This is a genomic window from Pseudomonas gebzensis (assembly GCF_034427815.1).
In the GTDB taxonomy this organism is placed as follows: domain Bacteria; phylum Pseudomonadota; class Gammaproteobacteria; order Pseudomonadales; family Pseudomonadaceae; genus Aquipseudomonas.
The window spans coordinates 56,065-171,407 of sequence record NZ_JAXQNS010000011.1 but is presented as its reverse complement, the minus strand read 5'-3'; the positions used below and the strand labels follow the sequence as shown (position 1 = coordinate 171,407).

The following is a 115,343-nucleotide window of genomic DNA, read 5'->3' as shown; positions in this document are numbered from 1 at the left end:
ATCAGTCTGCCGATGCAAGCGAGCTACGGTTACGTCACGCCAAAGCTGAAGTATGTCTACACCCAGTACGATCTGGACCTGGACGGTCAAGGCAAAGCCCAGGCTGCAGCTCAGGCATCCAGCGCAGGCTACGGCAGCTACAGCAGCTCGATAGACCGCTCGATTCCGGTCTTCAGCGTCGACAGCGGCCTGTACTTCGACCGCAATACGTCGATGTTCGGCACCAACTACCGTCAAACCCTCGAACCGCGCATGTTCTACCTGTACGTGCCGAACAAGGAACAAGCTGACATCCCGCTGTTCGACACGGCGGAAACCCTGTTCAGCTACGACTCGCTGTTCCGCGACAACCGCTTCTCGGGCACCGACCGCATCGGCGACGAGAACAAGCTGTCGCTGGGCGTGACCACCCGCTGGATCGAAGACAACGGCTTCGAGCGCCAGACCTTCAGCATTGGCCAGGCCCTGTACTTCAAGGACCGGGAAGTCCAGCTGCCGGGTATCGACTACCGTGACCGCAGCGACAGCACCTCGGATGTCTCGCCTTACGCACTGGTTTACGGCTATCGCTTCAACCGCGACTGGCGCTTCAACTCCGACTTCAACTGGGACCCGGACAGCCACAGCACCCGCTCGGGCAGCGCGATGTTCCACTACCAGCCTGAAGACGAGCCGAACAAGATCGTCAACCTGGGTTATCGCTATCGCAATGACCAGATCAACTTCGATACGGCGACCGGTACGTGGAAAGTCAATGGTGGTGACTATGGCCAGCCAGGCGATGCCAACTACATCAAGGACTACTACAAGATCCAGCAGCACGACTTCTCGGTCATCTGGCCGATCGTCCCGCAATGGAGCGTCATCGCGCGCTGGCAGCATGACTACAACCGCAACCGCACCCTGGAAGCCATGGGCGGTTTCGAGTACGACAACTGCTGCTGGAAGCTGCGCCTGATCAACCGTTACTGGCTTGATTTCGACGATTACAGCCAGGCGGCTCCACAGAACGAGAAGGGCGACCATGGCGTCTTCCTGCAGATCGTCCTCAAGGGTCTCGGCGGCGTCGTTGGCAAGAAAGTCGAAACCTTCCTCGACCAAGGCATTCAAGGTTACCGCGAACGTGAAGAGCAAGCTTTTTGATCGCATCCGCCCAGCGTTGCTGGGCGTTGCATTGCTGAGTGGGGCGGTACATGCCGCCGTGCAACCTCTGGACCGTGTAGTGGCCATCGTCGACAGCGACGTGGTCATGCAAAGCCAATTGAACCAGCGCACCCAGGAAGTCCAACAGACCATCGCCAAGCGCGGCGGCGGCGTGCCGCCTGCCAGTGCGCTGCAGCAGCAGGTGCTCGAGCGCCTGATCGTGGAAAACCTGCAACTGCAGATTGGCGAACGTTCGGGTATCCGCATCACTGATGAAGAGCTGAACCAGGCCATCGGCACCATTGCCCAGCGCAATGGCATGTCGCTGGATCAGTTCCGCGCCGCCTTGGCCCATGACGGTCTGTCGTTCGACGACGCACGTGAGCAGGTCAAGCGCGAGATGATCATCAGCCGTGTGCGTCAGCGTCGTGTCGCTGAGCGCATTCAGGTGTCGGAGCAGGAAGTGAAGAACTTCCTTGCCTCGGACATGGGCAAGATGCAGCTGTCGGAAGAATACCGACTGGCCAACATCCTGATCCCTACGCCTGAAAGCGCCAACTCCGAGACGATCCAGGCAGCAGCGCGCAAGGCTGGCAACGTTTACCAGCAACTGCGTCAAGGCGCTGACTTCGGCCAGCTGGCGATTTCTCAATCGGCCAGTGAGAACGCCCTGGAAGGCGGCGAAATGGGCTGGCGCAAAGCCGGTCAGTTGCCTCCTGACTTCGCCAAGCTGCTGGGCAGCATGGGGACGGGTGATATCACCCAGCCCATTCGCATTCCCAACGGCTTCATCATTCTCAAGCTCGAAGAGAAGCGCGGCGGCAGTGCCAACGTGCTGCGTGACGAAGTGCATGTTCGCCACATCCTGATCAAGCCCAACGAAATCCGCAGCGATGCGGCGACCGAGCAACTGGCCGAGCGTCTGTACGAGCGCATCAGGAACGGCGAAGACTTCGCCGAGCTGGCGAAGAGCTTCTCCGAAGACCCGGGTTCCGCGCTCAATGGCGGCGATCTGAACTGGATCGACCCCAACAGCCTGGTACCTGAGTTCCGCGAGCAGATGGCCAGCGCCGAGCAAGGTGTCGTGACCCGTCCGTTCAAGACTCAGTACGGTTGGCATGTGCTGGAAGTGCTGGGCCGTCGCGCCACCGACAGCACCGAACAAGCGCGCGAGCAACAGGCAATGACCGTGCTGCGCAACCGTAAGTACGACGAAGAGCTGCAAACCTGGCTGCGCCAGATCCGCGACGAGGCCTATGTCGAGGTCAAGCTGCCGGGCGCTGACCAGGCTGCCCAGTGACTCCAAAGCGCTTCGCACTGACCCCGGGCGAGCCCGCCGGCATAGGTCCTGACCTGTGCCTGCTGCTCGCCACGCAGGCCCAGCCTCACCCCCTGATCGCCATCACCGACCGTGACCTGCTCGCCGAGCGGGCCACGCAGTTGGGGTTGGCGATCAGGCTGCTTGAAGTGGCACCGGAGCAGTGGCCCGATCAGCCGGCGCCAGCGGGCAGTGTCTACGTCTGGCATACCCCACTGGCCAGCCCTGCAGTTGCAGGTCAGCTCAACGAAAGCAACGCGGCGTTCGTCCTCGAGACCCTCACCCGCGCCGGCACGGGGTGCCTGAACGGCGACTTCGCCGGCATGATCACCGCCCCGGTGCACAAGGGCGTGATCAACGAGGCGGGCATCCCGTTCTCCGGGCACACCGAATTCCTGGCCGAACTGACCCACACCGCGCAAGTGGTCATGATGCTGGCCACCGGTGACCTGCGCGTTGCGCTGGTCACCACGCACCTGCCCTTGCGCGAGGTGGCCGATGCCATCACGGGCGAGCGTCTCGAGCGGGTCACGCGCATCCTGCATGCCGATCTGCGCGACAAGTTCGGCATTGATCAGCCACGCATCCTGGTCTGCGGGCTCAACCCGCACGCCGGCGAAGGCGGCCACCTGGGCCGCGAAGAAATCGACACCATCGAGCCGACGCTGGAACGCCTGCGCGGCGAAGGCATGGACCTGCGCGGTCCACTGCCGGCCGATACCCTGTTTACCCCCAAATATCTGGAGCACTGCGATGCAGTGCTGGCGATGTACCACGACCAGGGCCTGCCGGTCCTCAAGTACAAGGGCTTCGGCGCGGCGGTCAATGTGACGCTGGGCCTGCCGATCATCCGTACTTCGGTTGACCACGGCACTGCCCTGGACCTCGCCGGCACTGGCCGGGTCGACACCGGCAGCCTGCGCGTCGCGCTGAACACCGCCTACCAGATGGCCGAGAACCGACCATGAACGAGCATTACCAACACCGGGCGCGCAAGCGCTTCGGGCAGAACTTCCTGCATGACGCCGGCGTTATCGACCGTATCCTGCGCGCCATTCATGCCAAGCCCGGCGAACACCTGCTGGAAATCGGCCCCGGCCAAGGCGCCCTCACCGAGGGGCTGGTCAACAGTGGCGCGCACCTCGATGTGGTCGAGCTGGACAAGGACCTGGTGCCGATCCTGCAACACAAGTTCCGCGACGCCGACAACTTCCGCCTGCACCAGGGCGATGCGCTGAAGTTCGACTTCAACCAGCTCGGCGTGCCCGCGCGCAGCCTGAAAGTCGTCGGCAACCTGCCTTACAACATTTCCACCCCACTGATCTTTCATCTGCTGGCCCATGCCCACCTGATTCGCGACATGCACTTCATGTTGCAGAAAGAGGTGGTCGAGCGCATGGCCGCTGGGCCGGGCGGCGGTGACTGGGGCCGACTGTCGATCATGGTGCAGTACCACTGCCGGGTCGAACACCTGTTCAACGTCGGGCCGGGCGCCTTCAACCCGCCGCCCAAGGTCGACTCGGCCATCGTCCGCCTGGTGCCGCACGAAACCCCGCCGCACCCGGCCAAAGACCCTGCCCTGCTCGAACGCGTGGTGCGTGAAGCGTTCAACCAGCGCCGCAAGACCCTGCGCAACACGCTCAAGGGCTTGCTCGACGCTGCCGCCATCGAGGCCGCCGGCGTTGATGGCAGCCTGCGCCCCGAGCAGCTTGATCTGAGCGCATTCGTGCGCCTGGCCGATCAGCTGGCGGCGCAGGCACCCAGCGCCTGATCCGCTCGCGGGGCGTGCCCCGCGACCTCCGCCGGTCCGCCAGCCGGCTGGCCCGCGCGCCCTGCAATGACCTAGACTGCACCCATTGCCCTCCCCGCCTCACTCTGTCCAAGGCCCTTGCATGTCCGATCCCCGTTACCAGATCGACGTCAGCGTCGTGACCCGCTACCTCAAAGACCAATCCGATCCCGACACCCAGCGTTTCGCCTTCGCCTACACCGTCACCGTGCAGAACACCGGCAACGTCAGCGCTACGCTGATGTCCCGTCACTGGTTGATCACCAACGGCGACGGCGAAGTCGAAGAGGTCCGCGGCGCCGGTGTCGTCGGCCAGCAACCGTTGATTGCGCCTGGCCATTCGCACACCTACAGCAGCGGCTCTGTGATCGCCACGAAGGTGGGCATCATGCAGGGCAGCTACCAGATGCTGGCCGAAGACGGCACCCACTTCGAAGCCGCGATCGCCCCGTTCCGCCTGGCGGTGCCCGGGGCCCTGCACTGATGGCGGTGTACGCGGTCGGTGACCTGCAAGGCTGCCTGCAGCCGCTCAAGTGTCTGCTGGAGCGGGTTCGCTTCAACCCTGCCGTCGATCGCCTGTGGTTGGTCGGTGACCTGGTCAACCGTGGCCCCGAGTCGCTGGCAACCTTGCGCTTTCTGTATGCGATGCGCGATTCGCTGGTCTGCGTGCTGGGCAATCACGACCTGCACCTGCTCGCCGCCTGGCACTCTGTCGAGCGACTGAAAAAAAGCGATACGCTGCGTGAGATTCTCGACGCGCCGGATGCCGATCAGCTGCTGCACTGGTTACGCCAGCAGAAGCTGCTGCACTACGACGAGGCGCGTGGCGTGGCGATGGTCCATGCCGGCATTCCACCGCAATGGACGCTGGGAACCGCATTGGAGTTGGCGGCCGAGGTCGAGCAGGTGCTGCGCGATGACAATCGCCTCAAGCTGTACCTCGATGGCATGTACGGTAACGAGCCGAACAAGTGGAGCAAGCAACTGGCCGGTGTCGAGCGTCTGCGGGTCATCACCAATTACTTCACGCGCATGCGGTTCTGCACCGCGCAGGGCAAGCTCGACCTCAAGAGCAAAGAAGGCCTGGACACCGCGCCCAAAGGCTTCAGGCCCTGGTTTACGCACAAAGAACGTCGTTCGCGGCACGTCAAGATCATCTTCGGCCACTGGGCCGCCCTCGAAGGCCGCGTCAGCGAGCCTGGGGTAATCGCGCTGGACACTGGCTGCGTGTGGGGCGGCGCCATGACCTTGTACAACGTCGACAGCGGTGAATACCATCGCTGTGACTGCGCCGAAGGCGGGGCCTTGCCCGCCGTCAACGCGCCCGCCCAATCTGACAACCAGCCCTGAAGGAGACACCCATGAGCGAATTCAAGCGCATCCCCCCTGAACAGGCGCACACCTTGCGCGAGCAAGGCGCGGTGGTGGTCGATATCCGCGACACACAAGCCTTTGCCGCAGGGCATATCGTCGGCGCCCAGCACCTGGACAACCACTCGGTGGCTGATTTCGTCCGCGCCGCTGACCTCGACGCCCCGACCCTCGTGGTCTGCTACCACGGCAACTCCAGCCAAAGCGCCGCGGCCTACCTGATTCAACAGGGCTTTTCCGACGTCTACAGCCTCGATGGCGGTTTCGAGCTGTGGCGCACCACCTACCCTGCCGACATCGCTCAGGGCAGCGCCGAATAAATTTTTCTTCGTGACGCCAGCCCGCGCTCCCTGCGGGCTCCCGCCTCCCCGGATGAACGGTCGAGCGGGTGTTCTTTCCCTACCGACCTTGACCTTGCGCAGAACCAACTATCCTTAGAGGCAGGCCATCCAACTAGGGGAGAGCCGGTACACCGCCACGCGGGTCATCGGTAGCGTTTCAAGGGTGCTCTGGGGGGTAACAGCAATCGGTATCGCCGCTTGCATGCCAGCATCAGCTGATTGATCCGACGTCGGCTCCACGTATCGAGCGAGGTGACGTCATGAGCATTTTTAGCCACTTCCAACAGCGTTTCGAGTCCACGCGGCAGGAGGAACTCTCGCTGCAGGAGTACCTTGAGCTGTGCAAGGCGGACCGCAGTGCCTATGCCTCGGCAGCCGAACGGCTGCTGCTGGCCATCGGCGAGCCGGAATTGATCGACACCTCCGCCAACTCGAGGCTGTCGCGGATTTTCTCCAACAAGGTGATTCGCCGTTATCCGGCGTTTGCCGACTTCCACGGCATGGAAGAGTGCATCGAGCAGATCGTTTCCTACTTCCGCCACGCCGCTCAGGGGCTCGAAGAAAAGAAACAGATCCTTTATCTGCTCGGCCCCGTCGGCGGTGGTAAATCGTCGCTGGCTGAAAAACTCAAACAACTCATGGAAAAGGTGCCCTTCTACGCGATCAAGGGATCACCGGTGTTCGAATCACCGCTCGGCTTGTTCAACGCGACAGAAGACGGCGCCATCCTGGAAGAGGAGTACGGGATTTCCCAGCGCTACCTGAGCACCATCATGTCGCCGTGGGCCACCAAGCGCCTGCAGGAATTCGGCGGTGATATTTCCAAGTTCAAGGTGGTCAAACTCTACCCTTCGATTCTCAATCAGATCGCCATCGCCAAGACCGAACCCGGCGATGAGAACAACCAGGATATTTCGGCGCTGGTCGGTAAGGTCGATATCCGCAAGCTCGAAGAATTCCCCCAGAACGATGCCGATGCCTACAGCTACTCGGGCGCACTCTGCCGGGCCAACCAGGGCCTGATGGAATTCGTCGAAATGTTCAAGGCGCCCATCAAGGTGCTGCACCCCTTGCTCACGGCCACTCAGGAAGGCAACTACAACAGTACCGAAGGCCTGGGGGCGATTCCCTACACCGGGATTCTGCTGGCGCACTCCAACGAATCGGAGTGGCACACCTTCCGCAACAACAAGAACAACGAAGCTTTCATCGACCGTATCTACATTGTCAAAGTGCCGTATTGCCTGCGCGTCAGCGATGAAATCAAGATCTACGACAAGTTGCTGGTCAACAGCTCGCTGGCCAATGCCCATTGCGCGCCCGACACGCTGAAAATGCTCGCGCAGTTCACCTCGTTGTCACGGCTCAAGGAGCCGGAAAACTCCAACATCTACTCGAAGATGCGCGTGTATGACGGCGAAAACCTCAAAGATACCGATCCCAAGGCCAAGTCGATCCAGGAATACCGCGATTCGGCCGGTGTGGATGAGGGCATGAACGGGCTTTCGACCCGCTTTGCCTTCAAGATTCTCTCCAAGGTGTTCAACTTCGACCCCCACGAGATTGCCGCCAACCCGGTGCATCTGCTCTATGTGCTGGAACAGCAGATCGAGCAGGAACAGTTCCCGGCCGAAACCCGCGAGCGTTACCTGCGCTACCTGAAGGAATACCTGGCACCGCGCTACATCGAGTTTATCGGCAAGGAAATCCAGACGGCCTACCTGGAATCCTACAGCGAGTATGGCCAAAACATCTTCGACCGCTATGTGCTCTACGCCGACTTCTGGATTCAGGACCAGGAGTATCGCGACCCTGAAACCGGTGAAATCCTCAATCGCGTGGCGTTGAACGAGGAGCTGGAAAAGATCGAGAAACCCGCCGGCATCAGCAATCCGAAAGACTTCCGTAACGAGATCGTCAACTTCGTGCTGCGAGCCCGGGCCAACAACAACGGCAAGAACCCCAGCTGGCTCAGTTACGAGAAACTGAGGGTGGTGATCGAGAAGAAAATGTTCTCCAACACCGAAGACCTGCTGCCCGTCATCAGCTTCAACGCCAAGGCCAGCAAAGAGGACCAGAAAAAGCACAACGACTTCGTCACGCGCATGGTGGAACGCGGCTATACCGATAAGCAGGTACGTCTGCTCTCTGAATGGTACCTGCGGGTCAGGAAATCGCAGTAACGCGGCAAGCGATGAGCCGCACGCTTCAAGCTGTCTGGCGCCGAGTTCACACCCGGCGCTCTGGCTTGCCGCAGCGGTGGCTGCTTTTTCTTGCAGCTTGAGGCTTATGGCTTGCAGCTGCTTCCAGCTACCGGAGGAACCATGAGCTACGTAATCGACCGACGCCTGAACGGCAAGAACAAGAGCACGGTCAATCGCCAGCGCTTCTTGCGGCGCTACCGTGACCACATCAAGAAGGCCGTCGAAGAGGCCGTCAGCCGGCGCTCCATCACGGATATGGAACACGGCGAGCAGATCAGTATCCCGGGGCGCGACATCGACGAACCGGTGTTGCACCATGGTCGGGGTGGCAAGCAGACCGTCGTTCACCCCGGCAACAAGGAATTCACGGCGGGCGAACACATTGCCCGTCCACAAGGGAGTGGCGGCGGCGGCAGTGGCCGCGGCAAGGCGGGCAATTCCGGCGAAGGCATGGACGAGTTCGTGTTCCAGATCACCCAGGAAGAGTTTCTCGAGTTCATGTTCGAGGACCTTGAGCTGCCCAATCTGGTCAAGCGTCACCTGAACGGCACCGATACCTTCAAGACCGTGCGCGCGGGTGTCAGCAGCGAGGGCAACCCCTCTCGCATCAATATCGTGCGCACCCTGCGCTCAGCCCACGCCCGGCGTATCGCGCTCACCGGCAGCAGCCGGGCGTTGCTGCGCGAGGCTCAGGCTGAACTGGCCCGGCTCAGAGTCGAGGAGCCCGACAACTTCACCGATATCCAGGCCGTCGAAACAGAAATCGAACGGCTACGCGCGCGCATCAATCGCCTGCCCTTCCTCGACACGTTCGACCTCAAGTACAACTTGCTGGTCAAGCAACCCAACCCCAGTTCAAAAGCAGTGATGTTTTGCCTGATGGACGTTTCCGGTTCCATGACACAGGCCACCAAAGACATCGCCAAGCGCTTCTTCATCCTGTTGTACCTGTTCCTCAAGCGCAATTACGACCGCATCGACGTGGTTTTCATCCGCCACCACACCAGCGCCCGGGAAGTGGACGAGGAAGAGTTCTTCTACTCTCGGGAAACCGGCGGCACCATTGTTTCAAGTGCCTTGAAGTTGATGCAGGAAATCATGGCCGAGCGCTATCCCACCAATGACTGGAACATCTACGCCGCCCAGGCCTCGGACGGTGACAACTGGAACGACGACTCGCCCATCTGTCGGGATATTCTCGCCAAACAGATCATGCCCCACGTTCAGTACTACACCTATGTCGAGATCACCCCGCGTGAACACCAGGCGTTGTGGTACGAGTACGAGCGCATGGGCGAAGCTTTCCCTGACACCTTTGCCCAGCAACAACTGGTCTCGGCCGGTGATATCTACCCGGTCTTCCGTGAACTCTTTCAGCGCAGGTTAGCCACATGACCGCCAGAGCCCAGAGACGCCAGCCCATCTCCACCGGGTCCGAATGGACATTCGACCTGATTCAGACCTATGACCGGGAAATCAGTCGTCTGGCCGCCCGCTATGCGCTGGACACCTACCCCAACCAGATCGAGGTCATCACCGCCGAGCAGATGATGGATGCCTATGCCTCGGTGGGCATGCCGCTGGGCTATCACCATTGGTCGTACGGCAAGCAGTTTCTCAGTACCGAGAAGTCCTATACGCGCGGCCAGATGGGGCTGGCTTACGAAATCGTGATCAACTCCGACCCCTGCATCGCCTACCTCATGGAAGAGAACACCATGTGCATGCAGGCGCTGGTGATTGCCCATGCCTGTTATGGCCATAACAGTTTCTTCAAGGGCAACTACCTGTTCCGCACTTGGACCGATGCCACCTCGATCATCGACTACCTGGTATTTGCCAAGCAGTACATCAGCCAGTGCGAGGAGCGCCACGGCATCGATGCGGTGGAAGACCTGATCGATTCCTGCCATGCGTTGATGAACTACGGAGTCGACCGCTACAAACGCCCCTATCCCATTTCGGCCGAAGAAGAGCGGCGGCGGCAGAAAGAACGAGAAGAGTATCTGCAACGTCAGATCAACGATTTGTGGCGCACCATCCCCAAGGGCGCCGAGAAAGGGGACGACAAGGACTTCGCACGCTTCCCGGCCGAACCACAGGAAAACATTCTCTACTTCATCGAAAAACACGCTCCGCTCCTGGAACCCTGGCAGCGAGAAGTGGTGCGCATCGTGCGCAAGATCGCGCAGTATTTCTATCCACAGCGTCAAACCCAAGTGATGAACGAAGGCTGGGCGACGTTCTGGCACTACACCCTGATGAACGACCTGTACGACGAAGGCCTGGTCACCGAAGGCTTCATGATGGAATTTCTCCAGTCGCATACCAGCGTGGTGTTCCAGCCTGGATTCGACAGCCCGTATTACAGCGGTATCAACCCGTACGCGCTGGGCTTTGCCATGTACACCGACATTCGTCGCATGTGCGAACACCCGACCGACGAAGACCGTCACTGGTTCCCGGACGTCGCTGGCAGCGACTGGCTGTCGACCTTGAAATTCGCCATGAGCAGCTTCAAGGACGAGAGTTTTATCCTGCAATACCTCTCGCCCAAGGTGATGCGCGACTTGAAGCTGTTCAGCATCCTTGACGACGATCAGCGCGACGACCTGCTGGTGCCGGCCATCCATGACGAAGACGGTTACAGGATCATCCGCGAACAGCTGGCAGCGCAATACAACCTCGGCAATCGCGAGCCGAACGTGCAGATCTGGAGCATTGATCGACGCGGAGACCGGTCGCTCACGCTGCGCCACCAACAGCACAACCGCAAGCCACTGGGCGATTCCACCGAGGAAGTCTTGCGCCACCTGCATCGTCTGTGGGGCTTCGACATCCACCTTGAGACCGTGCAAGGCGAGCAGGTCATGAAAACCCACCACATGCCGCCGCGCAGCGAACACGGGGAAAGCGTCGAGTACGGGCGCATGGACCTGGCCATGGCCCGCCACCCCTGAGAGGGAACTGCCTCCGGTACGGCTCACGCGGTATGCTGGGCGTCGTACTGGAGGCTTTTTCATGCACATTTACAAAGTTGGCGGCGCCGTCCGCGACCGTCTGCTCGGCCTGGCCGTCAGCGATATCGACTGGCTGGTGGTGGGCGCTAGCGTCGAAGAGATGCACGCCCAGGGTTACCGGCCGGTGGGCGCCGACTTTCCCGTGTTCCTGCATCCCATCACCGGGGAGGAATATGCGCTGGCCCGCACCGAGCGCAAGAGTGGTCGCGGTTATGGCGGCTTCACGTTTCACGCCAGCCCCGAGGTGACCCTCGAAGAGGACCTGATTCGCCGCGACCTCACCATCAATGCCATGGCCGAGGACGCGCAAGGGACGATTCACGATCCCTACCACGGCCAGCAAGACCTGCAAGCGCGCTTGTTGCGCCACGTATCCCCCGCCTTTGCCGAAGACCCGCTGCGTGTGCTGCGTGTGGCGCGTTTCGCCGCCCGTTATGCCCCGCAGGGCTTCCACGTGGCCGACGAGACGCTGGCCCTGATGCGCCAGATCAGTGAGTCAGGCGAGCTGCAGGCGCTGACCGCCGAACGTAGCTGGAAGGAAATCGAACGGGCGCTGATGGAGGCGCAACCTGAGGTGTTCGTTCAGGTGCTGCGCGACTGCGGCGCGCTGAAAGAGCTGATGCCAGAGGTCGACGCCTTGTTCGGGGTACCGCAGCCCGAAGCACACCACCCGGAAATCGACAGCGGCGTGCACACCCTGGCCGTGCTGCAGCAGGCGGCCGTGCACCGTCAGCCTCTGCAGGTGCGCTGGGCCTGCCTGCTGCATGACCTCGGCAAGGGCACGACGCCACAGGACCAATGGCCTCGACACATCGCCCACGAGCACCGTGGGCTGAAGCTGATCAAGGCGGTCAATCAGCGTTTCAAGGTGCCACGGGAGTGTCAGGAGCTGGCGTTACTGGTTGGCGAATACCACACCCATGGGCACCGAGCCCTGGAGTTGCGGCCCGAGACGCTGCTGGAGTTGTTGCAGACGTTCGACGTGTATCGGCGGCCCCAGCGCTTCGAGGACTTCATCGCCGCCTGTGAGATGGACGCGCGCGGTCGGCTGGGGTTGGAAAAACGGCCTTATCCACAAGCTGACTACCTGCGTGCGGCAGCCTGCGCTGCGCGCGCAGCCAGCGCGCAGCACCTGATCGAGCAGGGCCTGGAGGGCAAGGCGCTGGGTGATGCAATCAAGCGAGAGCGCTTGAACGCACTGAAGGCGTTCAAGGCTGAGTACGCCTCATCAACAGCGTAACGGCGCGCAACGCCTGATCCGACCAGGATCAGGCGGCGGTCAGGGCGGGGTCAGTTGCTGTCCGCGCCACTGGAAAGGCACCGGCGCCAGCACCTGCTCGATGTCGGCCTCCTGCCACAACTGCGCCATGCTTTTACCCGCCAACGGATGCTGCAGATCCGGGGCAAGCAGCGACAATGGCCACAGCACGAACGCGTTTTTCAAGATTTCGGCCCGGGGTAATACCAGGCCATCGAAGCTGCCGTGCCAATCGCGATACATCAGCACGTCGATGTCCAGCGGCAGCCCCTTGCGCTGCGGGGCATAACGACCGTTGTCGGCTTCGATGAGCTTCAGGCGTCGATCCAGTTCGAGCAGCGGCAAAGAGGTCTGCCCTGTCACGACCAGATTGATGAACCGACCACTCTTGATCCCCACCGGATCACTCTCGAAGGCCGCCGAACAGCGCATGTCGCTGAGAATCCCGGCCAACGCGTCAAGACCGGCCTGCAGATGCCGCTCACGGTCGATGTTGCTGCCCAGCCCCAGGTATACCGTGCTCAGAGACATCCGCGCTCGATCTCCACGCCAACACCACCGCGGGCAGCCGGAATAGCACCGGGTTTGACGACCTTCAGGCGCATCCAGCTGATGCCGAATTCGGCCATCAAGCTTGCGGCCAGGCGCTCGGCAAAGGTTTCCACCAGTTCGAACCGCGCCTGCTCGGCGAAGGCCTGAATGCGCGTGGTGACGGTGGCGTAATCGAGCGTCAGGCTCAGGTCATCACCGGCGGCGGCCGGACGGTTGTCCCAGGCGAAACTCAGGTCCAGACGCAGGCACTGGCGGATGTCACGCTCCCAGTCATAGGCGCCAATGACGGTATCGACTTCCAGGCCTTCGATGAACACTCTGTCCAAGCACTTCTCTCCACAGCACGACAAGGGCGACGGGCGCCGTTAGAATCAGGGCGTCCTCGCCCGGAATAGTTCGCATGTTTTGGTTTTTGGCACTGCTCGCCTACTTGCTTGGCTCGCTGTCCTTCGCCATCGTCCTCAGCCGGCTGGCGGGTAGCCCCGACCCACGCTTGAGCGGTTCGGGTAACGCCGGCGCGACCAACATGCTGCGTCTGGCCGGACGCCGAATGGCGATCCTGACCCTGTTGGGCGACCTGTGCAAGGGCATCTTGCCCGTGGTCCTGGCCAAGCTGGCTGGGCTCGACCTGCAGGCACAAGCCTGGATCGGTCTGTGCGCGGTGGGCGGTCACGTGTTCCCGGTGTATTTCCGCTTCCATGGCGGCAAAGGCGTCGCCACGGCGGCAGGCATGCTCATGGTGGTGTATCTGCCGGCTGCTCTCCTCGCGATCGGGGTCTGGGCGCTGACGTTGTACCTGAGCCGCACCAGCTCCCTTGCCGCCTTGATCGCCACGCCACTGACCCTGCCGTTGCTGGCCTGGCGCCAACCCGAGGCACTGTTGCCGACAGCCGTGCTGACCTTGCTGATCCTCTGGAGCCACCGCAACAACCTGCGGGCCCTGCTCGCAGGGCATGAGCGCCACTTCTGAACGCCGAACACTGCCTGTAGGCCTTGATGCCAGCCAGCTGAACCGCGTTGTAATCAGTGGGGCCAACCGCAGCGCCGGACCGGCCGCGATGGGGCACAAAGCGAAGCGACCCCGATCACGTAACTGACGGGCATCAGCCTGTAGCTTCCTGCTTTCAAACGCCGAGCCCTCAAAGCGGCGGCAATTGCTCCATGGGCCAACGGGCCTGCACGCTGATCGCCAGATCCTGCCGCTGCCCGGCCAGCAGCCGCTGGCAACCGGCGTAGGCGATCATGGCGCCGTTGTCGGTACAGAACTGGGGCCGGGCGTAGTAGACGGCACCCTTCAAGCCCGCAAGCATCTCTTCGAGTGACAGCCGCAGCGCCGTGTTAGCGCTTACACCACCGGCAATCACCAGGCGTTTGAGCCCAGTCTGCTGCAGGGCACGCTTGCACTTGATGGTCAGGGTCTCGACCACGGCCTGCTGGAACGCCAGCGATATGTCGCAGCGGGTCTGCTCGGTGTCGTCGCCTGCGGCGCAGCACTGCTGCCAGGTGTTGAGCGCGGACGTCTTGAGGCCGCTGAAGCTGAATTCCAGCCCTGGCCGATCAGTCATCGGCCTTGGGAACTTGAAACGCCCCGGCGTGCCGCTTTGCGCCAGGCGGGCGATCTCAGGGCCACCCGGGTAATTCAGGCCGATGAGCTTGGCCGTCTTGTCGAAGGCCTCGCCGGCCGCATCGTCCAGGCTTTCGCCCAGCAACTGGTATTGGCCAATGCCATCGACACGTACCAGCTGCGTGTGACCGCCGGAAACCAACAAAGCGACGAACGGAAATTCCGGTGGCTGCGCCTCGAGCATCGGCGCCAGCAGGTGGCCTTCCATATGGTGGACGCCAATGGCCGGCACGTCCCACGCGAAAGCCATCGCCTGGGCGCAGGAAGCACCGACCAGCAAAGCGCCGACCAGGCCCGGGCCTGCGGTATAAGCGATGGCGTCAATGTCGCTCGCAGCGCGCTCGGCAGTGCTCAAGACCTCGCGGATCAAGGGCAGCATGCGCTTTACGTGGTCACGCGAGGCGAGTTCGGGCACGACCCCGCCATAGACGCGATGGAGGTCGATCTGGCTGAACAGTGCGTCGGCCAGCAGGCCTCGCTCGCTGTCATATAATGCGACGCCAGTCTCGTCGCAGGATGTTTCCAAGCCCAGTACTAACATGGGTGCGTGCCTTGTAGAGGCTGAATTCGAAGCGGCGCATGATAGTCGCCGTGCCAAGTGCCGACTAGCGGTTTTCGATCAGAGGCTTTGCATTCCTGCTGGGTACGGGGTAACATCCGCAACCCTTGAAAACCGACGTTCTCCAGCACACCTTGTTTTGCCAGGAGTACGTCTACCCCGGTAACGAATAAGGTAGCTCTGGATGCCAGCCGTCAAAGTTAAAGAGAACGAACCCTTCGACGTCGCTCTGCGTCGTTTCAAGCGCTCCTGCGAAAAAGCCGGTGTATTGGCTGAAGTTCGTAGCCGCGAGTTTTATGAGAAGCCGACCTCCGAGCGCAAGCGTAAGGCAGCAGCCGCTGTCAAGCGTCACGCCAAGAAGGTTCAGCGCGAACAGCGCCGCGCCGTTCGTCTGTACTAATACAGACGCTCGTCGCAACGCTTCTGCCAAAGCCCGGCCTCGTGCCGGGCTAATGGCAGTTGTAGTTTCAAGCCTTGGGCCATGCGCCCTGGGTGCCCCGGCAAAAGCCATGGGCAAGCTGTAACACCACGTCAGACCTGATCCCTGATCAGTTGTGCACGTCTACTGACGAGTCTTTCGAGGCTGCCGACGCGCACGCTCCACCCCGCACTCCCTTTCTTTTTCATCACTGGCCGCGACGTCCGCGCGCGAGCGTTTAGACTTGCCAGTAGCCAGATGACGAGACCGCCATGGCCGGGCTGATTCCGCAGAGTTTCATCGATGACCTCCTGAACCGCACCGATATCGTCGATGTGGTGAGTTCGCGCGTGCAGCTCAAGAAAACCGGCAAGAACCTGTCTGCCTGCTGCCCGTTCCACAAGGAAAAAAGCCCGTCCTTCACGGTGAGCCCAGACAAGCAGTTCTATTACTGTTTCGGCTGTGGCGCAGGCGGCAACGCGCTGGGCTTCATCATGGACCACGACAACCTGGACTTTCCCCAGGCGGTCGAGGAACTGGCCCGCGCAGCCGGCATGGAGATCCCGCGCGAAGAAGGCCGGCGCAACCAGAAGCCGCGCCAGCCGACCGACTCGCCGCTGTACCCGCTGCTGGAAGCGGCCGCCGAGTTCTTCCGCCAGGCACTGCGCAACCATCCGACGCGCAAGTCAGCGGTCGAATACCTCAAGGGTCGCGGGCTGTCCGGCGAAATCGCCCGCGACTTCAGCCTGGGCTTCGCACCGCCCGGCTGGGACAACCTGCTCAAGCACCTGGGCGCTGACACGCTGCAGCAAAAGGTCATGATCGACGCCGGCCTGCTCATCGAGAATGCCGAAAGCGGCAAGCGCTACGACCGCTTCCGCGACCGCGTGATCTTTCCGATCCGTGACAGCCGCGGTCGGGTCATCGCCTTTGGCGGCCGAGTGCTGGGCGACGACAAGCCCAAGTACCTCAACTCGCCTGAAACCTCGGTGTTCCATAAAGGCCAGGAACTGTACGGGCTGTATGAGGCGCGCAAGCACCACCGCAATCTCGACGAGATCATCGTCGTCGAAGGCTACATGGACGTCATCGCCCTGGCCCAGCAAGGCTTGCGCAATGCCGTGGCGACGCTCGGCACCGCCACCAGCGAAGAGCACCTCAAGCGCCTGTACCGTGTGGTGCCGAGCGTACTGTTCTGCTTCGACGGTGACCAGGCCGGGCGCAAGGCGGCCTGGCGCGCGCTGGAATCGACCTTGTCCAGCCTGCAGGACGGTCGCCGTGCGCGCTTTCTGTTCCTGCCAGAAGGCGAGGACCCGGACAGCCTGGTTCGCGCAGAAGGCACCGACGCTTTCCACGCCCGCATCAACCAACACGCTCAACCGCTCGCCGATTATTTCTTCGAGCAACTGAGCAACGAGGCCGACCCCCGTTCGCTGGAGGGCAAGGCCCACCTGGCCACGCTGGCCGCGCCGCTGATTGAAAAAGTGCCTGGCGCCAACCTGCGCCAGTTGATGCGCAATCGGCTGCGCGAGATCACCGGCCTGGACCCGCAGCAGGTCGAGCAACTGGCGCAGAGTGCGCCTGCGGCCAGCTCACCCGATTACGACCCGGGCTATGACTACGATGCCATGGCCAGCTTCACCCCCCACTATGGCAACCTGGTGCCGGTCGAGCAGTACGCCGGCCATCAGGAACAACGTCCCTGGACGCCAGACAAGCCACAGGGCAAGAAGCAATGGCAGGACAAGCCCTGGAAAAAGGGCGGCAAGCCCTGGCAGCGCGGCGATCAGCGCGACCCGCCACCTCGCGTGCCGGCGCCCGTGGAACCGCCCACCCTGTCAGCACTGCGCACCTTGATTCATCATCCGTTACTGGCCGGCAAGGTCGAGAACGCCAGCCACTTCGCTGACGAAGAGCATGTCTACAGTCAGTTGCTGGTGGCCTTGATCGAGGCCGCGCAGAAAAATCCTCGACTAAGCTCGATGCAACTCATCGCTCGCTGGCACGGCACCGATCAGGGTCGACTGCTACGGGCCCTGGCCGAAAAGGAGTGGTTGATTGATGGCGAAAACCTTGAACAACAGTTCATTGACACCATAACCAGTTTGTCCGCTCGCCAGCGCGAGCGAAGGCTTGAACATCTGATGAAGAAGGCGCGTCTAAGCGATAACGGCCACGGCCCAGCGCTCACCAGCGAAGAAAAAACCGAGCTGGTGGCCTTGCTCATTCGTCATGTTCCAGCACAAACCCCGACCTCAACTGGCGCGTGAGGTCCATGCTCGGGTATAATCCTCGGCTTGTTTTTTGCCCGCCAAGACCTTCAGTGGATAGGGTGTTATGTCCGGAAAAGCGCAACAGCAGTCTCGTATCAAAGAGTTGATCACCCGTGGTCGTGAGCAGGGTTACCTGACTTACGCGGAGGTCAACGACCACCTGCCGGAGGATATTTCAGATCCGGAACAGGTGGAAGACATCATCCGCATGATCAACGACATGGGGATCAACGTATTCGAGAGTGCTCCGGATGCGGATGCCCTTCTGTTGGCGGAAGCCGACACCGACGAAGCTGCGGCCGAAGAAGCTGCAGCGGCGTTGGCGGCCGTTGAAACCGATATTGGCCGTACGACTGACCCGGTGCGCATGTACATGCGTGAAATGGGTACCGTCGAACTGCTGACCCGCGAAGGCGAGATCGAAATCGCCAAGCGCATCGAGGAAGGCATCCGCGAAGTCATGGGCGCCATCGCTCACTTCCCGGGCACCGTCGATCATATCCTTAGCGAATATGAGCGCGTGACCACCGAAGGTGGCCGCCTGTCGGATGTGTTCAGCGGTTACATCGACCCTGACGACGCCATCGCCACGCATGGTGATGAAGCGCCAGTCCCCAACGCCAAGTCTGCCGACGCCAAGAAGGAAGACGACGAGGAAGAGGACGGCGACGACAGCGACGATAGCGAAGACGAAGTCGAGAGCGGCCCTGATCCAGAGCTCGCCCGTCAGCGTTTCGGCGCAGTGGCCGAGCAGCGCGATGCCACCCTCAAAGTGCTCAAGAAGCATGGTCGTGCGCACAAAGACAGCCTGGCGGCCATGGTTGCGCTCGCCGAACTGTTCATGCCGATCAAGCTGATTCCCAAGCAGTTCGAGGCGTTGGTAGAACGCGTCCGCGGTGCACTGGAACGTCTGCGTGCCCAGGAACGCGCCATCATGCAGCTGTGTGTGCGTGATGCCCGTATGCCGCGTGCCGACTTCCTGCGGTTGTTCCCCAGCAACGAAACCGACCAGACCTGGAGCGGTGACCTTGCCAAGCGCAGCACCAAATGGGCAGCCGCCCTGGGTGAGAAAGACGCAGCAATCGTTGCTTGTCAGCAGAAGCTGATCGACCTCGAGAAAGAGACCGGTCTGAGCGTTGCTGAAATCAAGGACATCAACCGCCGCATGTCCATCGGCGAAGCCAAGGCACGTCGCGCCAAGAAGGAAATGGTCGAGGCGAACCTGCGCCTGGTGATTTCGATCGCCAAGAAGTACACCAACCGCGGCCTGCAATTCCTCGACCTGATCCAGGAAGGCAACATCGGCCTGATGAAGGCGGTGGACAAGTTCGAATACCGCCGCGGTTACAAGTTCTCGACCTACGCCACCTGGTGGATTCGTCAGGCGATTACCCGCTCTATCGCTGACCAGGCGCGCACCATCCGTATTCCGGTGCACATGATCGAAACGATCAACAAGCTCAACCGCATTTCCCGGCAGATGTTGCAGGAAATGGGTCGCGAGCCGACGCCGGAAGAGCTGGGCGAGCGCATGGAGATGCCTGAGGACAAGATCCGCAAGGTATTGAAGATCGCCAAAGAGCCGATCTCCATGGAAACGCCGATTGGTGACGACGAAGACTCGCACCTGGGTGACTTCATCGAGGACTCGACCATGCAGTCCCCGATCGACGTGGCCACGGTCGAAAGCCTCAAGGAAGCGACCCGCGATGTTCTGTCCGGCCTGACCGCCCGCGAAGCCAAGGTGCTGCGCATGCGTTTCGGTATCGACATGAACACCGACCACACGCTGGAAGAAGTCGGTAAGCAGTTTGACGTTACCCGCGAGCGGATTCGTCAGATAGAGGCCAAAGCGCTGCGCAAGCTGCGCCACCCGACGCGTAGCGAGCACCTTCGCTCCTTCCTCGACGAGTGATGACCAACCCCGGCCCAGGCCGGGGTTTTCTTTTGCCCTATAGCATCATCAGCCTCCCTTCAGCAGTCACTTTCTCAGACTCGCTAGACGCCTGCTCCAGCAAACATCAGATGGGCCAAACGCCCCGCCAATGCCGGGCTACACTCGAATTCAAATCTTCATGATCGAGACCCCGCCATGCGGTTGCTGCCGGCTTTTCTTGTGCTGTTTATTGCCACCTGGACGGCAAACGCCGGCGCCCTCACGCTCACGGAACAAGAAAAAGCCTGGCTCAGCAGCCATCCACAATTGCGCCTGGGCAGTGACAGCGCATGGCCCCCGTTCGAGTTTCGCGACGCCAACGGTCAATACCAGGGTCTGTCTGCCGATTACACTGCGCTGATCCAGAAGCGCCTAGGCGTAGCGGTCACGCCGGTCGCGCCCAGTGACTGGTCACAGATGCTCGAACGCGCGCGGCACAATCAGCTCGACCTGCTCGCCGGCATCATGTCCACCCCTGAGCGGCAGAACTATCTGTCATTCACCCGGCCCTACCTCGACTTTCCCATCGTTATCCTGGCGCACAAGGGCGGGCCTCAACCGCGTACCCTGGAGGATCTGTACGGTCTGAAGATCGCCGTGGTAGAGAACTACGCTCCGCATGAACTGCTGCGCACTCATCACCCGGACCTCAACCTGGTGGCCATGCCCAACGTCAATTCCGTCCTGCAGGCTTTGGCCACAGAACAGGTGGATGCCGTGGTCGGCGACCTCGCTTCGAGCATCTGGAGCCTGCGTGAATCGAAGCTCGATGGGCTGCATGTCAGCGGCCAGACGCCCTATCGCTATCAGTTGGCCATGGCCGTACCCCGCGAGAACGCCACCTTGGTGGCGATTCTCGACAAGGTGCTGGCCGACCTGTCACCCAGCGAGATCAACGAGATCCAGCAGCGCTGGGTCGCAGATGTGCTCGACCAGCGCAGCCTGTGGAGCGATGTGCTGATCTACGGCCTGCCTGCCCTGCTGCTGCTGGTTGCTGTGCTGGCCGTGGTCATTCGCATCAATCGCCGGCTGAGCTCGGAAATTTCCCGGCGTATCGCGCTGGAACAGGAGCTGCGCAGCAGCGAATACCACTACCGCAGCCTGGTCGAGAGCCTGTCGGCAATCGCTTGGGAGGCCAATGCCCATGATTTCACCTACAGCTACGTCTCCCCCCACGCCGAAGACCTGCTCGGCTATCCGCTGAAGGAATGGCTCAAACCCGGGTTCTGGCGCAGCATCCTGCACCCTGACGACGCGCTCTGGGCACAGAACTACTGTGACAGCGAAACCGCTGCCGGGCGCCACCACAGCCTCGACTACCGCATGATCCGCGCCGATGGCCGCCCCTTGTGGGTGCGCAACATCGTCAGCATGATCAAGCAGGGCCACACGCCGTTGATGCGCGGATTGATGATCGACATCAGCGAAACCAAGCGCACCGAGCATGCGCTGCGCCTGTCGGAGCAGAAATTTGCATCGGTCTTCGAGCAGTGCCCAGACATCCTGGTGATCGCGCGGCGTAGCGATGGCCGTCTGCTGGAGGTCAACGAGGCATTCGAAGAACAGATCGGCCTGGCTCATACCGAAGTGATCGGGCGAACCGCGACCGAACTCGGCCTCTGGGAGCTTGACGGCAACGACGTCGGATTGCTCGAACGCCTCCATCAGGGCGGCATCCGCAACCTGGAAATGACCTACCGGCGCAGCAATGGCCAGCGTTTCACGGGCCTGACCTCCGCCGAAACCTTCGACCTGGACGGCACGCTGGCGCTGGTCGTTGCGGTGCGCGACATCAGTCAGCTCAAGGAAACCCAGGAACAGCTGCAAACTTCCGAAGAAAAATTCGCCAAGGCCTTCCACGCCTCCCCCGACGGCCTGTTGTTGTCGCGCCAGAGCGATGGCCTGCTGATCGAGGTCAACGAAGGTTTTTGTCGCCTCACCGGGTATGACCTGCACCCGCTACAAGACAACCAGACTGCGCTGGACCTGGGCATCTGGGTCGACCTCGACGAGCGTCGGCGCCTGATCGAACACCTGAAACGCGATGGCTTCGTGCGCGACTTCAGCTGCCTGATTCGCCGCAGCGATGGTCAGATTCGTCTGTGCGAGATGTCAGCCAGGCCATTGCCGATTGGTGAGATCGACTGCATGTTGACCATCGTGCGCGACATCACCGAGCGCCACCTGATGCAGGAAAAACTGCAGTTGGCCGCCACGGTGTTTGAAAACACCGCCGAAGGCGTGCTGATCACCGACACCGAGCAACACATCAGTGCCGTCAACCGCGCCTTCAGCGAGATTACCGGCTACAGCGAGATCGAAGCCCTCGGGCAAACGCCACGGCTGCTTGCCTCAGGCCACCATGACAGCGCCTTCTATGCGGCGATGTGGCATCAGCTGACGGCAGAGGGCCACTGGCAAGGCGAGATCTACAACCGGCGCAAGAACGGCGAAATGTACCCGGGCTGGGTCACCATCAGTGTGGTGCGCAACCATGAGCGCGAGATCACCCATTTCGTCTCGGTGTTCGCTGACATTTCCAGCCTCAAGCATGCCCAGGCCAAGCTCGATTACCAGGCCCACCATGACCCGCTCACCGGCTTGCCCAACCGCGCATTGTTCGAGAACCGCCTGCAGGCCGCGCTGTCCTGCGCGCAGGGCACCAGCCATCAGGGCGCGGTGCTGTTTCTCGACCTCGACCGTTTCAAGCACATCAACGATAGCCTTGGCCACCCGGTTGGCGACCTGCTGCTCAAAGGCATCGCCCAGCGCCTCAAGGAGCAGGTGCGCGATGTCGACACCGTGGCGCGCCTGGGCGGTGACGAGTTCATCATCCTGTTGCCCGGCCTGCACCGCCCCAGCGATGCCAGTGCCATCGCCAACAAGCTGCTGGCCTGCTTCGTCGCCCCGTTCCAGGCCGGCGAGCACGAGTTTTTCACCAGTGCCAGCATCGGCATCAGCCTCTACCCGCAAGATGGCAGCGACGTCGCCAGCCTGATCCGCAACGCCGACGCCGCCATGTACCGCTCCAAGGCCAAGGGCCGCAACCGCGTCGAGGCCTACACCCGCGACCTCACCGCCCAGGCCAGCGAGCGCATTGCCCTGGAGCACGAACTGCGCCGCGCCATCGAGCGCAACGAGCTGAGCCTGTGCTACCAGCCCAAGCTCAGCCTCAAGACGCAAACACTGGTCGGCGCCGAGGCGCTGATCCGCTGGCACCACCCGACCTTTGGCGAGGTGCCGCCCGAACACTTCATTCACCTGGCCGAAGACAACGGCAGCATCCTGCAGCTCGGCGATTGGGTGCTGGAGCAGGCGTGCAAGCAGATGCACCTGTGGAAAACCCACTACCAGCCCTTTGGCCCCCTCTCGATCAACCTGGCCGGCGCCCAACTGCGCCAGCCCAACCTGGCCAAGCGCATCGAACAGCTGCTGCACACCTACCAACTCGAAGCCGGCGACCTGCAACTGGAGATCACCGAAAACTTCATCATGAGCCAGGCCGAAGAAGCCCTGGCTGTGCTCGACCAGCTCAAGCAGCTGGGCGTGCAACTGGCCATCGATGACTTTGGCACCGGCTACTCCTCGCTCAGCTACCTCAAGCGCCTGCCACTGGACATCCTCAAGATCGACCAGTCCTTCATCCGCGGCCTGCCCGAAGACGCCCACGACGCCGCCATCGCCCGCGCCATCATCGCGCTCGGGCGCAGTATGCAACTGACCATCATTGCCGAGGGCGTGGAGACGCAGGCGCAGCAGCAGTTCCTGGCGGCCGAGGGGTGCGAGCAGATTCAGGGCTACATCGTGAGCTTGCCGCTGCCGGCACGGGAATTCGCGGCAGTGTTTTTGCGCTTGGTACTCGCAGATCTTTCAGATGGCACCGCTGCGCATCCGCCGGTATAATCCGGCCTCCTTCTGGGGCCTATAGCTCAGTTGGTTAGAGCAGAGGACTCATAATCCTTTGGTCCACGGTTCAAGTCCGTGTGGGCCCACCAATCTTGAAAGCCGCGCATTGCGCGGCTTTTTCATGTCCAGTCGAAAGTCGCTGAAGCAGTGCTGCCACACTGACCACCCGGCAGCTAACGCCCAAAAAACAGTGTTCGCACCACGCCTGATCAAGCCCAGCCCGGGCAGCGCTATTGCCCTGCTGTTGCCTAGTCCCTACGGTGTGTCCAGCGCTCAGCCATCGCCTGAGGCGCTCTGTAACTCGCGCCCTCCCAGCCCAGCAACAATGGCTTCGCAACCATCAAGCCTGTATCAGGTCAACATTGCGAATCAGTGTTCCTGTGAGTGTCGAGTGCTCGCGGGACCGTGCCGCAGCGCCCCATACCTGATCGACGCCCATCCACTCAAGGAGATCTTCCATGCAACGACTGCTAGCCATCCTGCCTTTGTCCCTGCTCCTCACCGCGTGTGGTCAGAGCACGCCCTCGGAAGACGACATCACCGCTGCGGTGTCCGAAAAAATCGACCGGAAAGGCTGCGCGACGTCCACGCTGTTCAAGCGTTTCCCCATCCCGCAGTCCACCGCCGGCAGCAATCAGGCGATCCTCAAGCCGTTCACGGACATCGGCTTCGTTGCCGAAAGCGCCGGGGCCTATCAGCTCACGGAGAAGGGCAAGGCGGCCTACGATGCGGAGAAATCTGGCTTCTGCTACACCGACAGCTACCGGATCAGCGATGTCAAAGTGATCGGCGAGGAAGCGGCGAGCGACCTGCCACCGGCGCTGTCCGGCGCCTGGACGGTGAGCTTCACTGTCGCACCCAGCAACGTCGATGAGTGGGTGAAGAATCCTGCAATCATTCAAGCGGCAAGCCTTGCTTCGCTGGAAAAGATCGTTGAGCCGAAGTCTTTCAGAGTTCGCGTTGCCAGGGAAAAGGGCAAGGATGAGCTGATCGTGGCAGACCCAACCTTCAGCTTCACGCCAGGGATTCACTTCAATATGGGGTGGTAATGGCACGTCTGGGCGTAGGGATTCTGCAGGGCCCCTGCGATCAGCTTTTTTCAATGACCGAGGGTGCCCGTGCCACTCTTCACTGAAGCGCTCGAAGCCTTCCTGACTCAGCGCATCGTCGTCGGCGACACCGCGCTGCCGATGCACTATGCCCACGTCGAATGCCTGGAGGCGTTTCAGGTGGGTTTCCGCACTCACGGTCATACCGGTGCGAGCCTCGTGTCTGAGACGGCGGGCGACTGGCATCCGGATTGGTACGTCATCGCCCTGACCGGACTGGACGACCCGATCTTCATCGCAGCCTCGGAGGCCGAGCAGGGTTACCCTGTCTACACCGCAGTCCACGGTGCCGGGCAGTGGAATGCGGTGCGAATAGCGCCAAGCCTTGAACGGTTTGGCGGGCTGTTGCAGGCGTTGGCAGCGGCGGCGGATGACGACCACTTCAACACCTTGATCGAAACCGAGGCTGATGCGATGAATGCCTTCTGGCAGGAGGTCATCGAAGCACGCGCGAGTGCTGCGGATCCGTTGGAGATACAGCCCGAAAGCAGCGGTTACTCGTCGGCTGACTTCGGTGTGTGCGATTTGATCGTGACGAACATGGGCCCACAGAAGTTGCGCGTGGTCCAACTCGTCAGCAAACGCCTCGGCTTGTCGTTGAAGGACACACTGGCACTTGCTGACGCGCTGCCTTTCACGGTCGCCAGCGGCGTGAGAAAGCAGTTGCAGCCGCTGGCCGATCACCTTTCCGCGCTGGGGGCGATCGTTGAGTTAAGAATTCCGGACTAATGTGTATGGCGTATTCGAGCGGGTCGATCATCCAGGTTGGCAAATGAATCGAAACTGGCTCGCTCAACATCAGGTACGGGCACCTGAGCCTGTGATCGAATGACCGGTTGACGAGCCAGTCGCCAAATCGCTGGTCTGCGCGCGAACGAGAGCCCTGCATCGACCGCTTACCCCCTACGCTCCCGCTCTACCCGCTGCAACACCGCCTCGGTCAATGCCTGGGTCATCTGCAGGTGGTGAACGCTATTGACCAGCATGCGCACCCCCGGCTCACCGGCGTTGGCGCAGATGTACTCGTCGAGAGTCGTTCCGATGCCTGCCATGATCTGGAGGGTGTGGGCGAGGATGTCGCCTGAGCGGACGTTGGAATTGATCGAGCAAAGCGTGCGGAAATCCAGGGCTTTGGCCGGGTCAGGAACGGGATTTTTCATGAGGTGCATCCTTCGTTTGTATGGGAAAGACCGCAACCTGACCTTCTCACGGGTCAGGGTGGCGGCCATGCGCGGGGTGAGAAACCGAGCAAACGAAGAAACCCCGGCCAGACCGAAGTCTGCCCGCGCAGGGCCACCATGAAGGACGACCGAATTCGTTATGTTCGGGTTCTCACACCCGGTCGTCGAAACGACGCGGTGGACGTTAGTCCTGAAGCATTTCCCGGACAACGGCGAAAGTTCGGCTTGGCATGTAGGATAGTTCTCATGCGCGTCGATCTTGTAGCATTCAGTATTGAATTCAGAAAGGTCTTACACATCAACAGCGTGATTGCATAAGGATTGGCCTGTCCTGCGCATTCAAAAGGGGCTTACACAGCCCCACGCAAACATCGTCCAGCACGGTATCAGTCCGATCTGACCTGATCACCACAGCGCAAACGCCCGTCAGCCGCCATCTACCGACACCGGCTGACCTGCCACTGCGCAACCGTCAGAACTGGTAACTCACCGTCGCATTCACATTGCGCTCTTCGCCCAGGTAGCAGTAGCTCAGGCTCGCGCAGGAAGCGACATAGCGCTCGTTGGTCAGGTTATTGGCATTGACCCGCACATCCACGCCCTTGAGCCCCACTTTGCCCAGGTCGTAGCCCACCGAGGCGTCATACAACGTGTAGGACGGCACCTTCAGGGTGTTCTCCGCATCTGCCCAGCTGTAGCCCACGTAGCGCACGCCGCCGCCGACGCGCAGCCCGTCGAGTGCACCGCTGTCGAACGCGTAATCACCCCACAGCGACGCCATGTGTTTTGGCGCCTGGGTCGGTGAGTTGCCTTTGTTGTCGATGACGTTGCCTGGCGTACTGAACGTGCTGGGCATGGACTTGGAATATTCGATGTCGGTCAGGGTATAGCTGCCCAACAGCTTGAAGTTGTCGGTCAGTTGCAGGTGCGCTTCGAGCTCCAGGCCTTGCGAGCGTACGGCGCCGATGGGGCGGTAGAAGTTTTCCTGCGGCAGCTTGGAGGCCAGGTTTTCCTGTTCGATGTGGAACACCGAGGCGGTGAACAGATCGTCGGTGCCGGGCGGCTGATACTTGATGCCGGCCTCCCACTGCGTGCCGTCGGTCGGCGCCAGCGGGGTGCCGGCGCTGTCGGAGTAGGAATTGGGGTTGAAGGATTCGGAGTAGCTCAGGTAGGGCGCGATGCCGTTGTCGAACAGGTACAGCAGGCCGGCGCGGCCGGTGGTCTTGGTACGTTTGTCGCTGATTTCGGTGCCTTCAGGGCGCGAGAATTCGGCGATGCGGTTTTCATCGGAGGTTTCGACCCAGTCGTGCCGCAGGCCCAGGGAAACGCGCCATTTGTCCCACTCGATCAGGTCTTGGGCGTAGACACCGGTCTGCTCCAGGCGCCGCAGGTAGCTGGTGGGGCTGTAGTAGGCAATGTCGCTGTTGCCGTAGACCGGGTCAAAGGCATTCAACGAACCCACGGCGCCGCTGGTCCAGTCCACCACGGTCTTGCGGCGTTGGTAGTCCGCGCCCAGCAGCAGGGTGTGCTTGGCATCGCCGGTGAAGAAGTCGGCCTGCAGCATGTTGTCGATGATGAAGGCGTGCAGGCGCTCGTCGCCGCCCGAGTAATAGCGGTTCAGATCGTTGCTGGTCGGGGTGGTCCAGCCGTAGCCGTAGACTTGATCGAGTTTGACCTTCGAATCCTGGTAGCGGAAGTTCTGGCGGGCGGTGAAGACATCGTTGAAGCGATGCTCGAACTGGTAGCTGAACGACTGCTGATCCCGGCTGTAACCGTCGACCCCCGGTTCGCCATCGAAGAAGTGTTCGGAAATGCGTTGGCCATTGCGTTTGTGCAGGCTGCCGTCGGCCGGAACCCCGCCGTGGTAGCCGCCTTCGGGATCGTGCTGCAGATAAGCCTGCAGGGTGAGCGAGGTGTCCTCGGAAAAATCGATGCTGACGGTGGGCGACAGCGCGTAGCGTTTTTCTTCGACGTGGTCGAATTGCGTGTCGGACTTATCCACAAGGCCGATCAGACGGTAGGCGATGCGCTTGTCATCATCCAGCGGCCCGCTGAAGTCGAAGCCCACGCCACGTTGGCCTTGGGTGCCCGCCATGGCCTGGATCTGGTGGTAAGGCTCGTACAAGGGCTTCTTGCTGGTCAAGGCCACCAGACCGCCCGGTGAACTGCGACCGTAGAGCACCGACGACGGCCCTTTGAGGATGTCGACGCGCTCGAGGAAGTACGGATCGACCTGCATGGTGCTGTAGGTGCCGCTGTCGCCCATCGACTTCAGGCCGTCGAGGTAGATGTTGTCGACCGCGCCGTCATTGAAGCCGCGCATGGCCACATAGTCGTAGCGGTGGGTCGCACCGTAGGGATTGGTCAGCACGCCGGGGGTGTAGCGCATGGTCTGGGCAACGGTCTGGGCACCCTGGTCGTCCATTTGCTGGCGGGTGACCACGGACACCGACTGCGAGGTTTCCAGCAGCGCGGTGCTGGTCTTGGTGGCGACCTGGCTGTGCGTGGCGCTGTAGCCATCGACGCTGCCCAGGGCATTGCCCAAGGCGAAGCCGCGGATGTCGGTCATGGGCAAGGCCAGGGCTTGCTCGTCCGCACTGCGCAGCACGTAGCCACTGCCGTCACCCGAGACCGCCTGCAGATTGGTCCCGCTGAGCAGCACGGCCAGCCCGTGCTCGACCGAATACTGGCCCTGCAACCCCGGCGACTGCATGCCCTGGGTCTGCTGAGGCGTGATCGAGAGGGTGATGCCTGCCTGGCGCGCGAACTGGTTCAGGGCCTCGCCCAGCGGCGAAGGTGCAATAGCGTACGTTCGCGCATTGGCAGTGACGGCAGCGGCCTCTTGGGCCTGCAGCTGCATCGGCACGCTGGCCACGCCAAGGGCGGTGGTCAGGGTCGCGAGACGAATCGCGGTGCCCAGCCGGTTGCGTGGGGTGCCGGCGCAAGCAACAAAGGGACGCGCACGGGTAGGGATCAGTGGCCGGATCATTGAGGGTTCCGTAAGGGGTGGGTCGAAGGAGTGGTCTCTCAAAGCCGCACCACTTCGGAAAACCCGCCAAAAAAAGTCAGACGTTTCGCCGAACGGTGACCCACCAGCGCGTGCGGTACTGCACCTGCACCGGCAAGGTCTGCGTGAGCACGGCCAACAGCCGGTCGGTGTCCTGGAGGCGAAACACGCCCGACAACCGCAGGTCGGCGATGTCAGCCGCGCATGCCACCTGGCCCCGGCGGTAGCGCGCGACTTCTGCGAGAAAGTCTGCCAGGCGCATGCCGCGTGTCACGATCAGGCCCTCGACCCAGGCACTTGGGTCCATGTCCGGGTGTGGCACGAGGGTCGCCTGGGTGCTGCTGACCCTGTACTGCTGGCCAGGCCGGGCCTCGACCGAACCGGTATTGGCGAGCCGAATCAGAACGCTGCCTGCGCTGACGCTGAGGCGGGTCTCGTGGTCGTCCTGGCGCACCACGAAACGCCCAGCGAGCGTCTCGAACAGGCCGTGGGCGCTCTGCACCTGGAGCGCCGGTCGCGGCCCATGTGCCGGCTGAGTATCGGCCTCGACCAGCATTTCTCCACGCGTCAGGCGAATCAGCCGGCGCCGATCGGTGAAGTGCTGATCCACGGCGCTGTCGGTGTTGAGCTGCAGCCGCGAGCCGTCCGCCAGAAGGAAGCTGCCACGCTGCCCGACGCCTGTGGCGTAGTCGGCGCGCCAGTGCTGCACCGCCGGGACATCACGCGCGAACCACGCGCCAGAGCCGACCACCGCAAGGCCGGACAGCAGCTTGAGCGCCTGGCGGCGGTTGAGCCGCTGGGTGCTCTGCTCCAGCACCTCGACCGCCACGCCTGACGCCGGTAGCGCGCGAAATTGCGCGTTCAATTCGCCGCTCAGGGTCTGCACACGCTGCCAGGCACACTCGTGTTCGGGATGTTGCGCGCGCCAGCGTTCGCACTGGGCGAACAGGCTGCTATCGCGCGGCTGCGCCTGCAGGCGCAACGACCACTGGATGGCCCGCCTGACGACCTGCGCAGACGGCGCTTCGATGATCGCGGCGCGGCTCATGCGCCGTAGCGCAACAGGTAGCAGTGGTACAGCGCATCGGCCACGTAGCGCTCCACCGAGCGCAGCGAAACCCGCATCTGCACGGCGATCTGCTGATGGGACAAACCCTCGCACTGCGCCAGCACAAAGGCCTGGCGGACTTTGGGTTTCAAGCCGTCGAGCATGCGTGCGACGCCTTCGAGCAGCTCGAAGATGAGCTCACGGGATTCCGGCGAGGGCGATTCGAGCTCGGGACGCTGGGCCAGCGCTTCCAAGTAAGCGCGCTCGATTTCACCGCGCCGCCAGTGGTCGATCACCAGGCCCTTGGCAACCGTGCGCAAGAACGCGCGAGGCGTCTTGAGCTCCAGCCGTTCACGCCGGCTGAGCAGCCGCATGAACGTGTCTTGCACGAGGTCAGCGGCGTCGGCGGCGTTGTCCAGCTTGCTCTGCAACCAGGCGTGCAGCCAGCGGTGGTGGTCGATGTAGAGGGTGTCGAGGCCCTGAGGAGAAGAAGGCATAGAGCGCGTCCGAGCGCGGCGTAAATGATAATAAGTCGCATTGTGTTCAAGCGCCGGGGCATTTGCAACTGCCATCGACTTGCACGTGGGCGTACGGCGTCAGTGCTTCTGCTCACTTTGTTTTCAGCGCTTAAATCAGGACGCTTCCTACAGTCTGCCCAGGGGGTATTTCCAGTAGCCTTTTCGACGCCCGTTTGAAGTCTGGTCATGGTGCCTGGACGAACGCCACAAGGACGCTGTTCGATGATTTCCTCCGCTCGATTGGGTGACACGCATGTCTGCCCGCTGCCCGGACACGGCTCCACACCCATCGCCTCGGCGTCGGCTGACGTCAATCTCAATTTCAGGGGTGCTGCGCGCGTGGGTGACACCTGCGGCTGCGGAGCAGTGATCACCGCAGGCTTTCCTTCCATTCGCATCAACGGTCGCCCCATGGCGCACCTGGGCAGCCCCACCAGCCATGGCGGAACGATCATCACCGGGTCCGCCGATGTTGGGGGCGGCTTTCTCGGCGGCGATGGCGGCACGTCGACCATCGTCGACTTCATGGCGCTGGGCGCCTTTCGGCCAGATGGTTCGGTAGATGACGAAAAGATGGCGACCTTGCTGGCTGACCCGGCGCTGGAGGAAAAGGCTGTGGCGGCCAACGCTCTGATCGCGCCCGAGGCGACGGAAGGTCTGTGATCATCCCGACCGGATGGAGGAGTTGGCGAGTTACATTGCGGGTGAGATGAACAAGAACATCGAACATCCCGCTGTGGTAAAGATGAAAGCGTTGAATGGTTACAATGCAGAGACTGAAGCCAAACGGCACTTTGAGTTGCCACTGAGTCAGCGCTTGGGAATACCACCTGACTTCTACCACATTGAACTGACAAAGAAAGTCGAGGCATTAGTTTTGTGGACTGAGCGAGTGGGCCAGGATCGGCCTTGGGATCACAAGCCGATTATTCGTAGAAGCATTGGTGATGTTTGGCATAAACAGGGTAATTACGACTACTTCTACGATATCTGGTCAAACATTCATTATGGCTATGTCGGTAGAGCAGCTGGATTTTCTGAAAGCATTCTTATGGACGGAGCAGGGATCGAGCAGATCATCTCTGACCTCGTTAGCAAAGCACAGGAAATGATTGAGAAGCCACGCCATGAATGGGAACGGCAAGGCCCTACCCGCGCCAAAGGAGTCAAGGGATCCAGAGCATGGGACGATGCCCCGGATCGAATTTCCATCGGTATCGGCGGGCAGCTCTTCAAGCGATATCCACAAGGTGGAATCGAGGCGCAGGTGATAACGAGTGAAGTTCTCGCGGTGCCCATTGCCCGATGGATGAAGGGTGTTAAAGTCCATGTCTGCTAAAAAAAATAAAACCCATTATTTCCGCTGGACCCTACTAATACTCACTTCACTGCCGATAGTGTTCCGATTCAATTTTTGGCCAACTGTTTATATAAAATTATCCCCTCTAGCCACAGAAGATTTTCACTATGTCTGGAACACTCAAGATAGAATTTACAGAGGCGATTTAAGAAACGGTAAATCCACGATTGAGTTCGGCCATCTATTCCCCGACGAAGACTTTTTCATGAGGTTTGATTGGTGGACTGACAAGGGCTTCAGCAGGTGCATATACGTCACCCCTAAATGGGGACCCAATCTTGAAATTCACCTTGATGCCTACGGTCTTATTGATACAAAAAAAACAAACCGAGAAAATCTCTCAAACATCAGACAGTGCGATGATCCCCCCGATTCTTTTCGACGTTAAGCCATCAATGCGGCTACCGCATCGCTCCAGTTATATTGCGAATGAGATAAACAAGAACATCCGACATCCCGCCGTGATCAAGATGAAAGCGCTGAATAGCTACGATGCGGAGGCTGAAGCCAGGCGGCACTTTGAGCTGCCACTGAGTCAGCGCCTGGGAATACCGCCTGACTTCTATCGCATTGAACTGGTTAAAAAAGCTGAGGCGCTGGTGCTGTGGACTGAGCGAGTCGGCCAGAACCGGCCTTGGGATCATAAACCGATTATTCGTGAAACCATTGGTGGGATAAGGCATAAACAGGGCGATTACGAATACTTCTACGATATCTGGTCGAATATTCATTATGGCTATGTCGGGATGGCTGCCGGATTTTCTGAAATCCTGCTATTAGACGGCGAGGTATCGAGCAAATTGCATCCGACTCTATCCGGAAAATCTATGAAATGTTCGATCAACCCATGTCCAAATGGAGGCTTCCTGGCCCCACTCGTTCGGCTGGGGTCGAAGGTTGGCGGGCTTGGGATGATGCTCAGGATCGCACCTCTATCGGTATCGGCGTGAAGCTTTTCAAAAGTCAACACAATAGGGTACTGACATATAGCATAGTGATGAACGAGGTACTTGAAGTACCCATTCCAGATTGGGGCGACGGTGTGAGCAAGCATGTCTGCTGATAAGCATAAAATCCATTATGGGCGCTTGATTTTCAGATGGGCATTAGTTCTCCCAATAGTATTTCTACTCGAATTTTGGCCCGCTGTTTCAGTCATTTTCCCAAACACGTCCAAGGAAGAATTTCGATTTGTCTGGATCACACAACACAGAATTTTCAGAGGCAGCATAGAAGGCGGAGGGGAAAGTAAGGACTTCGCTCATCTTTTTCCCAACGAGCACTTTTTCATGATGTTCGATTGGTGGACCGATAAAGGCCTGAGAAGGTGCATGAAGATCACGCCAAAGCGGCTATCCACTCTACATATCTACCTTGATGAATATGGCCTCATCGATACTCATAAGAATCCACCTGAAGTTCTTGCCCGCATCGAGCGATGCGACGCTGGACAGGATCCCTTTCGACCCTGAGCAGTCACCGCAGCTACCACAGCAGCGCCCTGAGACCCAAAAGAATCAATCTGCAGGTCTGCCGGGAACAGGCGTTGCCAACGTTGCCCGGCAACCCTCGCCACCACATCGCCCTGAACATCCCCGCCAGCCCCAAGGTCCTCTGCAGACATTCACTCAGAGTCCACCGCCATGCGCCCGCCTTACCTGCTCGCCTTACCCCTGGCCTGCGCGCTACTGAGCGCCTGCTCCGCGCCCGCGACCCAATCCCCCGTAGACGCACCCGGCCGCCCGGAATCGCCAAAAACCCAGTTCCTCGAAGCCGGCGCCGCCGCGTTGCAGTCCAAGCCGCCCATCGACCAGATCAACGCCTACCTCGACGGCTTCCACTTCTACAACGGCCATCCTGAGGTACAGATGGAAGCGCACCACTATTGCTCGATCCTCAACGAGGACGTGATCCAGTGCGTGATCTTCGATGGCAATCAGAAGGACGCCAAGCTCATGGGCGTCGAGTACATCATCGACGAGAAGCTGTTTGCGGGGCTGCCGGCCAAGGAGAAAGCGCTGTGGCACAGCCATGGCTATGAGGTGTCATCGGGGCAGTTGGTGGCGCCGGGGATTCCCGCCACGGCCGAGCATGCGCTGATGGCGCGCCTTGCGCATACCTATGGCAAGACCTGGCATACCTGGCACACCGACCAGGACAAGGCCCTGCCCGTCGGCGTGCCGCAATTGATGATGGGCTTCACGGCCGACGGTCAGGCGGACGCGGCGATGGTCGAGCAACGCAACCGGCGTCTGGACATCGATGCGGCAAAGACCAGGCACCAGCGCGCCGACATCGCCATCCCCAAGGCTGATCCGGGAGCGGATGGCTGGCAGCATGGCAACACGTTCCAGATCCAGGACCCGACCGGTGCCCACTTGCATCATTCGACGACATCCACCCCGGCGCCCAGCAACAGTCGTTCCAGCCAATAGAACCCGGCAGAGCTGGCGGCACCGATGGCTAGCCGCCAGCTCGACACTGTTGCGCTGAACGCCCTGTGCAAGTGCCTGCACCCCTTCAGTGGCCCACTGCCAGGGCAGCCCCGCTTGCCCAACCCCACGCTGCTGGATAGGCTGGCACCCCGTTCGTCCCAGCCGTAGAGACGCACCATGTTACCCACCCGCCCCATTACCCTCGATGACACCGACCGCCAACTGATCGCGCTGTTGCAGATCAACGCCCGCGAGAGCGTAGCCAACCTCGCCCGGGCGCTGGGTATCGCGCGCACGACGGTCAACTCGCGCTTGGCGCGCCTGGAAAAAGCCCAGGTCATCACAGGTTACGGCGTGCGCCTGGGCCCAGGCCTGCTGGACGGCGGACTGCAGGCTTATGTCGGGATCAAGGTGCAGGCGCGCTCGGGCAAGGATGTGGTCAGGCGCCTGAGCGCCATGAGCCAGGTGCAACAGCTGTGCACGGTCAGTGGCGAGTTCGATTATGTGGCGTGGCTGCGCACCGACTCGCCGGAGCAGCTCGACCAATTGCTGGACCAGATCGGTGGAGTGGACGGGGTGGAGAAAACCACCACCTCGATCATCCTGAGTAACAAAGTCGACCGTCGTTAGTTCGTCAGAATTTCAGTAAATCTCGTCATTTCGCAAAGCTGTAGTGCATGACGCCGACACTTTGCGCCTTATCTACGAACGCCACGCTTACTAAACTGACTGCCAGTCATTTCCCATACTCAGGCTCCGCCCCGCGCAGCCCTCACTGGCAAGGTCAGCCCATGAACACGCACAACCGCCACCCCGCTGACGGCAAGGCACCGATCACCATCTTCGGCCCGGACTTCCCCTTCCCCTTCGACGACTGGCTGGAGCACCCGGCCGGGCTGGGCAGCATTCCCGCAGCGCAGCATGGCCAGGAGGTTGCGATTGTCGGTGCGGGTATCGCCGGGCTGGTGGCGGCGTACGAGCTGATGAAACTGGGCTTGAAGCCGGTGGTGTACGAGGCCTCGAAGCTGGGCGGGCGCTTGCGCTCGCAAGCATTCAACGGCACCGACGGCATCGTGGCCGAACTGGGCGGCATGCGCTTTCCGGTGTCGTCCACGGCCTTCTACCATTACGTCGACAAGCTGGGGCTGGAAACGCGCCCGTTCCCCAACCCGCTGACGCCGGCCTCGGGCAGCACGGTGATCGACCTGGAGGGCCAGACGTTCTATGCGCAGAGCGCCGCTGACCTGCCCAGGCTGTTCCACGAGGTGGCCGAGGCCTGGGCCGATGCGCTGGAAGAGCGGGCCGACTTCGGCGATATCCAGCAGGCCATCCGCGACCGCGATGTGCCGCGCCTCAAGGCGCTGTGGGACCGCCTGGTGCCGCTGTGGGACGACCGCACCTTCTATGACTTCGTGGCCACCTCGAAGTCGTTCGCCAAGCTGAGCTTCCTGCACCGTGAGGTGTTCGGCCAGGTGGGGTTCGGCACGGGCGGCTGGGATTCGGATTTCCCCAATTCCATGCTGGAAATCTTCCGCGTGGTGATGACCAACTGCGACGACCATCAGCACCTGGTGGTCGGTGGCGTGGAGCAGGTCCCGCAAGGGTTGTGGCGCCACGCGCCGGAACGTTGCGCCCACTGGCCGGCAGGCACCAGCCTCAGCGGGCTGCATGGCGGCGCTCCGCGCAGTGGCGTGAAGCGCATTGCCCGCGCGGCCGACGGGCAGTTGGCGGTGACCGACAGCTGGGGCGATGCGCGGCACTACGCAGCGGTGCTGATTACCTGCCAGAGCTGGCTGCTGACCACGCAGATCGACTGTGAAGAGTCGCTGTTTTCACAGAAGCTGTGGATGGCGCTGGACCGTACGCGCTACATGCAGGCAGCCAAGACCTTCGTGATGGTCGACCGGCCGTTCTGGAAAGACAAAGACGCTGAAACCGGCCGCGACCTGATGAGCATGACCCTGACCGACCGCCTTACTCGCGGCACCTACCTGTTCGACAACGGCGACGACAAACCGGGGGTCATCTGCCTGTCGTATGCGTGGATGAGCGATGCGCTGAAAATGCTGCCGCATCCGACCGAAAAGCGCGTGCAACTGGCGCTGGATGCGTTGAAGAAAATCTACCCGCGCACCGACATCGCCGGGCACATCATCGGTGACCCGATCAGTATTTCCTGGGAGGCCGACCCGTTCTTCCTCGGCGCCTTCAAGGGCGCGCTGCCGGGGCACTATCGCTACAACCAGCGGATGTACGCGCACTTCATGCAGGCCGATCTGCCCGCCGAACAGCGCGGGATTTTCCTCGCGGGCGACGATGTGTCGTGGACGCCGGCGTGGGTCGAGGGCGCGGTGCAGACCTCGTTGAACGCGGTGTGGGGCATCCTCACGCACTTTGGTGGTCACACCCACGCCGCCAACCCCGGGCCGGGCGACGTGTTCCCTGAGATCGGCCCGATTGCCCTGCCCGACTGACCAGGAGCTGCCATGCGCATCGCTGTTTTCCAAGCAACACCCCACCCGCTGGACCTGCCCGGCAACCTGCAGCGCCTGCAGCAGCAGGCCCAGCGTGCCGCCCAGAGCGGTGCGCAGTTGCTGGTGTGCCCGGAAATGTTTCTCAGCGGCTACAACATTGGCCGCGAAGCGGTCGCGCGGTTGGCTGAAGCGGCTGACGGCGCCAGCGCCCAAGCGATTGCCCAGCTGTGCCACACGCAGGGCATTGCCGTGGTGTATGGCTATGCCGAGCGCGGTACGGATGGGCAGGTGTACAACAGCGTGCAGCTGATCGACGCGCAGGGTCAGCGCCTGGGCAACTACCGCAAGACGCACCTGTTCGGCGAGCTGGATCGCCAGCAGTTCAGCGCAGGCGATGTGCCCTGCCCCCTCATCACGCTGAACGGCTGGAAGGTCGGGCTGCTGATCTGCTACGACATCGAGTTCCCGGAGAATGCCCGGCAGCTGGCGTTGGCCGGTGCCGAGCTGATTCTGGTGCCCACGGCAAACATGGCGCCGTATGACTTCATCTGCCAGGTCACCGTGCGCGCCCGGGCGCAGGAGAATCAGTGCTACCTGGTGTACGCCAACTATTGCGGCAGCGAGGGCGAGATCGCGTACTGCGGACAAAGCAGCATCATTGCGCCCGATGGCAGCGTGCTGGCCATGGGCGGCCAGGAGGCCTGTCAGTTGTTGGCGGACGTCGAGCGCGAGCGGGTGCGGGAGGGGCGGGAAGCGTTTCCTTATCTGATTGACCTGCGACGGGATCTGCACCGCTAACCTGTGGGGAGGGTGGCCGTGCACTGATGCTGTGCCGGGTGCACCATGGAGAGGCGGTTTGTCTGCTAGTCAACGGGCTCAGACGCCTTTGAGAGGGTGTCGCCTCCCGCAAGACGCTGCGCTGTCGTGCAGAGAAATGGCTGGTGGGGCTGGGAGGGATCGGCACAGTGCTCTGATGAATCGCGATGGGCGGCGAACTAGCCCCCAGTGTCTGCAATCGCGGCTCGTCCGTCATTACTCGGGCGCTTGCATTGGGGCGGCTGGGCCGCCCATCGCGACTGGAGTCGCTTCTACAAATTCTTTCAAATCAACGGGTTACGAACCTAAAGGAGCGGCTTTAGTCGTGATGGGCGGCAAAGCCGTCCTCCCTCACGCCACGCGTTCTGCCCGGTAAAGCGCGACTACAGCCCTTGAGGCTGCGTCGCAGCCCATCGCGGCCAAAGCCCGCACAGATCCGTTCTCTCCACGACAGCACCGCGCCTTGCTGCGGGCGTATGCCTACAGGCCCTCGGTGCGTGGGCCTGCCAAGCACAGCGTTTTGCGCAAATAACGCAACTTGGCACGGCACCTGCAATGACCTTGGTACCTCCAGTTTTGGGGACCTTGGTACAGGCAGGCCGAGATATCCCCTCTTCTATTTTTTCAGCCTCACCTGCACCCGCCAGCGTCCGGCGTCCTCTGCGGTGGTCCACTCCCCCCGCAGAGGGCGCGCAGCGACCACCGTCAGCAGCAAGCCCTTATCCGTGTGTTGAAGGCGCCAGCCGATGGGTTTGCCTTCGAGCTGCAGTTGTCCGCGCGCGGCTTTGCCCTGAGCATCGAACAGCAGCGCCAGGCTTGCTTGGACAATTTCTCCATGCAGCTTGGGCTCCTGGCTGAACCACAGATCCAGCCCTGCATCGACCACCTCGACCTGCTCCAGCACGCTCGGCTGCGTTGTGGTGAGACGGCCGATCATCATGCCAACCAGCGCCGCGAACAGCGCCAGAGCCATGAGCATACGCCGCCGAGCCTTCGGACGCGGGTCCGGTTCGAGGGTAGAATGCGCGTCATTTTCCTGTTCCTGCCTGGAGCCGTGCATGTTTCACGTCATCCTCTTTCAACCTGAGATTCCACCGAACACGGGCAATATCATTCGCCTGTGTGCCAACAGCGGCTGCCACCTGCACCTGATCGAGCCGCTCGGTTTCGAGCTCGATGACAAGCGCCTGCGCCGGGCCGGGCTGGATTATCACGAGTACGCAACGCTACAACGCCATGCCAGCCTCGCTGCGTGCCTGGAGAGCCTAGGCCAGCCACGCCTGTTCGCCTTCACCACCAAAGCTTCGCACCCGTTCCATGAGGTGGCCTACCAGCCGGGCGATGCATTCGTGTTCGGCCCGGAGAGCCGCGGCCTGCCCGCTGAGGTGCTGGACAGCCTGCCCGCCGAACAGCGCCTGCGCCTGCCGATGCGCGAAGGCTGCCGCAGCTTGAACCTGTCCAATACGGTGGCAGTGACGGTGTATGAGGCGTGGCGGCAGCAAGGGTTTGCGTGAGAGGGAAGGCGCTGTCGTCTCTGCCGCCAGCGGTTACCCGCAGAGGGCATCGCGGACGATCGGTTTCTCGCTGAAGCGCTGATGGCAAATAGGGCCGCTGCACGGTCCATCGCGACTAAAGTCGCTCCTACAGGTCCCGCGCCAGCCTGAACCGTTCCGGTGACTTTCGAGCACGATTGGGGTCGCTGTGCGGCCCAGCGCGGCTGATCGAGAGGCGGTGCCGGCGCTCCCGCAGCGAGCATGTGGTCTTGCGGGAGCGGCGGCTTCAGCCGCGCGCTGCGACGGCTCAGGCGGTCGGCGCTTCGCCCGCTTCCTGCATGCGCTGCATTTCTTGCGCGTACAGGGCATCGAAGTTGACCGGCGAGAGCATCAGCGCTGGGAACGAACCACGGGTGACCAGGCTGTCGAGGGTTTCACGGGCGTACGGGAACAAAATGTTCGGGCAGAACGCGCCGAGGGTGTGGCTCATCGAAGCGGCGTCGAGGTTCTTGATCAGGAAGATACCGGCCTGCTGCACTTCGGCGATGAACGCCACTTCGTCGCCGTTCTTGACGGTGACCGACAAGGTCAGCACAACTTCATGGAAGTCGCCATCCAGGGCTTTTTGCTTGGTGTTCAGATCGAGGCCGACACTCGGTTCCCACTGCTGACGGAAGATCGCCGGGCTTTTCGGGGCCTCGAACGACAGGTCACGCACGTAGATGCGCTGCATGGAGAACTGAGGGGAGGTGTCGTCTTCAGCGGCGGCAGCGCCGATGTTCTGTTGCTCGGTCATGACAGTTCCTTTTCCTAATGGGTTGAACAAGACGGGTATTCAGGGCTGCAGCAGGGCATCGAGCTTGCCGGCGCGCTCCAGGGCGAAGAGCTCATCGCAGCCGCCCACGTGCGTGGTACCGATCCAGATCTGCGGCACCGACGTGCGGCCCGCCTTCTGGCTCATTTCAGCGCGCACCTGCGGCTTGCCGTCGACGCGGATTTCCTCGAAGGCCACGCCTTTGCTCTGCAGCAGCTGTTTGGCGCGCATGCAGTACGGGCAGTAGTCGCTTGAGTAGACGATGACGCTCTTCATGGTCACTTCACCAATGGCAGGTTATCGGCTTTCCAGCTCGACACGCCGCCGCTGAGGCGTGCGGCGTTGAAGCCAGACTTGAGCAGCTCGCGGCACAAGGTGCCGGCCTGCTGGCCCATGGCATCGACCAGGATCAGGGTCTTGCCCTTGTGTTTTTCCAGCTCAGCCGTGCGGCCCAAGAGCTTTTCGTGCGGAATGTTCAGCGCGCCGACGATGTGGCCAGCGGCGTATTCCTTGGCGCTGCGCACGTCGATGACCACGCCGTTGTCGGCATTGACCAGGGCAGTGAGTTGACCAGTGCTCAGGCTCTTGCCGCCACGACGCAGTTCGTTGAGCAACAGCAAGATCAGCAGAACAACGAAGATAGTGACCAGAAGAAGGTTTTCTGAGGCAAATTGAAGCAGTTTCTCAACCATCAGGGCTGTTCCAAGCTATTGAAAATGCCGGCCAGTATACACACCGGCCCCTACCCACCACAGCCCGGCCGGCAGGCGGTGACACGCTTTCATGACGTATCCGCAGGCGCACCGGTCGGCATGCGGGAGGATTATTCGCAGTCGCTGGAAGAATTGCCCTAAAATGTGGGTCTTTATCACCTTCAAGCAACCGTGAGTGGGATTGATGACGAGCACGCCTAAACCCCTGGTCCTGATCATCCTCGATGGTTTCGGTCACAGCGAAAGCCCTGAATACAACGCCATTGCCGCAGCCAGCACGCCGGTCTACGACCGTCTGCGCGCCACCCAGCCGCACGGCCTGATCTCCGGCTCCGGCATGGACGTCGGCCTGCCTGACGGGCAGATGGGCAACTCCGAAGTCGGCCACATGAACCTCGGCGCAGGCCGGGTGGTGTACCAGGACTTCACCCGCGTCACCAAAGCCATCCGCGACGGCGAGTTCTTCCACAACCCGGTGCTGACCGGGGCGGTGGACAGCGCCGTGGGCGCCGGCAAGGCGGTGCATATTCTCGGCCTGTTGTCCGATGGCGGCGTGCACAGCCACCAGGACCACCTGGTCGCCATGGCCGAGCTGGCCGCACAACGCGGTGCCGAGAAGATCTACCTGCACGCCTTCCTCGATGGCCGCGACACCCCGCCGCGCAGCGCTAAAGCCTCGATTGAACTGCTCGACGACACCTTCGCCAAACTCGGCAAGGGCCGCATCGCCAGCCTCATCGGCCGCTATTTCGCGATGGACCGAGACAACCGCTGGGACCGCGTCAGCGCGGCTTACAACCTGATCGTCGACAGCGCCGCCGACTACAGCGCCGACACCGCCGTCGCCGGCCTCGAGGCCGCCTACGCGCGCGACGAGAGCGACGAATTCGTCAAGGCCACGCGCATCGGCGCGCCGGTCACGGTCGAAGACGGCGACGCCGTGGTGTTCATGAACTTCCGCGCCGACCGCGCCCGTGAACTGTCGCGCGTGTTCGTCGAGCCCGACTTCAACGATTTCCCCCGCGCGCGCAGGCCGAACGTCGCAGCCTTCATCGGCCTGACCCGTTACTCGGCGAAAATCCCGGCGCCGGCGGCATTCGCCCCGGCCAGCCTGAACAACGTGCTCGGTGAATACCTGGCCAAGCACGGCAAGACCCAGCTGCGCATCGCCGAAACCGAGAAATACGCCCACGTCACCTTCTTCTTCTCGGGCGGGCGCGAAGAGCCGTTCGAAGGCGAAGAGCGCATCCTCATCCCATCGCCGAAGGTCGCCACCTACGACCTGCAGCCGGAAATGAATGCACCGCAGGTCACCGACCGCATCGTCGAAGCCATCGAGCAACAGCGCTTCGACGTGATCGTGGTCAACTACGCCAACGGCGACATGGTCGGCCACACCGGCGTGTTCGAGGCGGCCGTGAAAGCGGTCGAGGCGCTGGATACCTGCGTCGGTCGCCTGGTCGAGGCGCTGGACAAGGTGGGCGGTGAAGCGCTGTTGACCGCCGACCACGGCAACGTCGAACAGATGGAAGACGAGTCCACCGGCCAAGCGCACACCGCGCACACCACCGAGCCTGTGCCGTTCATCTATATCGGCAAACGCCCGTTCAAGGTCCGCGAAGGTGGCGTGCTGGCCGACGTGGCCCCGACCATGCTGACCTTGCTGGGCATGGAAATCCCTGAAGAAATGACCGGCACCACGATTCTGCTCAAGGCCTGACGCGCTACAGTGCGGCCCGGACCCCGCGTTGCGGGGCACCGACCTCCGGGCTTTCCAGACCAACGCCTCGCAGCAGATGCTGCGGGGCGTTTTTTTTGACTGGCTGGGCGGGCATACTAGGTCGTTCTTTCACCGGGTACACCTTCCTCATGCTTCGTGCACTCCTTCCCCTCGCCTTGTCGTGCCTGCTCAGTCCGGCCTTTGCCGACGAGCGCGCGCAGACTCAGCAACAACTGGACGCCACCCGCAAGGACATCGCCGAGCTGCAGAAAGTGCTTGGCCAGGTTCAGGCGCAAAAGGCCGGCGTGCAGAAAGACCTGCAAACCACCGAAACCGAAATCGGCACGTTGGAGAAGCAGGTGGAGGCCCTGCAACAGCAACTAAAAAAGACCGAGGGCGAGCTGGAGCGCCTCGATAAAGAGAAAAAAAAACTCCAGAGCGCCCGCGTTGAACAACAACGGCTGATTGCCATCCAGGCCCGTTCGGCCTACCAGAGCGGCCGCGAGGAATACCTCAAGCTACTGCTCAACCAGCAGAACCCTGAGAAATTCGCCCGCACCCTCACCTATTACGATTACCTGAGCAAGGCGCGCCTGGAGCAACTGCGCACCTTCAACGAAACCTTGCGCCAACTGGCCGGGGTCGAGCAGGACATCTCGCGTCAGCAAGCCCAATTGCTGGCCCAGCGCGGCAATCTCGACAGCCGCAAGCACGAGCTTGAAGCCGTGCGCAGCGAGCGCCAGCAGGTGCTGGCCAAGATCAACGCCGACCTCAAGCAGCGTAACCAGGCGCTGCAGACCCGCCAGCAGAACCAGGCGGATCTGGCCCAGGTGCTCAAGACCATCGAGGAAACCCTCGCCCGCCAGGCTCGCGAAGCCGAAGAGGCGCGGCAGAAGGCGTTGCTGGCCCAACAGGAAGCTGAGAAGCGCCGTCAGCAGCAAGCGCTGGCTCGCGCCGAGGCCGAGAAGGCACGCGGCGCCACGCGGCCCGCCCCAGAGCCGGTCGAAGAGGCCCCGGCCAGGCCGCGTCAGCCGCTGGGCCCGGTGGTGTCGAGCGATGGCGCCAACTATGGCGGGGCTTTTTCTGCGGCCCGAGGCAAACTTCCGTGGCCGGTCAATGGTCGACTACTGGCACGCTACGGCGATGCACGCGGCGGTGATGCGCGAGCCAAGTGGGACGGGGTGTTGATCAGCGCGTCTCCCGGCACCCAGGTACGTGCGGTGCACGGCGGTCGTGTGGTGTTTGCCGACTGGTTGCGTGGTGCCGGACTTCTGGTCATTCTCGACCACGGCAATGGTTACCTGAGCCTGTATGGGCATAATCAGAGCCTGTTGAAGAAGGCTGGCGACATCGTCACCGCAGGCGACGCCATCTCCACCGTTGGCGACAGCGGCGGGCAGGAAAGCGCCGGTCTGTATTTCGCCATCCGCCAGCAAGGTCGGCCCGCCGATCCATCGCAATGGTGTCGCGGTTAAGCGCAGTTGCGTCTATACGCCGTGGCGCTATCAATGGCTGCACTGAGGCTCCGCTCGGAGCGTCACAAGGATCAGGATCAGGAGTTCGCTAGACATGCTGCACTTGCCCCGCCTCACCCAGTTGGCCCTGACCATCGCCCTGGTCGCCGCCGTTCCCCTGGCATCTGCCGCGCAGCCCGCCGCCCAGGCTGCTGCGGCGCCGGCCACGGAAGTGACGGCCAACGCGCCGCTGCCGCTGGACGAGTTGCGCACGTTTGCCGAGGTGATGGACCGCATCAAGGCAGCCTACGTCGAACCGGTGGACGACAAGACCCTGCTGGAAAACGCCATCAAGGGCATGCTCAGCAACCTCGACCCCCACTCGGCCTACCTGGGCCCGGAAGACTTCCAGGAGCTGCAGGAAAGCACCAGCGGTGAATTCGGCGGCCTGGGCATCGAGGTGGGCATGGACGACGGCTTCGTCAAAGTCGTCTCGCCCATCGACGACACCCCCGCCTCGCGCGCCGGCATCCAGGCCGGCGACCTGATTCTCAAGATCAACGGCGCGCCGACGCGCGGCCAGAGCATGTCCGAAGCCGTGGACAAGATGCGCGGCAAGATCGGCCAGAAAATCACCCTCACCCTGGTGCGTGACGGCGGCAACCCGTTTGACGTGACCCTCGCCCGCGCCGTGATCCAGGTCAAAAGCGTGAAGAGCCAGTTGCTCGAAAGCGGCTACGGCTATATCCGCATCACCCAGTTCCAGGTCAAGACCGGCGAAGAAGTCGGCAAGGCCCTGGCCAAGCTGCGCAAGGACAACGGCAAGAAGCTGCAAGGCCTGGTGCTCGACCTGCGTAACAACCCAGGCGGCGTGCTGCAGTCGGCCGTGGAAGTGGCCGACCACTTCCTCACCAAAGGCCTGATCGTCTACACCAAAGGCCGCATCGCCAACTCCGAGCTGCGCTTCTCGGCAGATCCGGCTGACGCCAGCGAAGGTGTACCGCTGGTGGTGCTGATCAATGGCGGCAGCGCCTCCGCCTCGGAAATCGTCGCCGGCGCCCTGCAAGACCAGAAGCGCGGTGTGCTGATGGGCACCGACAGTTTCGGCAAGGGCTCGGTACAAACCGTGCTGCCGCTGAACAACGACCGTGCATTGAAGCTCACCACCGCGCTGTACTACACCCCCAACGGGCGTTCGATCCAGGCCCAGGGCATCGTGCCGGACATCGAAGTGCGCTCGGGCAAACTGACCGCCGACGACGACAGCGAAAGCCTCAAGGAAGCCGACCTCAAGGGCCACCTGGGCAATGGCAACGGCGGTGCCGATCGGCCGACGGTCGCCGGCGCTCGCAACGGCAAGGACCGCCCACAAGATGGCGACTTCCAGTTGAGCCAGGCCCTGAGCCTGCTCAAAGGGCTGAACGTCACCAAGCGCAACTGACGGGCCGATGCGTTTCCTGCCCACTGCCCTGCTCTGCCTGCTGGCCGGCGCCGCGTCTGCGGCGTCGGCCCAGCCGCCCAAGGCCTACCTGAGCCTGATCATCGACGACCTGGGGCAAAACACCGAGCGCGACAGCCGCACCCTGGCCTTGCCCGGCCCGGTGACGCTGGCGATCATGCCTGACACCCCACACGCCACCGACTTCGCCCGCCAGGCACACAAGGCCGGCAAGACGGTGATCCTGCACATGCCCATGGACCCGGCCACCGGCCCTTATGCCTGGCACCCGGACGTACCGTTGCCGGCCCTGGCCGAACGCCTGGAGGCCGCCTTGCACAAGGTGCCCTTCGCCGCCGGCCTCAACAACCACATGGGCAGCCGCATGACCTCACAACCTGCGCCCATGGCCTGGCTGATGGGCGAGCTGCAGCGGCGTCATCTGTTCTTCGTCGACAGCCGTACCAGTGCTGCCACAGTGGCAGCGGCCAAGGCCCAGGACATCGGCCTGGCGCACGTGTCGCGGGATGTGTTTCTTGATGACGTGCGCACCCCCGAAGCCATCGCCGGGCAATTGCAGCTGGCGGTGCAGATGGCGCGCAAACACGGCTCGGTGGTGATCATCGGCCATCCGTACCCTCAAACCCTGGCGGTACTGGAACAGCAAATGCCCCGGCTCAAGAGCCAGGGCATCGAGTGGATTGCGATCAAGCAGATGATCGCCGAACGCAGCAACCAGGCGATGCCAGGGCATGGCAGCCACGGCCGGTATCGTAATCGCTGAACCCAGGTTTCGCCTGAGAAGGCTCAAGAGAATGGCCCAGCAGGGCAATAAGCGTTGGGGTCGCCCCGTCAGAGGCGTCCCCGCCCGCCTGCGCACGCTCGACGAGTACCAGGCTGTTGCGCCCCGGTCAGGGCGCGCAGGCCCCATTCAGCTGTAGACGCGGCTCAGCACCTGGCGGTGGCTCTCGAACTGATCGAGCACATCGCGCACGATCTGCTCGGGCGCAAAGCCCATCAGGTCGTATTCCTGGCTGCCATCGTGCAGGTACACCTCGGCGCGATAGAAGCGCTGGCGCACGTCCGCCTCGCCCTCAACCGGCGCTTCACTGGGCGCCGCCAGATAACCGTCCAGGCTCACTTCATAGACGAAGGGGTTGCCCTCTTCCATCAGTACCCGCAGGCCCATCATGTTGCGTGACTGGCCCAGGCGGCTTTCCACCTCAAAACCCTGCGCGCGCAGTTGCTCGACGGCTTCACGCAGCGCCGGGCTGACGTGCTTGTCCATGAAGCGCTGCACCACGGCCTGGGTCGGCTCCAGCTCCAGCTGGCTGAGGCGCTCGCTAAAGCCGCGGCGCCCGCGTGCAGCCAGCTCTGCACGCTCGAGCTCGGTGGCCATGTCCTGCTTCATGGCCTTGTGCAGGCCGAACATGAACAGCACCAGCACCACCGAGAACGGCAACCCGGCCAGCACCACCATGGTCTGCATGGCCTCGAAGTTGCCCGCCAGCAGCAGGCCGATGGTGACCAGGGTGATCACCACCGACCAGAACACCACCATCCAGTGCGGCGCGTCTTCATCCACCTTGCCGCCCTTGCACGACAGGTTGGCCATCATCACCGCGCCAGAGTCGGCCGGGGTGAGGAACAGCACGAAGCCGACGAAGATGGCCACGCCGATGACGATCTTCGCCGCCGGGAAGTATTCCAGCAGCTGATAGATCGCCATCGACGGCTGCTCAACGGCCGTCTTGCCCAGTTCCACGGCGCCATGGTTCATCACCAGGTCCAGCGCGGTGTTACCGAAGATCGACAGCCAGGCCAGGGTGAAGCCCAGCGGGATCAGCAGCACGCCGCAGACCAGCTGGCGCACGGTGCGGCCCTTGGAAATACGTGCGATGAACATGCCCACGAACGGGCCCCAGGAAATCCACCACGCCCAATAGAACACGGTCCACAGGCCCAGCCAGCGCTCGGACGTGTTGCCGTCGCCTTCGTACACGTACAGGTCGAAGGTCTTCAGCACGAATCCGTTGAGGTAGTCGCCAACGTTCTGTACCAGACCGTTGAGCAGGTGCAGCGTCTCGCCGCCCAGCAGCACGAAGATCAGCAGGCCGCTGAACAGGCAGATGTTCAGGTTCGACAGGCGGCGGATGCCGTTCTCCACACCCGATACCGCTGCCACGGTGGCCACCGCCGCCATGGTCAGGATCACCACCAGCAGGTTGGTCTTGCTGTGGTCCATGCCGAACAGGTATTCCAGCCCCGAGGCCACCTGCATCGAGCCGATGCCGAGGTTGGTCACCAGGCCCAGCAAGGTCACGAACATGCCGAAAATGTCCACGGCGTTGCCGCCTGCGCCCTTGACCCAGCGCTCACCCACCAGCGGGTACAGCGCCGAGCGCAGCGCCAGTGGCTGGTTGTGGCGGTAGGCGAAATAGCCCACGGCCAGACCGACCAGTGCGTAGATCGCCCAGCCGTGCAGGCCCCAATGCAGGAAGGTCAGCTGCAAACCCTGACGCGCTGCGGCCAGGCTGGCCGACGTGCCTTCTGGCGGGTTGAAGTAGTGATCCAGCGGCTCGGAAGCGCCGAAGTACAGCAGCGAAATACCGATGCCTGAGGAAAACAGCATGCCGGCCCAGGCGCCGTAGCTGAAATCGGGGGTGTCGTCCTTACCGCCGAGCTTGAGCGTGCCGAACTTGGAAAACGCCAGGTAGATGACAAACACCAGGTAGCTGCCGATGACCAGCATGTAGTACCAGCCGAAGGTGCGCGTCAGCCAGGACTGGGCGACGCCCAGCACACGGCCAGCGGTTTCGGGTACTGCGATCAACAGGGCAGTCAGAACGAGGATCAACAGCGCCGAGGTGTAGAACACCGCGCGGTTGACCCGGACCCTCTCAGCGGGGGCTTGGGTAAGGGAGGCAGAACTCATTGCACGAAGGCTCCGGGGGAGTGCGGCAGTGGAGGCTAATCAGTTGTTTCCCGAGCAATTGGTGCAATAGCCCTACTGCTTCAGGTGTTATAAAAGCGTCCCTGGAAACCGTGATCCCGAATCGAATCGTTGCAAAAAATCAGATTCAACCTCCACTCCGAAGGTTCGCCGCGCGCATTCACAGCGCTTGACGGAATCTTGATCCTGCACCGTTCTAACCCGTCAACGCCTTGTATTCCGGGGGTTACACGATTTCCTGAGGTTTTGATCTGCGCCCCTGTAAACCGCCGAAAAGCTGTCAAGGGTACAAATTGTCGCAGAGCTTATTCTTTATTGATTGAACGTTCAATCAAAACAAAATAGACTGGTCTTCGCCGAGTCAGACGCCTGTCGCCTGCTCGCCGAGCCTGAGGAGAAAGCACGATGCCCAAGGTCGGTATGCAACCCATTCGCCGTCAGCAGTTGATCGACGCCACGCTGCAAGCGGTCGATCAAGTAGGCCTGGGAGATGCCAGCATTGCGCTGATTGCCCGCCTGGCCGGGGTGTCGAACGGCATCATCAGTCACTACTTTCGGGACAAGAACGGCCTGATCGCAGCGACCATGCGGCACATCATGAACATGCTCAGCCAAGGCGTGATCGCTCGGCGCCAGGCACTGACGGACACCAGCCCGCGTGCCCAGCTGCAAGTGATTATCGAAGGCAACTTCGACGCCAGCCAGGTCACCGGCCCGGCAATGAAAACCTGGTTGGCCTTCTGGGCCTCCAGCATGCACCAGCCGTCCTTGCACAGGTTGCAGCGGATCAACGACCTGCGCTTGTATTCCAACCTGTGCTACCAGTTCCGCCGCGCCCTGCCGCGCGATGAGGCCCGCAGCGCCGCCCGCGGCCTGGCCGCACTGATCGACGGGCTGTGGTTGCGCGGAGCACTGTCGGCCAATGCCTTCGACACCGACCAGGCAATACGCATCGCGTACGAATACATGGATCTACAACTGGCTAAGCAGCAACGCGGGGGCAGCGATGCCCAGCTTTGCGAAGCCCATGCTTCTGAAGCCCACGTTTCTGAACAACCGCGCGCAGCCACTGCCCAATCGGCACAGGCGCGACGCGCATAGCCAAACTACACACTGCACTTGCGAGGACACTATGGCCCGTTTCGGAACGCAAAAACTCTACATCGACGGTGGTTACGTGGACGCCAGCTCCGGTGCCACCTTTGAAGCCATCAACCCGGCGAACGGCGAAGTGCTCGCCCACGTGCAGCGTGCCAACGAAGCTGACGTCGAGAAAGCCGTGGCCAGCGCTGCGCGCGGCCAGAAGGTCTGGGCAGCGATGACCGCCATGCAGCGTTCGCGCATCCTGCGCCGCGCCGTAGATATCCTGCGCGAGCGCAACGATGAGCTGGCCATGCTGGAAACCCTCGACACCGGCAAGTCCTACTCCGAGACCCGCTACGTCGACATCGTCACCGGCGCTGACGTGCTGGAGTACTACGCAGGCCTGGCGACCGCCATCGAAGGCGAGCAGATTCCGCTGCGCGATTCATCCTTCGTCTACACCCGTCGCGAGCCGCTGGGCGTGACCGCCGGCATCGGCGCGTGGAACTACCCGATCCAGATCGCCCTGTGGAAATCCGCACCGGCCCTGGCTGCCGGCAACGCGATGATCTTCAAGCCATCGGAAGTCACTTCGCTGACCACCCTGAAACTGGCCGAGATCTACACCGAAGCCGGCGTGCCAGCGGGCGTGTTCAACGTCCTGACCGGCAGCGGCCGCGACGTCGGTGGTCTGCTCACCGAGCACCCAGGCATCGAGAAGATTTCCTTCACCGGCGGCACTACCACCGGCAAGAAGGTCATGGCCAGCGCTTCGAGCTCCTCGCTCAAGGAAGTCACCATGGAACTGGGTGGCAAGTCGCCGCTGATCATCTGCGCGGATGCCGACCTCGACCGGGCCGCCGACATCGCCATGATGGCCAACTTCTACAGCTCCGGCCAGGTCTGCACCAACGGCACCCGCGTGTTCATCCCGGCCGCGCTGAAAGCCGCTTTCGAAGCCAAGATCCTGGAGCGCGTTGCGCGCATCCGCATCGGCAACCCGGAAGACGACAACACCAACTTCGGCCCGCTGGTCAGCTTTGCCCACATGGAAAGCGTGCTCGGCTATATCGCCAAGGGCAAAGAGCAAGGTGCACGCCTGCTGTGTGGCGGTGAACGTCTGCAAGCGGGCGACCTGGCCAAGGGTGCCTTCGTGGCCCCGACCGTGTTCACCGACTGCCGCGATGACATGACCATCGTTCAGGAAGAAATCTTCGGTCCGGTGATGAGCATCCTCAGCTATGACACCGAAGAAGAAGTGATCCGCCGCGCCAACGATACCGACTACGGCCTGGCCGCTGGCGTGTGCACCAACGACCTGACCGCCGCCCACCGCATCATCCACCAGCTCGAAGCCGGCATCTGCTGGATCAACGCCTGGGGCGAGTCGGCGGCAGAAATGCCGGTCGGTGGCTACAAGCAATCGGGCGTGGGCCGCGAGAACGGCATCAGCTCGCTGGCGCAATACACCCGCATCAAGTCGGTACAGGTCGAACTGGGCGAGTACGCGTCGGTCTTCTGATCGAACGCCCACTGCAAGCACGCGCCGGCGGCGTATTGCCGCCGGCCCTTGCAGCGCGTACGGCGCCGGTGCATTCGCTGGTCGTCGGTCAGCCCTGGCGCCGCCTTGCGATCGAAACTGTCGAACCAGCGCCCATGCGCACCGCTCAAAGTCTGCAACCTGCCTGATCCTTAATTCTGGCGCGAGCTTCACGCCGCTTCCACGCGAAGCCTGAAGCGCGAGGCTCGCCATTGCTTCCGGAGGACGCTTTCCCATGGAATACGACTACATCATCGTCGGTGCCGGCTCGGCCGGTAACACCCTTGCCACCCGCCTGACCGAAGACGCCAGCGTCAGCGTACTGCTGCTCGAAGCCGGTGGCCCTGACTACCGCCTCGACTTCCGCACCCAGATGCCCGCCGCCCTCGCCTTCCCGCTGCAAGGCCGTCGCTACAACTGGGCGTACGAAACCGATCCAGAGCCGCACATGGACAACCGCCGCATGGAATGTGGCCGCGGCAAGGGCCTGGGCGGATCATCCCTGATCAACGGCATGTGCTACATCCGTGGTAACGCCCTGGACTTCGACGGCTGGGCCAAACTGCCTGGCCTGGAGGAGTGGACCTACCTCGACTGCCTGCCCTACTTCCGCAAGGCCGAAACCCGTGACATCGGCCCGAACGACTACCACGGCGGCGACGGCCCGGTCAGCGTGGCCACGCCCAAGGCCGGCAACAACCCGCTGTTCAACGCCATGGTCGAAGCCGGCGTGCAAGCCGGCTACCCGCGTACCGACGACCTCAACGGCTACCAGCAGGAAGGCTTCGGCCCGATGGACCGTTCGGTGACCAAGAACGGCCGCCGTTCCAGCACCGCGCGTGGCTACCTGGACCAGGCCAAGAAGCGCCCGAACCTGACCATCGTCACCCACGCCCTGAGCGATCGCATTCTGTTCGACGGCAAGCGCGCCATCGGCGTGACCTACCTGCACGGCGACAGTGAAGAGCGCATCGAAGTGCGTGCACGCAAGGAAGTGATCGTCAGCTCCGGCGCCATCGCCTCGCCACAACTGCTGCAACGCTCCGGCGTCGGCCCGAGACCGCTGCTGGAAAGCCTCGACATCCCCGTGGTGCACGAGCTGCCGGGCGTTGGCGAAAACCTGCAGGACCACCTCGAGCTGTACCTGCAATACGCCTGTACCCAGCCCGTGTCGCTGTACCCGTCGCTGCTGTGGTGGAACCAGCCGGCGATCGGTGCCGAATGGCTGTTCAACGGCACCGGCATCGGCGCCAGCAACCAGTTCGAAGCCGGCGGTTTCATCCGTAGCCGCCCTGAGTTCGAGTGGCCGAACATCCAGTACCACTTCCTCCCGGTGGCGATCAATTACAACGGCTCCAAGGGCGTTCAGGAGCACGGCTTCCAGGCGCACATGGGCTCGATGCGCTCGCCAAGCCGTGGTCGCGTGCATGTGAAGTCCAAGGACCCACGCCAGCACCCGAGCATCCTCTTCAACTACATGGCCACCGAGCAGGACTGGCAGGAATTCCGCGACGGCATCCGCCTGACCCGCGAAATCATGGCCCAGCCGGCACTCGACGCTTATCGCGGTCGCGAGATCAGCCCGGGCGCGCACGTGCAGACCGACGAGCAGCTCGACCAGTTCATCCGTGAGCACGCCGAGACCGCCTACCACCCATCGTGCTCGTGCAAGATGGGCGACGACGACATGGCCGTGGTCGACAACCAGGGCCGCGTGCACGGCATGCAGGGCCTGCGCGTGGTCGATGCCTCGATCATGCCGATCATCATCACTGGCAACCTCAACGCCACGACGATCATGATCGCCGAGAAAATCGCCGACAAGATCCGCAACCGTGCGCCGCTGCCGCGCAGCACCGCGACCTATCACGTCGCCAACGGCGCGCCGGTCAAAGGCGCACCGATGCGTGAAGTCCAGCAGGGCTGAGCGCTGTATAAGGGGCCGCTATGCGGCCCATCGCGAGCAAGCTCCTACCCTGAGATTCACACGGTCTTGTAGGGGCTATTGCCGCGATGGGCGGCGCAGCCGGCCCAAAGCTGCCACCCCGTTCTCCCGCCCATGCGCGGTGGCTGAATCGGGCCGGCCGTGCCGTGCATCGCGGCAATCCGGAGCGCCGGGCCGGCCGCTCCCACAAGGACCGCATTTCCCCGCATACGTAACGTTGCGCGACGACTGCAGTGAACGTGGCGACTTCAGCCACGATAGCCGGCGCAGCCGGCCCCCACCGATACCCATTCAGCTTGAATCGCCAGCATTCCCTGCAGCGCAGCCCTCTTCACTGCCTCGTCAGGTCGGCAGCGCAAAAAAACTGCGCATCAGCGCGTCATCCTCGATGCCCAGTCGCCCAGCCAACACCTGTCGATCAAACGGCGCGCCAGTGCGCATGTCACGCACCGCCAGGCCTTCAGGTGCCTGCGCCAGGCCCTTCAAACGTACCTCGGTGAACCGATAGGTCGCGCTTTTCACCACCCGCACCTGTTCCACCTGCAGGTAGCGCCCCGGCATCATCAAGGATTCCGCTTCATCGGGCCGTCTTGAAAACGGCCCGATGGGCGTCGCCTGCACCTCCTCACTGGGTTCCAGCACGTACACCACGGCACTGTCGTCAAACGCCGGCCTGCCGCTCACCTGCACCCGTGGATCGTTGAACACCTCCCAAAGTGCATAGGGGTTTTCCGTGAACGAGGTGAAATCACTGGTGACCAGTACATCCCCTGCGCCGAGGGCGCCTTCACCCACCGTCGTGATACCCGTACCACGGGCGCTCAAGGCCGCCCGGTACAGGCGCAACGGGCGGCCGGGACCCACCTGCTGCAAGGCGTGCGCCAGTTGCTGGCTGCGGCGGATATTGTCAGCGACGCTGCCGTCCAGGGGTAGCCCGCGCCAGAGGTGGTTGTAGCGCTCCGGCGCGCTGGTGTACTCGGCGATGGCGGCCGAGCCGAAACCAAGCTCATCGCGGTACACCGCGTAAGGCTCGCCGAAGGCATCGAGGTACGCACCGCCGGCATCGACCGCCGAGTGATCGACCCACGGCACCTCGCCCAGCAGTGCCTGCTGGCGGGCCAAGGCCTGATCGGACCTGGCCAGCAGTTCGTCGGCCGCCGGCGCCATATAGCGCGCCCAGTCCATGGACGCCTCATCGGTTGGCGCCGGGCCCGCCACCCGTGGCGGCACACGGCCATCGCTGAATAATTGCCCGGCACGCATCATGGCGGCGTCGAGCAGAATGAACAGCAGGTCCAGCACCACCGCCCACCAGGCCGCCGAGCGCCAGGCGGTCTTGCCGGTGAGGGCACGAGCCAGGTGCAGTCCAAGGCTTGCAACGCCCAGCCCAAGCGACGTCAGGATCACAGGCCAGCCGAGCGGCGCCAGCGGGGCAATCACCAGGCTGGCGGCCTGCACGCCGGCCAGCCACTCGGCCTTGCGCAATTGAGCGTTGGTCGTGAGGCGCTCGTGGGCGTCGCTGAGCAGATCGCGCATCAGCCTGTCGCGCACATGGACGAACAGATCGCCCACGACCGCCTGCGTGTGGCTGGCCTCAGCAGTGCTCGCCAGGGAGGCCGCAAGCGCCTGGCGGTCGCTGAACACCTCAAGACCCTCCGCTGCATCGGTGCAATACAGGCACAGCCTGCCGGTCCTGAGCTCGCGCATGAACAGCGGCTGAGCCCGTTGCGGCGTGGTGGCCAGGCTGTACCAGCCAGTGCGCTGGGTTGGCGGGCACCCCTGGTGCAACGCGCTCAGGCTGCTGGGCGGTGTGGGCACGGCCAGGGTGGCGGCCAGCAATTCGCGCCGCTCGGGCGCGCTCAATGCGCTGCGCGCGACCGCAGCCAGAAAGCGCGCACGCGCCCATACGCAATAATCTTCGCCACGCTGGGTGCGAAAGCGTTGCAGCGCTTGAGCATAGCGTCCGGCGAAATCCATGTCCCACAGCGCCTGCAACACCTGCTGTGGGCTGAGCCGAACTTCGTTGCGTTCGTCGTACTCGGCCTGGTTGGCGTCCACTCGGCAGAAACCGCCGTACAGGCTCAACTGGTCTGCAGCGCTGTGTTGCTGCGGGCTGAAGCGCTGAATGACCAGCTCGGTCAGGCTCAGTGATCGCCGTGGCGGCCCACGATGGCGCCAGCCGGTGTAGCTCAGCGAACTGCTGGCCGCCGACTCGAACTGATGCCAGTACAACCGATCCGGATCGAGCCAGTAGCCCAACTGCCGCTGCAGCAAATGGCCCGCAGCGTCGCGGGCCAGTCGGTGCAGGTCGGGGAACTGCCCGAGCAGGCGCTGGGCGATCTGGGCAAGGGGCAGGTTTTCGTTTGAATTCATGTCGATGGGTCACCTGAGCGAGGGAGACACCACTACAACCGCAGCGCACGGGAACCATTCGGTATCACTTTACAGCCCGCATCGGCATCAGGTTAGAATCGATTGGCATGCGACCTGCTAGTGAAACACCCACGGTCCGCTTTTTCCCCGCTACACGCTGGAGTACCCGCCTTTGGATGCAAGCACCATCAACAGCCTGTTCTTGATCGGCGCTTTGCTGGTGGGTGCAAGCATTCTCGTCAGTTCGTTGTCGTCCCGCCTGGGCATCCCGATTCTGGTCATCATTCTGGCCGTGGGCATGGTCGCTGGGGTCGATGGGGGCGGCATCATCTTCAACAACTACCCCACCGCCTACCTGGTGGGCAACTTGGCTCTGGCCGTGATTCTGCTCGACGGCGGCTTGCGCACGCGGGTGGCAAGCTTTCGCGTGGCCTTGTGGCCGGCGCTGTCGCTGGCCACGGTCGGGGTGCTGATCACCACGGCGCTGACCGGCATGGTCGCGGCTTGGCTGTTCGACCTGAGCCTGATCCAGGGCCTGCTGATCGGCGCCATCGTCGGTTCCACCGACGCTGCGGCAGTGTTTTCCTTGCTTGGCGGCAAAGGCCTGAACGAACGGGTCACGGCAACGCTGGAAATCGAATCGGGCAGCAACGACCCGATGGCCGTGTTCCTCACCGTGACCCTGATCGAGATGATCGCCAGCAACCAGACCGGCCTGCACTGGAGCCTGCTCGGCCACCTGATCCGTGAATTCGGCATCGGCGGCCTGCTCGGCCTGGGCGGCGGCTGGCTGATGCTGCAGGCGGTCAACCGCATCAATCTTGCCAGCGCCCTGTACCCGATCCTGGTGATCGCCGGCGGCCTGGTGGTGTTCTCGCTGACCAACGCCCTGCACGGCAGCGGCTTCCTGGCGGTGTACCTGTGCGGCCTGGTGCTGGGCAACCGGCCGATCCGCAGCCGCCACGGCATTCTGCACATGCTCGACGGCATGGCCTGGCTGGCGCAGATCGGCATGTTCCTGGTCCTGGGCCTGCTGGTCACCCCGCACGACCTGCTGCCCATCGCCGTACCGGCCCTGGGCCTGGCGTTGTGGATGATCGTGATCGCAAGGCCGCTGTCGGTGTTCGTCGCGCTGCTGCCGTTCAAAGCCTTCCATGACCGCGAAAAGGGCTTCATTTCCTGGGTGGGCTTGCGCGGCGCGGTGCCGATCATTCTGGCGGTGTTCCCGCTGATGGCCGGGCTGCCGCAGGCGCAGCTGTTCTTCAACCTGGCGTTCTTTATCGTGCTGATCTCGCTGGTGGTGCAAGGCACCAGCCTGCCGTGGATGGCCAAGCTGTTGAAAGTCACCGTGCCGCCCGACCCTGCGCCGATTTCCCGCTCTGCGCTGGAAGTGCACATCACCAGCGAGTGGGAGATGTTCGTTTATCGCCTCGGCCAGGAAAAGTGGTGCATCGGCGCCGCTCTGCGCGAGCTGAAAATGCCCGAAGGCACGCGCATCGCCGCGCTGTTCCGTGGCCAGCAACTGTTGCACCCCTCAGGCAGCACCGTGTTGCAGGTCGACGACATGCTCTGCGTGATCGGCCACGAACACGACCTGCCAGCGCTGGGCAAGCTGTTCAGCCAGGCGCCGCAGCGCGGCCTGGACCTGCGCTTCTTCGGCGACTTCGTGCTCGAAGGCGATGCCGAGCTGGGCGCGGTCGCCTCGCTGTACGGGCTGCAACTCGATGGGCTGGACAGCAAGATGCCGCTGGCCCAGTTCATCCGCCAGAAAGTCGGTGGTGCACCGGTGGTCGGCGACCAGATCGAGTGGCACAGCACCTTGTGGACCATTGCGGTGATGGAGGGGAACAAGATCATGAAAGTCGGCGTCAAATTCCCCGAAGGGGCCCGACCTGGCCCTGGATTGTTCCTCTAACCGTCCCTGGTTTCTCAAGAATTCTGCCTATGTTCCTGCGCGCATTTCGCACGGCCCTGCTCGGGCTGTGCCTGCTTCTCCCCGTTGCCGTGGTGGCCGCCGACGCGCCCAGCACCGAGAGCGTTCAGCAAAGCCTCGACAAGATTGCCGACCGCAAGCTGCCCGAGGCCGACCAGAAAGCCTTGCAGCAGCTGCTGGAAAAAACCCTGTCCTGGCTCGATAGTCGCGACGACAGCCAGGAGAAGCTCGAGGCCCTGCGCACTCAACTGGCCGAAGCGCCGAAGGAGATCAACGACAGCCAGCAGGCCTTGAACCAGCTCAAGGCAAGCACCCCCACGGCCGTTGCCCAGCGCTATGGCAAGCAGGATGTGGCGCAGCTCGAACAACTGCTCAGCGAGCGCAGCACCGAGCAGGGCGAGCTGCAAAAGGCCCTGTCCGAAGCCAACAGCCTGATCATCAATTCACAGACTCGCCCCGAGCGCGCCCAGGCCGAGATCAGCAACAGCCAGAGCCGAACGCAGCAGATCAACGGCATCCTCAAACAGGGCAAGGACAACGGCAAGACCCTCAGTAGCGACCAGCGCAATCAATTCAATGCCGAGCTCGCCTCGCTCAATGCCCTGACCCAGTTGCGCCGTCGAGAACTGGCCGGCAATGGCCTGCTGCAAGACCTCGGCAACGCGCGCCATGACCTGTTGATCGAAAAAGCCACACGCCTGGAGCAGGAAATCCAGGACCTGCAGACCCTGATCAACGACAAGCGCCTGGCCCAGTCGCAGCAGACCGTCACCCAGCAGTCGCTGGAAGCGCAGAAGGCCGGCGGCAGCACGTTGCTGGCCAGTGAAAGCGCCGCCAACCTGAAACTGTCGGACTACCTGCTGCGCAGCACCGACCGCCTCAACGAGCTGACCCAGCAGAACCTGCGCGCCAAGCAGCAGCTCGACAGCGTGACTCAGGCCGACCAGGCCTTGGACGAGCAGATCAACGTGCTCAAGGGCAGCCTGCTGCTGTCGAAGATTCTCTACAAGCAGAAACAGGCCCTGCCACACCTGAAACTCGACCGCGACCTGGCCGACCAGATCGCCGACATTCGCCTGTACCAGTTCGAGGTCAATCAGCAGCGCGAGCAAATGAGCACACCGGGCGCCTACGTCGAGAAACTGCTGGCCAGCCAGCCGCAGCAAGACGTCACCCCGGTCTTGCGCAAAGCCCTGCTGGAAGTGGCCATTACCCGCAGCGATCTGCTGGAGCGGCTCAACCGCGAGCTGTCGTCGCTGCTCAACGAATCGATCACCTTGCAGCTGAACCAGAAGCAGCTGTTCAGCACCGCGCAGAACCTGCGTACCACCCTTGAAGAGCAGATGTTCTGGATTCCCAGCAACAAGGCGCTGGACTGGGAATGGTTGCGCTATGCGCCCGAAGGCCTGATCGATCAGGTGCGCGGGCTGCCGTGGTCATCGGGCGTCACCGAACTGGCCGACGGCCTGGGCCAGCACCCGGTGCTGTTCGTGCCCCTGCTGCTGGTGATCGGCGGCCTGCTGTGGCGGCGCAGGTATCTGTATGAGCGGCTGAGCAAAGTCCACCAGGACATCGGCCACTTCAAGCGCGACAGCCAGTGGCACACGCCCCAGGCGATCCTCATCAACATCCTCCTGGCCATGCCGGTGAGCCTGGGCCTGGCGCTGTGCAGCTACGCCCTGCAGATCGACGCCCGTGGGCAGAACGCCAACTTGGGCGCCGCGTTGTGGCAACTGGCCCAGGCCTGGCTGGTGTTCTACACCGCGTACCGCATCCTTTCCCCAGGCGGCGTGGCCGAGGTGCATTTCCGTTGGTACAAGCCGCAGGTGCAGTTCCTGCGCGGCTGGGTGCGACGCCTGGGTACCGTGGTGCTGGCGCTGGTCGGGGTGGTGGCGGTGGCCGAGCACCAGCCCTCGGCGCTGGCCGATGACGTGTTCGGTATCGTCGTGGTACTGGCCTGCTACGCTTTGATGGCGCTGCTGCTCAGCCGCCTGCTGTTGATCAGCCCGGCGCATCAGGCCACCTCGCTGTTCCGCAAAACGGTCGGGGTGGCTTTCACTGCCCTGCCCATCGCCCTGTTCGTGGCGGTGTGTTTTGGCTATTACTACACCGCGCTGAAACTCACCGACCGGCTGATCTACACCCTGTACCTGCTGCTGTTCTGGCTGGTGATCGAGGCGGCCTTCATGCGCGGGCTGTCGGTCGCGGCGCGGCGCCTGGCGTATCAGCGCGCCATCAGCAAGCGCCAGGCCACCAAGGAGGGGCTCGACGGTGAGGTGATCATCGAAGAGCCGACGCTGGACATCGAACAGGTCAACCAGCAGTCGCTGCGCCTGATTCGCCTGGCCCTGCTGGGCGGGTTCATTGCCGGGCTGTACTGGGTGTGGTCGGACCTGCTCAGCGTGTTCTCCTACCTCAACAACTTCACCCTCTACGAGTACAGCAGCGGCACCGGCGCTGCGGCGAGCCTGGTGCCGATCAGCCTGGGCGACCTGCTCGGTGCGCTGGTCATCGCCGGCATCACCGTGGCCTTTGCCAGCAACCTGCCGGGGCTGTTGGAAGTGCTGGTGCTGTCGCGCTTGAACCTGGCCCAGGGCAGCGCGTATGCCATCACCACCTTGCTGTCTTATGTGATCGTCGGGGTCGGTATCGTCAGCACCCTGGCCACCCTCGGGGTGAGCTGGGACAAGCTGCAGTGGCTGGTCGCGGCGCTGTCACTGGGGCTGGGCTTCGGCATGCAGGAGATTTTCGCCAACTTCATCTCCGGCATCATGATCCTGTTCGAGCGTCCGGTGCGCATCGGCGACACCATCACCATCGGCAACCTGTCGGGCACGGTGAGCAAGATCCGCATCCGCGCCACTACCATCACCGACTTCGACCGCAAGGACATCATCGTCCCGAACAAGACCTTCATCACCGGGCAACTGATCAACTGGTCGCTGACCGACACCATCACCCGCGTCACGCTCAAGCTGGGCATCGACTACGGCTCGGACCTGGAGCTGGTGCGCGAGCTGTTGCTCAAGGCCGCCGACGAAAACCCGCGGGTGCTCAAGGACCCGGAACCGCTGGTGTATTTCCTCAACTTCGGTGAAACCCTGGAGCACGAGTTGCGCATGCACGTGCGCGATCTGGGCGACCGCAACCCGACGCTCGATGAGGTCAACCGCTACATCGACCGGGCCTTCAAGGAACACGGCATCAAGATTTCCGTGCGGCAAGTGGAGGTGTTCCTGATGGACGCCAAAGGCGGCAAGCAACAGATGATCGGCGTCGATTCGCGCAAGTCCGATGGCACGATGCCGGACTGATTGGACTCACACAGGGACCGACGCCAGAATGGCCGCCGCCCACACCTTTGGAGAAGCCGCGTGAAATCCCTCGATCAACTCAGCTTCGACACCCGCTTCGCCCGCCTGGGCGATGCGTTTTCCGTGCAAGTGCTGCCCGATCCGATCGCCGAGCCACGCCTGGTCGTCGCCAGCCCGTCGGCCATGGCGCTGCTCGACCTGGACCCGGCGGTTGCCGAACAGCCGCTGTTCGCCGAACTGTTCAGCGGGCACACGCTGTGGGATCAGGCCGATCCTCGGGCGATGGTGTATTCCGGGCATCAGTTCGGTGGCTATACCCCGCGTTTGGGCGATGGCCGGGGGCTGCTGCTGGGTGAGGTGGTCAACGACGCCGGCGAGCACTGGGACTTGCACCTCAAGGGCGCCGGACAGACGCCGTTCTCGCGCATGGGCGATGGCCGCGCGGTGCTGCGTTCGTCGATTCGCGAGTTTCTGGGTTCAGAGGCGCTGCATGCGCTGGGCATTCCCAGCAGTCGGGCGTTGTGCGTGATCGGCTCAAGCAGCGTGGTCTGGCGCGAGACCCAGGAGCGCGCGGCCATGCTGCTGCGCCTGGCACAGAGCCATGTGCGCTTCGGGCATTTCGAATACTTCTACTACACCAAGCAACCGGAACAGGCGCAGCAGTTGCTCGACTTCGTACTGCACGCGTATTACCCCGAGTGCCAGCAGGATTCGCTGCCGTACCTGGCGATGTTGCGCAGCATCGTGGAGCGCAACGCCGAGCTGATCGCCTATTGGCAGGCCTACGGCTTCTGCCATGGCGTGATGAACACCGACAACATGTCGATCCTGGGCATCACCTTCGACTTCGGGCCGTATGCGTTTCTCGATGATTTCGACGCCAACTTCATCTGCAATCATTCCGACGACCAGGGCCGCTACAGCTACAGCAACCAGGTGCCCATCGCCCACTGGAACCTCAGCGCGCTGGCCCAGGCGCTGACACCGTTCGTCGAGGTGCAAGCGTTGCAGGAGGCGTTGAACCTGTTCCTGCCGCTGTACCAGGCGCACTACCTCGACCTGATGCGTCGCCGCTTGGGCCTGACCGTGGCCGAGGACGACGACATGGCGCTGATCGAGCAACTGCTGCAATGCATGCAGCGCGGCGGGGTGGACTACACGCTGTTCTTCCGTCACCTGGGTGATCAACCCGTGGAGGCCGCGCTGAACGTGGTGCGCGACGACTTCGTCGACCTGGCCGCCTTTGATCGGTGGAGCGAGGCCTACCGCGCCCGCTGCGCACGCGAACCGGGCAATGACCAGGGACGTCGCGAACGCATGCATGCGGTGAATCCGCTATACATCTTGCGTAACTACCTCGCCCAGCAGGCCATCGAGGCCGCAGAAGCGGGGGACTACAGCAAAGTGCGCGAACTGCATTCAGTGCTCAGCCGCCCATTCGAAGAGCAGGCCGGCATGCAGGCATACGCCCAACGGCCACCGGAGTGGGGCAAGCATCTGGAGATCAGCTGTTCGTCGTGAGGGGTAGTGGAATCGGGGGTTTGGCGCTTTGAGTGATGCCCCAAGGTCAGCGCCATCGCCGCCCCAATGCAGACAACACGAATGACCTGCAGGTGAAGCCTGCCCGCCAGAGGACCGGCTTTGCCGGTCATCGCGAGCAAGCTCGCTTTTACAGGGGTTAGGCACTGGTAGGAGCGAGCTTGCTCGCGAAGGGCGGCGTCGCCGCCCCCGTCCGGACACTGCGAACAACCTGAAAGCCGTGGTGGCCGAGGCGTCGGCGCCACCCTGCCCAGACGTCCCGCAACACCCGCCGTTTCAGGCCACACTACGACTCAAGCCACTCTGCCAGGAGACCCATCATCATGCCCGATCTTTTGCTGATCCCCTGCCCCCACTGCAACGGCCTCAACCGCCTGCCTGCCGAGCGCCTCGCCGACGCCCCTAAATGCGGGCGCTGCAAGCAGTCGGTACTGCCCAGCACACCGTTCGACCTGAGCGAACAAAGCTACCCCAGCCAGATCAAAGGCGACCTGCCGCTCTTGATCGACGTCTGGGCCGACTGGTGCGGCCCCTGCAAAGCCTTCGCCCCGGTCTTCGCCCAAGCCGCCCGACAGCTACAAGGCCGCTGCCGCCTGGCCAAACTCGACAGCGAAGCCAACCGCAACCTGTCGGCCCAACTGGGCATCCGCTCGATCCCCAGCCTGATCCTGTTCAGGAACGGCCGCGAAGTCGCGCGTCAGGCCGGGGCGTTTCCGTTGCAGGCGTTGATGCAGTGGTTGGGGAGTGAAGGCTTGTGAATGGCGCCAAGTAATCGAGCTATAGGTCAAACCCCAGCCAACAGAGACTCATAAGGGATACGGAGCCCTTCATGCAAACGCTTGATCATGCTCAAACTCAGGCTTCGCTTGCGATTCATGACCTCTGACACTCTTCCGCTTGGTCCAATAAAGCGTTCAAGGTCCCGAGGCGTAAGGCCCTGTTGCTCCATGCAGAATTTAATGGCCTCAATCGGATCAGCAGGCGGAATCGGATAATGCTTGGACTCATACACTTCAATGAGCGCTACAAGCACTTCCATTTCGTCAGCCTCAGGCGTTCCTGGCTCAGCCTGGAAAATGACTTCCAGTCGCTGAAAAGCCCTTTGAAGATCTTCGTCATTGCGAATGGGCTTAACATTCATTGATTGCCTCCACGTCTATTTCGTCATAGCGCTTGTGAGTACCGACGAATTTGACCCAGGCGATACCCGCTCGGTACTGCATCTCGACGACAAGCCGATATTTGTTCCCTGCGATATTGAATACCACTCGGTTGTTCCCGCAGATGCTGGCATTCCCAATCTGAGCCTTTAGCTCTTGGGGCGTTGACCAGTGGGCCTTGAGTAACATGTCATGCCAGCTTTGCAACGGGGCGAAAGCATCCTCATATCCTGGGGTATTACAGAATTTTACCAATGTACTTTTTGCTATGACCCGCATCCAGCACTATCTCCCATTTTGGGAGATAGTAGTTACGATCTGGCTCCACTGCAACCCTCAACGCTAAATCACCCATTACGCTCCAACACATCATGCAACGCCTCAAACTGCTGGCTCAGCTTGTGCTTCGGGTCCAGATGAATCAGCGGCAGGTTGGCGTGGTGCGATTCGCGCATCTTCACTGAGCTGGCCAGGTACACCGGTAGCACCGGCAAACCCTCGGCGATCAGCTCCTCAAGCATCTGCTGGGGCAGGCTGGCGCGGGACTGGAACTGGTTGACCACGATACCCTCGACCGTCAGTTGCGGGTTGTGGTCTTCCTTGAGCTCTTCGATTTCCGCCAGCAGGCCATACAGCGCCTGGCGCGAGAAGCTGTCGCAGTCGAACGGAATCAGCACGCGGTGGGCGGCGATCAATGCGGAAACGGTGTAGAAGTTCAGCGCCGGCGGGGTATCGATGTAGATGCGTTCGTAGTCTTCGTCCAGCACATCCAGCAGTTTGCGCAGCTTGTTGATCTTGTGCTTGGCCTCAAGCTTTGGCTGCAGGTCGGCCAGCTCCGCCGTGGCGGTGATCAGGTGCAAGTTGTCGAAGGGGGTCTGGTAGATGTCGACCTTGTTCTTCTTCGCCATGCCGCTGCAGAGGCTCTGCTTGAAGAACTCGGCGATGCCCGTGGGGATGTCATCGCCGGTGAGGCCGGTGAGGTACTGGGTGGAGTTGGCCTGGGCGTCGAGGTCGATCAGCAGGGTCCGATAGCCCTCATGGGCACTCACCGCCGCCAGGTTGCAGGCGATGCTCGACTTGCCCACTCCGCCTTTCTGATTGAACACCACACGCCGCATGGAAAACCCTCCAACTGTCAACGAAGGACCGAGTATGTGGTCGGCTCTGTTGCATTACCAGTATCGCCACGGGAGAAAAAACCGCATCGGCAACCCCTCTATTGCGCCACTTATCGGAAACGTCTGACATAAATTTCATCATTTCGCACTTGTCGCTATGAAAATTGTCTGATGGCGACCACGTAACCAATGTTTGCTAGACACCTCCGTCACCGGGATAATGCGCGCCACTCATCAATGCGCCAGCCCAGCCAGGTCGTTGCTCAGAGTCATCCCCACGGCAAGGACGTCCCTCAGGCGGGAAATAACATACATCGTGATTACCTTCGATATCAGCCAATGGCGTGCCTGGGCCCCCGGCCTGCAGACGCCTGAACAGTGGCAGCGCTGGGCGGTGCACGCAGATGTGCCTCTGGACGCCGACGCGGCGCCAGACGTGTCCTTCCTGCCAGCCCTGCAACGGCGACGCCTCAGCCATTTGGCACGTATGGCGTTCGCCGTGGGCTGGCCATTGGCCGAGGGGCATACCGGCTTGCCGTTGGTCTTCGTTTCGCGCCATGGGGAAACGCCGCGAACGTTCTCGATCCTCTGCGAACTGGCCGAGCGCCAGCCGCTGTCACCGACCCAGTTCAGCCTATCGGTACACAATGCGATCATCGGCCTGTGGTCGATCCTGCGCGGTGAAACCAGCGAGATGACTGCCCTGGCCGCTGCCGGCGATGGCTTCGAGCAGGGCCTGCTGGAGGCCGCCGGCCTGCTGCATGACGGCGCCCCCGCCGTGTTGCTGATCGTCGCCGAGGAACAGCCGCCGCAGGTCTACAGCCCGCGCATCACCGATGTGCCGTTCGCCTACGCCATGGGCCTGCTGATCACGCCGGGCGAGCAATGGCAATTGAGCCTGGGCGGCAACCCGCAGCCCACCCCAAGCGACACCGAGCTGCCCCACGCCCTGCGCTGGCTGCACGCCCACCTCAACGATCGACAGCGTTTTACCCACGCCTGGAAGCAGCGCGCATGGTCCTGGCAGCGCCAACCATGAGCACCCCACGCAACGCCTACCACTGGCGGCTGCTGGCCACCGCGCTGAGCTTCTGCCTGTTCGGCCTGGGCGGGCTGGGCCTGCGCGTGCTGGTGTTTCCGCTGCTGGCCTGCTTGCCAGGCGACGCCGAGCGCCGCCGTCAGCGTGCCCGGCAGACCATCGGCTGGCTGTTCTGGCGCTTCGTGCGTTTCATGCGCGCCAGCGGCGTGCTGACGTATCAGCTCGACGGCATCGAGCGCCTGGGGCGTCCGGGGCAGATGATCATCGCCAACCATCCGTCCCTGATCGACGTGGTGTTCCTGCTCGGTCTGGTGCGCCACGCCAACTGCGTGGTCAAGCACAGCCTGTTCAGCAACCCCTTCACCCGCGCGCCGCTGCGCGAAGCGCAGTACATCCGCAACGACGGCAGCCTGGAAATGCTCGATGCCGCTGTGGCCGCCCTGCAGCATGGCCAGTCGCTGATCATTTTCCCCGAAGGCACGCGCACCCCGCCCGGCCAGCCCCCCACGTTCCACCGCGGCGCGGCGGCCATTGCCCTGCGCGGCGCAACGGTGATCACCCCGGTAACCATCACCGTCAGCCCCACCACCCTGACCAAGAACGAACCCTGGTATCGCATTCCCCACTCGCGGGTGCAGTTCACCCTGCGCGTGGGCGCCGACATCGACCCGCAGGCGTTCGCCGCCCAGGGCCCTGCGCCGCAGGCCTCGCGCAAACTCAACGATTTTCTGCACCAGCACTACATCAAGGAGCTCGCCGCCTATGAGCGAAGCACAGCAAGACCTCAACCGTGACATCAAACAATTGATCATCGACGCGCTGGGCCTGGAAGACATCAGCGTGCACGACATCGATGACCAGCAGACCCTGTTTGGCGAAGGCCTGGGCCTGGACTCGGTGGACGCACTGGAGCTGGGTCTGGCCGTGCAGAAGCGCTACGGCATCAAGATCGATGCCGACGCCAAGGACACCCGCAACCATTTCGCCAACGTCGCCAGCCTGGCGGCGTTCGTCAACGCTCGTCTGGCCGCCTGAGACCGCACCATGCAAACCCGTGAAGACATCTTCAATACCCTGCGCGAGGCCCTGGTCGAGTTGTTCGAACTGGACCCGGCGCGCATCAGCCTGGACGCCAACCTGTACCAGGACCTGGAAATCGACAGCATCGACGCCGTTGACCTGATCGACCACATCAAACGCCAGACCGGCAAGAAGATCGCCGCCGACGAGTTCAAATCCGTGCGCACCGTCAACGACGTGGTCGAGGCAGTGTTCCGCCTGGTCAACCCGGCGGCATGAAGCGCCTGATCGGCCTGGGCCTGGTGCTGGCCGGCGTGCTGTACCCGTTTGCGGTGCACTTCGGCATGGCCCACTTCGCCCCCTGGCAGTTCGCCGTGCTGCTCGGTGCCCTGTGGCTGGCGCGCTGGCTGAGCGGTCCGCGCCAGGCCGGCAGCGGCGCTACGGCGCTGGTGGCGCTGGCCTTCTGCGCGGTGCTGGCGCTGGCCGACAGCCCGCAGTTGCTGCGCTGGTACCCGGTGCTGATCAGCGCTTTCATGCTCACGCTGTTCGGCAGCAGCCTGTTGCGCGGCATGCCGGTGGCCGAGCGCTTGGCGCGCCTGCGCGACCCCGCGCTGGCGCCCCGTGCGGTGCGCTACACCCGCCAGGTGACGCAGGTGTGGAGCGGCTTCTTTCTGCTCAACGGGCTGATCGCCGCCGGCCTGACCCTATGGGCGCCGCTGGCCTGGTGGACGCTTTACAACGGCCTGATCGCCTATGCCGCGATGGGCCTGCTGTTCGCTGGCGAATGGCTGATCAGACAACGTGTGCGAGGACGCCCATGAGCTGGATCGATCTACATCACCTGTTGCGCCCGCGGGATGCGCGGCGCCAGGTGTGCGCTGAACCCGCGCTGGACCACGCCGCGCTGTGCCAGCAGGCCCTGCGCGTGGCCGGTGGCCTGCAGCAGCGCGGCATTCGCCGAGTGGCGCTGCACCTGGAAGACGCCGCCGAGCTGGCCATCGCCTTGCTCGGTGCCTGGCGCGCCGGGGTCGACGTGCTGCTGCCGGCCGACCTGCAAGCGCAGACCCGCGCGCGCTGGAACGATCAGGTCGACCTGTGGCTGACCGATCAGCCCAGCGACGCCACGCTCTGCAGCCTGCACGGCACGGCCCTGGCGCCTGCCGACCTCGACCTTGCGCAGTGCCGCATCAGCCTGTGCACCTCCGGTTCCAGCGGCGAGCCCAAACGCATCGACAAGCAGCTGCAGCAGTTGGCCAACGAAGTGCAGGCGCTGGAGGCCCTGTGGGGCGCGCGCCTGGGCGACGCCTGGATCGTTGGCAGCGTGGCCACCCAGCACATCTATGGCTTGTTGTTCCGTGTGCTCTGGCCGCTGTGCGCCGGGCGCGGTTTTGCCCGGCGCCAGTTGGCCTTCCCCGAAGACCTGCAACGCGCCAGCCTGGCCTGTTCGTCTTTCGCCTGGGTCGCCAGCCCGGCGCTGCTCAAGCGCATGGGCGACAACCTCGACTGGCCGGCGCTGAGCGCCGTGCGCGCGGTGTTTTCCTCAGGCGGCGCGCTGCCGGCAGGCGCTGCTGAGCAGTTGCAGCGACGCCTGGGCCTGTGGCCGCTGGAGATTCTCGGCAGTTCGGAAACCGGTGGCATCGCCTGGCGTCAGGCGCAGAACGCCTGGCAGCCGTTCCACGGCGTGCAGCTGAGCCTGAGTGCCGAGGGCGCGTTGCAGATCGCCTCGCCGTACCTGCCGCCCGGCCACCTCGAGCACAGCGCCGATGCCGCCGAAATGCTCGAAGACGGCCGCTTCCGCTTGCTGGGCCGGCTCGACCGCATCGTCAAACTGGAAGAAAAACGCATCGCCCTGCCGCTGCTGGAACAGGCGCTGTGCAGCCACCCGTGGGTCAGCGAGGGGCGAATGCTGGTGGTCGAGGCGCAGCGCGCCTCGCTCGGTGCGCTACTGGTGCTCAGCCCTGGCGGCTTGCACGCACTGCGCAACGGTGGCCGACGCGCCTTGCTCGCGACCTTGCGCCAGCACCTGGCCGAACACTGCGAAGCCATCGCCCTGCCGCGCCGCTGGCGCCTGCTGCGCCAACTGCCCTACAACGCCCAGGGCAAACTGCCCCAGGCCGAGCTGCAAGCGTTGGTACAAGCACCGCGGACCCTGGCTGCCGAGGTGCTGGCGCACCAGCAGAGCGACGATCAGCTGACCCTGCGCCTGGCAGTGCCACCTGACCTCGCCTGCTTCCCCGGCCACTTCCCGCAAAGCCCGGTGCTGCCGGGTGTGGTGCAGGTCGACTGGGCCATCGCCCTGGCGGCACCGCTGCTCGGCAGCGGCCGACGCTTCGCCGGCATGGAAGTGCTGAAGTTCCAGCAACTGGTGCGCCCCGGTGATGAGCTCGACCTGCTGCTGCGCTTCGATGCCGCGCGCAGCAAGCTGTATTTCACCTACACCTGTGCCGGACGCGCCTGCTCCAGCGGCCGGATTCTGCTGGAGGCCACCGGTGCATAACCCCTGCGCAGTGATCCCGGTGTACAACCACGAGCACGCCGTGACCGGAGTGGTCGATGACCTGCTACGCGCCGGCCTGCCCTGCGTGCTGGTCGACGACGCCAGCAGCCCGGCCTGCGCGCGGGTGTTGCGCCAGCTCGAAGAACGGCCCCAGGTGTACCGCGTCGAGCTGACCGTCAACCAGGGCAAGGGCGGCGCGGTCATGGCCGGTTTGCGTGAAGCCGCGCGGTTGGGCTTTAGCCATGCGCTGCAAGTGGACGCCGACGGCCAGCACGATCTGGGCGACGTGGCCCGCTTCCTGGCCCAGTCACGCACCTATCCACACGCGCTGATCTGCGGTTACCCGCAATACGACAGCAGCGTGCCCAAGGGCCGGCTGTATGCCCGCTACCTGACCCACGTGTGGGTATGGATCAACACCCTGTCGCTGCAGATTCCCGACTCGATGTGTGGTTTTCGCGTCTACCCCTTGCCGCCGACCCTGGCGCTGATCGACCAGGTGAAGGTGGGCAAGCGCATGGATTTCGACCCGGAAATCCTCGTCCGCCTGAGCTGGCGCGACCAGCCGATGCGCTGGCTGCCGACCCAGGTGCGTTACCCACAAGACGGCCTGTCGCACTTTCGTCTGGTACACGACAACGCGCTGATCTCGAAAATGCACGCCACGCTGTTCTGCGGCATGCTCCTGCGCGCGCCGCGCCTGCTGCTGCGCAACCTGCGCCGGTGGCGACGATGAGCGAGCGCCCGCAGCACTGGGCCGAACACCGCGAGCGCGGCAGCTTCAGGCTGATGAAGCTGACCGCCACGCTGGTGCGCCTGCTGGGTCGGCGCGTGCTGAGCCCGGTGATCCACGGCATCGTCGCCTACTTCTTCCTGTTCGGCGCCCGCGCCCGGCGCAGTGCCTGGCAGTACCAGGCGCAGCTGCACCAGTTCAGCGCCGGACGCACCCCGGCGCCCAGCCAGTGGCGGGTGTTTCGCCAGTTCATGGCGTTTGCCGATTCGTTGCTCGACAAGCTCGATGTGTGGAACGGCAAGCTGCGCCTGCAGGACATCGACATCCACGACCCCGGCAACCTGCGCGAGCAGTTGCGCGGCAGCCGTGGGCAGATGCTGGTGGCCGCACACCTGGGCAACCTTGAGGTCTGCCGCGCCTTGGCCGAGCTGGGCGAGCAGGTGACCATGAACGTGCTGGTGCACACCCGCCACGCCGAGCAGTTCAACCGCCTGCTGGGCGAAGCCGGGGCCAGCCACTTGCGGTTGATCCAGGTCAGCGAGCTGGACGCGGCCGTGATGCTGCAGCTGTCCGAGCGTCTGGAGCGCGGCGAGTGGCTGGCGATTGCCGGTGACCGCGTGCCGCTGCATGGCGCACGCACGGTCGCGGTGGATTTCCTCGGCAAGCCCGCCGCCTTCGCCCAAGGCCCGTGGTTGCTGGCGGGCCTGCTGGCATGCCCGGTCAACCTGCTGTTCTGCCTCAAGCACCAGGGCCGCTATCAGGTCACCCTCGAGCCGTTCGCCGCGCGTGTGCAGTGGCGGCGCAGCCAACGCGACCAGGTCATTGCCGAGTGGGCCGCCGCTTACGCCCAGCGCCTGGGCCACTACTGCCAGCAGGCCCCCCTGCAATGGTTCAACTTCTACCCCTTCTGGAACACCCATGACGACGCACGCCCCTGAGCCCATCGTGTTCGGTGAATCGCACCTGGCGATCGAAGATGTCCTGGCCCTGGCCCAGCGCCAGGCTGCGCCCCGCCTGCAGGACGACGCGCCCTACCGCGAGCGCATCGCCCGTGGCGCACGCTTTCTCGACACCCTGCTGGACAAGGAAGGGGTGATCTACGGCGTGACTACCGGTTATGGCGACTCCTGCGTGGTGGCGGTGCCGCTGGAGCATGTCGAAGCCCTGCCGCGCCACCTCTATACCTTCCACGGCTGCGGCCTGGGCAAGCTGCTCGATGCACCGGCCACCCGCGCCGTGCTGGCGGCGCGCCTGCGCTCGCTGAGCCATGGAGTGTCTGGGGTGCGCTGGGAGTTGCTGGAGCGTCTGCAGGCCTTCCTGCAGCACGACATCCTGCCGCTGATTCCGGAAGAAGGCTCGGTCGGCGCCAGCGGCGACCTCACACCGTTGTCCTACGTGGCCGCCACGCTGTCGGGTGAACGCGAGGTGCTGTACCAGGGCGAGCGCCGCCCCAGCGCCGACGTGCACCGCGAACTGGGCTGGCAGCCGTTGGTACTGCGGCCCAAGGAAGCCCTGGCACTGATGAACGGTACTGCCGTGATGACGGGCCTTGCCTGCCTGGCCTTCGCCCGCGCCGACTACCTGCTGCAACTGGCCACGCGCATCACCGCACTGAACGTGATCGCCCTGCAAGGCAACCCGGAGCACTTCGACGAGCGCCTGTTCGCCGCCAAGCCGCACCCCGGGCAGATGCAAGTGGCCGCCTGGCTGCGCCAGGACCTGGCCATCGACGCCCCGCTGCCGCCACTGCACCGCCTGCAAGACCGCTACTCGCTACGCTGCGCACCGCATGTGCTGGGCGTGCTGGCCGACAGCCTGGGCTGGCTGCGCGGCTTCATCGAGACCGAACTGAACAGCGCCAACGACAACCCGATCATCGACGGCGACGCCGAGCGCGTGCTGCACGGCGGGCATTTCTACGGCGGGCACATCGCGTTTGCCATGGACAGCCTGAAAACCTTGGTGGCCAACGTCGCCGACCTGCTCGACCGGCAGCTCGCGCTGCTGGTGGACGTGCGCTACAACCACGGCCTGCCGAGCAACCTGTCGGGCGCGCCGGCAGACCGGGCGATGATCAACCACGGCTTCAAGGCCGTGCAGATCGGCACCAGCGCCTGGACCGCTGAAGCGCTGAAGCTGACCATGCCGGCCAGCGTGTTCTCGCGCTCCACCGAGTGCCATAACCAAGACAAGGTGAGCATGGGCACCATCGCCGCACGCGACGCCCTGCGCGTACTGGAGCTGACCGAACAGGTCGCCGCCGCCAGCCTGCTGGCGGCCAATCAAGGCGTGTGGCTGCGCGGCCGTGAGGCGGATGCTCCGAGCCTGCCGCCGGTGCTGGCGCAGATGCACGACGCGCTGGTCAGCGACTTTGCCCCGGTCATCGAAGACCGCGCATTGGAAAGCGACCTGCGCCTGTGCCTGGCACGCATCGCTGCGCGCCACTGGAGGCTGCATGCGTAGCGCCGGAGTGTTTCACATCGACTGCGAAATGGTCGTGCCGTTCTTCGATGTCGACAGCATGCACATCGTCTGGCACGGGCATTACGTCAAATACCTGGAAGTCGCCCGCTGCGCCCTGCTCGACCGCCTCGGGCACAACTACAGCGCCATGAAGGCCAGCGGCTTCGGCTGGCCGGTGATCGACCTGCAACTGCGCTACATCCGCGGCGCCACCTTCGGCCAGCGGCTGAACGTGCGCGCCAGCCTGGTGGAGTGGGAGAACCGTTTGAAGATCCATTACCTGATCAGCGACGCCGCCAGTGGCGAACGCATGACCCGCGCCAGCACGGTGCAAGTGGCGGTGCACATCGACAGCGGCGAAATGCAGCTGGTCTCACCCCAGGCCATGCTCGACGCCGTCGCCCAGGTGCTGCCATGACAGGGGCTGCCATGAAACGCGTACGTGTGCCCCGTGCAGTGATCACCACGCTGGCACTGCTGGCCAGCCCCCTGGCCTTGGCCTTCAACCTGCAGGACCTGCAGCAACAGTTGAGCAAGCCGGCCGTGGTCAAGGGCCCGTTCGTACAGGAAAAACACCTGCGTGCCCTGCCCCAGCCGCTGACCAGCAAGGGCGAGTTCGTGCTGGCCCGCGACCATGGCCTGTTGTGGTTGCTGCAAACGCCGCTGCGCCAGGACTACCGCATCGACGCCACCGGCATCGCCCGGCGTGACGCCAGCGGCTGGCAGACCCTGCCCAGCCGCAGCGCCGGGGCCGAGCAGAACCGGCTGTTCTTCGCCGTGCTGCAAGGTGACAGCACGGGCCTGCAGCGCGACTTCGACCTGCAACTGAGCGGTGATGCCGGGCAATGGCAACTGCGCCTGACGCCCCGCTCGATGCTGCTCAAGCAAGTGTTCACCGCGATCGACATCAGCGGCGCCGATTACGTGCAGCGCATCGAACTGAAGGAAACCCAGGGCGACAGCACCGTGTTGCGCATGCCGCAAAGCCACGGCGAAGCGGCCCTGACCGACGCGGAGCGCTCCGACTTTGCCCGCTGAACGCCTGCTGCCGCGCCTGTTCCTGCTGCTCCTGGTCATTGTGCTGGGCGCCGCCGGCTGGCAATGGCGTGCCGGTGCGCCGGTGTCTGCCGACCTGATGACGCTGGTGCCGGGCGACACCCAGGACCCGCTCGTGCAGCGCGCCGAGCAGCGCATGCAGGCGCCGCTCAACCGCGAGCTGCTGGTGTTGGTCGGCCATGCAGACCGCGCCCAGGCACTGGCCTTGGCGCAACAGCTGGCGGGTCAGTGGCAAGCCAGTGGTCTGTTTGAAAAGGTCCAGTGGAGCCTGCAACCCGACCTCGCCGCGCTGCGCCAGCAACTGCTGCAAGGCCGCCTGGCGCTGCTGTCGGCAGACGACCGTGAACAGTTGCTGAACCAGCCTGACGCCTTCATCGAACAACGCGTGCAGAGCCTGTTCGACCCCTTTGCCGGTTTCAGCCTGCTGTCGAACCAGGACGACTGGCTGGGCCTGGGCGCACGTATTCAAGCCAGCCAGCCGATTCCGGCCAACGTGCAGATGGACACGGCAAGCGGCGCGCTGGTGGCCCAGGCCGACGGCGCACACTGGGTCATGATCCGCGCCCGCACCCAAGGCAGTGCTTTTGACCTGAACCTGCCGCTGCAGGTGTCCGCGCTGCTCGACACCACCCGGGCCAGCGCCGTGCAGGCGGGTGCCAGCCTGCATGCGGCCAGTGGCTTGCTGTACGCCGCCCACGGCCAGCAACAGGCCACCCGCGAAATCACCTGGGTCGGCGGCGGTGCCACGCTCGGCATTCTGCTGATGCTGCTGCTGGCGTTTCGCCGCTGGCAGGCGCTGCTGGCGTTCGTGCCGGTGCTGGTCGGCATGCTGTTCGGCGCGGTGGCGTGCGTGGCGCTGTTTGGCACGATGCATGTGATGACCCTGGTGCTGGGCTCGAGCCTGATCGGCGTGGCGGTCGACTACCCGTTGCACTACCTGTCCAAGAGCTGGAGCCTGCGTCCGTGGCGCAGCTGGAGCGCAGTACGGCTGACCTTGCCAGGGCTGAGCCTGAGCCTGGCGACCAGTTGCATCGGCTACCTGGCCCTGGCCTTCACCCCTTTCCCGGCGCTGACGCAGATCGCGGCGTTCTCCGCCGCCGGCCTGATCGGTGCCTATTTGAGCGCCGTGTGCCTGCTGCCGGCGCTGCTCGCGCGCACCTCGTTGCAGCCGGCCGAGTGGCCGCTGCGCCTTGCCCAGCGCCTGATCGACTGGCGCGCCGCCCTGTTGCGTCGCGTGCCCAGCGCAGCCTTGCTGGCACTGCTGCTGGCCTTCACCGCCGCCGGGCTGTGGCAGTTGCAGAGCCGCAATGACATCCGCCAGTGGGTCGCCAGCCCGCCGCAGTTGCTCGAAGACGCCCAGGCTGTGGCGCGCATTACCGGTTACCAGCCCACCAGCCAGTTCTACCTGGTGCGTGGCGAAGATCAGCGCCAGTTGCTCGAACGTCTTCAAGGGTTGTCGGCCAAGCTCGATGAGCTGGTGGGGTTGGGCAAGCTCAAGGGCTACCTGAGCCTCAGCCAGCTGGTGGGCAGTGATCATGCGCAGCAGCAGACCCGTGAAGCCCTGGGCGCGTTGGCCCAGCATTGGCAACCGCTGGTGGCTTTGGGCGTGCCAGAAGCGGCACTGGCCGCTGAAGTCGAGCAGTTGCAGCAGTTGCCGACTCAGTCCATCGAGCAAGCCCTGCAAGGTCCGCTGTCCGAACCCTGGCGACCCTTGTGGCTGGGCCAGGACGGCGACGGCGTGGCTGCCATCGTCAGCCTGCAAGGCCTGGGCGATGCGGCGCTGTTGGGCTTGCTGGCCGAGGATCAGCCTGGGGTGCAGTTGGTTGACCGACTGGGCGAGCTGAACCGCTTGTTCGCGGCCACGCAGATCAACGCCGTGGAGCTGAAGCTGGTGTCGTGCGGCTTGATCCTGCTGTTGCTGATCCTGCCGTTCGGCCTGGGCGGCGCGCTGCGGCTGGTGGCTCTGCCACTGCTGGCGGCGCTGTGCAGCCTGGCCTGCCTGGGTTGGCTGGGGCAGCCGCTGACGCTGTTCAGCCTGTTCGGCCTGTTGCTGGTGACGGCGATCAGCGTGGATTACGCCATCCTCATGCACGAACGCATCGGCGGCGCGGCAGTGAGCCTGCTCGGCACGCTGCTGGCGGCGCTGACGACGTGGCTGTCGTTCGGGCTGCTGGCCTTGTCGGCCACGCCGGCGGTGAGCAATTTTGGCCTGGCGGTCAGCCTGGGGCTGGCGTTCAGCTTCCTGCTGGCGCCGTGGGCCGCGCCGCGTGAGCGGGAGGTGGCGGCATGAAGCCTGCTGCGCAACGGCGGCGGCCCAAACGCCTGCAAGCCCCTGGCAATAGCGAGGTGGCGCCATGACGGTGCTCGGGATGTGGGCGTTGATCCTGCTGGGCTTCGCGGCGGCCTGTGGGCTGGGCAAGCGCCTGGGCCTGATTCCGGTGGTCAGCCAACTGCTGCTGGCAGCCCTCGCGTTGCCGTTGCTGAACCTGCTGCTGAGCCAGCCGGCCTCCTCGCTGGACACGGCTGAGCTGCTTTCACCGGGCTGGGTCAAGACGCTGTACGGCGCCAGTTTCGCCCTGCTGCTGGGCGCGATCCTGGCCGATGTGCGCGAACTGCGCCCGGACCGCGAAGCGCTGAAGCTGGCGCTGCCGAGTTTTGGGGTGCCGTTCGCCTGCGGCCTGGCTTGCGCGGTGTGGCTGCTGCACATTCAGGGCATCGCCGCGTTGGCCCTGGGCCTGGTGTTTGCCATCACGGCCATCCCGGTGCTGCACCTGTACCTGCGCGCCATCGACTACCCGCCTGCTGCGAGCCGGCGCCTGCTGCAAGCGGCCATCGTCATCGACCTGGCCTGCTGGTTGCTGCTCGGCCTCGGCCAAGGCAGCCTGCACCCGGCAAGCCTCGGCTGGACGCTCGTGGCGGCGCTCGCGCCCTTGCCGCTCTACGCCCTGGGTCTGCGCGCGCCAGCGGCATACGGCGGGATTTTCCTGGCGCTGCTGTTCGCGGCTGAACACTACCGGCTCAATGCGCTGCTGCTGGGTATCGGCTTTCTGGCCTGCCTGGCCCTGCTCCAGCTGAACCTGCGCCTGCCGTTGTCCGCGAGGTGGTCGCAAGGTCTGCAGCAATACCTGGCGGTGCCACTGATCCTTGCCTGCGGCGTGCTGCAGGTCGATGTGCAGCAGGCGCTGCAAACGTTCGAACCGCTGCACCTGATCGCGCTGGTGGCGTTGCCGATTTTCAGCAAGCTGCTCGGCAACTGGCTCGGCCTGTGCTGGGCCGCGCCATCATTCGCAGGCGCCAGCAAGTGGCGGGAAAGCCTGCTGCTGAATATTCGCGGCCTGAGCGAAATCGTTTTCCTCAATCTGCTGCTCAGCCAGCAACTGATCAGCGCATCGCTGTACCTGACGTTGATGCTGATGAGCCTGGTCGCCACTTTGATGCCGGCCCTGGCCGGTCTGCACCGCTTGCCCTTGAATCCATTGCCCACGGCCAGGAGGCCCCATGCCGAACACTGAATTGCAGCAACGCCAGGTCCTGGTGATTGGCGCAGGCCCCTCCGGCGCCATTGCCGCCGCGCTACTCAAGCGTAAAGGCCACGACGTGCTGGTGATCGAACGCCAACGCTTCCCGCGCTTCTCCATCGGCGAAAGCCTGCTGGCCCACTGCCTGGACTTCGTCGAAGAAGCCGGCATGCTCGAGGCGGTGCACGCCGCAGGCTTCCAGTTCAAGAACGGCGCAGCTTTCGCCTGGGGCGAGGCGTACTCGGCGTTCGATTTCGGCGAGCAGTTCACCCCTGGCAAGCCAACCACCTTCCAGGTGCAGCGCGCGCAGTTCGACCAACTGCTGGCCGACCAGGCCCAGGCCCAGGGCGTGGAAATCCGTTACGAGCACGAGATCGTCGAAGCCGACATGAACGCTGAGCAGCCCCGCGTGCTGGTGCGCCGTCCCGACGGCAGCCATTACGCCGTGCAGGCCGACTTCGTGCTCGATGCCAGCGGCTACGGCCGCGTGCTACCGCGCCTGCTCGACCTCGAAGCGCCGTCCAGCTTCCCGGTCCGCCAGGCAGTGTTCACCCACATCGAAGACCGCATCAGCCAGCCTGGTTTCGACCGCGACAAGATCCTCATCACCACCCACCCGCAGCACCGCGACATCTGGTTCTGGACCATCCCGTTCAGCGACGGCCGCACCTCGGTGGGTGTAGTGGCCGACGCCACGCATTTTGCCCAAGCGCCCACCGACCTCGATGCCTGCCTGCAGCACTTCATCGCCCAGACGCCGAGCCTGGCCACGGTGCTGGAACACGCCGTGTGGGACACCCCGGCACGCACCATCGGCGGCTATTCGGCCAACGTGAAGAGCTTGCACGGGCGCGGCTTCGCCCTGCTCGGCAACGCGGCGGAATTCCTCGACCCGGTGTTTTCCTCCGGGGTGACCATCGCCATGCGCTCGGCGAGCATGGCGGCCAACCTGTTGCACCGGCAGTTGCAGGGCAACCCGGTGGATTGGCAGAGCGAATTCGCCGACCCGCTCAAACGCGGCGTGGACACCTTCCGCGTGTATGTCGAGGGCTGGTACGACGGCAGCTTCCAGGATGTCATCTACCATCCCGGCAGTTCGCCAGAAATCCGCGCCATGATCAGCTCGATCCTCGCCGGCTACGCCTGGGACACCCGCAACCCCTTCGTCGCCGAGCCACGCCGGCGCCTGCGCACCCTGGCCGAACTGTGTGCGCGGGAGGCGGTATGAGCCAGTCGCCGTTTTTGAGTGACAGCTACGTCGAGGAAACCCGTTTCGGCTTCTGGTTCCTGCGCAGCCACACCTGGCAGCACCACGTGCTGCGGGTTGCCATCGATGACCTGCACCGCCTGTTCGACACCCCGCTGCCCGCAGCGCCGGTGCTGCTCGATGTCGGCTGCGGCCAGGGCAAATCGTTCCAGCACCTGCAGCGGGTGTTCGCGCCGTCGCGGCTGATGGGCACCGACGCCGACCCGCACAGCCTGAAACTGAGCGCCGAAGAAGCCACGCGCCTGGGCCTGAACGTGGAACTGCGCGGCAGCGACTGCGCGCAGTTGCAGTTCGCCGATGCCAGTGTCGACGTGGTGTTCTGCCACCAGACCTTCCACCACCTGGTGGAACAGGAACAGGCCCTGGCCGAGTTCTACCGGGTGCTGAAACCGGGCGGCTACCTGCTGTTCGCCGAATCCACCGAGGCCTACATCGACACCTGGGTGATTCGCTGGCTGTTCCGCCACCCCATGCACGTGCAAAAGAGCGCCGAGGGCTATTTGCAGATGCTGCGCGATCAAGGCTTTGCCTTCGGTCCGCGCAACGTGTCTTACCCCTACCTGTGGTGGAGCCGTGCCAAGGACTTTGGCCTGCTCGAACGCCTGGGCTTGCGCAAGCCGCCACCGGTGGGCCAGCGTGAGGAAACGCTGGTCAACGTGGTGGCGCGCAAGCCGCTGGAGCAGCCATGAACCTCATCATCAGCCTGCTCTTGGGTCTGCTGCTCAGCGCCTGCGCCGGGCGCCCGCCGCTGCCGGCGCAACTGCCGCCAGTGCCGGTGCCGAGCCAGTGGCACGTCGAGCGCGAACAAGCAGGCCAGCGCCAGGACTGGCTGCTGGTGCTGCAACCTGAAGGCAACGGGCTGCGCTGGTCGCTGCTCGATCCGCTGGGCATTCCACAGGCGCGCCAAGTGCTCGACGGCCAGCAGTGGCGTGCCGATGGCCTGTTGCCGCCGAACCCGGCGGCGCGCGAGCTGTTCGCCGCGCTGCTGTTCGCACTGACCCCCGACGCCCAGGTGCAGCGTTTTTACCCACACGCCCAGCAGCAGGGCGCCGAGCGGCGCCTCGATCCGCGCTGGCGCGTGACGTACCAGACGCCCGCTACCTTCACCGTGCACCTTGCCGACGGCCTGCGCTATAGGCTCAGCCCTCTGACTGGCGAGAACACCCCATGACGGCCTACCTCAACGCCCTGGGCCTGGTTTGCGCGCTGGGTAACGGCCAAGCCGAGGTCACCCGCCGCCTGCTCGCCGGTGACGATTCAGGCATGTGTCCGGCCCCCCATTGGGTGGCCGAACGCTGTCTGCCGGTGGGCGCCGTGCAAGGCGCGCTGCCGGCCGTGCCGCTGGCCGACCAGCACAGCCGCAACAACCAATTGCTGTACGCCGCCGCGCAGCAGATCGAGCCGGCCATTGGCCAGGCCATCGCCCGTTTCGGCGCCGCGCGGGTGGCCGTGGTGCTCGGCACCAGCACCTCGGGCATCGCCGAGGCCAGTGCCGGCATCGCTCATTACCTGCACACCCAGACCTTCCCGGATGACTACCACTACGCCCAGCAGGAACTCAGCGCGCCGGCCACCTTTCTCGCTGACTGGCTGCAACTAAGCGGCCCGGCCTACGTGATTTCCACCGCCTGCACGTCGAGCGCGCGGGCCTTGCTCAGCGCCCGCCGGCTGCTCGACATGGGCCTGTGCGATGCGGTGCTGTGCGGTGGTGTCGACAGCCTCTGCGGCCTGACCCTGAACGGTTTCAGTGCCTTGGAGGCGGTCAGCGAACAACGCTGCAATCCGTTCTCGGCCAAGCGCAACGGCATCAACATCGGTGAGGGCGCAGCGTTGTTTCTGATGACCCGCGAAGCGGCACCCGGCACGCCGGCGATCGCCTTGCTCGGCGCCGGGGCCAGCTCGGACGCGCACCACATCTCGGCCCCGGACCCCACGGGCAAGGGCGCCCAGGCCGCGATGCACAAGGCGCTGCGCCATGCGCGCCTGGAGGCCGCGCAGATCGCCTACCTGAACCTGCACGGCACCGCCACGCCACACAACGACGCCATGGAAAGCATGGCCGTGCACGGTCTGTTCGGCGCCGGCCTGCCCTGCTCGTCAAGCAAGCCCATGACCGGCCATACCCTGGGCGCCGCAGGCGCGCTGGAGGCGGCGTTCTGCTGGCTGCTGCTCAGCCCGCACAACCCTGACAACCGCCTGCCGCCGCACCTGTGGGACGGCCAGCAGGACCCCGCCCTACCAGCGCTGGCCCTCACCGACGGTGCCCAGCACCTGGCCGCTGACGGCCCGCGCTACCTGATGAGCAATTCGTTCGCCTTCGGTGGCAACAACATCAGCCTGATTCTCGGAGACGCCCCATGATTGCCTGGCCCCTGGCCGAACTGCTGCCCCATGCCGGCGACATGATCCTCATCGATCAGGTCATCGCGTTCGATGAGGAGCAGGTCCACACCCGCGCCACGGTTCGCCCTGGCGGACTGTTCAACCGCGCCGACGGCAGCCTGCCGGCCTGGGTCGGCATCGAGCTGATGGCGCAGAGCGTGGCGGCCTATGCCGGTTGTCATGCTCGGGCCGACGGCAAGGCGGTGGAACTGGGCTTTCTGATCGGCACACGCAAGTTCGAGTGCGATGTCGAGCACTTCCCGGCCGGCAGCGAGCTGCACATTCACGCCCTGCGCTCGCTGCAGGACGACAACGGCATGGGCGTCTTCGAATGCCACCTGCGCGGCCCCGGCATCCACGCCAGCGCCCGCCTGAACGTTTACCGCCCGCCGCAAGCGGCCAGTTACCTGGCCGAGGCGGGCCCTGAGGAATCCCCCCATGACTGACACCATTCTCGTCACCGGTTCCAGCCGGGGTATCGGCCGGGCCATCGCCCTGCGCCTGGCCCAGGCCGGCTTCGACCTGGTCCTGCACTGCCGCAGTGGCCGTCGCGAAGCCGATGCGGTGGCGGCCGACATCCATGCCCTGGGCCGTCAGGCTCGGGTACTGCAATTCGACGTGGCTGACCGCGCCGCCTGCGCCGCAACGCTGGTCGCCGATGTCGAGGCCCACGGCGCCTATTACGGCGTGGTGTGCAACGCCGGCCTGACCCGTGACAACGCCTTCCCGGCGCTGACCGACGAGGACTGGGATCAGGTGATCCGCACCAACCTCGACGGCTTCTACAACGTCCTGCACCCGGTGATCATGCCCATGATTCGCCGCCGCGCGGCTGGACGCATCGTCTGCATCACGTCGGTGTCGGGGCTGATCGGCAACCGCGGGCAGGTCAACTACAGCGCCTCCAAGGCCGGCGTGATCGGTGCCGCCAAGGCCCTGGCGATCGAGCTGGGCAAGCGCAAGATCACCGTCAACTGCGTGGCCCCCGGGCTGATCGACACGGCCATGCTCGACGAGCACGTGCCGGTCCAGGACTTGTTGAAAATGATCCCCGCGCAACGCACCGGCACCCCGGAAGACGTCGCCGGCGCGGTGAATTTCCTCATGTCGGCCGAGGCCAGTTACATCACCCGCCAGGTCCTGGCAGTCAACGGAGGGTTGTGCTGATGCATCGCGTGGTCGTCACCGGCATGGCCGGCATCACCTCCCTGGGCAGCGACTGGCCGACCATCGTCGGGCATTTCGCTGGCAACCGCAGCGGGATTCGGCGGATGCACGAGTGGGATCGTTTCGAAGAGCTGAACACCCGTCTGGCCGGGCCTATCGATGACTTCCAGGCCCCAGGCCACTGGACCCGCAAGCAGCTGCGCAGCATGGGCCGGGTCTCGCGCCTGGCGGTAGCAGCGGCCGAGCGGGCCTTGGACGATGCCGGGCTGCTGTCTGATGCCAGTATTCGCGACGGGCGCATGGGCGTGGCCTGTGGCTCGTCCACCGGCAGCACCGAAGACATCAAGGCGTTCGGCAACATGCTGCTCAATTCGGTGGCCGTGGGCCTGAACGCCAACTCCTACGTGCGCATGATGCCGCACACCACGGCGGCCAACATCAGCATCTTCTTCGGCCTCACCGGCCGCTTGATTCCCACCTCCAGCGCCTGCACCAGCGGCAGCCAGGGCATCGGCTATGCCTACGAGGCGATCAAGTTCGGCCGTCTGCCGCTGATGCTCGCCGGCGGCGCCGAAGAGCTGTGTCCCACAGAAGCCATGGTGTTCGATGCGCTGTACGCCACCAGCCTGAAGAACGACACCCCGCACCTCAGCCCGCGCCCCTACGACAGCGGCCGCGACGGCCTGGTGATCGGCGAAGGCGGCGGCATGCTGGTGCTCGAAGCGCTCGACCATGCCCTGGCGCGCGGCGCGCACATCTACGCCGAACTGGTGGGTTTCGGCAGCAACGCCGATGGCCAGCACACCACCCGCCCAGAGCAGGTCACCATGCGCCGGGCCATGACCCTGGCGCTGGAAGATGCCGGCCTGGCGCCCGAGGCCATCGGTTATGTGAACGGCCATGGCACCGCCACCGAGCAGGGCGACATCGCCGAAACGCTGGCCACCAGCAGCCTGTTCGGGCCGCGCATGCCGATCAGTTCGCAGAAGAGTTTCCTCGGCCACACCCTGGGCGCCTGCGGGGCGCTGGAATCGTGGTTCAGCATCGAGATGCTCAATAGCGACCGCTACGTGCACACCCTCAACCTCGATGAGATCGACCCGCGCTGCGGCGAACTGGACTACCTGGTCGGGGAATGTCGTGGCATGAGCCACGAGTACGTGATGAACAACAACTTTGCTTTCGGCGGAGTCAACACCTCGTTGATCTTCCGCCGCTGGCAATAACCGCAACACCACTCCACTCAAGGATCGACCCATGCGTTTGAAAACTCTGACCGCCTCCGCCGCCCTGCTGCTGTGCGCCCTGCCGGGTATCAGCCAGGCCCGTGATACCGCGCTGTACCTGCCGTTCGACAAGGTCGTGAAGCAGATGCAGGCCGAGAACAAGCTCGACGGTTCGGTGAAGTTCTACCTGGCTGGCACCCAGCCACGCGGCAAAGCCAAAGTGATCCGCCCCGGCTCGACGACCAACAAGAAGACCAACGCCTTTAACAAGACCGACGAAGCCGCCTGCGAATGGGCCCTGCAGTCTGCGCTGCTGACCCTGCAGGACGCCGCCCGTCAGGTGAACGCCAATGCGGTGACCAACATCGTCAGCTACTACAAGAAGAACGAACGCAAGGACGCCACCACGTATGAATGCCATGCCGGTGCGGTGATTGCCGGGGTGGCGCTGAAGGGGGATTTGTCGCGGGTCGATTGATCTGAAAAGGCACCGGCTCGTCTAACGGACGACCGGTGCCTTGCGGCGACGCGCACCCCCAGGCGCGCGCCTCTAACGCTTTTCCCACACCTCGAAGTGATACGCCGGGCCGTCCCCTTCAGCCGCCTGAGGTGCGCTGGACACCCGCTGCCACTGGCCTTCATCGAACACCGGAAACCACGCATCGCCCGCCGGGCTGAGTTCGACCCGGGTCAAGTACATCCGGCTCACCAACGCCTGTTCCAGTGCCTGCGCATACAACTGCGCGCCGCCGATCAGCATCACTTCATCGACGCCTTGCTCACGGGCCCACTGCTCGGCGCGCTGCTGCGCGTGCTGCAGCGAGGCGAACACTTCGGCACCGTCGAGCTGCAGGCCGGTTTGGCGGCTGACCACCAGGTTCAACCGACCTGGCAACGGCCGGCCCAACGAATCCCATGTCTTGCGACCCATGATGATCGGCTTGCCCAGGGTGGTGGCCTTGAAGTACTTGAAGTCCCCCGGCAGGTGCCAGGGCATGGAATTGTCGATGCCGATCACGCGGTTCTCGGCGAGCGCCGCGATCAGGCTGAGGGGGAGTGATGTGGTCATGGCGGCGAGGATAGCAAACCCTGCCTGGGTTATGCTTCCAGCCTACTTCGTGCACTGGAAGACCCCGTGACTGCACTGACCCGATTCGACGCGCGCTGGCTCACCGAGGCGGTGCGCCTGCGTGAACAACACGCCGGCCTTCTGGACGACCAAGAGGCCAATCGTCAGGCCCGCCAGCACGGCGGCGACCTGGGCGAGCGTATCGAGCGCCGCGCCCTGTGGCTGGCCGAACGCGACGGCATGCTGACGGCCTTGCGCCATTGGAAACAGGGCGCGCGCCTGGCCTTGATCGGGCTGATGCTGTTCGCCGTGCTCAGTGGCGCAGGCCTGGCCTTCGCGGCGTTGGGTGACGGCACGCGGCCGGTCAATGTGTTCTGGGCGCTGGGCAGCCTGCTGGGGCTGAACCTGCTGATGCTGCTGGGCTGGGCGCTAGGCTTCTGGCTCTCGGGGGAGCACGGCGCCGGGCTCGGCCGCCTGTGGCTGTGGCTCAGCGAACGCCTGGCGCGCGACGCCCAGGCCGCGCACCTGGCGCCGGCGCTCCTGGTGATGCTGGAACGGCGGCGTCTGTCGCGCTGGCTGCTTGGCCTGTGGGTCCACGGCCTGTGGCTGCTGGCGATGCTCAGCGCGCTGGGCATGCTGCTGACCCTGCTGGCCGGGCGCCGTTATGGCTTTGTCTGGGAAACCACACTGCTGGCCGCCGAACCCTTCATCAGCCTGACCCAGGCCCTCGGCGCGCTGCCCTCGCTGCTCGGCTTCAACGTGCCGAGCGAGCCCATGATTCGCGCCAGCGGCGCGGCCCAGCCAGCGCTGGATGTCGCCCGTCAGGCCTGGGCCAGTTGGCTGCTCGGCGTGGTGCTGATGTACGGACTGCTGCCGCGCCTGTTGCTCGCCGCGCTGTGCCTGTGGCGCTGGCGCCAGGGCCGCGCGCGCCTTGAGCTCGACCTGGAGCAACCCGCCTACCGCCAGTTGCGCGAAGTGCTGATGCCCAGCAGCGAGCGGCTGGGCGTGCAAGACCCTGCGCCGTTGGCGCTGCCGCATACCGAGCTGAGCGCACCAGAGGCCGGCAGCCACGGTGCCCTGTTGGTCGGCCTGGAGCTGGACGATCAGCGCCCCTGGCCACCGCCGCTGCCAGCGACCGTCAGCGACGCCGGCCTGCTCGACAGCCGCGCCTCGCGCAACCGCCTGCTGGAACAGCTCAGCCGCTTTCCCCCGCAGCGCCTGGTGATTGCCTGCGACCCGCGGCGCTCGCCCGACCGCGGCAGCCTGACCCTGCTCGCGGAGCTCGCCCGCAACGCCGGTGCCACCCGCATCTGGCTACTGCCGGCAGTGCCGGGTGAGGTGTTGGAGCCCGCCCGCCTGGGCGACTGGCACGAAGCGCTGGAACGCCTTGGCCTGCCGCACAGCGACAGCCTTGCGCTGAGCTGGTTGGAGCAGGGTCATGACTGAACCCCTGAAGCCGTTTTCAACGGCGCCTATCCAGTGCGACACCCCCTCCCTGCCCTCGACCCTGAGCCGACTGGAGCACCGCCATGCCGCAATCCCCGAGCCAGCCTGCACCGGCCAGCGCAACGCCTCGCTGCCACACACCCTGAACCGGCTGGAGCACGGCCATGACTGAGCCACTGAAACTGGCCCTGGTAGGCCACACCAACGTCGGCAAGACCTCCCTGCTGCGCACCCTGACCCGCGATGTGGCGTTTGGCGAGGTCTCGCACCGCCCCAGCACCACGCGCCATGTGGAAGGCGCGCGGCTGTCGGTGGACGGCCAGTCGCTGCTGGAGCTGTACGATACCCCCGGCCTGGAAGATGCCATCGCCCTGCTGGAGCACCTCGAACGGCTGGAGCGCCCCGGTGAACGGCTCGACGGCCCGGCGCGCCTGCAGCGTTTTCTGCAAGGCAGCGAGGCGCGGCAGCGCTTCGAGCAGGAAGCCAAGGTGCTGCGCCAACTCCTGGCGAGCGACGCCGGCCTGTATGTGATCGATGCCCGCGAGCCGGTGCTGGCCAAGTACCGCGATGAGCTGGAAGTGCTGGCCAGTTGCGGCAAGCCGCTGCTGCCGGTGCTCAATTTCGTCGCCAGCGAGCAGCACCGCGAAGCGCAGTGGCGTGAGGCCCTGGCCCGCCTCGGCCTGCATGCGCTGGTGCGCTTCGACAGCGTGGCGCCGCCGCAGGACGGCGAGCAGCGGCTGTATGACAGCCTCGCCTTGCTGTTGGAAAACGCACGGCCCGCGCTACAACGGCTGATCACCGATCAACAGGCGCAGCGGGTGGCGCGCCAGGCCACTGGCAAGCGCTTGATCGCAGAACTGCTCATCGATTGCGCGGCCTGTCGGCGCAGTGTCGACAGCGAGCCGGCAGCGCAGGCTGAGGCCATGTCTGCGTTGCGCCAGGACATACGCCAGCGTGAGCAACGCTGCGTCGAGGCGCTGCTGGCGCTGTACGCCTTCCGCCGCGAAGATGCCGCCGCCGCTGACGTGCCATTGCTGGACGGGCGCTGGGGCGATGACCTGTTCAACCCCGAGACGCTGCGCCAGCTCGGCGTGCGGGTGGGCAGCGGCGTTGCGGCGGGCGCGGCGGCCGGGGCGAGTGTCGATCTGCTGGTGGGCGGCCTGACCTTGGGCGCGGCGGCACTGGCCGGCGCCATCGCCGGCGGCGCGCTGCAAACGGCGCGCAGCTACGGTGCGCGGCTGATGGGCAAGCTCAAGGGCCATCGCGAACTGACCGTCGATGACAACGTGTTGCGCCTGCTGGCCTTGCGTCAGCAGCAGTTGATGCAGGTACTCGATGCCAGGGGCCACGCGGCGATGGGCAGCATCGAACTGCCGCCGCCGGCCGAGAAAACCTGGCGCGAAGGCAAACTGCCCAGCGCCTTGCACAAGGCGCGCGCGCATCCGCAGTGGTCGAGCCTGAACCCCGGCGCGAGGCTTGATCAACGGGAACGGCAGGAGCAGGTCAAAACCCTGGTCGAGGCGCTGTAGCGCCGCAAGGCTCGGCCATCGCGATGCTGACACGACGGGCTCGAGCACCGCTTTGACGCAGTCGCGTGCAGTGCAGGTATGGGTGATGGATGTCGCCACAGTGATGTGCACAACGTGGCGCGGTCAGACCTCACTGGGCGACGTCGCTCGTGCCACCCGAGGCGTTTCGGCTGCGCAAGGCACGTCAAGCCCCGGGGCCAATCCTGCCTGGGCGGCTGACCGGTCCCAGGCAGCCCACGTTCGGCGTCTGGCCCGGGCTTACGGGCTAGAGGGTGCGACTGATCGACGCGGTCTATCAGCGTATCGACTCAAGCGATTAGACGTGTGTTGCCCAGGGGCATAGGCTAGAACGCGTATACAACCCTGGTGATCCGCCTCGATGAACAGCACACCTCCGGTCTGCGCGGCATCCACCTCGCTCTCCCTGCCTGCCGCCAGCAACACTTATGAATACGCCCAGCTCAGCGATGCCGAGCGTGCGTCCACGCCGCTGGCTGAAGAAGTGGCGCTGGCTATCGCCTACAACGGTCTGAACCAGGCGGTGATGCTGGTCAGCCCGACCGATCTGGACGACTTTGTGGTCGGTTTCAGCCTCGGCAGCGGCCTGGTGGCCAGCACCGACGAGATCTACGACATCAAGCTTTCGGGCAGCGGTTCGGCGATGTACGCCGACGTCGAGATCGCCAGCCGTGCGTTCTGGAACCTCAAGGACCAGCGCCGCCAGTTGGCTGGCACCAGTGGTTGCGGCCTGTGCGGCGTCGAAGCGCTTGAGCAGGCGCTGCCTGATCTCACCGTGTTGCCTGGCGCACCCTTGCCCCCTGTGCACTGGCTCAACGACCTGCGCCAGCGCATTGATGCCTTCCAACCGCTCGGCCAGCACTGCGGGGCCGTGCACGCGGCATTGTTCATGGACCGCAATGGCGAACTGCTGATGGGCCGCGAAGACATCGGCCGGCACAACGCGCTGGACAAACTGATCGGCGCCCTGCTGCGCCAGCGCATCGACGCCAGCGGTGGCCTGGCCATCGTCACCAGCCGCTGCAGCCTGGAGCTGATCCAGAAGGTCCTGCGCGCCGGTATCCAGACCCTGGTCAGCCTGTCGGCGCCCACCGGTCTCGCCCTGCAATGGGCACGCAAGCACAACCTGAACCTGATTCATTTGCCCAAACACAGTGCACCGCGGGTCTACAGCCCCGCGTCGGAGTAATAAGCCGTGAGTTCGCATCAGAAAATGCCTGACAACGCCCCCGCGTCCAGCCCGCGCTACAAGCCCTACCCTGGCCCTGCCGGCGGTTGGGGAGCGCTGATCAGCGTGGCCAAAGCCTGGGTCGGCAGCGACAACGCGCTGAAGAACCTGCGCGCGATGCTCAAGACCAACCAGAACGGCGGCTTCGACTGCCCCGGTTGCGCCTGGGGCGATTCCCCGGAAAGCGGCATGGTCAAGTTCTGCGAGAACGGCGCCAAGGCGGTCAACTGGGAAGCCACCAAGCGCCGCGTCGATGCCGCATTCTTCGCCCGCTACAGCGTCAGTGCGCTGCGCGAGCAGAGCGACTACTGGCTCGAATACCAGGGCCGTCTGACCGAGCCGATGGTCTACGACGCGGCCAGCGACCGTTACACGCCTATCGACTGGGACGGTGCCTTTGCCCTCATCGCCCAGCACCTCAACGGGCTGCAGAGCCCCGATCAGGCCGAGTTCTATACCTCGGGCCGGGCCAGCAACGAAGCGGCGTACCTGTATCAGCTGTTCGTGCGCGCCTACGGCACCAACAATTTCCCCGACTGCTCGAACATGTGCCATGAAGCCAGTGGTGTCGCGCTGGGGCAGAGCGTCGGCGTCGGCAAGGGCACCGTGACCTACGACGACTTCGAGCACGCCGATGCCATTTTCGTCTGGGGCCAGAACCCCGGCACCAATCACCCACGCATGCTCGATCCGTTGCGCGATGCGGTGAAACGTGGTGCCCAGGTGGTCTGTGTCAATCCGCTCAAGGAGCGTGGACTGGAGCGCTTCCAGCACCCGCAGCACATGTTGGAAATGCTCACCAACAGCGACAAGCCGACCAACACCGCGTTCTTGCGCCCGGCCCTGGGCGGTGACATGGCGTTGATGCGCGGCATGGCCAAATTCACCCTGCAGTGGGAGCGTGACGCCCAGGCCAAAGGCGAGCCGGCCGTGTTCGACCACGCGTTCATCGCCGAGCACGGCCATGGGCTCGACGAGTACCTGGCGGTGGTCGATGCCACCCCGTGGGAGCACATCCAGGCGCAGTCGGGCCTGACCCTGGACGACATCGAGCTGGCCGCGCGCATGTACTGCCGTGGCAAGCGCGTGATCATGTGCTGGGCAATGGGCCTGACCCAGCATCGCCACTCGGTGCCAACCCTTCAGGAGCTGGTCAACCTGCAGATGCTGCGCGGCAACATTGGCGTGCCGGGCGCAGGCCTGTGCCCGGTACGCGGCCATAGCAACGTGCAGGGCGACCGCACCATGGGCATCAATGAGCGCCCATCGGTAGCGCTGCTCGACTCAATCGAGCGACGCTTCGGGTTCCAGGTGCCACGCCACAACGGCCATAACGTGGTCGAGGCGATTCACGCCATGCTCGAAGGGCGCTCGAAGGTGTTCATCGCACTGGGCGGCAACTTTGCCCAGGCCACTCCAGACACCGACCGCACGGCGCAGGCCCTGCAAAACTGCGACCTGACCGTGCAGATCAGCACCAAGCTCAACCGCAGCCACCTGCTGCATGGCAAGCGTGCGCTGATCCTGCCGTGCCTGGGCCGCACCGACATCGACCTGCAAAGCGAAGGGCCGCAGGCGGTGACCGTGGAAGACTCGTTCAGCATGGTCCACGCCTCCAATGGCCAGCTCAAGGCCCTGTCGCGGCAGATGCGCTCGGAGCCTGCGGTGATCGCCGGCATCGCTGCCGCGACCCTGGGCAAGACGCCGGTGGACTGGCAGTGGATGGTGGCCGACTACGACCGCATCCGCGACCTGATCGCCGACACCATTCCAGGCTTCAGCGACTTCAATGTGCGCCTGAAAAACCCCGGTGGTTTCTATCTGGGCAACAGCGCCGCCAAGCGTCAGTGGGCCACCAGCAACGGCCGCGCCAACTTCAAAGCCAACCTGTTGCCCGACAGCCTGATCGACAAACGCGTGCTCGCCAGCGGCCAGGTGCCTGACCTGGTGATGCAGTCGATGCGCTCGCACGACCAGTACAACACCACCATTTACGGCATGGACGACCGCTACCGCGGCGTACGCGGCCAGCGCGACGTGCTGTTCGTCAACGAAGCCGACATCATCCGCCTGGGCTTCCAGCCAGGGCAGAAGGTCGACATCGTGTCGTTGTGGGGCGACAAACACGTGCGCCGCGTGCACGGTTTCACCCTGCTGGCGTTCGACATCCCGGCAGGCCAAGCCGCGGCCTACTACCCCGAGGTCAACCCGCTGGTACCACTGGACAGCATCGGCGACGGCAGCCACACGCCCACCTCGAAGTTCGTCGCGATCAAGCTGGAGCGGGCGCGGGATAACGGGCGGATTATCTGAGCGGACCGCTCGTCATTGCTCAACAGGCCAAAAAAAAGCCCCGACCGCAACGGCCGGGGCTTTTTCTCAAGTAGCGTAAGACACGCGTTTTTGAACAAAGTTTCATAGCGAAAACAACAGGTTACAGATTTCGTTAGCTTGCGTGCTATTCGTCGGATTTGCGTTGCCAGCCTCGCCTGCGGGCGGCACATTCGCCCCGTCATCCCTACGAGACGCTATCGATGAAGAAGTACACCTCAATGCTTTTGTTGTCCCTCGGTCTGCTCAGCGGCGTCGCCTCGGCGGGCGGCAACACTGAAGCAGGTATCGGCGGCGCACTGGGCGGGGTACTGGGCTCAGTGGTCGGTCAATCCATGGGCGGTAGCACAGGTTCTGCCATCGGTGCAGGCCTGGGCGGTGCAGCCGGCAGCGCGGTGGGTGCGGACAAGCGCCAGCGCGGTGAGGCGGCCATCGGTGGCGGCCTGGGCGCGGCCGGTGGCAACGTGATCGGTCGCCAGGTCGGCGGCAGCACCGGCAGCCTGATCGGCGCAGCCGCTGGCGGCGGTGCAGGCGGCGCGCTTGGCAACTACATGGGCAACGAGGCCGACCGTGACGACCGTCGCGCCCGCCGTGGTTACGATGACCGCCGCCCACATGACCGAGGCCGTCACTACGGGCATCGCAAGCACCACGGCCCAGGCCATCACCGCCACCACCGCTGAGTCGGTGCGCGGCTAGAATCGAACAAGGCCCTGCGCTTGGCACAGGGCCTTGTTCATGCCTGGTCGATCAGTTGCAGGCCCGCCAAGGCCTGCTGCACGGTGTCCGGCAGCCCGGCTGGACGCCCACTGGCGCGCTCGACGAACACTTGCACGACCCGCCCGGCGGCACAGGGCTCCGGCTCACCGGGGCGGAACAGGCCGAGCTGGTATTCCACCGTGCTGCCAGCCAGGCGGCTCACGCCCACCGCCACTTCGAGCATGTCGGGAAAGCCTGGCAACGCAAAGAAATCGGCGGATGAACTGACCACGAACACCGCCAGTGGTCCTTCGCGCAAATCAAGCCCGGCTTCCTGTAACAGAAACGCCTGCAAGGCGGTCTCGAAGTAACCGTGCACGGTCGCGCCGGACACATGACCGTGCAGGTCGTTGTCGTGCGGGCGGGTGAGGATCGGGTGGGAATGGCTGAAGCGATTGCGCTGAAGGCGAGTCATGGCGGCGGTCGTCCTTGGACAAGAGGCCAGCCAGTGAAGCAGATTCCGGGGCGATACGAAAATCCTCGACACCACCGGCCAGCGGCAGACAGAAAAACGCCAGGGCCTTGATGGCCCCGGCGGGACTGTCGATGCTTGCACGGCCCATCGGACGATGGGCGCCAACCGCCCCACCTGGGATGCCTGAGCGCCTGCGCCAGCCGGCTACCGCCACTGCACGGCGGCTGCAGCGCTTCAGGCCGCTTCAGACATCCTGAACCTGCTGCCACACCTTGGGCCGGAAGAACAAGGTTTCCCCACGGGCCAATCCGGTGAGGCTGTCGTGATCCTTGACCACCTCAGCCTCGATCAGCTCGCTCTGCCCTTCCACCTTCAAGGTAATCCGCGTGGTGGCGCCCAGCGGGCGGATGTCACGCACCTCGGCCGCATGATGGCCTTCGGTTTCATGCCGCGACAACGACACCTCGTGCGGACGGAACAGCACATGCTGCCCTTCACTGAGGCTCAGGCGGTTGGAATCGCCGAGGAAGTGGTAGACGAAATCGTTGGCAGGCTTTTCGTACACCTCACCCGGCGAGCCGATCTGCTCGATCACGCCCTTGTTCATCACCACGATGCGATCAGCGACCTCCATGGCTTCCTCCTGGTCGTGGGTGACGAACACCGAGGTCAGGTTGATGTCCTCGTGCAACCGCGCCAGCCAGCGGCGCAGTTCCTTGCGCACCTTGGCGTCCAGCGCGCCGAAAGGCTCGTCGAGCAGCAGCACCTTGGGCTCTACCGCCAGGGCGCGGGCCAGGGCGATGCGCTGGCGCTGGCCACCGGACAACTGCTCCGGGTAGCGGTCGGCCAGCCAGTCGAGCTGCACCATGTTCAGCAGCTCATGCACCTTGGCCGCGATCTGGCTTTCGTTCGGGCGCTCGCCCTTGGGCTTCATGCGCAAACCGAAGGCGACGTTGTCGAACACGCTCATGTGGCGGAACAGCGCGTAATGCTGGAACACGAAACCGACGTTGCGATCACGCACGTCGTGGCCGGACACATCTTCGCCATGGAAGACGATGCTGCCCTGATCCGGGGTTTCCAGGCCGGCGATGATGCGCAGCAGCGTGGTCTTGCCGCAGCCCGACGGGCCGAGCAACGCCACCAGCTCACCGCTGTGGATGTCCAGGTTGATGGCGTTCAGGGCCTGAAAACTGTTGAAGCGCTTGCTGACGTTACGAACTTCGATCGACATTTATCAGTCCTCCGCTGCGTTGTGGCGCAGGCGGTTAATGCGGGATTCGCTCCACTGCTTGAGCAGCAGGATGAACAGCGCCAGGATCAGCAGCAAGCTGGCCACGCTGAAGGCCGCGACATGGTTGTATTCGTTGTAGAGGATCTCGACGTGCAGCGGCAGGGTATTGGTGACGCCACGGATATGCCCCGACACCACCGACACTGCGCCGAACTCGCCCATGGCCCGCGCGGTACACAACACCACGCCATAGATCAGGCCCCATTTGATGTTGGGCAGGGTCACATGCCAGAACATCTGCCAGCCATTGGCGCCGAGCAGGCGCGCGGCCTCTTCTTCCTGGGTGCCCTGCTCCTGCATCAGTGGGATCAGCTCACGGGCCACGAACGGCACCGTGACGAAAATGGTCGCCAGTACGATGCCCGGCAAGGCAAAGACGATCTGGATATCGTGGTCCTGCAACCACGGCCCGAACAGGCCTTGGGCGCCGAACATCAGCACATAGACCAGGCCGGCGATCACGGGCGAGACCGAGAACGGCAGGTCGATCAGCGTGACCAGGATGCTCTTGCCACGGAAGTTGTACTTGCTCACGCACCACGCGGCGCTGAGGCCAAACACCAGGTTCAGCGGTACGGAAATCGCCACTGCCAGCAGGGTGAGCTGCAGGGCGGCCAGTGCGTCGGGCTCGAAGATGGCCTCGAAGAACGTGCCAAAGCCGTTCTTCAGCGCCTGTGAGACCACGATGAACAACGGCAACAGCAGGAACAGCGCAAACACCAGCCACGCCGAAATGATCAGCACGCGCCGCGCAGTGGCGCTGCCGCGACGGGCGGCATTGGCGCTGGCGGTGGCGCCAAGGGATGAACTAGACATGAGCCTGGGCCTCCTTCATGGGGTTTCGATGCGCCGCTGCAACAGGTTGATCAGCAGCAGCAGGATGAAGGAAACCACCAGCATCAGCACGCCGATGGCGGTGGCGCCGGTGTAGTCGTACTGGTCGAGCTTGACCATGATCAGCAGCGGCAGGATCTCGGTCTTCATCGGCATGTTGCCGGCGATGAAAATCACCGATCCGTACTCGCCCACACCCCGTGCAAAGGCCAGGGCGAAGCCGGTCAGCCAGGCCGGCAGCAGCGCGGGCGCCAGCACATGGCGAAACACCTGCAAGGGTTTGGCGCCCAGGCAGGCGGCAGCCTCTTCCACTTCGCGCGGGATGTCGGCCAACACCGGCTGCACCGTGCGCACCACGAACGGCAGGGTGACGAAGGTCAGCGCCAAGGTAATGCCGATGGGGGTGTAGGCGATCTTGAAGCCAAGCTCCGTGGCGAACTGCCCTACCCAGCCATTGGGGGCATACAACGCCGTCAAGGCAATGCCGGCCACGGCAGTGGGCAAGGCAAATGGCAGGTCGATCATCGCATCGATGACCTTGCGCCCCGGGAAGGTGTAGCGCACCAGCACCCAGGCCAGCAATGTGCCGATCAGGCCATTGAGGATGGCGGCAAGCAGGGCGGTGCCAAAGCTGAGCTTGAGCGCGGCGAGGACCCGCGGCGCCGTGACGATGGCCCAGAACTGCTCCCAGGTCAGCTGCGAGGCATGGATGAACATGGCCGCCAGCGGTATCAGCACGATCAGGCTGAGGTACACCAAGGTGTAGCCCAGTGTCAGCCCGAAGCCGGGTATGACGGGGGAAATACGTCGCGACATAAGAGTCCCTGGTTGAACGCACCAGGCCCGGGGGCGATCCCGGGCCGGTGCAGGCTACTACTGAAGGGTGTTGCCGAGCCCTATGCGAGAAGGCTTGAGATCACGATCAGGCGAGGCGCACGGCCAAGGCCACGCGCCTGCCGCTGTCATCAACACCGCTTGACCGAGTATCGAGGCGTTGCAGACGGCGCCCGGCGGATTGAATCACCCGGTTACTGCGCCTGGTAGATCTGGTCGAACACACCCCCGTCGTTGAAGAACTTGGGTTGCGCAGTTTTCCAGCCGCCGAAGTCTTTGTCGATGGTCACCAGGTCGAGTGTCGGGAACTGCTTGGCATACTCGGCCGCGACTTTCTCGTCACGCGGACGGTAGAAGTTTTCGGCCGCGATTTTTTGACCTGCCGGGCTGTACAGGTGCTTGAGGTACTCGGTGGCGATTTCGGTATTGCCCTTCTTCTCGGCATTCTTGTCGACCACGGCCACCGGCGGTTCGGCGAGGATCGACAGCGACGGCACGACGATGTCGAACTTGTCGGCGCCACCGTCTTCCTTCAGGGCCAGGAACGCCTCGTTTTCCCAAGCCAGCAACACGTCGCCCTGGCCATTGTTGACGAAGGTGATGGTCGAGCCGCGTGCACCGGTATCGAGTACCGGGACGTGCTTGAACAGCTCCTGCACGTAGGCCTTGGCCTTGTCTTCGCTGCCACCGGTCTTCAGGCCATAGGCCCAGGCGGCCAGGAAGTTCCAGCGGGCGCCACCGGAGGTCTTGGGGTTGGGCGTGATGACCGAGACGTCGTTCTTGACCAGGTCGCCCCAGTCCTTGATGCCTTTGGGGTTGCCCTTGCGCACCAGGAACACGATGGTCGAGGTGTACGGTGTGCTGGCGTCAGGCAGGCGGGTCTGCCAGTTCTCCGGCAGCGTCTTGCCGAGCTTGGCGATTTCGTCGATGTCACCGGCCAGGGCCAGGGTCACCACGTCGGCGCGCAGCCCATCGATCACCGCCCGGCCCTGCTTGCCCGAGCCGCCATGGGACTGCTGGATCTTCACCTTGTCGCCGGGATGGGTCTGCTGCCAGTGCTTGATGAATTCAGCGTTGTACTGCTGGTACAGCTCGCGGGTGGGGTCGTAGGACACGTTGAGCAGTTCGTAATCCTTGGCAACGGCGGAACCGGCAAACACGGCGCTGGCGATGGCCGCGAGCGCAAAACGGCGGATGGACATGGTGAAGCTCCCGATTGGCATTTTTTTTGAGAGGCGAAACAGTGGCGTCAAGCAGGCTTGGTACCGGGCTGCTGCAGGCGGAATTTTTCCTTGCGCTCGATCTGTACCACCTGCGCGTTGTGCACGGTGATCTCCACCGCGCCGAAACGCAGGTTGCGCAACGCGTTCTGGATTTCCCGCAGAAGGGTGGCTTCGTCTTGTCCGTCGATGCTGCGCAGGTTGGCACTCATGCTCGTTCTCCAGTAATGAGGTGCCGGGCATCGTCGAAGGGGATATTGCGCCTGGCGTGAGGGCAATAGTAATGAGGGTGGAATATTCTTAAAAAGAATATTTAAGAATTTTTATATAACCATTTTGTAGGTTTTTCTTGCCTTCGCTAGATCTGTCGCTAACGAGGTATTCCAGAGGTGTTGTCGCCAGCGAAGCCGAAGCAACATCGGTCCCCTGTGGAGCGGTCAGCCTTGAAGGTGGATGCCGATCACCGAGGCTCATGTTCATTGGCCTTGGCGTGATAGCTGCAGTGACCACAGCAGATCTTCAATGAACAAAAATGAGGATCACGTATTGAATTTACTCCACAAATGAGGGACTATTCAGGCACTACTCAGCCCCGTACGCAGCGATTCAGTTCGCTGGCCGTTGGGGTGAAGAAACCGGCCTTGAGCCGGTTTTTTCGTTTCTAGTGAAGAGAAATTTTGCGCACTGCTTGCTTTGTCGACGGTTACAACCTGTTTTACGGCCTCTTGGCCGGCACCCAGTACAAGTGGCTTGATCTTCAAGCTTTGCTGAGTCATGTCATCCATGTAGAACACCCTGGCAGCACAGTGGAGACCGTTAATTTCTTCACCTCTGGCGTCAAACCTTCTCTGGCTAGCCGAGGCTCCGTTTCAAAAGAGGCTCAGGACACGTACCTGAGAGCTTTGATTGCTCGCAACGTCAACGTTTTCTACGGTCGTCATCAGCTCGAATCTGGCAAGGCGCCGCGATTTATCGACAAGCAGACGCCAGCCTCCAGAACTGACCAAGTGGAAATCTGGAAGCTTGAAGAAAAAGAGACGGACGTGCATATCGCGATCAGCATGTACCGCCTCGCGGCGCATCAAGCAGCGAGGCTGCCTGATCAGCGCATTGACCAGTTGGTCCTGGTCTCGGCGGATACTGACATGACCCCAGCCCTGCGGGCCATTCACGAAGATTTCCCGAATATGCGCCTAGGTGTGATCCTGCCGCACCGCGAAGGAATCAAACGAACAGTACCAGGTTCACTGAAGCAGTACGCTCATTGGATGCGGCACATTGTGACCAATGTCGAACTGGCCGCACATCAATTACCGCCCCGTGTACCCACTCGGAAGAAACCTGCGGACAAACCCGAGTACTGGTAGGCCTGGTCACAGATTCTGCCTCTGGGTATCGTCTGCCCCCCGTCAAGTCTGTACGACAAAGAAGCCATATAACCCTCTCATGTAGCACAGGCTCCAGATGATATCTCGGCACGCGGGCGGCGCCGTCAAGACAACAGGCAGGGGCCTTTGACAGTCCGCCGATAGCCCCGCCTAGCCGCCGATCACCGCGCCCCATCCTTCTGCGGCTCACGAATCTTGTACCAAGCCACATACAGCGCCGGCAGGAACAGCAGCGTCAGCAGCGTGGCGCTGATGATGCCGCCGATCATGGCGTAAGCCATCGGCCCCCAGAACACTTCGCGGGCGATGGGGATCATGCCCAGGCTGGCGGCAGCGGCGGTCAGCAGGATCGGCCGGCGGCGGTGGTTGGTGGCTTCCACCACGGCGTCCCACGGGGCGTAGCCTTCGGCCTCGTAGACATCGATCTGGGTCACCAGGATCACCGAGTTGCGGATGATGATGCCGATCAGCGCCAACACTCCGAGGATCGCCACGAAGCCCATGGGCGTGCCGGTTGGCACCAGCGCCAGCACCACACCGATCAGGCCCAGCGGCGCCACGCTGATCACCAGGAACAGCTTCTGCACGCTGTGCAGCTGGATCATCAGGAAGGTCGCCATGAGGAACAGCATCAGCGGAATCACCTTGGCGATCGGCCCCTGGGCCTTGCCGCTTTCCTCCACCGTACCGCCCACCGCCACCTGGTAACCCGTCGGCAGCTTCTCGGCGAACTCCGTGATCTTGGGCTTCAGCTCGGCCACCAGATCCGTTGGCTGCATGTCGCCGTGCACCGAAGCCTTGAGCGTGATGGTCGGTTTGCGATCACGGCGCCACACCAGCGGCTGCTCCATTTCATAGCGCACCGTGGCAAAGGCCAGCAACGGAATCGAAGTGCCGTTGGGCGTGACGATCTGCAGGTTCTGCAAGGTATCGGGCGAGCCACGCTCACTGTCCTGCGCACGCGCCACCACATCGATCAGGTAGATCTCGTCATTCACCTGGGTCACCGGCGCGCCGCTGACGATGCTGTTCATCACGTTGGCCACGTCTTCGGACGACAGCCCCAGCTGGCGGGCTTTGTCCTGGGCGATGTCGACCCGCAGCACTTTGCCCGGCTCGTTCCAGTCAAAAATCATGTCGCCAATGTTGGGGTTGGCGTCGAGCACCGTGGCCAGGTCGATGGCGTGGCGACGGACCTGGTCGATGTCCTTGCCGCTGACGCGGTACTGAATCGGCCGGCCCACGGGCGGGCCCATTTCCAGCGACTGCACGTTGCTACCGATGCCGACGAAGTCTTTGCGCAGGCGTTCCTTGAGGCGGGCGATAAGCTCGCCGCGCTGCTCCAGGCCCGTGCTGACGATCACCAATTGCGCGTAATAGGGGTTCTGCAACTGCTGGTCCAGCGGCAGGTAGAAGCGGATCGCGCCCTGGCCGATGTAGGTGCTCCAGTGGTCGATGTCCTTGTCGTCCTTGAGCGTGGCCTCCAGACGGTCGACCGTGCGACGGGTTTCTTCGATCGAGGCGTTCTGGGGCAGGTTGAGGTCGACGAGAATTTCCGGTCGATCAGAAGACGGGAAGAACTGGTTTTGCACGAACCGCATGCCGAACACCGCCAGCGCAAACAGCACCACGGTGCCGATCACCGTCAGCCAGCGGTGGCGCATGCTCCACAGCAGTCCGTGCTCGAACGCGCGAGCCACCCGACCCGGCTTGCTCTCGTGGGTTTTCACGTTGCGGTCGCTGAGAATGTGCACGCCAAGTACGGGTGCGAAGAACACCGCCACCACCCACGACACCAATAGCGCCACGGCGATGACCGCGAACAGCGTGAACGTGTATTCCCCCGCCGAGCTCGCGTTCAGGCCGATCGGCACGAAACCTGCCACCGTCACCAAGGTGCCGGTCAGCATCGGGAAGGCCGTGGACTTGTAGGCGAAGGTCGCAGCTTCTTCCTTGCTGTCCCCGGCCTCCAGCCGGGTGACCATCACCTCGACGGTGATCATGGCGTCGTCCACCAGCAGGCCCAGGGCGATGATCAGCGCGCCGAGGGAAATTCGCTGCATGGTGATACCGCTGTATTCCATGAACACGAACACCATCGCCAGCACCAGCGGAATCGAACAGGCGACCACCAGGCCTGCGCGCACACCCAGGCTGATGAAGCTCACCACCAGTACGATGATCACCGCCTCGAACAACGCGCTGGTGAAGCCGCCCACGGCCTTCTTCACCACAGCGGCCTGTTCCGACACGCTGTGCACGCCGACGCCCACCGGCAGCTCGCCGGTCACCTCATCCATCTTCACTTTCAGCTGTTCGCCGAATTCCTGAACGTTACCGCCCTTCTGCATGCCGATGGCCAGACCGATGGCCGGCTGGCCGTTGTAGCGGAACATGGGCGCGGGCGGATCGACATAGCCACGTTCGATGGTGGCGATATCGGCCAGGCGGAAGAAACGGTCGTTGATCCGCAGGTTGACGTTCTGCAGGTCTTTTTCCGAGGCGAACTGGCCGGTGGTGCGTACCGAAATGCGTTCCGGCCCCGCTTCGATGACGCCGGCCGGGGTGACCTTGTTCTGCGATTGCAGGGCCTGCATGACCTGGCGCTGATCGATGCCGAGCGCGGCCAGCTTGCGTACCGAGAAGTTCAGGTAGAGCACTTCGTCCTGGGTGCCGACCACTTCGACCTTGCCGATGTTGGCCACCTCGCGCACCTCGGCGCGCACCTGCTCAACGTAGTCGCGCAGCTGGCGCATGCTCAGGCCGTCGGCGGTGAAGGCGTAGATCGACCCGTACACGTCACCGAACTCGTCGTTGAACGAGGGGCCTTGAATGCCTTGCGGGAACTGGCCGCGAATGTCCTGGACCTTCTTGCGCACCTGATACCAGATCTGCGGAATGTCGCCAGCCTTGGTGGTGTCACGCAGGAACACCATGATCGTCGACTCACCGGGGCGGGTGTAGCTCTTCACGTAGTCGAGCGAATCGAGCTCTTCGAGCTTCTTTTCGATACGGTCGGTGACCTGATACAGCGTTTCGTCCTGCGTCGCGCCGGGCCAGCGGGTCTGGATGACCATGGTCTTGATGGTGAACGAGGGGTCTTCTTCGCGGCCCAGGTTGAAGTAGGAGAACACCCCCATCAACAGGCCGACGAACATCAGGTACCAGACGAACGACTGATGACGCAGCGCCCATTCAGAGAGGTTGAAGCCGCCTTTCATCGTGTTTCCTCGTCGAACGTGACCGTCTGGCCTGGCTTGAGACTGTTGGCGCCGGCGATCACTACGCGCTCCCCGGGTTGCAGGCCGGCGCCTAGCACCACGCGGGTTTCACTGCGGTCGATCACGGTCACGTCACGCAGGTTGACGACCTTTCGTTGCGGATCGACCACCCACACCTGAGCTTTGCCCTCGCGCTCGAGCAAGGCGGTGAGCGGCAGCTCGCTGCGCGCGCTGACCGGTGAGGTCAGGCTGACGCTGATCGAGGTGCCGAGGTTGAAGCCCGATGGCGTAGACGTCAGGCTCAAGCGGGCGCGGCGGGTACGGGTGGTGGCGTCGGCCTGGGGCTCGAGCTCGCGCAGACGGGCGGTGGTGTTCAGGGCGGGGTTGAGCTGCGAAGCCACGGTGAGGGTCATGGCAGGGGTGAGCTGATCGGCCAAGGCGATAGGCAGGTCGATGACCGCTTCTTTCACATCGGGACGGGCCAGGGTGACGACCTCCTGGCCGACGCTGACCGTTTGCCCGGCCTCGACATGCCAGGCGGTCACCACCGCAGCGTTATCGGCTTTGAGCCTACCGTAGCCCAACTGATCTCGGGCCTGGCTGACCGAGGCGCGCGCCTGGGCCATCGAGGCATTGGCGGTTTTCAGGTCGGTCTGGGCGATGTCCAGTTGCGCCTGGGCGCCGACGCCACGGTCGTACAACTGCTGCTGACGGCCGGCGTTGGCCTGGGCGTTGATCTGCTGCGCCTGGACGCGCGCCAGGTCGCCTTCGGCGGCGCGCAGCTGGTTCTGCTGATCGGTGGGATCGAGGGTGGCCAGGGTATCGCCGGCCTTCACCGAGGCGCCGACATCGACCCAGCGCCGAGCGATGCGGCCCGACACGCGAAAGCCCAAAGTGCTTTCGTAGCGCGCCTGGATGCTGCCGGCGAAACGGCCCAGTTGCGCCTGAGACTCCGACTCGACCACCGTCGACAGCACAGGCCGCACCGGTTCGGGCTTTTCATCCTCGTGACCGCAGCCCGCCAGCAGGCAGGTTGCGGCGATGATCCAGAGCACGCGCTTCATGGCAGCGCCCCTCCGTCCTTGGCCGCGACCTGTTCGATCTGCATGCCAGGGTGCAGCAGTTGCGCACCGTTGATGACCACGGTTTCTCCGGGCTTGATGCCGCTGCTGATGATGACCTTGCCGGTCAGGTAACGGGCGATGCGCACCGGGCGCAGCTCGACCTTGTCGCCGTCGCCGACGATCCATACCGCAGGCTCGCGCAGGGTCTTGCTCAGTGCCGACCATGGCAGCTCGATGCTCGGTTGGCCCTGACCGCTGGCGTTGGTGGTAACAGGGGAGCCAAGTGGCATGGCGGCCGGCACATCGCGCAGCGCTACCTTGACCTGCACCGTGCCGCTCTGCGCGGACACGGTCGGGGTCACTTCACGCACTGCGCCTTGCGCCTGCACGCTGGGGTTTTCCAGTAGGTGCACGGTCAGGCTTTCGTTGCTGGCCGGGTTCATCAACAGGGATTCGTAGACGTTGAACACCGCGTCGCGGTCGCCATCGGCGGCCAGGCGGAAGATCGGCATGGTCGCCTGTACCACCTGGCCGACTTCGGCCTGGCGTTGAGTAATGACGCCATCGGTGTCGGACACCAGCGCGGTATAGCTCAATTGCTCGTTGGCATTGGCCAACTGCGCCTGGGCCGCTTTCAGGCCGCTCTGGTTGCCGCGCAAGGCAGCCTGCGCCGCGTCATATTCACTGCGGCTGGTATAGCCCTTGGGCAGCAGTTTTTCCTGACGCACGAACGCAGCGGCCGTTTGCGAGACACGCGCCTGGGCGGCGAACACCTCGGCCTTGGCCGATTCGACGTTGTTCTTCAGGTCTTTGGGATCGAGCCGGGCCAGCACCTGGCCGGCCTTGACGTGGTCGCCCACATCGACACTGCGGGAGATGACCTTGCCGCCCACGCGGAACGACAGATCAGTCTGCACGCGCGCCTGCACGTCACCGGTCAGCACTACTGAGGCAGCGAAACTCTGCGGTTCGACGCGCAAAACCCCGACCCGGGGCAGCACCGGGCTTTCCGGCTCTTTTTCACAGCCAGATAGCGTGAACACCAACCCGAGGCACACGACCATCAACGGACGCATTACCGTCATGCTCGCTCCTTGTTTGCGCGCAAATGATTCGTGAAATGCGACCTCGACTGTACGCAGGGGTTCATTAATTGAAAGAGGGGCTCAACGCGCCGTGCCGTGAGATACGCACACGCTAGAAAACCAGCCTTGCTTGAGCAGGCGACCCACGCGCGACAGCCGACGCGCCGCGTGCTATGCAGTGGGCCGGATAGGAATAGACCTATTTACTGAACATCGAGTAGCGATCTGGTATCGGCATGGCCAGCTCAATCGATCAGCGTGCCTGAACCAGGCCGGCGTAGCCGGCCTGGTTCAGGCACCGCGCAATAGCAGGGGAACAGCGGTTGCAGAATCAGGCGGGCTGCGCCGGCCCTCGAGCCGGCTCCACGGCGCTTTGAACACCCCTGTTCATGCAGCACAGCACGGCCCGGGCAGGAGCGCCTTCAACGTGCAGGCGCCATGCTCCCGGCTGCCGCTTCTTCAATCGCCAGCTGCACCGCCTTGCGCCGCCGCTCTTCGGCCCGACGGCTGAAGTACCAGACGAAGAACGTCACCAGCGACACCGACAGCAGGATCAGGCTGGCCACGGCGTTGATCTCAGGCTTGACGCCCAGGCGCACGGCCGAGAACACTTCCATCGGCAAAGTGGTCGAGCCAGGGCCGGACACGAAGCTGGCGAGTACCAGGTCATCCAGCGACAGGGCGAACGACATCATGCCGCCTGCTGCCAACGAGGGCGCGATCATCGGGATGGTGATCAGGATGAACACCTTCCACGGCCGCGCACCCAGGTCCATGGCCGCCTCTTCGATGGACAAGTCCAGCTCACGCAAGCGCGCCGACACCACTACCGCCACATAGGCGGCACAGAACGTGGTGTGGGCGATCCAGATGGTGGCGATGCCGCGCTCCTGGGGCCAGCCGATCATTTGTGCCATGGCCACGAACAGCAGTAACAGCGACAGGCCGGTGATCACTTCGGGCATCACCAGCGGCGCGGTGACCAGGCCGCCAAACAGCGTGCGGCCCTTGAAGCGGGTCACCCGGGTCAGCACGAAGGCCGCCAGGGTACCCAGGGCCACGGCCGCCACCGCGGTGTACAGGGCGATCTCCAGCGAACGCATCACCGCGCTCATCAGCTGGGTGTTGTCGAGCAGCCCGACATACCACTTCACCGACCAGCCGCCCCACACCGTCACCAGCTTGGAGGCGTTGAACGAATAGATGACCAGAATCACCATCGGCAGGTAGATGAACAGCAGGCCCAGTACCAGCATCAGCTTCGAGAAACCGAAACGTTTCATGCCCTGCCCTCCATCTCTCTTGCCTGGCTACGGTTGAACAGCAAAATGGGCACGATCAGGATCGCCAGCATCACCACCGCCAAAGCCGAAGCCACCGGCCAGTCGCGGTTGTTGAAGAACTCCTGCCACAGCACTTTGCCGATCATCAGGGTTTCCGGGCCGCCGAGCAGTTCAGGGATGACGAACTCGCCCACCACCGGGATGAACACCAGCATGCAGCCGGCGATGATGCCGTTCTTCGACAGCGGCACGGTGATTTTCCAGAAGCTGTTGAAGGTGCTGGAGCCCAGGTCCGATGCTGCTTCCAGCAGGCTCTGGTCGTGCTTCACGAGGTTGGCGTAAAGCGGCAGGATCATGAACGGCAGGTACGAATAGACCACGCCGATGTACACCGCCAGGTTGCTGTTGAGGATCTGCAGCGGCTGGTCGATCAGCCCTAACCACATCAGGAAGCTGTTGAGCAGCCCGTTGTTGCTGAGGATGCCCATCCAGGCATAGACACGGATCAGGATCGCGGTCCAGGTCGGCATCATGATCAGCAGCAGCAAGACGGTCTGGATGTCCTTGCGCGCGTTAGCGATGGCGTACGCCATCGGGTAGCCGATCAGCAGGCACAGCACGGTGCTGATCAGCGCCACCTTCAGCGAGCCTACATAGGCCGCCAGGTACAGTTCGTCTTCGGCGAGCAATCCATAGTTGGCCAGGTTCAGCACCAGCTGGATCTTGTCTTCGACGTAGCTGTAGATCTCGGTATAGGGCGGGATCGCCACGTCGGCTTCGGCGAAGCTGATCTTCAGTACGATGAAGAACGGCAGCATGAAGAACAGGAACAACCACAGGAACGGCACACCGATCACGATGTGGCGGCCCTCCGGAGTCAGGCGATGCAAGGCACGTTTGATCTTTCGGATTTTCATGAGCGCAGTACCACGCCGCTGTCATCTTCCCACCACACGAACACTTCGTCGTCCCAGGTCGGGCGCGCGCCCTGGCGTTCGGCGTTGGCCACGAACGACTGGACGATCTTGCCGCTGGGCAACTTGACGTAGAACACCGAGTGTCCGCCGAGGTAGGCGATGTCATGGATCTTGCCGCGCGACCAGTTGTGCTCGAAGGTCGGCTGGGTGGTGGTGATCAGCAGCTTCTCGGGGCGCAGGGCGTAGGTGATGTGCTTGTCTTCGACCGAAGTACTGACGCCATGGCCGACGTAGATCGCGCGCTCCAGCTCCGGGGAGGCGATCAGCGCATGACCTTCGGCATCGTCGACCACCTCACCGTCGAACAGGTTGACGTTGCCGATGAACTCGCACACCAGGCGGCTGGTGGGCGTCTCGTAGATGTCCACCGGCGAGCCGATCTGCGCGATCCAGCCCAGGTGCATGATGGCGATGCGCTGGGCCATGGTCATGGCCTCTTCCTGATCGTGGGTCACCATCACACAGGTCACGCCAACGCGCTCGATGATTTCCACCAGTTCCAGCTGCATCTGCGAGCGCAGTTTCTTGTCCAGCGCGCCCATCGGCTCGTCGAGCAGCAACAGCTTGGGGCTCTTGGCCAGCGAGCGCGCCAGGGCCACCCGCTGGCGTTGGCCACCGGAGAGCTGGTGCGGTTTGCGCTTGGCGTATTGGGTCATGTGCACCAGCTTGAGCATCTCGGCCACGCGGGCTTCGATCTCGGCTTTGGGCAGACGGTCCTGCTGCAGGCCGAAGGCGATGTTCTGCGCCACGGTCATGTGCGGGAACAGCGCGTAGGACTGGAACATCATGTTGATCGGCCGCTCATAGGGCGGCAGGTCGGTGATGTCGACGCCATCGAGGAAAATCCGCCCTTCGGTGGGGCGCTCGAAACCGGCGAGCATGCGCAGCAGGGTCGACTTGCCGGAGCCGGAGCCGCCGAGCAGGGCGAAGATCTCGCCCTTGCGGATCTCCAGTGACACATCGTCGACGGCGATGGTTTCGTCGAATTTTTTTGTCACCCGATCGATCTTGACCAGCACCTGCTTGGGCTGCTGGTCGCCTTCGAGGGCTTTCTTGTAGGCGCCGGAGGCGAGTGGCATGGATGGAGACTCCCAACAGGATGTGGCAGCCCGCCGCGTTGCCGGCGGGCCTGGATGATTACTTGCCCGACTTGACCTTGGTCCAGCTACGGGTCATGAGGCGTTGCACCTTGGGGGGCAACTCGGCATTGACGAACATTTTGTCCAACACATCCTGTGCGGGATAGACCGCAGGATCGGTGGCCACCTCCTGCTCCATCAGGGCCTTGGCCTTGAGGTTGGGATTGGCGTAGCCCACGTAGTCGCTGACCTGGGCGATCACCTCGGGCTTGAGCAGGTAGTCGATCAGGGCATGGGCCTCTTTGACGTTGCGCGCATCCTTGGGGATGGCCAGCACGTCGAACCACAGATTGCCGCCTTCCTTGGGAATGGCGTAGGCCAGCTTCACGCCCTTCTTGGCTTCTTCAGCACGGGCCCTGGCCTGGAACACATCGCCGGAGAAACCCGCCGCGACGCAGATATCGCCGTTGGCCAGATCGGTGATGTATTTCGAAGAATGGAAGTAGGTCACGTAGGGGCGCACGGCCAGCAGTTTTTTCTCGGCGGCTTGGTAGTCCTTGGGGTTGCTGCTGTTTGGATCCAGGCCCATGTAGTTGAGCACCGCCGGCAGCATTTCATCGGCCGAGTCCATGAACGCGACACCGCACTTGGAGAGCTTCTTCATGTTTTCCGGCTCGAACAGCACGGCCCAGGTATCGATCGTGTCGACGCCCAGCACGGCCTTGACCTTCTCGACGTTGTAGCCGATGCCGTTGGTGCCCCACAGGTACGGCACGGCGTAGTGGTTGCCGGGATCGTTCTTTTCCAGGCGCTTCATCAATGCCGGGTCAAGGTTTGCGTAGTTGGGCAGCAGGTTACGGTCGAGCTTCTGGAACGCGCCCGCCTTGATCTGCTTGCCGAGGAAATGGTTGGACGGCACCACGACGTCGTAGCCGGTACGGCCCGCGAGCAGTTTGCCTTCCAGGGTTTCGTTGGAGTCGAACACGTCTTGCACCGGTTTGATGCCGGTCGCCTTCTCGAAGTCCGCCAGGGTGTTCGGCCCGATGTAATCGGACCAGTTATACAGATGCACCGTACCCGCCGCCTGAACGCTACAGGCCAGCGTCAGCCCCGCACCCAGCAACCCGGCCTTGCGCAACATGGAAATAGACAAGTGGATGGTCCTCTCAGAGTGTGCCCAAGGTCACGGCTAACGTATCCGCGCAAACTGAACCGGCGCGCAACTTACCCGTGCAGGCACGCTGGCGCAATGTTCAGTTGCCATGCGCATCGTCTGGACCGCAAATGCCCGGCCCAGACGGTGTGGAACCCGGCTTATTTGCCCGATTTGATCTTGGTCCAGCTACGGGTGATTGCGCGCAGCGTGGTCTGATCCTGAGCCTTGATGGCGTACAGCTGTTTGGCCACATCAGCCGGTGGATAGATGCTCGGATCGCTGGTGATGTCCTTGTCGACCAATGGCGTCGCCGCCTTGTTGCCGTTCGGGAAGCGCACGGCATCGGTGATTTCGGCCATGATTTCCGGCTGCAGCAGGAAGTTCATGAACTGGTAGGCGGCGTCGAGGTTTTCGGCATCCTTGGGGATGGCAACCATGTCGTAGAAGGTGCCGGCGCCTTCCTTGGGAATGCTGTAGGCCAGCTTGACCTTGTCGCCTGCCTCGTGGGCTCGGGTCTTGGCCTGCTCGAGGTCACCCGAGTAGCCGACGGCCACGCAGATGTTGCCGTTGGCCAGGTCCGAGATGTACTTGGAGGAGTGGAAGTAGGCCACGGACGGGCGAATGCCCAGGAACAGGTCTTCAGCCGCTTTCAGGTCAGCCTTGGCACTGCTGTCGGTGGGCTTGCCCAGGTAATGCAGCGCTGCCGGAATCATCTCGGTTGGCGCGTCGAGGAAGCTCACGCCGCAGCTCTTGAGCTTGGCCATGTTTTCGGGCTTGAACACCACGTCCCAGGAGTCGATCTTGTCCACGCCCAGCGCTGCCTTGACCTTCTCCGGGTTGTAGCCGATGCCGATCGAACCCCACATGTACGGGAAGGCATGCTTGTTGTCCTGGTCGCTGGCATCGCCAACCACCTTGAGCAGGCCCTCGTCGAGGTTCTTCCAGTTCGGCAACTTGGACTTGTCCAGCTCTTGGTAAACGCCGGCCTTGATCTGCTTGGCCAGGAAGTTGTTCGACGGCACCACCACGTCGTATCCCGATTTGCCCGCCAGCAGCTTGGCTTCGAGGGTTTCGTTGCTGTCGAACACGTCGTAGACGACCTTGATGCCGGTCTGTTTCTCGAACTTGGCCACGGTGTCAGAGGCGATGTAATCGGACCAGTTGTAGACGTGGACCACGTTCTTGTCCGCTGCATAAGCGGTCGCCATCGCGCCCATCAAGGAGGCGGCCAGCAGCGTCTTGCCCATTTTCTTCATGCGTAATGCTCCAGAATTTTTTTGTCGTGACCATCGGTTCTACAAGCAGGTCCCGCATCACCAGGGGTTGTCCAAAAAGCGCTAGCGCCACGGTCAGCCTGCGCGGTGCAGGCTCGTGAACGGTGATCACGAGCCTGCACCGCGCAACGTCGCCGCTTAACGACTTTTCCCACAAGCGCCTAGTCTGGCAAGGTCACAAGCGTCGTTTCAACCAAGACAGACCGCCTCAGGCCGTTAATGTCACTTCGCTAGCCTAGCAAACGGCTACTTCAACGCTTCCAGGGTCAGATCCAGGCACTTGCGCGCTTTTTCGACCAGCTCATCCACCTCGGCATGGCTGATCACCAGCGGTGGCGCGATGATCATGGTGTCGCCGACCGCGCGCATGATGAGCCCGTTTTCAAAGCAGAAGTTCCGGCAGATCATGCCCGCTTCCTGACCTTCGTAACGGCTGCGGGTGGCCTTGTCCTTGACCAGCTCGATAGCGCCGAGCAAGCCCACACCGCGAACCTCACCCACCAACGGGTGGTCCTGCAGTTCACGCAAACGCTTTTGCAAATACGGTGCCGTCTTGGCCCGCGCTGTGTCGACGATGTGTTCGTCGCGCAGGATGCGCAGGTTTTCCAGGCCCACGGCCGCTGCGACTGGGTGCCCGGAATAGGTGAAACCGTGGTTGAAGTCGCCACCTTCGCTGATCACCTTGGCCACTTCATCGCGCACGATCACCCCGCCCATGGGGATGTAGCCGGACGTCAGGCCCTTGGCGATGGTCATCAGGTCAGGCTTGAGGTCGTAGTAGTCGCAGCCGAACCACTCGCCGGTGCGGCCAAAGCCACAGATCACTTCGTCGGCCACGAACAGAATGTCGTAGCGGGCAAGGATTTCCTTGATCTTCGGCCAGTAGGTGTCGGGTGGGATGATCACGCCGCCAGCGCCCTGGATGGGCTCGGCGATGAAGGCGGCGACGTTGTCTTCGCCGACCTCGAGGATTTTCTGCTCAAGCTGCTCGGCGGCCCAGGTGCCGAACGCCTCAGGCGTCATGTCGCCGCCCTCGCCGAACCAGTAGGGCTGCGGGATGTGCACGATGCCGGGGATCGGCAGGCCGCCCTGGGCATGCATGCCGCTCATGCCGCCAAGGCTCGCGCCAGCGACGGTGGAGCCGTGATAGCCGTTGACCCGGCCGATCAAGGTCTGCTTGTGCGGCTTGCCCTTGAGCGCCCAGTAATGACGGACCATGCGCAGCACGGTGTCGTTGCCTTCGGAGCCGGAGCTGGTGAAAAACACATGGGTCATGCCGTCCGGCGCCAGGTCGGTAATGGCCTTGGCCAGCTCCAGCGCGGGCGGGTGGGCGGTCTGGAAGAACAGGTTGTAGTAGGGCAGCTCGCGCATCTGCTTCTCTGCGGCCTGCACCAGTTCCTCACGACCGTAGCCCACCGCCACGCACCACAATCCGGCCATGCCGTCGAGGATCTGCCGGCCTTCGCTGTCCCACAAATGCACGCCTTGGGCCTTGGTGATGATGCGCGGGCCCTTGGCCTTCAGCTGTTTGTAGTCGCTGAACGGCGCCAGGTGATGCTCGCCGCTCAAGGCTTGCCATTCACGGGTTTGTGGGTTGACGACACTCATGTGCTTCTCCATTTGGCCAAGGACCGCCGCGGCGGCCCAGGATTGATCAGACCGCGAACAGCAGGAACTCACGCTCCCAGGAACTGATGACGCGTTTGAAGTTTTCATGCTCGGCGCGCTTGGTGGCGACATAGCCGGCGATGAATTTCTTGCCCAGGTACTGCTCCAGCGAGCGGCTGTTTTCCATACGCTCGAGCGCATCCTCGATGGTCAGCGGCAGGCGCAGGTTGCGCCGCTCGTAACCGCGGCCGACCACCGGCGCACTGGCCTCGATACCCTCTACCATGCCGATATAGCCGCACAGCAGGCTGGCGGCGATGGCCAGGTACGGGTTGGCGTCGGCGCCGGGCAGACGGTTTTCCACACGGCGATTCTGCGGCGTGGCATCTGGCACCCGCAGGCCTACGGTGCGGTTTTCTTCGCCCCACTCGACGTTCACCGGCGCCGACGTGTCGGGCAGGAAGCGGCGGAACGAGTTCACGTTGGGCGCGAACAACGGCAACGCTTCGGGGATGAATTTCTGCAGGCCGCCGATGTGATTGAGGAACAGCGCACTCATGCCGCCGTCTTCATTGACGAAGATGTTCTTGCCCGTGGCGACGTCGATCACGCTCTGGTGCAAGTGCATGGCGCTGCCGGGCTCGCCGGTCATGGGCTTGGCCATGAAGGTGGCAGCGACATTGTGCTTGAGCGCCGCCTCGCGCATGGTGCGTTTGAAGACCAGGATCTGGTCGGCCAGGTGCAGCGCATCGCCATGACGGAAGTTGATTTCCATCTGCGCGGTGCCGTCTTCGTGGATCAGCGTGTCGAGGTCCAGGTCCTGTAGCTCGCACCAGTCGTAGACGTCTTCGAACAACGGGTCGAATTCGTTGGCGGCTTCGATGGAGAACGACTGGCGCCCTGTTTCGGGACGGCCCGAGCGACCCACCGGCGGTTGCAGCGGGAAGTCCGGGTCTTCGGCGCGCTTGGTCAGGTAGAACTCCATCTCTGGCGCCACGATGGGCTGCCAGCCCTTGTCGGCGTAGAGCTTGAGCACCTTTTTCAGCACGTTGCGCGGCGACAGCTCGATCGGATTGCCTTTCTTGTCGTAGGTGTCGTGGATCACCTGAGCGGTCGGCTCGATGGCCCACGGCACAAGGAACACGGCGTTTTCGTCTGGCCGGCAGATCATGTCGATGTCGGCAGGGTCGAGCAGTTGGTAATAGATGTCGTCGTCCACGTAATCGCCGGTCACCGTCTGCAGCAGCACGCTCTCCGGCAGACGCATGCCCTTTTCGGCGATGAACTTGTTGGTCGGCGAGATCTTGCCGCGGGTGATGCCGGTCAGGTCGCTGATCAGGCATTCGACTTCGGTGATCTTGTGTTCTTTCAACCAATCGGTGAGCTGGTCGAGGTTGTTACTCATAAATACCTCAGGTGATGGGAGACCTGGCAAAGGCGCGCGGGACGGTGGTCAGGCGATGCTCGGCGGTGGCCGACACGGCGTATCAGACCCCCTGGAAATGCCCACGTCTTGATTCTGGCCGCACTGCATGTCTAAAGCAAAACAGCCTGCGTGATCCGTGTGCTTGCACAGCACGCGCCGTCCGGGCAGAGGGACGGTCGAGACCGTTGACACAGGCAAGAGGGCGCACATCGTCAACTATTGTGGTCAGCGTGCTAAAGAAGGGAAAGGGCCTGGCAGGCGTGCCGAGGCCTGCACGCGAGCCCACAGATGGCAACGTGCTAGCGGTCTTTTCAGGTCGACGGGAGCGGACCATGACACCCTCATATTGTTCTGTTCTGGGTGAATCCGAGCTTAGCCATGTCCATTTTTTTATACAACCACCCCGTAAAAAATAAAATACGCCTGGGGCGTTGTATCCGTTTACGACTAGAATGGCGGATAATGCCAAGCCCCAAATTGCAGCAAATCTGCCGTAGATGAGCCATTTCAGGGCATCAAGGGCCTGGCTTGACTTGGGAAACGCTTTCCGATTGACTGAGTTGGCAAGCCCCCCTTGATTGATATTTTTAACAACAAAGGTGTTGCATCATGTCGGTACCCCCGCGTGCCGTTCAGCTTAACGAAGCGAACGCGTTCCTTAAGGAACATCCTGAGGTTCTCTACGTTGACCTTCTGATTGCAGATATGAATGGTGTGGTGCGCGGCAAGCGCATTGAGCGCACCAGCCTCCACAAGGTTTACGAGAAAGGCATCAATCTGCCGGCCTCCCTCTTCGCCCTCGACATCAACGGCTCGACCGTTGAAAGCACGGGGCTTGGTCTGGACATCGGCGATGCCGACCGCATCTGCTATCCGATCCCCGACACCCTCTCCAACGAGCCTTGGCAGAAGCGCCCTACTGCGCAGCTGCTGATGACCATGCACGAAATCGAAGGCGAGCCGTTCTTCGCCGACCCGCGGGAAGTGCTGCGCCAGGTGGTGAGCAAGTTCACCGATATGGGCCTGACCATTTGCGCCGCGTTCGAGCTGGAGTTCTACCTGATCGACCAGGAGAACGTGAACGGCCGTCCGCAGCCGCCCCGCTCGCCGATCTCCGGCAAGCGTCCGCAGTCCACGCAGGTGTATCTGATCGATGACCTCGACGAGTACGCCGACTGCCTGCAGGACATCCTCGAAGGCGCCAAGGAACAAGGCATTCCAGCAGACGCCATCGTCAAGGAAAGTGCTCCGGCGCAGTTCGAAGTCAATCTGCACCACGTGCCGGATGCGCTCAAGGCCTGTGATTACGCGGTGCTGCTCAAGCGCCTGATCAAGAACATCGCCTACGACCATGAGATGGACACCACCTTCATGGCCAAGCCTTATCCGGGCCAGGCGGGCAATGGTCTGCACGTGCACATTTCGATCCTGGATAAAGACGGCAACAACATCTTTACCAGCGAGGATCCCGAGCAGAACGCCGCACTGCGTCACGCGATCGGCGGTGTGCTCGAGACCCTGCCCGCGTCCATGGCCTTCCTCTGCCCGAACGTGAACTCGTACCGACGCTTCGGCGCGCAGTTCTACGTGCCCAATGCACCCAGCTGGGGCCTGGACAACCGCACCGTGGCCCTGCGCGTGCCAACCGGCTCTGCCGATGCCGTGCGCATCGAGCACCGGGTCGCCGGCGCCGACGCCAACCCGTACCTGATGATGGCCGCCGTGCTGGCCGGTGTGCACCACGGTCTGACCCACAAGATCGAACCGGGCACGCCGATCGAAGGCAACTCGTACGAGCAACTTGAGCAGAGTCTGCCAAACAACCTGCGCGATGCCCTGCGCGAGCTGGACGACAGCGAAATCCTCAACAAGTACATCGACCCGAAGTACATCGACATCTTCGTCGCCTGCAAGGAAAGTGAGCTGGAGGAGTTCGAACACTCCATCTCCGACCTTGAGTACAACTGGTACCTGCATACGGTCTGAGGCAAATGAAAGCGCCGCCCCTTGGGGCGGCGTTTTTAGGTCAGCCGTTGTGAAGAGCCTTTCGCCACATCGCTTTCAAACGCCGCAACGCTCAAATCGACTTTTCGAAAATCTTCGAATTACGCTGGTAGTTGTACAGCGAGGCGCGCGCCGCTGGCAGGCGTTCGACCCCACTGGGCTCGAAACCGCGTTCGCGGAACCAGTGCGCGGTGCGGGTGGTGAGCACGAATAACGTATTGATGCCTTGCTGCCGTGCCCGCTGCTCGATGCGCTCGAGCAGGTCGTCACCACGCCCACCGTGGCGATACTCCGGGTTGACCGCCAGGCAGGCCAGCTCGCCGGCCTGCGAGTCGAGGATCGGGTACAGCGCCGCGCAGGCGATGATCATGCCTTCGCGCTCGACCACGCTGAACTGCTCGATCTCGCGTTCCAGCACCTCCCGCGAACGGCGCACCAGCACGCCTTGTTCTTCCAGCGGGCTGATCAGATCGAGCAAGCCGCCGACGTCTTCGATGGTCGCTTCGCGGACGATCTCGAACTGTTCCTGAGCGACCAGCGTGCCGCTGCCATCACGGGTGAACAGCTCGGTCAGCAGGGCGCCGTTGTCGACATAGCTGACGATATGGCTACGCTCTACGCCGCCCTTGCACGCCTCGCCTGCCGCATCGAGCAGCTCGCCCTGATAATCGCTGCCCAGCCGCGCCAGGTGCTGAGGAATCTGCTGCGGGCGCAGTTCGCGTACCAGTTTGCCGTGCTCGTCGAGCAAGCCAGGCTCGGCGCCGAAGAGCAGCAGCTTGTCGGCACCCAGCTCGATGGCTGCGCGGGTGGCGACGTCTTCGCAAGCCAGGTTGAAGATCTCGCCGGTAGGCGAATAGCCCAGCGACGACAGCAGCACGATGGAGCGCTCGTCGAGCAGCCGGCCAATGCCTTTGCGGTCGATGCGGCGCACTTCACCGGTGTGCACGTAATCCACACCCTCCAGCACCCCGATAGGCCGCGCCGTGACCAGATTGCCGCCGGCGACCCGCAGCCGCGAGCCCTGCATGGGCGAGGCGGCGATGTCCATCGACAGCCGCGCTTCGATGGCCAGGCGCAAGGCACCGACGGCATCGATCACGCATTCCAGGGTGGGCGCATCGGTGATGCGCAGACCGTGGTGGTAGCGCGGCGCCAGGCCACGGGCGGCCAGGCGGCCTTCGATCTGCGGCCGCGAGCCGTGCACCAGCACCAGGCGCACGCCGAGGCTGTGCAGCAGGACCAGGTCGTGGACGATGTTGCCGAAGTTGGGGTGGGCAACGCCTTCACCGGGCAGCATCACCACGAAGGTGCAGTCGCGGTGGGCATTGATGTAGGGCGAAGCATGGCGCAACCAATTGACGTATTCGGGCATGACGGGGCCTGTGGATAAGTGGACGGAGAACGGCGAAACGGACAACGTTCAAGATCATCGTCGGAACAGGCTTGCGGTCACGCGTACGCTCCTTATGGGCAGGACGAACCAGGGGGATGAACGTTTAAAGGCAGTAATGTTTGATCAGGTCTCGCAATAGACGCACCGTGGGCTCCAAGCGTGACATTTCCAGGTATTCGCCAGGCTGGTGGGCGCAGCGGATATCGCCCGGGCCCAGCACGATGGTCTCGCAGCCCAGTTGCTGAAGGTACGGCGCCTCGGTGCCGAAGGCCACTGCCTCGGCGCTGTGCCCGGTCAGGCGCTCGGCCAGCCTGACCAGTTCGGTGTCGGCGGCCTGCTCGAACGGCGGCACTTCCGGGAACAGCGGCGCGTAGTCGATCTGCACTTCATGGCGCTCGGCCAAGGGCCGCAGCTTGGCCTCGATGGCCGCGCGCAACTGCTCGACATCCATGCCCGGCAAGGGGCGCAGGTCGAACTCCAGGGCGCACTGGCCACAGATACGGTTGGGGTTGTCGCCGCCGTGGATGCAGCCGAAGTTCATCGTCGGGGTGGGAACGGAGAACTGTGGATTGCTGTACTGGGCTTGCCATTGCTGGCGCAGGCCGATCAGTTCACCCATCACCGCGTGCATGGCTTCGAGCGCACTGTGGCCCAGGCTTGGGTCTGACGAATGGCCGCTGCGACCGAGAATGTCGATACGGTCCATGAGGATGCCCTTGTGCATGCGAATCGGCTTGAGCCCCGTAGGCTCGCCGATCACCGCGGCACGCCCAAGCGGCTGTCCGGCCTC

Annotated in this window: 99 protein-coding genes, 1 tRNA gene and 1 pseudogene (2 of these 101 only partly in view); 66 read left to right on the top strand and 35 right to left on the bottom strand. The window is 63.4% G+C overall.

All coding sequences use genetic code 11. The annotated features are described in order from the left end of the window. The 11 genes from SJI00_RS19650 to SJI00_RS19600 form a co-directional block, all read left to right on the top strand. Positions 1 to 1,143, top strand: the 3' portion of a protein-coding gene (locus tag SJI00_RS19650) for an LPS-assembly protein LptD (protein WP_322463338.1). Its footprint begins 1,689 nt before the window's first position; 1,143 of the gene's 2,832 nt are visible here — the last part of the coding sequence; its start codon lies off the left edge, out of view; its stop codon occupies positions 1,141 to 1,143. Beyond that, the gene (locus tag SJI00_RS19645; RefSeq protein ID WP_322463337.1) at positions 1,124 to 2,443 is read left to right on the top strand and encodes a peptidylprolyl isomerase; all 1,320 of its coding nucleotides are present in this window, start codon (positions 1,124 to 1,126) and stop codon (positions 2,441 to 2,443) included. Before SJI00_RS19650 ends, SJI00_RS19645 begins: the two co-directional genes overlap by 20 nt. Then, on the top strand, positions 2,440 to 3,429 hold the full coding sequence (gene pdxA, locus SJI00_RS19640) for a 4-hydroxythreonine-4-phosphate dehydrogenase PdxA (RefSeq protein ID WP_322463336.1): 990 nt from the start codon (positions 2,440 to 2,442) through the stop codon (positions 3,427 to 3,429). The genes SJI00_RS19645 and pdxA overlap by 4 nt, the downstream gene beginning before the upstream one ends. Further along, complete coding sequence (gene rsmA, locus SJI00_RS19635) at positions 3,426 to 4,232, top strand: 16S rRNA (adenine(1518)-N(6)/adenine(1519)-N(6))-dimethyltransferase RsmA (protein WP_322463335.1); 807 nt, start codon at positions 3,426 to 3,428, stop codon at positions 4,230 to 4,232. Before pdxA ends, rsmA begins: the two co-directional genes overlap by 4 nt. 121 nt (positions 4,233 to 4,353) lie before the next feature. Beyond that, positions 4,354 to 4,734 carry a Co2+/Mg2+ efflux protein ApaG gene (apaG, locus tag SJI00_RS19630; protein WP_322463334.1) on the top strand — a complete coding sequence of 127 codons (381 nt, stop codon included), beginning with the start codon at positions 4,354 to 4,356 and terminating at the stop codon, positions 4,732 to 4,734. Then, positions 4,734 to 5,600, top strand: coding sequence for a symmetrical bis(5'-nucleosyl)-tetraphosphatase (locus SJI00_RS19625; protein WP_322463333.1), 867 nt, complete (start codon positions 4,734 to 4,736; stop codon positions 5,598 to 5,600). The genes apaG and SJI00_RS19625 overlap by 1 nt, the downstream gene beginning before the upstream one ends. An 11-nt stretch (positions 5,601 to 5,611) precedes the next feature. Next, complete coding sequence (glpE, locus tag SJI00_RS19620) at positions 5,612 to 5,941, top strand: thiosulfate sulfurtransferase GlpE (protein ID WP_322463332.1); 330 nt, start codon at positions 5,612 to 5,614, stop codon at positions 5,939 to 5,941. A 281-nt stretch (positions 5,942 to 6,222) separates the two neighbouring features. After that, on the top strand, positions 6,223 to 8,145 hold the full coding sequence (locus tag SJI00_RS19615; RefSeq protein ID WP_322463331.1) for a PrkA family serine protein kinase: 1,923 nt from the start codon (positions 6,223 to 6,225) through the stop codon (positions 8,143 to 8,145). A 141-nt stretch (positions 8,146 to 8,286) separates the two neighbouring features. Beyond that, a complete protein-coding gene (locus SJI00_RS19610) occupies positions 8,287 to 9,561 on the top strand; it encodes a YeaH/YhbH family protein (RefSeq protein WP_322463330.1) in 1,275 nt (424 codons plus the stop codon). After that, positions 9,558 to 11,126, top strand: a complete 1,569-nt coding sequence (locus SJI00_RS19605; protein ID WP_322463329.1) for a SpoVR family protein — start codon at positions 9,558 to 9,560, stop codon at positions 11,124 to 11,126. Before SJI00_RS19610 ends, SJI00_RS19605 begins: the two co-directional genes overlap by 4 nt. 61 nt (positions 11,127 to 11,187) lie before the next feature. Next, a complete protein-coding gene (locus SJI00_RS19600) occupies positions 11,188 to 12,426 on the top strand; it encodes a multifunctional CCA addition/repair protein (RefSeq protein ID WP_322463328.1) in 1,239 nt (412 codons plus the stop codon). 39 nt (positions 12,427 to 12,465) lie between these two features. On the opposite strand, the gene folK is transcribed toward SJI00_RS19600, so the two are convergent. Both folK and folB read right to left on the bottom strand, forming a co-directional pair. Further along, positions 12,466 to 12,975: a 2-amino-4-hydroxy-6-hydroxymethyldihydropteridine diphosphokinase gene (gene folK / locus SJI00_RS19595; protein WP_322463327.1), complete on the bottom strand. Its 510-nt coding sequence runs from the start codon at positions 12,973 to 12,975 to the stop codon at positions 12,466 to 12,468. Beyond that, complete coding sequence (gene folB, locus SJI00_RS19590) at positions 12,966 to 13,322, bottom strand: dihydroneopterin aldolase (RefSeq protein WP_322463326.1); 357 nt, start codon at positions 13,320 to 13,322, stop codon at positions 12,966 to 12,968. The genes folK and folB overlap by 10 nt, the downstream gene beginning before the upstream one ends. 74 nt (positions 13,323 to 13,396) lie before the next feature. Between folB and plsY the strand changes: the two genes are divergently transcribed. Then, the gene (gene plsY / locus SJI00_RS19585; RefSeq protein WP_322463325.1) at positions 13,397 to 13,966 is read left to right on the top strand and encodes a glycerol-3-phosphate 1-O-acyltransferase PlsY; all 570 of its coding nucleotides are present in this window, start codon (positions 13,397 to 13,399) and stop codon (positions 13,964 to 13,966) included. Positions 13,967 to 14,135: 169 nt separating this feature from the next. Here the strand turns inward: plsY and tsaD are convergent, their stop codons facing one another. Then, complete coding sequence (gene tsaD / locus SJI00_RS19580) at positions 14,136 to 15,161, bottom strand: tRNA (adenosine(37)-N6)-threonylcarbamoyltransferase complex transferase subunit TsaD (protein WP_322463324.1); 1,026 nt, start codon at positions 15,159 to 15,161, stop codon at positions 14,136 to 14,138. A 202-nt stretch (positions 15,162 to 15,363) separates the two neighbouring features. Between tsaD and rpsU the strand changes: the two genes are divergently transcribed. The 7 genes from rpsU to SJI00_RS19545 all read left to right on the top strand — a co-directional run bounded on the left by rpsU (position 15,364) and on the right by SJI00_RS19545 (position 25,550). Further along, the gene (gene rpsU / locus SJI00_RS19575; protein WP_002551877.1) at positions 15,364 to 15,579 is read left to right on the top strand and encodes a 30S ribosomal protein S21; all 216 of its coding nucleotides are present in this window, start codon (positions 15,364 to 15,366) and stop codon (positions 15,577 to 15,579) included. A 290-nt stretch (positions 15,580 to 15,869) separates the two neighbouring features. Beyond that, on the top strand, positions 15,870 to 17,867 hold the full coding sequence (gene dnaG, locus SJI00_RS19570; protein ID WP_322463323.1) for a DNA primase: 1,998 nt from the start codon (positions 15,870 to 15,872) through the stop codon (positions 17,865 to 17,867). Between the two features lie 67 nt (positions 17,868 to 17,934). Beyond that, positions 17,935 to 19,785: an RNA polymerase sigma factor RpoD gene (rpoD, locus tag SJI00_RS19565; protein ID WP_322463322.1), complete on the top strand. Its 1,851-nt coding sequence runs from the start codon at positions 17,935 to 17,937 to the stop codon at positions 19,783 to 19,785. Between the two features lie 177 nt (positions 19,786 to 19,962). Continuing rightward, positions 19,963 to 23,709 carry an EAL domain-containing protein gene (locus SJI00_RS19560; protein ID WP_322463321.1) on the top strand — a complete coding sequence of 1,249 codons (3,747 nt, stop codon included), beginning with the start codon at positions 19,963 to 19,965 and terminating at the stop codon, positions 23,707 to 23,709. A gap of 15 nt (positions 23,710 to 23,724) precedes the next feature. Beyond that, positions 23,725 to 23,801 (top strand) — tRNA-Ile (locus tag SJI00_RS19555). A 369-nt stretch (positions 23,802 to 24,170) separates the two neighbouring features. Continuing rightward, complete coding sequence (locus tag SJI00_RS19550; protein ID WP_322463320.1) at positions 24,171 to 24,761, top strand: acyltransferase; 591 nt, start codon at positions 24,171 to 24,173, stop codon at positions 24,759 to 24,761. A gap of 69 nt (positions 24,762 to 24,830) precedes the next feature. After that, complete coding sequence (locus SJI00_RS19545) at positions 24,831 to 25,550, top strand: ribosomal protein L7/L12 (RefSeq protein ID WP_322463319.1); 720 nt, start codon at positions 24,831 to 24,833, stop codon at positions 25,548 to 25,550. Between the two features lie 167 nt (positions 25,551 to 25,717). Here SJI00_RS19545 and SJI00_RS19540 read toward each other — a convergent pair whose 3' ends face one another. From SJI00_RS19540 to SJI00_RS19525, 4 genes are all read right to left on the bottom strand, one after another. Beyond that, the gene (locus SJI00_RS19540; RefSeq protein WP_322463318.1) at positions 25,718 to 25,981 is read right to left on the bottom strand and encodes a hypothetical protein; all 264 of its coding nucleotides are present in this window, start codon (positions 25,979 to 25,981) and stop codon (positions 25,718 to 25,720) included. A 493-nt stretch (positions 25,982 to 26,474) separates the two neighbouring features. Next, positions 26,475 to 28,991, bottom strand: coding sequence for a TonB-dependent siderophore receptor (locus SJI00_RS19535; protein ID WP_491630670.1), 2,517 nt, complete (start codon positions 28,989 to 28,991; stop codon positions 26,475 to 26,477). A 76-nt stretch (positions 28,992 to 29,067) separates the two neighbouring features. Next, complete coding sequence (locus SJI00_RS19530) at positions 29,068 to 30,057, bottom strand: FecR family protein (RefSeq protein ID WP_322463317.1); 990 nt, start codon at positions 30,055 to 30,057, stop codon at positions 29,068 to 29,070. Next, on the bottom strand, positions 30,054 to 30,554 hold the full coding sequence (locus SJI00_RS19525; protein ID WP_322463316.1) for a sigma-70 family RNA polymerase sigma factor: 501 nt from the start codon (positions 30,552 to 30,554) through the stop codon (positions 30,054 to 30,056). Before SJI00_RS19525 ends, SJI00_RS19530 begins: the two co-directional genes overlap by 4 nt. 243 nt (positions 30,555 to 30,797) lie before the next feature. Here SJI00_RS19525 and SJI00_RS19520 point away from each other — a divergent pair. The 6 genes and pseudogenes from SJI00_RS19520 (at position 30,798) to SJI00_RS19495 (ending at position 37,642) form a co-directional block, all read left to right on the top strand. Next, positions 30,798 to 31,914: pseudogene (locus tag SJI00_RS19520) on the top strand (polymorphic toxin type 44 domain-containing protein). Between the two features lie 299 nt (positions 31,915 to 32,213). After that, positions 32,214 to 32,885, top strand: coding sequence for a polymorphic toxin type 44 domain-containing protein (locus SJI00_RS19515; protein ID WP_322463315.1), 672 nt, complete (start codon positions 32,214 to 32,216; stop codon positions 32,883 to 32,885). 693 nt (positions 32,886 to 33,578) lie between these two features. Beyond that, positions 33,579 to 34,370 carry an OBAP family protein gene (locus SJI00_RS19510; RefSeq protein ID WP_322463314.1) on the top strand — a complete coding sequence of 264 codons (792 nt, stop codon included), beginning with the start codon at positions 33,579 to 33,581 and terminating at the stop codon, positions 34,368 to 34,370. A 177-nt stretch (positions 34,371 to 34,547) separates the two neighbouring features. After that, positions 34,548 to 35,000, top strand: coding sequence for an Lrp/AsnC family transcriptional regulator (locus tag SJI00_RS19505; RefSeq protein ID WP_322463313.1), 453 nt, complete (start codon positions 34,548 to 34,550; stop codon positions 34,998 to 35,000). Positions 35,001 to 35,161: 161 nt separating this feature from the next. After that, positions 35,162 to 36,844, top strand: coding sequence for a flavin monoamine oxidase family protein (locus SJI00_RS19500; protein WP_322463312.1), 1,683 nt, complete (start codon positions 35,162 to 35,164; stop codon positions 36,842 to 36,844). Between the two features lie 12 nt (positions 36,845 to 36,856). Further along, positions 36,857 to 37,642, top strand: coding sequence for a carbon-nitrogen hydrolase family protein (locus tag SJI00_RS19495; RefSeq protein ID WP_322463311.1), 786 nt, complete (start codon positions 36,857 to 36,859; stop codon positions 37,640 to 37,642). A gap of 634 nt (positions 37,643 to 38,276) precedes the next feature. Here SJI00_RS19495 and SJI00_RS19490 read toward each other — a convergent pair. Beyond that, a complete protein-coding gene (locus SJI00_RS19490) occupies positions 38,277 to 38,720 on the bottom strand; it encodes a hypothetical protein (protein ID WP_322463310.1) in 444 nt (147 codons plus the stop codon). Here SJI00_RS19490 and trmL point away from each other — a divergent pair. Continuing rightward, complete coding sequence (gene trmL / locus SJI00_RS19485) at positions 38,719 to 39,174, top strand: tRNA (uridine(34)/cytosine(34)/5-carboxymethylaminomethyluridine(34)-2'-O)-methyltransferase TrmL (protein ID WP_312932160.1); 456 nt, start codon at positions 38,719 to 38,721, stop codon at positions 39,172 to 39,174. The two genes, SJI00_RS19490 and trmL, sit on opposite strands and share 2 nt — an antisense overlap. A 286-nt stretch (positions 39,175 to 39,460) precedes the next feature. On the opposite strand, the gene secB is transcribed toward trmL, so the two are convergent. Genes secB through SJI00_RS19470 form a run of 3 tightly spaced genes read right to left on the bottom strand, consistent with a single transcriptional unit; the run spans position 39,461 to position 40,659 of the window. Continuing rightward, positions 39,461 to 39,949, bottom strand: coding sequence for a protein-export chaperone SecB (gene secB, locus SJI00_RS19480; protein ID WP_322463309.1), 489 nt, complete (start codon positions 39,947 to 39,949; stop codon positions 39,461 to 39,463). A 39-nt stretch (positions 39,950 to 39,988) separates the two neighbouring features. Beyond that, on the bottom strand, positions 39,989 to 40,243 hold the full coding sequence (gene grxC / locus SJI00_RS19475; protein ID WP_322463308.1) for a glutaredoxin 3: 255 nt from the start codon (positions 40,241 to 40,243) through the stop codon (positions 39,989 to 39,991). Positions 40,244 to 40,245: 2 nt separating this feature from the next. Further along, positions 40,246 to 40,659 carry a rhodanese-like domain-containing protein gene (locus SJI00_RS19470; RefSeq protein ID WP_322463307.1) on the bottom strand — a complete coding sequence of 138 codons (414 nt, stop codon included), beginning with the start codon at positions 40,657 to 40,659 and terminating at the stop codon, positions 40,246 to 40,248. A 205-nt stretch (positions 40,660 to 40,864) separates the two neighbouring features. Between SJI00_RS19470 and gpmI the strand changes: the two genes are divergently transcribed. The 4 genes from gpmI to SJI00_RS19450 all read left to right on the top strand — a co-directional run bounded on the left by gpmI (position 40,865) and on the right by SJI00_RS19450 (position 46,076). After that, the gene (gene gpmI, locus SJI00_RS19465; RefSeq protein WP_322463306.1) at positions 40,865 to 42,400 is read left to right on the top strand and encodes a 2,3-bisphosphoglycerate-independent phosphoglycerate mutase; all 1,536 of its coding nucleotides are present in this window, start codon (positions 40,865 to 40,867) and stop codon (positions 42,398 to 42,400) included. A gap of 149 nt (positions 42,401 to 42,549) precedes the next feature. Continuing rightward, positions 42,550 to 43,875 carry a murein hydrolase activator EnvC gene (locus SJI00_RS19460; RefSeq protein WP_322463305.1) on the top strand — a complete coding sequence of 442 codons (1,326 nt, stop codon included), beginning with the start codon at positions 42,550 to 42,552 and terminating at the stop codon, positions 43,873 to 43,875. A 94-nt stretch (positions 43,876 to 43,969) separates the two neighbouring features. Beyond that, positions 43,970 to 45,295 (top strand): S41 family peptidase, encoded by a 1,326-nt coding sequence (locus tag SJI00_RS19455; RefSeq protein ID WP_322463304.1) that lies wholly within the window; start codon positions 43,970 to 43,972, stop codon positions 45,293 to 45,295. Positions 45,296 to 45,302: 7 nt separating this feature from the next. Next, on the top strand, positions 45,303 to 46,076 hold the full coding sequence (locus SJI00_RS19450) for a divergent polysaccharide deacetylase family protein (RefSeq protein WP_322463303.1): 774 nt from the start codon (positions 45,303 to 45,305) through the stop codon (positions 46,074 to 46,076). Between the two features lie 147 nt (positions 46,077 to 46,223). On the opposite strand, the gene SJI00_RS19445 is transcribed toward SJI00_RS19450, so the two are convergent. Then, the gene (locus tag SJI00_RS19445; protein ID WP_416221069.1) at positions 46,224 to 48,227 is read right to left on the bottom strand and encodes a BCCT family transporter; all 2,004 of its coding nucleotides are present in this window, start codon (positions 48,225 to 48,227) and stop codon (positions 46,224 to 46,226) included. Between the two features lie 423 nt (positions 48,228 to 48,650). On the opposite strand from SJI00_RS19445, the gene betI reads away from it, so the two are divergent. From betI to betA, 3 genes are all read left to right on the top strand, one after another. After that, on the top strand, positions 48,651 to 49,346 hold the full coding sequence (gene betI / locus SJI00_RS19440; protein ID WP_322463302.1) for a transcriptional regulator BetI: 696 nt from the start codon (positions 48,651 to 48,653) through the stop codon (positions 49,344 to 49,346). 31 nt (positions 49,347 to 49,377) lie between these two features. Beyond that, positions 49,378 to 50,850 (top strand): betaine-aldehyde dehydrogenase, encoded by a 1,473-nt coding sequence (gene betB / locus SJI00_RS19435; RefSeq protein ID WP_322463301.1) that lies wholly within the window; start codon positions 49,378 to 49,380, stop codon positions 50,848 to 50,850. Positions 50,851 to 51,103: 253 nt separating this feature from the next. Then, positions 51,104 to 52,795 (top strand): choline dehydrogenase, encoded by a 1,692-nt coding sequence (gene betA, locus SJI00_RS19430; RefSeq protein ID WP_322463300.1) that lies wholly within the window; start codon positions 51,104 to 51,106, stop codon positions 52,793 to 52,795. Between the two features lie 360 nt (positions 52,796 to 53,155). Here betA and SJI00_RS19425 read toward each other — a convergent pair whose 3' ends face one another. Further along, positions 53,156 to 55,186 (bottom strand): dermonecrotic toxin domain-containing protein, encoded by a 2,031-nt coding sequence (locus SJI00_RS19425; RefSeq protein WP_322463299.1) that lies wholly within the window; start codon positions 55,184 to 55,186, stop codon positions 53,156 to 53,158. 172 nt (positions 55,187 to 55,358) lie between these two features. Between SJI00_RS19425 and SJI00_RS19420 the strand changes: the two genes are divergently transcribed. The 4 genes from SJI00_RS19420 to trxC all read left to right on the top strand — a co-directional run bounded on the left by SJI00_RS19420 (position 55,359) and on the right by trxC (position 62,730). After that, positions 55,359 to 57,101, top strand: coding sequence for a potassium/proton antiporter (locus SJI00_RS19420; protein WP_322463298.1), 1,743 nt, complete (start codon positions 55,359 to 55,361; stop codon positions 57,099 to 57,101). A gap of 29 nt (positions 57,102 to 57,130) precedes the next feature. Beyond that, positions 57,131 to 60,433: a mechanosensitive channel MscK gene (gene mscK / locus SJI00_RS19415; RefSeq protein ID WP_322463297.1), complete on the top strand. Its 3,303-nt coding sequence runs from the start codon at positions 57,131 to 57,133 to the stop codon at positions 60,431 to 60,433. 60 nt (positions 60,434 to 60,493) lie between these two features. Then, on the top strand, positions 60,494 to 61,954 hold the full coding sequence (selO, locus tag SJI00_RS19410) for a protein adenylyltransferase SelO (protein ID WP_322463296.1): 1,461 nt from the start codon (positions 60,494 to 60,496) through the stop codon (positions 61,952 to 61,954). Between the two features lie 341 nt (positions 61,955 to 62,295). Then, positions 62,296 to 62,730, top strand: coding sequence for a thioredoxin TrxC (trxC, locus tag SJI00_RS19405; protein WP_322463295.1), 435 nt, complete (start codon positions 62,296 to 62,298; stop codon positions 62,728 to 62,730). Between the two features lie 26 nt (positions 62,731 to 62,756). Here trxC and SJI00_RS19400 read toward each other — a convergent pair whose 3' ends face one another. The 3 genes from SJI00_RS19400 to SJI00_RS19390 form a co-directional block, all read right to left on the bottom strand. Then, positions 62,757 to 63,113 (bottom strand): helix-turn-helix domain-containing protein, encoded by a 357-nt coding sequence (locus SJI00_RS19400; protein WP_322463294.1) that lies wholly within the window; start codon positions 63,111 to 63,113, stop codon positions 62,757 to 62,759. Further along, on the bottom strand, positions 63,103 to 63,411 hold the full coding sequence (locus SJI00_RS19395) for a type II toxin-antitoxin system HigB family toxin (RefSeq protein WP_322463293.1): 309 nt from the start codon (positions 63,409 to 63,411) through the stop codon (positions 63,103 to 63,105). The genes SJI00_RS19400 and SJI00_RS19395 overlap by 11 nt, the downstream gene beginning before the upstream one ends. Positions 63,412 to 63,479: 68 nt before the next feature. Next, positions 63,480 to 64,250 (bottom strand): ParA family protein, encoded by a 771-nt coding sequence (locus SJI00_RS19390; protein ID WP_322463292.1) that lies wholly within the window; start codon positions 64,248 to 64,250, stop codon positions 63,480 to 63,482. Positions 64,251 to 64,566: 316 nt separating this feature from the next. Here SJI00_RS19390 and SJI00_RS19385 point away from each other — a divergent pair, with 316 nt between their 5' ends. The 21 genes from SJI00_RS19385 (at position 64,567) to SJI00_RS19285 (ending at position 83,096) form a co-directional block, all read left to right on the top strand. Continuing rightward, complete coding sequence (locus SJI00_RS19385) at positions 64,567 to 65,289, top strand: beta-ketoacyl synthase chain length factor (RefSeq protein WP_322463291.1); 723 nt, start codon at positions 64,567 to 64,569, stop codon at positions 65,287 to 65,289. Further along, positions 65,265 to 66,083: a lysophospholipid acyltransferase family protein gene (locus SJI00_RS19380; RefSeq protein ID WP_322463290.1), complete on the top strand. Its 819-nt coding sequence runs from the start codon at positions 65,265 to 65,267 to the stop codon at positions 66,081 to 66,083. Before SJI00_RS19385 ends, SJI00_RS19380 begins: the two co-directional genes overlap by 25 nt. Then, the gene (locus SJI00_RS19375; protein ID WP_322463289.1) at positions 66,052 to 66,324 is read left to right on the top strand and encodes a phosphopantetheine-binding protein; all 273 of its coding nucleotides are present in this window, start codon (positions 66,052 to 66,054) and stop codon (positions 66,322 to 66,324) included. Before SJI00_RS19380 ends, SJI00_RS19375 begins: the two co-directional genes overlap by 32 nt. A 9-nt stretch (positions 66,325 to 66,333) precedes the next feature. After that, positions 66,334 to 66,588, top strand: coding sequence for an acyl carrier protein (locus SJI00_RS19370; protein WP_322463288.1), 255 nt, complete (start codon positions 66,334 to 66,336; stop codon positions 66,586 to 66,588). Next, a complete protein-coding gene (locus SJI00_RS19365) occupies positions 66,585 to 67,130 on the top strand; it encodes a COG4648 family protein (protein WP_322463287.1) in 546 nt (181 codons plus the stop codon). Before SJI00_RS19370 ends, SJI00_RS19365 begins: the two co-directional genes overlap by 4 nt. Beyond that, the gene (locus tag SJI00_RS19360; RefSeq protein WP_322463286.1) at positions 67,127 to 68,806 is read left to right on the top strand and encodes an ApeI family dehydratase; all 1,680 of its coding nucleotides are present in this window, start codon (positions 67,127 to 67,129) and stop codon (positions 68,804 to 68,806) included. The genes SJI00_RS19365 and SJI00_RS19360 overlap by 4 nt, the downstream gene beginning before the upstream one ends. Then, positions 68,799 to 69,542 carry a glycosyltransferase family 2 protein gene (locus SJI00_RS19355; protein WP_322463285.1) on the top strand — a complete coding sequence of 248 codons (744 nt, stop codon included), beginning with the start codon at positions 68,799 to 68,801 and terminating at the stop codon, positions 69,540 to 69,542. The genes SJI00_RS19360 and SJI00_RS19355 overlap by 8 nt, the downstream gene beginning before the upstream one ends. After that, entirely contained in the window at positions 69,539 to 70,477 is a 939-nt protein-coding gene (locus SJI00_RS19350; protein ID WP_322463284.1) for a lysophospholipid acyltransferase family protein, read from the top strand. Before SJI00_RS19355 ends, SJI00_RS19350 begins: the two co-directional genes overlap by 4 nt. Then, complete coding sequence (locus tag SJI00_RS19345) at positions 70,458 to 72,002, top strand: HAL/PAL/TAL family ammonia-lyase (protein ID WP_322463283.1); 1,545 nt, start codon at positions 70,458 to 70,460, stop codon at positions 72,000 to 72,002. Before SJI00_RS19350 ends, SJI00_RS19345 begins: the two co-directional genes overlap by 20 nt. Next, positions 71,995 to 72,420, top strand: a complete 426-nt coding sequence (locus tag SJI00_RS19340; RefSeq protein ID WP_322463282.1) for an acyl-CoA thioesterase — start codon at positions 71,995 to 71,997, stop codon at positions 72,418 to 72,420. Before SJI00_RS19345 ends, SJI00_RS19340 begins: the two co-directional genes overlap by 8 nt. 11 nt (positions 72,421 to 72,431) lie before the next feature. Next, positions 72,432 to 73,040: an outer membrane lipoprotein carrier protein LolA gene (locus SJI00_RS19335; protein ID WP_322463281.1), complete on the top strand. Its 609-nt coding sequence runs from the start codon at positions 72,432 to 72,434 to the stop codon at positions 73,038 to 73,040. Further along, complete coding sequence (locus tag SJI00_RS19330; protein WP_322463280.1) at positions 73,030 to 75,348, top strand: MMPL family transporter; 2,319 nt, start codon at positions 73,030 to 73,032, stop codon at positions 75,346 to 75,348. The genes SJI00_RS19335 and SJI00_RS19330 overlap by 11 nt, the downstream gene beginning before the upstream one ends. 64 nt (positions 75,349 to 75,412) lie before the next feature. After that, positions 75,413 to 76,570, top strand: a complete 1,158-nt coding sequence (locus SJI00_RS19325) for a cation:proton antiporter (RefSeq protein ID WP_322463279.1) — start codon at positions 75,413 to 75,415, stop codon at positions 76,568 to 76,570. Then, complete coding sequence (locus SJI00_RS19320) at positions 76,557 to 77,804, top strand: NAD(P)/FAD-dependent oxidoreductase (RefSeq protein ID WP_322463278.1); 1,248 nt, start codon at positions 76,557 to 76,559, stop codon at positions 77,802 to 77,804. The genes SJI00_RS19325 and SJI00_RS19320 overlap by 14 nt, the downstream gene beginning before the upstream one ends. After that, entirely contained in the window at positions 77,801 to 78,532 is a 732-nt protein-coding gene (locus SJI00_RS19315) for a class I SAM-dependent methyltransferase (protein WP_322463277.1), read from the top strand. Before SJI00_RS19320 ends, SJI00_RS19315 begins: the two co-directional genes overlap by 4 nt. Beyond that, on the top strand, positions 78,529 to 79,014 hold the full coding sequence (locus tag SJI00_RS19310) for a DUF3261 domain-containing protein (protein ID WP_322463276.1): 486 nt from the start codon (positions 78,529 to 78,531) through the stop codon (positions 79,012 to 79,014). Before SJI00_RS19315 ends, SJI00_RS19310 begins: the two co-directional genes overlap by 4 nt. Continuing rightward, complete coding sequence (locus tag SJI00_RS19305; protein WP_322463275.1) at positions 79,011 to 80,204, top strand: beta-ketoacyl-[acyl-carrier-protein] synthase family protein; 1,194 nt, start codon at positions 79,011 to 79,013, stop codon at positions 80,202 to 80,204. The genes SJI00_RS19310 and SJI00_RS19305 overlap by 4 nt, the downstream gene beginning before the upstream one ends. Continuing rightward, positions 80,201 to 80,671: a hotdog family protein gene (locus SJI00_RS19300; protein ID WP_322463274.1), complete on the top strand. Its 471-nt coding sequence runs from the start codon at positions 80,201 to 80,203 to the stop codon at positions 80,669 to 80,671. Before SJI00_RS19305 ends, SJI00_RS19300 begins: the two co-directional genes overlap by 4 nt. Continuing rightward, positions 80,664 to 81,392: a 3-oxoacyl-ACP reductase FabG gene (gene fabG, locus SJI00_RS19295; RefSeq protein WP_322463273.1), complete on the top strand. Its 729-nt coding sequence runs from the start codon at positions 80,664 to 80,666 to the stop codon at positions 81,390 to 81,392. Before SJI00_RS19300 ends, fabG begins: the two co-directional genes overlap by 8 nt. Further along, positions 81,392 to 82,618 carry a beta-ketoacyl-ACP synthase gene (locus SJI00_RS19290; protein WP_322463272.1) on the top strand — a complete coding sequence of 409 codons (1,227 nt, stop codon included), beginning with the start codon at positions 81,392 to 81,394 and terminating at the stop codon, positions 82,616 to 82,618. Before fabG ends, SJI00_RS19290 begins: the two co-directional genes overlap by 1 nt. Positions 82,619 to 82,649: 31 nt before the next feature. After that, entirely contained in the window at positions 82,650 to 83,096 is a 447-nt protein-coding gene (locus SJI00_RS19285; RefSeq protein WP_322463271.1) for an excinuclease, read from the top strand. Positions 83,097 to 83,168: 72 nt separating this feature from the next. Here SJI00_RS19285 and SJI00_RS19280 read toward each other — a convergent pair whose 3' ends face one another. After that, the gene (locus tag SJI00_RS19280) at positions 83,169 to 83,687 is read right to left on the bottom strand and encodes a dihydrofolate reductase (protein ID WP_322463270.1); all 519 of its coding nucleotides are present in this window, start codon (positions 83,685 to 83,687) and stop codon (positions 83,169 to 83,171) included. Between the two features lie 54 nt (positions 83,688 to 83,741). Between SJI00_RS19280 and SJI00_RS19275 the strand changes: the two genes are divergently transcribed. The 6 genes from SJI00_RS19275 (at position 83,742) to SJI00_RS19250 (ending at position 90,922) form a co-directional block, all read left to right on the top strand. After that, on the top strand, positions 83,742 to 85,133 hold the full coding sequence (locus SJI00_RS19275; protein WP_322463367.1) for a DUF2868 domain-containing protein: 1,392 nt from the start codon (positions 83,742 to 83,744) through the stop codon (positions 85,131 to 85,133). Next, complete coding sequence (locus tag SJI00_RS19270; RefSeq protein WP_322463269.1) at positions 85,126 to 85,305, top strand: hypothetical protein; 180 nt, start codon at positions 85,126 to 85,128, stop codon at positions 85,303 to 85,305. Before SJI00_RS19275 ends, SJI00_RS19270 begins: the two co-directional genes overlap by 8 nt. Then, positions 85,298 to 86,662, top strand: a complete 1,365-nt coding sequence (locus SJI00_RS19265; protein ID WP_322463268.1) for a GTPase/DUF3482 domain-containing protein — start codon at positions 85,298 to 85,300, stop codon at positions 86,660 to 86,662. The genes SJI00_RS19270 and SJI00_RS19265 overlap by 8 nt, the downstream gene beginning before the upstream one ends. A gap of 379 nt (positions 86,663 to 87,041) precedes the next feature. Beyond that, positions 87,042 to 87,869 carry a formate dehydrogenase accessory sulfurtransferase FdhD gene (gene fdhD, locus SJI00_RS19260; RefSeq protein ID WP_322463267.1) on the top strand — a complete coding sequence of 276 codons (828 nt, stop codon included), beginning with the start codon at positions 87,042 to 87,044 and terminating at the stop codon, positions 87,867 to 87,869. A gap of 24 nt (positions 87,870 to 87,893) precedes the next feature. Beyond that, positions 87,894 to 90,221, top strand: a complete 2,328-nt coding sequence (locus SJI00_RS19255) for an FdhF/YdeP family oxidoreductase (protein ID WP_322463366.1) — start codon at positions 87,894 to 87,896, stop codon at positions 90,219 to 90,221. Between the two features lie 221 nt (positions 90,222 to 90,442). After that, on the top strand, positions 90,443 to 90,922 hold the full coding sequence (locus SJI00_RS19250; protein WP_322463266.1) for a YMGG-like glycine zipper-containing protein: 480 nt from the start codon (positions 90,443 to 90,445) through the stop codon (positions 90,920 to 90,922). Between the two features lie 53 nt (positions 90,923 to 90,975). On the opposite strand, the gene SJI00_RS19245 is transcribed toward SJI00_RS19250, so the two are convergent. From SJI00_RS19245 to oscA, 6 genes are all read right to left on the bottom strand, one after another. Next, positions 90,976 to 91,413: an acyl-CoA thioesterase gene (locus SJI00_RS19245; RefSeq protein ID WP_322463265.1), complete on the bottom strand. Its 438-nt coding sequence runs from the start codon at positions 91,411 to 91,413 to the stop codon at positions 90,976 to 90,978. A 244-nt stretch (positions 91,414 to 91,657) separates the two neighbouring features. Further along, positions 91,658 to 92,647 (bottom strand): sulfate/molybdate ABC transporter ATP-binding protein, encoded by a 990-nt coding sequence (locus SJI00_RS19240; RefSeq protein ID WP_312934397.1) that lies wholly within the window; start codon positions 92,645 to 92,647, stop codon positions 91,658 to 91,660. Between the two features lie 3 nt (positions 92,648 to 92,650). Next, a complete protein-coding gene (gene cysW / locus SJI00_RS19235) occupies positions 92,651 to 93,523 on the bottom strand; it encodes a sulfate ABC transporter permease subunit CysW (RefSeq protein WP_322463264.1) in 873 nt (290 codons plus the stop codon). 15 nt (positions 93,524 to 93,538) lie between these two features. Beyond that, positions 93,539 to 94,357, bottom strand: a complete 819-nt coding sequence (gene cysT / locus SJI00_RS19230) for a sulfate ABC transporter permease subunit CysT (RefSeq protein ID WP_322463263.1) — start codon at positions 94,355 to 94,357, stop codon at positions 93,539 to 93,541. A 212-nt stretch (positions 94,358 to 94,569) separates the two neighbouring features. Next, a complete protein-coding gene (locus tag SJI00_RS19225) occupies positions 94,570 to 95,577 on the bottom strand; it encodes a sulfate ABC transporter substrate-binding protein (RefSeq protein WP_322463262.1) in 1,008 nt (335 codons plus the stop codon). A gap of 47 nt (positions 95,578 to 95,624) precedes the next feature. Next, complete coding sequence (oscA, locus tag SJI00_RS19220; RefSeq protein ID WP_322463261.1) at positions 95,625 to 95,807, bottom strand: sulfur starvation response protein OscA; 183 nt, start codon at positions 95,805 to 95,807, stop codon at positions 95,625 to 95,627. 465 nt (positions 95,808 to 96,272) lie between these two features. Between oscA and SJI00_RS19215 the strand changes: the two genes are divergently transcribed. Continuing rightward, complete coding sequence (locus tag SJI00_RS19215; RefSeq protein WP_322463260.1) at positions 96,273 to 96,962, top strand: NYN domain-containing protein; 690 nt, start codon at positions 96,273 to 96,275, stop codon at positions 96,960 to 96,962. A 182-nt stretch (positions 96,963 to 97,144) separates the two neighbouring features. Here SJI00_RS19215 and SJI00_RS19210 read toward each other — a convergent pair whose 3' ends face one another. From SJI00_RS19210 to SJI00_RS19165, 10 genes are all read right to left on the bottom strand, one after another. Then, entirely contained in the window at positions 97,145 to 100,204 is a 3,060-nt protein-coding gene (locus tag SJI00_RS19210) for an efflux RND transporter permease subunit (RefSeq protein WP_322463259.1), read from the bottom strand. Further along, positions 100,201 to 101,268, bottom strand: coding sequence for an efflux RND transporter periplasmic adaptor subunit (locus tag SJI00_RS19205; RefSeq protein ID WP_322463258.1), 1,068 nt, complete (start codon positions 101,266 to 101,268; stop codon positions 100,201 to 100,203). The genes SJI00_RS19210 and SJI00_RS19205 overlap by 4 nt, the downstream gene beginning before the upstream one ends. Next, positions 101,265 to 102,353: an efflux RND transporter periplasmic adaptor subunit gene (locus SJI00_RS19200; protein ID WP_322463257.1), complete on the bottom strand. Its 1,089-nt coding sequence runs from the start codon at positions 102,351 to 102,353 to the stop codon at positions 101,265 to 101,267. The genes SJI00_RS19205 and SJI00_RS19200 overlap by 4 nt, the downstream gene beginning before the upstream one ends. Before the next feature lie 422 nt (positions 102,354 to 102,775). Next, positions 102,776 to 103,636, bottom strand: a complete 861-nt coding sequence (locus tag SJI00_RS19195; protein ID WP_322463256.1) for an ABC transporter permease subunit — start codon at positions 103,634 to 103,636, stop codon at positions 102,776 to 102,778. Continuing rightward, positions 103,633 to 104,553 carry an ABC transporter permease subunit gene (locus tag SJI00_RS19190; protein WP_322463255.1) on the bottom strand — a complete coding sequence of 307 codons (921 nt, stop codon included), beginning with the start codon at positions 104,551 to 104,553 and terminating at the stop codon, positions 103,633 to 103,635. Before SJI00_RS19190 ends, SJI00_RS19195 begins: the two co-directional genes overlap by 4 nt. Further along, a complete protein-coding gene (gene potA / locus SJI00_RS19185) occupies positions 104,550 to 105,692 on the bottom strand; it encodes a polyamine ABC transporter ATP-binding protein (RefSeq protein WP_322463254.1) in 1,143 nt (380 codons plus the stop codon). Before potA ends, SJI00_RS19190 begins: the two co-directional genes overlap by 4 nt. A gap of 58 nt (positions 105,693 to 105,750) precedes the next feature. Next, positions 105,751 to 106,845 (bottom strand): polyamine ABC transporter substrate-binding protein, encoded by a 1,095-nt coding sequence (locus SJI00_RS19180; RefSeq protein ID WP_322463253.1) that lies wholly within the window; start codon positions 106,843 to 106,845, stop codon positions 105,751 to 105,753. Between the two features lie 161 nt (positions 106,846 to 107,006). Further along, the gene (locus tag SJI00_RS19175) at positions 107,007 to 108,104 is read right to left on the bottom strand and encodes an extracellular solute-binding protein (RefSeq protein WP_322463252.1); all 1,098 of its coding nucleotides are present in this window, start codon (positions 108,102 to 108,104) and stop codon (positions 107,007 to 107,009) included. Between the two features lie 264 nt (positions 108,105 to 108,368). After that, a complete protein-coding gene (locus SJI00_RS19170; protein WP_322463251.1) occupies positions 108,369 to 109,730 on the bottom strand; it encodes an aspartate aminotransferase family protein in 1,362 nt (453 codons plus the stop codon). A gap of 46 nt (positions 109,731 to 109,776) precedes the next feature. Then, the gene (locus SJI00_RS19165; protein ID WP_322463250.1) at positions 109,777 to 111,135 is read right to left on the bottom strand and encodes a glutamine synthetase family protein; all 1,359 of its coding nucleotides are present in this window, start codon (positions 111,133 to 111,135) and stop codon (positions 109,777 to 109,779) included. 630 nt (positions 111,136 to 111,765) lie between these two features. Here SJI00_RS19165 and SJI00_RS19160 point away from each other — a divergent pair. Next, a complete protein-coding gene (locus SJI00_RS19160) occupies positions 111,766 to 113,142 on the top strand; it encodes a glutamine synthetase family protein (protein ID WP_322463249.1) in 1,377 nt (458 codons plus the stop codon). A gap of 91 nt (positions 113,143 to 113,233) precedes the next feature. On the opposite strand, the gene argA is transcribed toward SJI00_RS19160, so the two are convergent. Next, positions 113,234 to 114,532: an amino-acid N-acetyltransferase gene (gene argA, locus SJI00_RS19155; RefSeq protein ID WP_322463248.1), complete on the bottom strand. Its 1,299-nt coding sequence runs from the start codon at positions 114,530 to 114,532 to the stop codon at positions 113,234 to 113,236. Between the two features lie 124 nt (positions 114,533 to 114,656). Then, positions 114,657 to 115,343: the 3' portion of an acetylornithine deacetylase gene (argE, locus tag SJI00_RS19150; protein WP_322463247.1), read on the bottom strand. It continues 453 nt past the right edge of the window; only the last 687 of its 1,140 coding nucleotides appear in the window; the start codon falls outside the window, past its right edge; it ends in the stop codon at positions 114,657 to 114,659.

Excerpts from the sequence above, each read along its gene's own strand:
- secB (WP_322463309.1), bottom strand. The coding sequence starts at position 39,949 with ATGACCGAGCAACAGAACATCGGCGCTGCCGCCGCTGAAGACGACACC.
- fdhD (WP_322463267.1), top strand. The coding sequence starts at position 87,042 with ATGAACAGCACACCTCCGGTCTGCGCGGCATCCACCTCGCTCTCCCTG.
- SJI00_RS19270 (WP_322463269.1), top strand. The coding sequence starts at position 85,126 with ATGACTGAACCCCTGAAGCCGTTTTCAACGGCGCCTATCCAGTGCGAC.
- trmL (WP_312932160.1), top strand. The coding sequence starts at position 38,719 with ATGTTTCACGTCATCCTCTTTCAACCTGAGATTCCACCGAACACGGGC.
- SJI00_RS19470 (WP_322463307.1), bottom strand. The coding sequence starts at position 40,659 with ATGGTTGAGAAACTGCTTCAATTTGCCTCAGAAAACCTTCTTCTGGTC.
- argA (WP_322463248.1), bottom strand. The coding sequence starts at position 114,532 with ATGCCCGAATACGTCAATTGGTTGCGCCATGCTTCGCCCTACATCAAT.
- SJI00_RS19250 (WP_322463266.1), top strand. The coding sequence starts at position 90,443 with ATGAAGAAGTACACCTCAATGCTTTTGTTGTCCCTCGGTCTGCTCAGC.
- SJI00_RS19460 (WP_322463305.1), top strand. The coding sequence starts at position 42,550 with ATGCTTCGTGCACTCCTTCCCCTCGCCTTGTCGTGCCTGCTCAGTCCG.
- SJI00_RS19360 (WP_322463286.1), top strand. The coding sequence starts at position 67,127 with ATGAGCTGGATCGATCTACATCACCTGTTGCGCCCGCGGGATGCGCGG.
- SJI00_RS19190 (WP_322463255.1), bottom strand. The coding sequence starts at position 104,553 with ATGAAAATCCGAAAGATCAAACGTGCCTTGCATCGCCTGACTCCGGAG.
- SJI00_RS19175 (WP_322463252.1), bottom strand. The coding sequence starts at position 108,104 with ATGAAGAAAATGGGCAAGACGCTGCTGGCCGCCTCCTTGATGGGCGCG.
- SJI00_RS19195 (WP_322463256.1), bottom strand. The coding sequence starts at position 103,636 with ATGAAACGTTTCGGTTTCTCGAAGCTGATGCTGGTACTGGGCCTGCTG.
- SJI00_RS19350 (WP_322463284.1), top strand. The coding sequence starts at position 69,539 with ATGAGCGAGCGCCCGCAGCACTGGGCCGAACACCGCGAGCGCGGCAGC.
- SJI00_RS19395 (WP_322463293.1), bottom strand. The coding sequence starts at position 63,411 with ATGCGGGTCATAGCAAAAAGTACATTGGTAAAATTCTGTAATACCCCA.
- betA (WP_322463300.1), top strand. The coding sequence starts at position 51,104 with ATGGAATACGACTACATCATCGTCGGTGCCGGCTCGGCCGGTAACACC.
- SJI00_RS19265 (WP_322463268.1), top strand. The coding sequence starts at position 85,298 with ATGACTGAGCCACTGAAACTGGCCCTGGTAGGCCACACCAACGTCGGC.
- apaG (WP_322463334.1), top strand. The coding sequence starts at position 4,354 with ATGTCCGATCCCCGTTACCAGATCGACGTCAGCGTCGTGACCCGCTAC.
- SJI00_RS19310 (WP_322463276.1), top strand. The coding sequence starts at position 78,529 with ATGAACCTCATCATCAGCCTGCTCTTGGGTCTGCTGCTCAGCGCCTGC.
- betI (WP_322463302.1), top strand. The coding sequence starts at position 48,651 with ATGCCCAAGGTCGGTATGCAACCCATTCGCCGTCAGCAGTTGATCGAC.
- betB (WP_322463301.1), top strand. The coding sequence starts at position 49,378 with ATGGCCCGTTTCGGAACGCAAAAACTCTACATCGACGGTGGTTACGTG.
- rpoD (WP_322463322.1), top strand. The coding sequence starts at position 17,935 with ATGTCCGGAAAAGCGCAACAGCAGTCTCGTATCAAAGAGTTGATCACC.
- fabG (WP_322463273.1), top strand. The coding sequence starts at position 80,664 with ATGACTGACACCATTCTCGTCACCGGTTCCAGCCGGGGTATCGGCCGG.
- rsmA (WP_322463335.1), top strand. The coding sequence starts at position 3,426 with ATGAACGAGCATTACCAACACCGGGCGCGCAAGCGCTTCGGGCAGAAC.
- oscA (WP_322463261.1), bottom strand. The coding sequence starts at position 95,807 with ATGAGTGCCAACCTGCGCAGCATCGACGGACAAGACGAAGCCACCCTT.
- SJI00_RS19610 (WP_322463330.1), top strand. The coding sequence starts at position 8,287 with ATGAGCTACGTAATCGACCGACGCCTGAACGGCAAGAACAAGAGCACG.
- SJI00_RS19165 (WP_322463250.1), bottom strand. The coding sequence starts at position 111,135 with ATGAGTAACAACCTCGACCAGCTCACCGATTGGTTGAAAGAACACAAG.
- plsY (WP_322463325.1), top strand. The coding sequence starts at position 13,397 with ATGTTTTGGTTTTTGGCACTGCTCGCCTACTTGCTTGGCTCGCTGTCC.
- SJI00_RS19340 (WP_322463282.1), top strand. The coding sequence starts at position 71,995 with ATGCGTAGCGCCGGAGTGTTTCACATCGACTGCGAAATGGTCGTGCCG.
- rpsU (WP_002551877.1), top strand. The coding sequence starts at position 15,364 with ATGCCAGCCGTCAAAGTTAAAGAGAACGAACCCTTCGACGTCGCTCTG.
- SJI00_RS19490 (WP_322463310.1), bottom strand. The coding sequence starts at position 38,720 with ATGCACGGCTCCAGGCAGGAACAGGAAAATGACGCGCATTCTACCCTC.
- SJI00_RS19560 (WP_322463321.1), top strand. The coding sequence starts at position 19,963 with ATGCGGTTGCTGCCGGCTTTTCTTGTGCTGTTTATTGCCACCTGGACG.
- SJI00_RS19200 (WP_322463257.1), bottom strand. The coding sequence starts at position 102,353 with ATGACGGTAATGCGTCCGTTGATGGTCGTGTGCCTCGGGTTGGTGTTC.
- SJI00_RS19300 (WP_322463274.1), top strand. The coding sequence starts at position 80,201 with ATGATTGCCTGGCCCCTGGCCGAACTGCTGCCCCATGCCGGCGACATG.
- SJI00_RS19455 (WP_322463304.1), top strand. The coding sequence starts at position 43,970 with ATGCTGCACTTGCCCCGCCTCACCCAGTTGGCCCTGACCATCGCCCTG.
- SJI00_RS19315 (WP_322463277.1), top strand. The coding sequence starts at position 77,801 with ATGAGCCAGTCGCCGTTTTTGAGTGACAGCTACGTCGAGGAAACCCGT.
- SJI00_RS19170 (WP_322463251.1), bottom strand. The coding sequence starts at position 109,730 with ATGAGTGTCGTCAACCCACAAACCCGTGAATGGCAAGCCTTGAGCGGC.
- SJI00_RS19325 (WP_322463279.1), top strand. The coding sequence starts at position 75,413 with ATGACGGTGCTCGGGATGTGGGCGTTGATCCTGCTGGGCTTCGCGGCG.
- tsaD (WP_322463324.1), bottom strand. The coding sequence starts at position 15,161 with ATGTTAGTACTGGGCTTGGAAACATCCTGCGACGAGACTGGCGTCGCA.
- SJI00_RS19525 (WP_322463316.1), bottom strand. The coding sequence starts at position 30,554 with ATGCCTTCTTCTCCTCAGGGCCTCGACACCCTCTACATCGACCACCAC.
- SJI00_RS19320 (WP_322463278.1), top strand. The coding sequence starts at position 76,557 with ATGCCGAACACTGAATTGCAGCAACGCCAGGTCCTGGTGATTGGCGCA.
- SJI00_RS19400 (WP_322463294.1), bottom strand. The coding sequence starts at position 63,113 with ATGAATGTTAAGCCCATTCGCAATGACGAAGATCTTCAAAGGGCTTTT.
- SJI00_RS19550 (WP_322463320.1), top strand. The coding sequence starts at position 24,171 with ATGCAACGACTGCTAGCCATCCTGCCTTTGTCCCTGCTCCTCACCGCG.
- SJI00_RS19240 (WP_312934397.1), bottom strand. The coding sequence starts at position 92,647 with ATGTCGATCGAAGTTCGTAACGTCAGCAAGCGCTTCAACAGTTTTCAG.
- folK (WP_322463327.1), bottom strand. The coding sequence starts at position 12,975 with ATGTCTCTGAGCACGGTATACCTGGGGCTGGGCAGCAACATCGACCGT.
- SJI00_RS19375 (WP_322463289.1), top strand. The coding sequence starts at position 66,052 with ATGAGCGAAGCACAGCAAGACCTCAACCGTGACATCAAACAATTGATC.
- SJI00_RS19605 (WP_322463329.1), top strand. The coding sequence starts at position 9,558 with ATGACCGCCAGAGCCCAGAGACGCCAGCCCATCTCCACCGGGTCCGAA.
- glpE (WP_322463332.1), top strand. The coding sequence starts at position 5,612 with ATGAGCGAATTCAAGCGCATCCCCCCTGAACAGGCGCACACCTTGCGC.
- cysW (WP_322463264.1), bottom strand. The coding sequence starts at position 93,523 with ATGTCTAGTTCATCCCTTGGCGCCACCGCCAGCGCCAATGCCGCCCGT.
- potA (WP_322463254.1), bottom strand. The coding sequence starts at position 105,692 with ATGCCACTCGCCTCCGGCGCCTACAAGAAAGCCCTCGAAGGCGACCAG.
- mscK (WP_322463297.1), top strand. The coding sequence starts at position 57,131 with ATGTTCCTGCGCGCATTTCGCACGGCCCTGCTCGGGCTGTGCCTGCTT.
- SJI00_RS19345 (WP_322463283.1), top strand. The coding sequence starts at position 70,458 with ATGACGACGCACGCCCCTGAGCCCATCGTGTTCGGTGAATCGCACCTG.
- cysT (WP_322463263.1), bottom strand. The coding sequence starts at position 94,357 with ATGTCGCGACGTATTTCCCCCGTCATACCCGGCTTCGGGCTGACACTG.
- SJI00_RS19205 (WP_322463258.1), bottom strand. The coding sequence starts at position 101,268 with ATGAAGCGCGTGCTCTGGATCATCGCCGCAACCTGCCTGCTGGCGGGC.
- SJI00_RS19245 (WP_322463265.1), bottom strand. The coding sequence starts at position 91,413 with ATGACTCGCCTTCAGCGCAATCGCTTCAGCCATTCCCACCCGATCCTC.
- SJI00_RS19615 (WP_322463331.1), top strand. The coding sequence starts at position 6,223 with ATGAGCATTTTTAGCCACTTCCAACAGCGTTTCGAGTCCACGCGGCAG.
- SJI00_RS19160 (WP_322463249.1), top strand. The coding sequence starts at position 111,766 with ATGTCGGTACCCCCGCGTGCCGTTCAGCTTAACGAAGCGAACGCGTTC.
- SJI00_RS19210 (WP_322463259.1), bottom strand. The coding sequence starts at position 100,204 with ATGAAAGGCGGCTTCAACCTCTCTGAATGGGCGCTGCGTCATCAGTCG.
- SJI00_RS19505 (WP_322463313.1), top strand. The coding sequence starts at position 34,548 with ATGTTACCCACCCGCCCCATTACCCTCGATGACACCGACCGCCAACTG.
- trxC (WP_322463295.1), top strand. The coding sequence starts at position 62,296 with ATGCCCGATCTTTTGCTGATCCCCTGCCCCCACTGCAACGGCCTCAAC.
- SJI00_RS19495 (WP_322463311.1), top strand. The coding sequence starts at position 36,857 with ATGCGCATCGCTGTTTTCCAAGCAACACCCCACCCGCTGGACCTGCCC.
- gpmI (WP_322463306.1), top strand. The coding sequence starts at position 40,865 with ATGACGAGCACGCCTAAACCCCTGGTCCTGATCATCCTCGATGGTTTC.
- SJI00_RS19530 (WP_322463317.1), bottom strand. The coding sequence starts at position 30,057 with ATGAGCCGCGCCGCGATCATCGAAGCGCCGTCTGCGCAGGTCGTCAGG.
- SJI00_RS19285 (WP_322463271.1), top strand. The coding sequence starts at position 82,650 with ATGCGTTTGAAAACTCTGACCGCCTCCGCCGCCCTGCTGCTGTGCGCC.
- SJI00_RS19500 (WP_322463312.1), top strand. The coding sequence starts at position 35,162 with ATGAACACGCACAACCGCCACCCCGCTGACGGCAAGGCACCGATCACC.
- SJI00_RS19425 (WP_322463299.1), bottom strand. The coding sequence starts at position 55,186 with ATGAATTCAAACGAAAACCTGCCCCTTGCCCAGATCGCCCAGCGCCTG.
- SJI00_RS19600 (WP_322463328.1), top strand. The coding sequence starts at position 11,188 with ATGCACATTTACAAAGTTGGCGGCGCCGTCCGCGACCGTCTGCTCGGC.
- SJI00_RS19280 (WP_322463270.1), bottom strand. The coding sequence starts at position 83,687 with ATGACCACATCACTCCCCCTCAGCCTGATCGCGGCGCTCGCCGAGAAC.
- SJI00_RS19335 (WP_322463281.1), top strand. The coding sequence starts at position 72,432 with ATGAAACGCGTACGTGTGCCCCGTGCAGTGATCACCACGCTGGCACTG.
- SJI00_RS19365 (WP_322463287.1), top strand. The coding sequence starts at position 66,585 with ATGAAGCGCCTGATCGGCCTGGGCCTGGTGCTGGCCGGCGTGCTGTAC.
- SJI00_RS19290 (WP_322463272.1), top strand. The coding sequence starts at position 81,392 with ATGCATCGCGTGGTCGTCACCGGCATGGCCGGCATCACCTCCCTGGGC.
- SJI00_RS19225 (WP_322463262.1), bottom strand. The coding sequence starts at position 95,577 with ATGTCCATCCGCCGTTTTGCGCTCGCGGCCATCGCCAGCGCCGTGTTT.
- SJI00_RS19390 (WP_322463292.1), bottom strand. The coding sequence starts at position 64,250 with ATGCGGCGTGTGGTGTTCAATCAGAAAGGCGGAGTGGGCAAGTCGAGC.
- dnaG (WP_322463323.1), top strand. The coding sequence starts at position 15,870 with ATGGCCGGGCTGATTCCGCAGAGTTTCATCGATGACCTCCTGAACCGC.
- SJI00_RS19445 (WP_416221069.1), bottom strand. The coding sequence starts at position 48,227 with ATGAGTTCTGCCTCCCTTACCCAAGCCCCCGCTGAGAGGGTCCGGGTC.
- SJI00_RS19370 (WP_322463288.1), top strand. The coding sequence starts at position 66,334 with ATGCAAACCCGTGAAGACATCTTCAATACCCTGCGCGAGGCCCTGGTC.
- SJI00_RS19255 (WP_322463366.1), top strand. The coding sequence starts at position 87,894 with ATGCCTGACAACGCCCCCGCGTCCAGCCCGCGCTACAAGCCCTACCCT.
- grxC (WP_322463308.1), bottom strand. The coding sequence starts at position 40,243 with ATGAAGAGCGTCATCGTCTACTCAAGCGACTACTGCCCGTACTGCATG.
- SJI00_RS19625 (WP_322463333.1), top strand. The coding sequence starts at position 4,734 with ATGGCGGTGTACGCGGTCGGTGACCTGCAAGGCTGCCTGCAGCCGCTC.
- SJI00_RS19380 (WP_322463290.1), top strand. The coding sequence starts at position 65,265 with ATGGTCCTGGCAGCGCCAACCATGAGCACCCCACGCAACGCCTACCAC.
- SJI00_RS19535 (WP_491630670.1), bottom strand. The coding sequence starts at position 28,991 with ATGATCCGGCCACTGATCCCTACCCGTGCGCGTCCCTTTGTTGCTTGC.
- SJI00_RS19305 (WP_322463275.1), top strand. The coding sequence starts at position 79,011 with ATGACGGCCTACCTCAACGCCCTGGGCCTGGTTTGCGCGCTGGGTAAC.
- SJI00_RS19450 (WP_322463303.1), top strand. The coding sequence starts at position 45,303 with ATGCGTTTCCTGCCCACTGCCCTGCTCTGCCTGCTGGCCGGCGCCGCG.
- SJI00_RS19510 (WP_322463314.1), top strand. The coding sequence starts at position 33,579 with ATGCGCCCGCCTTACCTGCTCGCCTTACCCCTGGCCTGCGCGCTACTG.
- SJI00_RS19540 (WP_322463318.1), bottom strand. The coding sequence starts at position 25,981 with ATGAAAAATCCCGTTCCTGACCCGGCCAAAGCCCTGGATTTCCGCACG.